The sequence below is a fragment of the Meiothermus ruber DSM 1279 genome (genome assembly GCF_000024425.1).
Lineage (GTDB): Bacteria > Deinococcota > Deinococci > Deinococcales > Thermaceae > Meiothermus > Meiothermus ruber.
The window spans coordinates 1215575-1329400 of sequence record NC_013946.1; the positions used below are offsets into that span (position 1 = coordinate 1215575).

Consider the following 113826-nt stretch of genomic DNA (forward strand, 5'->3'; position numbering starts at 1 on the left):
AACGAGGGGGTAGCCTGCTGAGACCACCCGCAGATACCAGTCCCAGTCCCAGTAGTCCGACATCTCCGGGTCGAACAGCCCCAGCCGGTCGTGGAAAAAGCGGGGGTAGGCCACCCCGGAGGCCAGCAGGAGGTTGTCCTTCTGGAGCGACGAAGAGCTGGCCTTGAAGTCGAAGGGGATGCGCTCCAGTTCCAGGCCATCGCGCTCCTGCACTAAATAGCCGCCCCGGTAGACCAGGCTGGCCTGCGTTCGCAGGGCGCGCACCACCCGGTGCAGGTGGGTGGGGTCGAGCCACCAGTCGTCGTCATCCAGCAGGGCGATAATCTCGCCGGAGGCGTGGGCCAGCCCGGTATTGCGGGCTTCCACCTGGCCCTGGCCCTGGTTGCGTACCCCGACGATCCGGGGGTCGCGCAGGCTGTGGGCGGCCAGGAGGCCCGCTCCGTCGCCGTCGTCCACCACCACGGCCTCCCAGTCGGGGTAGAGCTGGAGCTGGAGCGAGCGCAGCGCCCGCATCAGCAGTTGGGGGCGGTTGTAGGTGGGAATGAGCACGCTAACCATGCTTTGTTTTGACATTAAACCGGCTTTGTCAGGTGATGTTGGTACGCCCCCTGACATTTGCTTGACCGCTGCAAACCAAGCTCAGGCTTGTGAGGTAGACGATGCGAATCCTGGTCACCAACGACGACGGTATCTACAGCCCCGGCCTGCTGGCGCTGGCCGAGGTAGCCGCGGCTTTTGGCGAAGTGCGGGTGGTGGCGCCCGATGTGGAGCAGTCGGCCATGGGGCACGCCATCACCATCGGGCGGCCCCTGCATTACCGCGCCACCCCTCTGGGGGGCCTCGAGGCCTACCGGGTCAACGGCACCCCCGCCGACTGCGTGGCCCTGGGTACCCACCACTGGGACAAGGTGGATCTGGTGCTCTCGGGCATCAACCTGGGCTCCAACCTGGGCCACGAGATCTGGCACTCTGGTACGGTGGCCGCGGCCAAGCAGGCGGCTTTGCTGGGGATTCCGGCCATCGCCTTCAGCGCCTTTATGAACGGTCGAGAGCCCGATTTCATCCTGCTCAAGCCGTGGGTGGGGAAGGTGCTCGAGGCCCTCTTGCGGGAGCCCAAGCCCTTCCTGATCAACGTTAACCTGCCACCCAAACCCAAAGGCATTCTTTGGGCCCGGCAGTCGGTGCGGCGGTACGAGGGGCGGATTGTGCCCGGCACCGATCCCATGGGCCGGGCGCACTTCTGGTTTGCGGCCCGCCCCGACCACGAACCCGAGGAGGGTACCGACCGCTGGGCGGTGGGTCACAACTTTATCGCGCTAACCCCCCTGCGCCTCGACCTGACCGATGAGGCCCGCCTGAGCCAGGCGTTTCAGCTAGCGGCCCTGGCCGATTGAAGTTATACGTTAAACAGAATCAGCACCACATCGCCGTCCTGTACCACGTAGTCCTTGCCCTCGGTGCGCACCCAGCCCTTTTCCTTGGCGCTGGCCCAGCTGCCGGCCTCCACCAGCCTGTGCCACTCGATAACCTCGGCCCGGATGAAGCCGCGCTCGAGGTCGGAGTGAATCTCGCCGGCGGCCTGGGGGGCCTTGGTGCCTTTGCGGATGGTCCAGGCCCGCACCTCCTTCTCGCCGGCGGTGAAGAAGGTTTGCAGGCCCAGGGTGTGGTAGGCGGTGCGCACCAGCCGGTTGAGCCCCGACTCCTCCAGGCCCAGAGCGCGCAGGTACTCCTGGGCTTCTTCCTCGGAGAGTTCGGCCAGCTCGGCCTCGATCTTGGCCGAGACCACCACCACCTCGGCCCCCTCCCGCGCGGCTACTGCGCGCACTTTTTGCACGTGGGGGTTCTGAGCGCCCTCCGGCAGGTCTTCCTCGGCCACGTTGCACACGTAAATTACCGGCTTATAGGTGAGCAGGCCCAGTTCGCGGGCTGCCCGGGCCAGCAGCTCGGGGTCGGCCCCGGTGTGGGTGCGGATGGGCTGGCCCTGGGAGAGGTGCGCCATAAGGGGCTCGAGCGTCTCCAGGAGGGCTTTGTCGTCCTTATCGCTCTTGGCGCTTTTGCGCAGCTTGTCCAGGCGCTTCTCGATGGTCTGGAGGTCGGCCAGGGCCAGCTCGGTGTTGATGGTCTCGAGGTCGTCCAGGGGGTCTACCTTACCCGCCACGTGCACCACGTTGGGGTCTTCGAAGCAGCGCACCACGTGGGCGATGGCCGCCACCTCGCGGATGTTAGCCAGGAACTGGTTGCCCAGCCCCTCGCCTTTGTGCGCGCCCTTAACCAACCCGGCGATGTCCACAAACTCCACGTGGGTGGGCACGATGGGCGGTACCCGCTCGCCCTTGATAAAGAGCTTTTGCAAAGCATTCAGGCGGGGGTCGGGCAGGGTAACCACCCCCACGTTCTTGTCAATGGTGGCAAAGGGGTAGTTGGCTGCCAGGGCGCCCGCTTTGGTAATGGCGTTAAACAGCGTGGATTTGCCCACATTGGGAAGACCGACGATTCCGACTCCGAGCGATGCCATGGGGTTCCTCTGGTCGTCAGGCCCTCCGGCCTGCACACAAGCGAATATTCTACCCCAGGGGAGGCCAAAGCCCCAAGCCCTCGAGGCCAGGACAGCGGTTTTGCGTTTTGTCCCCGCACCTGCGCCAGGAATGGTCGGCTTAGGGTGGTGTAAGGTTTGAAATGGTCAAGCGCCGGGTTAGTAGCAAAGGACAGATAACCCTACCCAAACAGATTCGCAAGCTTCTAGGCCCTGAACCTGGGGGAGAGGTGCCGGGGCGGTGGCAGAGCGTGCCCCTCGAGGCCCTCCGGGGTCGCCTTTTCCAGGCAATGGAGAAAGAACAGCAGGCTAGGGAGCGGGTGTGGGCCCAGGACGCGTAGAGCGCTTTATCCTGCGCCACCTCGCCAACGATTCTCCAGAACTTGCCGCAAAAGCCCTGGTGGGGTGCGTATCAGAGGCCAAGGTGGGCCCTGGCCTCCTCGGCAAAACCGGCCCAGTCCAACATGGCCCTAGCCAGGGCCAGGTAGCCCTGGGTGGTGCAGACCTTGCCCTGCCAGTGATGGGGTGCTTTGCTGCGTTCTAGAGCAGTTCCTGCCAGCGCCTCTGCGGTGATGGGGTGGGCGGCCACCTGGCCCGAAACATGGCCGGCCTCCCACAGCAGCAAAGCGCCGTTGGCCCCGGTGAACACCGCCCGCAGGCTGCTCCACACCTCGTTCAGCCAGTCCTGGTGCTCGAGGTCGCGCCCCAGCTTGCGCATATTGGGGCCGCCGGGTATCACCAGCACGTCCAGCTCGGGCCGTGCCACAAAGGTGTACTTGGGTGTCCAGACCGCACCGGCGCTGCCCTCGAGCGCGGTGCGGCCCCGCGCCACGGTAAACCGCTCCCAACCTAAAAGCCGGGCGGCCTCCATCGCCAGCGCCGCCTCGGCCTCCAGAAAACCTGGTGTGAGTAAGACGCCTAAACGCATGGGTTCATGCTAGGGAGCGCCTGTGGAGGGGTCAAGTTTTGGAGCGGGGCGCTTTGCGCTTGGGCAGGCTGGGGGTCGCTTTTTGGATGAAGCTCCGCAGGTCGGCGGCCTGCTGGGCCAGGGAAGGCAGGTGCACGTACATCATGTGGCCGGCGGGGTAGTAGTGCACCTGGATGTTTTTTTGCAGGTGGGGCTCCAAGCTCAGGTGGTTAAGGGTGTAATCGGTGGCGAAGTAAGGCGTAGCCAAATCATAGTAGCCGCTGCCCACGTACACCTGCAAAAAAGGGTTCATCGAGATAGCCTTGCGCAGGGTTTCGCCCACGTTCAGGTACTGGTTCTCGAACTCCTTGTAGCTCCAGTTGGTGTACAGGTTGGACAGAATCTCGTAGGGCAGGTCGCTGTGGAAGCCCAGCTCCTGCCGCACGTACTGGTTGAAGGTGGCGGTGTAGGGCCCCTGGATGGCGGCGTAGCTGGGGTCGTACTCAAAGGTGGCCCCGGCGGCGTCGCGGTCGGTGCCGGTGAAGCGGCTGTCCAGCCGCCCCACGGTTTTGCGCTCGGCGCGCAGGAGTTCTTTGGTGAAGCGCATGATCTCGAGGCGCAGGTTACAGGCCTGCACATACGCTTCCGAGAGGCCGGTGTAGCGCGCGAGTTTCTGGGCGATGCGCTTCTGCTCGCTGGTTGGTAGCTTGCTGCCCTGCATCAGGGCCAGGGTGTACTCGCCCAGGGCGAAGGCCTCCACTTCCTTAAGAAGGGCCTCGAGCGGCTTTTGTTGCAGGTCTCTGGGCAGTTTGCGGTGATACCAGGCGGTGGCGCTAAAGGTGGGCAGGAACAGGATGTGCGGCAGGTCGTTGCCGGGGTTGAAGCGGGCGGTGCTGAAATCCAGGATGCTGCTCACCAGCATGATGCCGTTCAGGTACATCCCGTGCCGCTCTTGCAGGTACCCCGACAGGCCCGCCGCCCGGGTGGTGCCGTAGCTCTCACCAATCAGGTACTTGGGGCTGGCCCAGCGCCCGTAGCGGTGGGTGTAGAGGCGGATGAACTCCCCGACGCTCTCGAGGTCGCGCTTGAAGCCGTGGTACTCCCTGGTTTTCTCACCCTCGAGCATGCGGCTGTAGCCGGTGCCCACCGGGTCAATGAACACCAGGTCGCTCACCTCGAGCAGGGTGTGTTCGTTGTCCACCAGCCGGTACGGGGGTGGTGTAAGCGCCCCGGCGTCGCCCATCTCCACCCGCTTGGGCCCCAGGAGCCCCAGGTGCAGCCAGACCGAGGACGAGCCCGGCCCCCCGTTGAACGAGAAGGTGATGGGGCGCTGGCTAGGGTCGGGGGTGTCGTCTTTGGTGTAGGCCACGAAAAAAACCGTGGCTTTGGGTTTGTGCCCTTCGGCGGTGCCCTCTTTTTCCGACTCCTCGCGCAGCACCACGGTTCCACAGGTCACGCTGTAGCGCAGCTCCTTGCCGGCGATTCGGACGCTGTGGTGGGTGATGGAGAGCTGGTCTTGAGGGGTGGGCTTCTGGTCAGGGATTTTGCTTTCTTCTGGCATGGGGATACTATATCCTGCCTTGTTCGGGGCTTATCCGTTACAAAGAATCCTGCGCTACCCTATGCCAGATGACCTCGAGCTGGAAGTACCTTGCAGGTTTTGTGTTGATGAGCACGCTGGCCCTGGCCCAGGTAGCCCCCGATGCAGCGCAGGTGCTGGAAAAGATGCGCCAGGCCCATGGGGGGCAGGCCCTGGCAAACTTGCGCACCTACCGAGAGGTTGCGACCCTGACTACTTTTTCCGGGCCACAAGCCGAACATATCTTAACAGTGGTTTCGTATGCAGATTTTTCCTCCCAAAGGCTACGGGTGGAGTACCGGGATGGCACTAACCTGATTCAGGTGCTACAGGTATCGCCCGCAGGAGGCCAGAGCTGGAGTGCTATATCGGGCCGCAAGGCCCTCGAGCCCACCCTCACCAAAGAACTGCGCAATGGGCTTTACCAGACCTGGTACGGCCTGCGCTTAGGCGGAAACGGGCGTGAAATGGCACGGCTTGAAGGCAGGCGCACGTTTGGCGATGTGACCGGGCAAGCGGTGGTGGTGCGTACCCAGGGCAGCCAAACCACCTACCTTTTCAATGCCCAACATCAGCTTGTTGCCGAGCGCTACCAGAACAGCCAGGGTCAGCTAACGGTGCTCTACTCCGACCTGCGCCTGGTTTCAGGCATACGCATTCCTTTCCGGGCCCGCTTGTATGCCGACGGCGATCTGTTCGCTGAGGTCACGGTGCAAGAGGCCCGGGTCAACCCAACACTGGGGCCTGAGACCTTCAAGCTACCTTGATGGGTCAAGATGTAACCCAAGCAACCCATTCCTGAGAATTTGGCGCAAAAATAAATCATGGACAGCCGGCGGCTTTGGGGGGTTGTATGGGTGTTGTGGGCGGGGCTTGCGCTGGCCAGCCCGGCGCAGGATCTGCTCGACGAGGTAAGCCGTTTGCTGGGCGATTACTACGGCGGGTTCTCCCAGGTCAGGCTGCAGGAACTCAAACAGAAGTACCAGGGGGAGCTCGAGAAGGTCTGTGCCCAGGAGGTGAGCTGCCCCAGCAACAAGGCCTATCCGATCCTTCAGGCCCTGGTGGCCGAGTACGGCGACCGGCACACCCGCTACTTCACCCCCGAAGACTACGCCGAGATTCAAAGGCGGCTGGCCGGAAGCAGCAGCAGCCGCCCCCAACTGGGGGTGCAGCTCCAGGTGGTGTCGGGGCTGGAAGGTCTCCTGGTGGTGGAAGTAAGCGCCCACACTCCCGCCGAGGAGGCTGGGTTGCGCCGGGGTGACCGCATTCTGGCCATCAACGGCGAGGCGCTGCCCCAGGCCGAAGGCGAGCGCATAGAATTTGTGCGCGAGCGGGTGGCCCTGGGCGCCCCTCTCAAACTGACCGTCCAGCGGGCCCAGCAGCGCCTGGAGCTCGAGGTGCTCCCCCGCATTATCTCCCTGCGGCAGTTGCCCACCCTCAGCCTCCGGCCCGATCGGGTGGCGGTCTTGCGCATCCCTTCCTTTAGCGGTTACCAGCAGGTAGGGCCGCGAATCCATGAGCTGGTGCGGCAGGCCCAGGCCGCAGGAGCCCAGGCCATGGTCATTGACCTGCGCAACAACGGCGGCGGGGTGCTGAGCGAGTGTCTGGTAGGGGCCGGGGCCTTTGTTAAGGAAACCTACCGCCGCTTACAGGATAACCTGCGGGCCAGCGAACAGGGTTTCAAGGAAGGCTACTACTACCTCCGGTTTGGGGGGCGGGAACGCCCGCAGTACGAGGTGCAGGCCGCCTACTGGACGGGCCCGGTGGTGGTGCTGGTGAACGAGCGCACCGCCTCGTGCGCCGAGTACTTCACCTTCGACCTGCAAGAGGGCCGTCAGGCCCCGGTCATCGGCCAGCCGACCGCTGGTGTGGGCAACACCGCCACGGTCTTCCTGCGCCTGAGCGATGGCTCGGGTCTGCAGATCACCACCTCGAGGGCCCAGCGCAAAGACGGCAGCTTCTACCCCGAGCGGGTAACCCCCACCCTAAACCTTTCCGACGACTGGTACGCCCTGGCCGAAGGGCGCGATCTGCTGCTGGAGAAAGCCGTCGAACTCTTGATGAGTGCGGATATTGGCTTGGAGCGGGAGTAGGGACGGCCAGGTTTGAAGAGGCCAGGCCCGGTCTTTACAAACCCTCTACCGGCTCGCTCTCCATAGCCCGGATGGCCTCGCGCAGCCAGTCGGGAATGCGGGCGGGCTTGCCGTTCTCCAGCCAGACCACCACCACCTTGATGCGGGCGGCCAGCTCCCCGCTGGCCCAGGTCTCGCTCAGGGTGCGGAAGCTCGAGTTGCCCACCTTCTCCACCCGGATGGCAATTTCCACCGGCTCGGCAAACAGGATGGGGCGGATGTAATCCACCTCGGCCCGGGCCATCACAAAGTTGCCGCTGTCTATGGCCGCCCCCGCCCGGCGCAGGTAGTGGCCCCGGGCCACCTCGTCGTAGGTCAGATACACCGCGTTGTTGACGTGTTTGAGGGTGTCTAGGTCGCTAAAGCGTACTTCGATGGGAACGCGCACCGGAAACCGCATACCCCTGGATTCTATCCCGAGCGCCTATACTTGAGCCTATGAGCCAAGCCATCACCGAACTTCCAACCTGGGATCTGGACGCCTTGTTTCCGGGCTTCGAATCTGAAAAGTTCAGGTCTACCTGGAACCAGGTGGCCGGCCAGTTGCAGGATTTACAGGAGTTCATCGAAAGGCACCGCATAGGCCGGGACGATGCCGCCACCGACCGCGCCACCTTCGAGGCCCTGCTGGACAAGCTGAACACCTTCGGCGATACCCTGGGGCCTCTCTTTGCCTATGTGCTGATGCGGGTGGACACCGATAGCGCCGACGCGGAGGCCCAGGCCAAGCTTTCCGAGCTCGAGCTTCTCCATCTAGAGTTCCAGAAACTGCGCCCCCGCCTGCAACGCTGGCTGGCTGGCCTCGAGGCCGAAGCGGTGGGCGCCGGCGATTACCGGATTCTCATCGAGGAAGCCAAAGTGCTGGCCCAGCACCTGATGTCGGAAGCAGAAGAGGTGCTGGCCGCCGAGCTTTCGCTCTCGGGGGGGCGGGCCTGGGTCAAGCTGCACGGCAACCTGACCAGCCAGATTACGGCGGTGTTGAATGGCGAGGAGCAGCCCATCACGGCGGTGCGCAACCTGGCCATGCACCCCGACGAGGCGGTGCGCAAAGCCGCCTACGAAGCCGAGCTAAAGGCCTGGAAAGCCAACGAAGTGGCCCTGGCAGCAGCCCTGAACGGCTACAAGGGCGAGGTCTCAACCCTCAACCGCAAGCGCGGCTGGGAAGACGACCTGGCCCCGGCCCTGTTTGAAAACCGCATTGGCCGCAAGACCCTCGAGGCCCTGCAACAGGCCATGGTGGAGAGCCTGCCCCACTGGCGGCGTTACTTTGCGGCCAAAGCCAGGGCCCTGGGCAAGGAGCGGCTGGACTGGTGGGATCTGTTCGCCCCCATCGTGCGGCCCGGCCAGACCCCCAAAAAGTGGAGCTGGGAAGAGGGCCGGCGCTTTATTGTGGAGCACCTGTCGGGCTTCTCGCAGGCCGCTGCCGATCTGGCCGAGCGGGCCTATGCCGAAGGCTGGATGGACGCTCCGCCCCGCAAGGGCAAGGTGGGCGGGGCCTACTGCACCCCGGTGGGGCAGGGGGCCTCACGCATCCTGCTCAACCACGAGAATAGCTTTGAGTCTATTTCCACCCTGGCCCACGAGCTGGGCCACGCCTACCACAACTACTGCTTGCGCGAGGTGCCCTATCTGTTGCGCCAGGAGCCCATGACCCTGGCCGAGACGGCCTCCATCATGAACGAGACCGTAATCGGGGAGGCCGCGCTTAGGGTGCTGCCGCCCGCCGACCAACTAGGGGTGCTCGAGGGCGGTTTGCAAAGTGCGGCCCAGGTGATCGTGGACATTCACTCGCGCTTCCTGTTCGAACAGGCGGTGTTTGCCCGGCGGCGGGCGCGGGAGCTATCGGCCGAGGAGTTTTGTGGCTTGATGCTCGAGGCCCAGCAGGCCACCTATGGCGAGGCCCTGGCTACCTACCATCCCTACATGTGGGCGGTAAAGGGCCACTACTACGGCTCCAACTTCTATAACTTTCCCTATGCCTTTGGGCTTTTGTTTGGGCTGGCCCTCTACCAGCGCTACCGGCAGGAAGGCCCGGGGTTTGTGGCCCGCTACGAGGAGCTGCTGGCCTCGGTGGGCAGGTACCCCGCCGAGCAACTGGCGGCCCGCTTTGGCTTCGATCTGGAGTCGGTGGCCTTTTGGCGGGAGGGGATGGCCGTGCTGCTGGCCCGCATCGAGCGTTTCGAGGCGTTGCTAAACCAATGATGGAAAACAAAATATAGCAAAATGTAAAACTTATATTGACAAAATATAAAACCTTGGTTTATATTTAGAACCAAGGAGGGCGGTTATGTTTGGAAGCTTCAATCCAGATGAACTCGCAGTGGTCATCGCCGACAAAATCAAGGGCTATCACCGGGAGGCCGAACTGGAGGGACAGTTGCCCAAACACGCCCTTCGCCGCCGCATGGCCCGGCTGCTGCGGGCCTGGGCCGAGGCCCTCGAGCCTGCCCAGGGTTCAAAAGGCCGCCTGCGTGAAGCCTGAATCAAGCCGCAAAACTTTCCCGTGGAGGTTCCCATGACCGAGCAAGCCCGCATCCAGGCCCTGCTAGAAGCAGGCAAAATTACCCAACAAGAAGCCGATCTGCTGCTTTCGGCCCTCGAGGAGGGCGAGGCGGCGGCCCAGCAAGCCCAGGCGGTGATAGGCGAGCAGTATGCCTCCTCAGGGGCCGCAGGCTGGCAGCCCGAGGGCCTGCGCTGGGTGCGGCTCAAGCTCACCGCCGGCCAGCTCGAGGCCCGGCTCGACCCAGCCATCGAGCTGCCGGTGCTGGAGGGCCCGGCTGAGGTGCGAAGGGTGGGGGCTGACCTTGAGATTGTGCCCGAGACGATGAACGCGGGCTTTCTGAACGGCCTGCTGGGCCGCATGGGCAGGCTCGAGCTGCGCCTTCCGCCGGGCTGGGGCCTGGAGGTGGAAGGTAAGGCGGCCCAGGTGGAGGCCCGGGGGATCGATTTTCTAAAGGGCCGGGTGGCTGTGGGCAACGTCGAACTGGAGGCGGTAAAGGGCCTCGACCTCGAGGTCACCGCCGGCAACATCGAGGGTTCCTTGCTGCTGCAGGAAGGTACGCACCAGCTGCGGGTCTCGATGGGCAACGCCGAGCTAAACCTACTACCCGGCAGCAGCGTGCGGCTTTCGGCCAGCGTGAGCCTGGGGAACCAGGAGATCAGGGGCCTCGAGCGCAACCCCAATGGGGGTGATCGGCAGATCGGCGAGGGCCGGGCCCGCCTCGAGGTCTCGGTGCGTATGGGCAATCTGGAGATAAAGGCAAGGTAAGCCCCTGGAGAGGAGCCGCATATGCAAGACAAGAAACGCATAATGGACATGGTCAAGGAAGGCAGAATTACCGCCGAGGAGGCCATTCGCCTGCTGGAAGCGATGGACTCGAGCGCGTCCAAAACCGCGTCCTCGGGCTACGCTGCGGTGGTGGCCCCCCCACCCCCCAAAGGCCTCGCCAAGATGATCCGTATCGTGGTGGACGGCGAAGACGTCAAGGTTAAGGTCAACATTCCGGCGGCCCTTGCCAAGTTTGCCGCCAACTTCATCCCCCCCGAGGCCAAGCAGCAGCTAAGCGCCCAGGGCATTGATATTGCCGGCATCCTGGACATGCTCAAAGGTGAGCTGCCCGAAGGGCGCTTGCTGGATGTGGAAATCAGCGATGTGGGCAAGGTGGGCGACGGAGAAGTCAGGATGACCGGCCCCATGCGGGTCTTGATTGAGGTGGTCTGAAGCACCAAGAGGCATACAATGACCGCAGTGTCTAAGGTAACCATTTCACCCGACTGGCGCTCGAGGTTGCACCTCATCCGCCCGCGGTTTGTGTATCTATGGGTGCGGCTGTGGGCGCTTCCCATCCCCATTGTCCTGTTCGCGCCGCTGGTGATGCTCGAGTTTTTCCTGATGCTAGGCACCCGTATCCTGCGCAAAGCCAAAGCCCCAGACCCCCAGATCGTGGCCTTGCGCGGCCAGATCTGGGAACTGCGCAGGATGCCGCCCTTTGTTCTGCTGGAGGCGGAGGTGCGACCCAGGGCCTTTGATGCCAGAGCCCCTCAGCAGGTCTATGTCAAGATGGGCCTTTGGTAAATCCCACCTGGAGTCCTCATGAGACCTTTCCCCATGCCTACCCAGTGCCCGGTAGAAGGCTGCCACGGGCACCTGCACGTGACCGGGCTGGTCTGCCCGGTGTGTCGCACCGAGATTCGGGGCGAGTTCCAGCCCAACGAGTTTGCCCTGCTGCCGCCCGAGCACCTCGAGTTTTTGCGCCTGTACATCAAGGTGCGGGGCAACCTCAAGGAAGTGGAACGCATTCTGGGGCTTTCCTACCCCACTATCCGGGCCCGCTTCGAGGCCCTGCTCAGGGTGCTGGGCTACGAGTACCAGGAAGTACCCGAGGGCCCCAGCCCCCAGGAGAAGGAGGCCATCCTTGATGCTCTGGAAAAAGGCCAGATCAGCGCCGCCGAGGCGGCTGAGCAGTTAAGGGCTCTAAAAAGGCGCTAAAAACGGGGTGGGCGCTTCTCGAAGAAAGCGGCGATGCCCTCGGCCAGGTCGCCGGTCTCGCGCACCCAGGCGTTGGCGATGGCGGCCAGTCGGAAGCCGTCCTCGAGGCCCATGCCGGGCAGGGCGTGGAGCAGCTCTTTGGTCAGCTTGAGCGAGGTCGGGGCGTTGGCGCTCACTTCCTGCGCCAGGGCCAGGGCTTCGTCCAGCACCTGCTCGGGCGGCACCACCCGGTTGACCAGGCCCATCCGGTAGGCTTCCTGGGCTGGGATGAGCTTACCGGTTAGGAGCAGCTCCTTGGCGTGCTTCTCCCCCACGTTGCGCACCAGGATCACCCCCACCAGCGCGGCCACAAAACCGATCTTCACCTCGGTGTAGCCCAACTGGGCCTGCTCGCTCATGATGGCGAGGTCGCAGGCCGTGGCCAGCCCGGCCCCGCCGGCCACTGCCGGGCCGTTGATGGCGGCGATGGTGGGTTTGGGGAAGGTGTAGACCCGGTGAAACAGGCGCATCAGCTCGAGGGAGTGGGCGTAGTTGGCCTCGGCCCCCGCGGTGGTTACGTTTTTGAGGAACTCCAGATCGGCCCCGGCGCTAAAGGCCGGGCCCGCGCCGCTGAGCACCACGGCCCGGATGGCTGGGTCCTGCGCGGCGGCCTCGAGGGCGGCCAGCAGCTCTTGCACCAGGGCAGGGGAGAGCGGGTTGCGCCGCTGGGGGTCGTTGAGGGTGAGGAGCCGGATATTTTGATGGTCGGCTGCGATGATCATGGTGCCCTTATGCTATCGCTTGTACGGGCTTGTCTTGTAAAGCGTTGCCGCTTGACCTGCTTTTTGTGTACACTCGAGGCAGTAGGCAACTCAGCTTAGTCGGTTTGTTGCTTGCGGAGGTGAAGTTATAACCAGAGACGTTCCAGTAAATGAGCGGATTCGGGTGCGTCAGGTTCGCCTGATTGACGAAAACGGCACGCAGGTGGGGGTGGTGGACACCCGCGATGCCCTGCGCATGGCTAAAGAGCGCGAGTACGATTTGGTCTTGGTCTCGCCCAACTCGGTTCCACCGGTGGCGCGGCTGCTCGACTACGGCAAGTGGCGCTACGAGCAGCAGCAGGCCGAGAAGGAAGCTCGCAAAAAGGCCAAGCGCACCGAGCTCAAGAGCATGAAGCTGCGCCCCAAAATTGAAACCCACGACTACAACACCAAACTCAGCCACATTCGACGCTTCCTCGAGGAGGGGCACAAGGTGAAGGTGACCATCATGTTCCGTGGGCGTGAGATGGCCCACCAGGAACTGGGCTACAAGCTCCTCGAGCGCGTCGCTAAAGACCTGGAAGGCGTGGGTTTTGTGGAGATGCGCCCGGAGATGCTGGGGCGGGATATGAACATGGTCATGGCCCCTGGTTCCAAACCGTCGGCTCCGGTGGCGCCTTCCGGCTCGTCTACCAATTCTGCATAGGAACCCTGCGGGCCTGACCGGGCCCTGCAGCGCTTGGTGTACCCTGCTTGGGGCTGTGCCCTGGGTGGGGTGCGCTGCTTGATGCCTCGAGGGCGCACTGGATGAGGGGTTGGAACCCCTCGAGGCGGGCGAGGTGATAGACTTCTAAAGCCTTATGTCCGACCTCCTTTCCTCCCTCAACCCCTCCCAACAGGAGGCCGTTTTGCACTTTGAAGGCCCGGCCCTGGTGGTGGCGGGGGCCGGTTCTGGCAAGACCCGCACGGTGGTACACCGCATCGCCTACCTGTTGCGTGAGCGCCGCGTATACCCGGCTGAGATATTGGCCGTAACCTTCACTAACAAAGCAGCTGGCGAGATGAAGGAGCGGCTGGAGAAGATGGTGGGGCGCCCCGCCCGGGATCTCTGGGTCTCCACCTTTCACGCGGCAGCGGTGCGAATTTTGCGCACCTACGGTGAGTACGTGGGGCTTAGGCCGGGCTTTGTGATTTACGATGAAGACGATCAAAACACCCTGTTGAAGGAGGTTTTGAAAGAGCTCGAGCTCGAGGCCAAGCCAGGCCCCTTCCGGGCTATGATCGACCGCATCAAGAACCGGGGGGCCGGCCTGGCGGAGTATATGCGCGAGGCCCCCGACTTTATCGGCGGCGTGCCCAAGGATGCGGCCGCCGAGGTTTACCGCAAGTACCAGAGTGGGCTGCGAATGCAAGGAGCCCTGGACTTCAACGACCTGCTGCTGCTAACCATCGAGCTGTTTGAACAGCACCCCGAGGTTTTGCACAAGGTGCAGCAGCGGGCCCGTTTTATTCATGTGGATGAGTACCAGGACACCAATCCGGTGCAGTACAAACTCACCCGCCTGCTGGCTGGTGAACGACCCAACCTGATGGTGGTAGGCGACCCCGACCAGAGCATTTATGGTTTCCGAAGCGCCGATATCAACAACATCCTCGACTTCACCAAAGACTATCCAGGAGCCAGGGTGATTCGCCTGGAGGAAAACTACCGCTCGAGCAGCAGTATTCTCCGGGTGGCCAACGCGGTCATCGAGAAAAACGCCCTGCGCCTGGAAAAAGTGCTGCGCCCGACCAGGCCGGGGGGTGAGCCGGTGCGCCTGTACCGCGCCCCCAACGCCCGCGAAGAGGCCGCTTTTGTGGCCCGGGAAATTGTGAAGCTGGGGAATTTTCAGCAAATTGCGGTGCTTTACCGAACCAATGCCCAGTCCCGCCTGCTGGAAGAGCACCTGCGGCGGGCCAACGTTCCGGTGCGGCTGGTGGGGGCGGTGGGGTTTTTTGAGCGGCGGGAGATCAAAGACCTGCTGGCCTACGGGCGCGTGGCGGTGAACCCGGCCGACTCGATCAACCTGCGCCGCATCGTCAATACGCCACCCCGCGGCATTGGGGCGACCACGGTATCCAGGCTGGTTGAACACGCCCAGAAGACCGGCACCACGGTTTTTGAGGCTTTTCGTGTGGCCGAGCAGGTGATTAGCCGTCCCCAGCAGGTACAGGCCTTTGTGCGCCTGCTGGACGAACTGATAGAGGCTGCTTTTGAGTCTGGCCCTACGGCTTTTTTCCAGCGGGTGCTGGAACAGACGGGCTTTCGCGAGGCCCTGAAGCAGGAGCCGGACGGTGAAGACCGCCTGCAAAACGTGGAAGAGCTTTTACGGGCCGCGCAAGACTGGGAAGAAGAGGAGGGTGGTAGTCTTTCGGACTTCCTCGACTCGGTGGCCCTTACCGCCAAGGCCGAGGAGCCCCAGGGCGATGCCCCGGCAGAAGCCGTTACCCTCATGACCTTGCACAACGCCAAGGGCCTCGAGTTTCCCACGGTATTTTTGGTGGGCCTGGAAGAAAACCTGCTGCCCCACCGCAACAGCCTGCATCGGCTGGAAGACCTGGAGGAAGAAAGGCGCCTGTTTTACGTGGGTATCACCCGGGCCCAGGAACGGCTTTACCTGTCTTATGCCGAAGAACGGGAGACCTACGGCAAGCGCGAGTATACCCGCCCAAGCCGCTTTCTGGAGGATATCCCCCAAGACCTGCTCAAGGAGGTGGGGGCCTTTGGCGATAGCGAGGTGCGGGTGCTCCCACAGGCCCGCCCCGAACCCAAGCCCAGAACCCAGCTAGCCGAGTTTAAGGGTGGAGAAAAAGTCAGACACCCCAAGTTTGGCAGCGGGACGGTGGTGGCCGCAATGGGTGGAGAGGTTACGGTGATGTTTCCTGGGGTGGGTTTGAAGCGGCTGGCGGTCAAGTTTGCCGGCCTCGAGCGGCTCGAGTGATTAAGCTGGTTAGGGCTTCCTTGCACAGGTGGCATCTGGCGGAGTAGGGTAGGGGCATGGTCAGCTTGATTCGCCGCCTTGGGGTGGTGCTGGTCCTGGTGTCGGGCCTGGCGCTGGCTGGGGGGGCCGACCTTGGCTTTTCTGTGCGCAACGGCCCAAACGGCAATTTCATGGGGCATCTGGGGCTTTACCTGAGCGGCGAAGCGGTCTATGTGCTGCCGGTTTCTTTGTTGGTGCGGCCTTATCTGGCCGGCGGATTGGCGCTGGGCATTACCGGCTACACCGCGCAAAACGAGCTGCGGCTGCGCCTGGGGGAGCGCTTCTATGCCATATTCTCTGCGGGGGTGCAGTTTCCCGATCGGGGCTACCGTCCCTACCTCGAGGTCAGCCAGATTGTGGGCTCGGAGAGCTTTCAGCGCTTTACGGTGGGCTTCATTGTGCAAGACTTTTGAGGCTGGATGGGCTGGGGGCGTTGTAGATTAGGGGGCGATGCGCGCCCAAGACTACACCGCAACCCGCCCGCTGGTGGTTTTTCATCCGGGTCACAGCCGTTGGTTTGAGCCGCTTCTGGCGGCTTCGCTGCACCACAATCTGCCCTTGTTTGTTTATCCCAGCCAGCCCGGAACCCACCTCGAGGCCGCCCTGGCCGGCCTGCTGCCCTTAGGCTTCCGGGGTGCGGTGCTGGAAGACCCCGGCCTGCAGGCCCTGGCCCTGGATGTGGTGCGGCACCTCGAGCCCGAGGCCATCCAGGCCCGGCGGGTTGACCTGGTGCTGCCCGAGATGACCGGGGTGCGTGGGTTCTACCTCGAGCCCATCGCACTGGCCAACCTGATCCGCCGTTATGCTTTTGGCGACAGAGCCCTCTGGCTGGGCCCGGCGCGCGCGGAGCTGGCCCAGGGGTTGCGCGGCCTGACCAAAGTCTCGGTGCTTAGCCGAAGCTTCCCAGAAGGTGAAAGTTTTCTGGAGCGGCTGCCGCCTCCACAACGCGGGGTGGTGGCGGTGGCCGAGGTTCAGGCTGCGGTGGTGGCCCGTCAGGCCGACCTAATTGTGTACGCGGGTGGCAGCCTGCCCCTATCCCTGCTTCAGCCTTACCACAGCGTGATTGCCCTCAAACCCCTACCTACCGAGGCCCTGCGCCTGGTTGGGGAGTATGTGCCCCCGGACGAGTTCCAAAAGTTCCATTTAGCGGCCCTGCTGGAGGCTCTGGGCTATGCCCTGCCGCCTGAAGCCTTTTCGGTATAGCTTGGTTAGGGCTCTAGGAGTTAAATCCAAACCGGCGACGACTCCCCGTTCTAAAGAACGGGGTCTCGGTTCTCACGGGACGGCCCACGCCGTACCCATCCCCGAAGGCTCCGTCCGAGCCCATAGAAAACCTTGGCTCCGTATCGGCAGGCGAGCGGTGTGCTTCCCGCCCCGCCTTGGCGGGGCGGATGCCACGGGTGTTCGTTTGGAGTTTTACCCATCGGACTACCCGATGGAACCCCCTACTCCAGGTTTCAAGGGGCACGGGAAACGATGTTCCCAAGGAGATCATACCGCCCATTTGCCGCCCACTATGCTATGTGCTCCTCCGGAGCACGTGGGGAGTCCATGGGGGATTATAGCCCTCCACACCCCCCTCTTCTCTAACGCTCTTCCAAAACGCCCTGGCGTAGCAGGGCCGGCACAATGGGTTCCCCTACGCGCAACAGCGCATAGCTGCCCAGGCGGCGGGCGGTGGTTTTCAGGCGCAGCAGGTGCTGGGCCAGGGCTTCTCGATAGGCCTGTACCTCCGCCGGCCCTACCTCCAACCGCTGCCCTACTTCCACATCTTGCAGCAAAGCCTCGGCAAAGCCAGGCGACGCCTCCTCGGGGGCCAGAACCTGCACCAGCACCACCCGCTGGAGTTTCTGCAGCAGGCGCGACCAGTCCAGCTCATCCAGGCCGTCGGTTATCAGTACCGTGACCCCTTTAGGCCGGGGCAGCGTCAGCAGGGCCGAAGGCCCCGACTCGACCCAGCTCAGCCGGCCCTGGTAGCGCCCCCCACCCCACAAAAAAGCACCTTCTGGCCGGGCTAGCTCCAACAGGATGCGCGCTGCCCGTTCGGCATAGGCTTGTTTGCCGTGTAGCAGCATGCTTTTGGAGCCATCCAGAAAGAATGTAAACCGGGCGGGGGCTTCGGCCTGGAAGATGCGGGTATACAACCGCCCGGTGCGGGCAAAGGCGCGCCAGTCTATAAAGCGGGGTTCGTCGCCCTGGGTGTAGCCGCGCAGCTCGTAGAACTCGAGGCCCCGTCCCGGTACGGCCTGGGTTCGCTCACCGGCGAAGGGCTGGGTGGGGCGGGTGCGGATGCGATAACGGGTCACGGCCTCGAGTAGATGAGCTTTAGCACTAGCGGGGGCTGCTCAGGCTGCTCTGGGGTAGGCGGGGGAAGGGGATTTTGAGGCGGCGCGGCTCGATCTCCACCAGGCGGGTGGCCTCGTCGTAGATGGCTACGATCTGCTCGGCGACGCGCCGGGCGGTGCGCTGGTCGGCAAACTTACGGGCTCCTTCGCTGAAACGCTGGCGCAGTGGTTCGTTCTGGAGAAGCTCGAGGGCCCGCTCGGCCATGGCCCGATAGTCGCCAGGCTGCACCAGGTAGCCGCTGCTGCCTACCTCGACCCCCTGCAGAGTGCCTTCGGCGCCCACCGCCACCACCGGCACGCCCACCGCCTGGGCCTCCCAGAGCACCAGGCCCTGGGTTTCGGTCTCACTGGCGAACAAGAACAGCTCGGCCATGCGGTAATATCCGCCGATTTTCTCGTAGGGCACCGGCCCCACAAAGGTGAGATGCTCGGATAATCCCAGCCTGTGGGCCAGCTTCTCCAGCTCATCCTGTTCGGGCCCCATACCCACCAGGGCCAGGTGGGCATCCAATTCCTTGCGAATTTCGGCCAGGGCGCGAATTACCACATCCACACTTTTTTCCTTCCCCAGGCGGCCCACATGCAACAGGCGTCGCTTGCCGCTGGGCCAGGGTGAGACCGGGTCGGGGGCCGACTCCAGAATATCGGTATCGATGCCAGTGGGAATTACTCTAATCTCGCGCTCTATGGCGTAGCTTTCGGCCAGTTGCTTGACCGGGTTGGTTGGGGCGATGACCACATCGGCCCGGTTGTAGAAAGCCTGGCAGACTTTCTGCATGATGCCCACATACTTGTCGAGGGTGGCGACACCGGGGATGTAATGGGCGTACTTTTCTAGATGGGTGTGGAAGGTAGAGACGTGGGGCAGGCGGTGGCGGTAGGCCAGCCGCGCGCCCCAGATGCCGATAAACAGGGGTGTGTGGGTGTGGAAAATCTCGAACTCGGTGGGCAGCAGGCGGCTGCTGGGCATGGCCAGCCGCTGGTTTTCAAAAAAGGGGTAGGGCACACTGGGCACCCGTACCACCCAGTCTTCACGGGGGTCGGCGTCCGGCATCTCGGGGGCCAGCACCCAGGCCTCGTGGCCCATACGGCGCAGCTCGCGCTTGAGCAGGTAAACGCTGGTAGCCACCCCGTTGGGCCCAGGCAGGTAGGTGTCGGTGAACAGGCCGATGCGGTATAGACGCACGGGTATTATGTTAGCACAGCCAGCAATTACCGCTCTTGCAGCGGTTCAGAAGAGACCTTGGGAGAAGATTTAAGCCACCGGGCTAGAAATTCCTCCCGGGGGCTGTACCCCAGCAGGGCTGCGGGTAACGAGCGCTTGGGCAGCTCTCCTCGATAAAGCCACAAAAACCATGCGCTGGCTGTGCCACTAATCAGCCGTTGCAGGAAGGTGACGGGGGCCAGGTGAAACCCAAACACCCGCAACCCCGCCGCCGCCTGGGAGATGCCCCAGACGCCTCTTATCTCCGGCCTAGACTGCACATACTCGGCCAGCAGCGTGAAGCCCTTGCGGCCTTCGCGCAGTAGCTGGACCTGGGTCATGGCGGGGGTGCGTACCGAGTCGAGGTGCACCTCGAGGCTGGGGTCGCCCTTTTGCAACCCGGGCTGGCTGGGGCCAGGAAAGGCGCAGGGGCTTACCGCTAGATAATCGAAAGGGCCCAGCCCCAGCCGCTCTACTTTGTTCTTGATAAAGTAGCGCTCGTGCCCGCCCTGGCTGGCCCGCATGAGCCCCTCGCGCCAGGTGAGCGGTTGGGCCTCGAGCTCGTCAAGCCGTACCGGCTGATAGCCGAGTTCTTTTAGCCTGGGCAGAATTTCATCCAGGATTGCCAGGGTTTGTGGAAAACGGTCATTGTCGTGCAACAAAACAATGGAACCGGGCTTGCACCATACCAGAATGCGCTGGGCCAGGGCCTGGGGGTCTTGCTTTGTCCAGTCCTTCGACTCCACGTCCCACAGGGCTATCTGTTTGCCCGCGGCCTTAGCCAGCCAGCGGGTAAAAGGGGTATGAATGCCGTGGGGCGGTCGGTAGAAGCGACCGGGTATGGCCCGAATCTGGCGGGCCTCCTGCCAGGGCCACAGCAGGAAGGCCGGGCGGTGCACCTGGCCGTGGGACTCAATTTGATGCCCTTCGGCCCGGATTTTTTCCAGGAGCTCGGGGTATTTTTCTGCTTGGTTGCCCAGTACGAAAAAGGTTGCCTTTACCCCGTGTTGTCGCAGGCGCTCGAGGATGGCCTCGGTGTGGGCGCTGGGCCCATCGTCGAAGGTGAGGGCAATTTGCGGGCTGCTTCGGCGGCCCCAGGCAATTGAACCCACGCCCATCCAGCGGTAGACCAGGTCGGCCCCCAGATAAAGGGCCAGCAGGAGCAAGAGCAGGACGACAACTTCCACAACGGCCTCACTTTAGCGGATGCAATGACACTCCAGGGGGTTATTGCCGTTCTCGGTCGGCGTAGTAGTCGGGGCCGTAGTCCTGCGGAGCCCCTCGCAGGCGGGCCCAGATATTCTTGAGGTGCACCCCGTACATCTTCCAGCGCCCTTTGCTCAGGCGGCGGCCCGAGGTGAGCACCTTGGCCTTGGGCGTGTAAACGATCTTGCCCCGCTGCTTGAGCTTGAGCATCAGCCGCAGATCCTCGCCGAAGGGTACGTCGTAACCGCCCACCTCGAGGGCTACCTGTCGGCGCACCGCGTGGTTGCCCCCGGCGGTGTTGGGCTGGCCTAGCTTAGCCATGATGCCTAAAAACAGCGGGTAGCCGTAGCGCGAGAGCAGCCGGTCGAACAGAGGGCCATCGAAAAACTCGAGCGGGCCGTAGGTTTCCACCACCTCGGGGTCACTAAAAGCCTCCTGGATGGCGGCAATCCAGCCGGGCTGTACCCTGCAGTCGGCATCGGTGGCGGCCACAACCTCCCCGCTGGCGGCCTCGAGGCCGGTCTGACGGGCGATGTGCAGACCGGGCTGGGGCTGGTAGATTACCTGCACCCCCAGGCGGCGTCCAATCTCGCCGGTTCGGTCGGTGGAGCCGTTGTCCACCAGAATAACTTCGTGCGGGGGTGGCTCCTGTTGCAGAATAGACTCCAGGCATGCCCCGATCATCTCTTCTTCATTGCGGGCTGGTACCACCACGCTGACGGTAGGTTTCATCTACTCTCCGGGATGCCAGCAACTTTTGGGGAGTTAATGCTTCTAAACTCCCTTTAGTCACGCGGCCAAAGCAGGTTTATGTTAGCACAGCCCTACCGGCAGTTTCTCTACCCTGATTGAAGGGCTTTGATCAAGAATATGGTGGCGGAGGGTTGTAGCTCCGCCACCAGGCAACTCGTCCAGGCTTTTATGCCCTGGTCTTCTCGGCCAACATGTTCTTCAGTACGGTTTGCAGAATCCCGCCGTTTTTGTAGTAGTCCACTTCCACCACGGTGTCGATGCGGGCCTTGACCTGGAAGCTCACCTGGCTGCCGTCGGAGCGGGTAGCCACCACGGTGAGTTCCTTACCGGGGGTGATGTCCTCGAGGCCCAGAATATCGAACACCTCGTAGCCGGTGAGGCCCAGGTTGGCGGCGTTCTGGCCCGGCAGGAACTGCAGGGGTAGCACCCCCATGCCCACCAGGTTGCTGCGGTGGATGCGCTCGAAGCTTTGGGCAATGACCGCCTTCACGCCCAGCAGGTAGGTGCCTTTGGCGGCCCAGTCGCGGCTGCTGCCGTTGCCGTACTCAATACCGCCGATCACAATCAGGGGCGTGCCCTCGGCCTTGTACTGCATGGCAGCATCGTAGACGAACATCTCTTCGCCGGTGCCGGGTTCGCTGCCGCGCTCAGACTTGGGCAGCTTCTTGGTGTAGGGGCCCTCTTTGCCGTCCAGCATCAGGTTGCGGATGCGGATATTGGCAAAGGTGCCGCGCATCATCACCTCGTGGTTGCCGCGGCGGGAACCGTAGCTGTTGAAGTCGGCGGGTTCGACCCCGCGCTCCATCAGGTACTTGGCGGCGGGGGAGTTCTTGGCGATGTTGCCGGCGGGCGAGATGTGGTCGGTGGTGATGGAGTCGCCCAGGAGCAGCAGCACCCGCGCGCCCTTGATGTCGCCGATCTCGCGGGCCTGGCCCAGGTTTTCGAAGAAGGGCGGGTTCTGGATGTAGGTGCTGTTGGGGTCGAACTGATAAAGCTGGCCGGTGGGGGCCGGCAGGGCCTTCCAGCGCTCGTCGCCCTCGAAGACGGTGGCATACTGGCGGCGGAACATCTCGGCATCCAGGGTCTGGTGCACGGCCTGGCGGATCTCCTCCTGGCTGGGCCAGATGTCTTTTAGGTAGATGGCCTTGCCGTTGGGGTCGTAGCCGATGGGCTCAGTGGTGAAGTCGATATCGATGCGGCCTGCGATAGCGTAGGCCACCACCAGCATGGGGCTGGCGAGGTAATTGGCCTTTACATCGGGGTTGATCCGGCCCTCGAAGTTGCGGTTGCCCGAGAGCACCGCGGCCACCACCAGGTCGCCCTCCTTCACGGCCCTGGAAATGTCTTCGGGCAGCGGCCCGGAGTTGCCGATGCAGGTGGTGCAGCCGTAGCCCACGGTATGGAAGCGCAGGGCCTCGAGGAAGGGGGTGAGGCCGGCGGCGTCCAGGTACTCGGTTACCACCTTGGAGCCAGGAGCCAGGCTGCTTTTAACCCAGGGCTGGGTGTCGAGGCCGGCCTCCACAGCTTTTTTAGCCAGCAGGCCCGCACCCAGCATCACGCTGGGGTTGGAGGTGTTGGTGCAGCTGGTGATGGCGGCAATCACCACCGAGCCGTGCCGGAGGTCGAACTCCTCGAGGCCCCGCTTGACCGTTACTTTGGCGTCCAGCTTGTCGGGGCTGAGGCCAAAGCCGCGCTCCTTGGGGTCTTTGGTGAGGTGCTCGAGGAAGCTCTTCTTCACCTCGCCCAGGTTGACCCGATCCTGGGGGCGCTTGGGGCCGGCCAGGGCGGGCACCACGGTGGAGAGGTCGAGCTCGAGGTGCTCGCTATACACCGGCGCGGCGTCGTCGGTGCGCCACAGGCCGGTGGCTTTGGCGTACTTCTCCACCAGGTCAACCTGTTCGTCGGAACGCCCGGTGAGGCGCAGGTAGGCCAGGGTCTCCTCGTCGATGGGGAAGTAGCCCATGGTGGCGCCGTACTCGGGCGACATATTGGCGATGGTGGCGCGGTCGGCCAGCGGCAGTTTGGACACCCCAGGGCCGTAGAACTCCACGAACTTACCCACCGCACCGTGCTTGCGGATCATCTCGGTCACGCGCAGCACCAGGTCGGTGGCGGTGGCCCCCTCGGGCAGCTCGCCGGTCAGTTTGAAGCCGATGACCTTGGGGGCCAGCATGTAGTAGGGCTGGCCTAGCATCACCGCTTCGGCCTCGATGCCGCCCACCCCCCAGCCCAGCACGCCCAGGCCGTTGATCATGGTGGTGTGGGAGTCGGTGCCCACCAGGCTGTCGGGGAAGGCATAGAGTCGACCATCTTCGCCTTTTTGCGTCATCACCACCGAGGCCAGGTACTCGAGGTTCACCTGGTGCACGATGCCGGTGCCGGGGGGCACCGCGCGGAAGTTTTTGAGGGCGTTCTGGCCCCACTTGATCAGGCGGTAGCGCTCCTCGTTGCGCTTGTACTCCAGCTCCACGTTCTGGGCAAAGGCATAGGCGGTGCCGAAGTAGTCCACCTGCACGCTGTGGTCAATTACCAGATCCACCGGCACGGTGGGGTTGATCATCTCCGGGTTGCCGCCGGCCTTGGCCACCGCGTCGCGCATGGCGGCCAGATCCACCACCGCCGGCACCCCGGTGAAGTCCTGCAGGATCACCCGGGCCAGCATCAGCGGTACGTTGACCTCGCCGGGATCGGGCTGCCAGTTGGCCAGGGCCACCACGTCGTCTTTGGTGATCTTGTACTCGTCGTGGTTGCGCAGCAGGCTTTCCAGCATCACCCGGATGCTGAAGGGCAGCCTGGACACCGGCGCGATGCCCTGACGCTCGAGCTCCATGATGTCGAAGTAATGCACCTCACCCATCCTGGTGGAGAGGCTTTTGCGGGTTTTGAAGTCGTCTCGGTAGGCCATAGGTTCTCCTTTGCTGTAGGGTGTCTAGTGCTTCAGGCACGAAACCAAAGCTATTTGACCAACAACGAACCGTCCGATCCGGCTGGCTTTGCTTCTTTGCCAAGTCCTAACAGTTTACTCCATTGGTCTGGGAGCAAATGAACGCTGAGAAACGGAGTGGTTCCGCTTGGTTGTGGGGCTGGTTTCGATGCCTGGGCGGGTGCGCCCGGCCGCAGACAATCTTATGTTACAGCAGGAAGCCCTTACTGCAAATAAGTGTCGCTTGCAATAGCGGTGTTTTCTGGAGGAATAACCTACAGCATGCCGGCCAGGAAGCCCTGTTCACGCACCACCCGGATCAGATCCATCACGGTGAGCTGCTGAGGGTCGTACTCGACCTCGAGCTGCCCCTTATCGATCGATTGCACGCTTCGTACGCCTTCCAGTCTCTTGATAGCGCCTGAGACTTTAGCGATCTGTTCGGGCTGTTCCATGCCCCGCACGCCCAACAACACTCGGTTCATACCCAGATATTTTATGGGAGCTGCAACCGACAACGACCCTCCCCAAAACTCGCGTTGCGCACCAGGGGTGGTGCAGGAAGAGCGGCTGGGCTGTCCAAATTGCACCCCCGAATTAAACCCAACTGGTCTAACATAAAGCATGGGACTTGAAAAGCGCTCACACCGGAAGTCCAGACGCTTGCTCGAGGTCGTAGGGCTACTGGAACTCAGGCCCCACAGCACAAAAGAGCTTGCTGAGCGTCTGGGCGTCAGCCAGCGCACGGTGCAACGGGATATTGATGAATTGCATTCCCTGCGCCCAGAGCTGCAAGAGGATGGTCATGGTCGGTATTTCATACCTAATAATGCGCCCTCCAATCCATACAACCTGCTCCTGCGCTACGCTACCTTTCGATTCTTCTACCACCAGGCGCCTACGCACCATCAGTACTTCATGCAGGAATTGCACCGTCTGGTCAAGGAACTGCCGGAGCATATCCGCCACCTGGTCGCCCTGGACCTCGAGGCCTACCGCCGGCGCAACCTTCCCTCCGACCGCACCCTGGAGATGGTCTTGCGGGCCTGGGGAGAACGCCGCGTCTTGCAGGTGGACTATCAAAGTCTGCAGGGCCGGCAGACCCGACGGGAACTGGAGATCTGGTTTCTGGAGCTAAACCGCTGGAACCTGGCGCTCTATGTTCTTGCCCGGGTACCCGGTTCAAGCTATCCAGGCCCCCAGATGTACAAGCTGGCGCGCATGTCAAACCCGAGAATCCTGGAAAAAACCTACACCATCCCCCAGGATTTCAACCCCAATAAATTCTTTTCCGGGGCCTGGGGGGTTGCCCTGGCCCATCAAAAGGCGCGGGTGGTGCTTCGGTTTGCCCCAGCGGTGATTCCCAGACTCCGTGAGGGGGATTTGCCAGGGCCCGCCGAGTGGCGCGTGCTGGAGGACGGCCGCGCGGAAGCGGTGTATGAGGTCAACACTGGCCCGGATGGCTACCCCTTCGAACTTCTGGGCTGGGTGCTTTCCTGGGGCAGCCTGGTGGAGGTGGTGGCCCCCGCCGATCTACGGGCCCGCTGGCTTCAGGAGATTCGCAACCTGGCCGAGAGATGGATAGACACCCTGCCGCCGACGCCTCTTCTGCACAGCAGTTGGCGACACTAGGTGTCGCAGTGCTTTGCAAAACTGACCTTACTTCGGCTAGGTATAGGGGTGATGCCAACATGGAGATGAAGCGCCAGCATCAAACGGTGGAGTTTAACCGCGCACTCATTCGCCAGTACGTGGAGGAGCGAGGCCTCCGGTACCTGACCGATCAGGATGGGGACTACGTAGCCATTATGGCGATGGAACATTGCCCGCAAAAGCTTTTCACCATCTTTGCGGCTTCGGGTCTGCGGGAAGATGTTTTTTCCATCACCATGCGCGTGGAGCCCTCTCCGGAGATGTCCGAGCTGGAGGCGCTTCGGCTGGTGAACCGCTGGAACACCCAGCGCCGCTGGCCCAGGGCCTACCACACCGAGGACGGTTTTACCCTGGACTGGCACATCGACCTCGAGATGGGCATCAGCCCGGCCCTTTTCGCCGATATGTGCAATACGGTGATGCTGGCGGCCCACCAGTTTGTGATGGAGCTCAACCCTGGGCGGGGCCAGGGCGTGGCTGAGATGCAGGATCTGTTCCGTACCTTGCTGGAGCGATTGCGAGAGAGAAGATAAGCCGGCCACAGGAGGCAGATATGGACAAGCTCAAGCACAACCCTTACACCGGAGCCTACGAGTTTGCGGAAGATGATATGGAGCCGACCTACAACGAGTATGAAGGGCGCTACGAGCTGGGCCGCCCGGAGGATCTGAGCTACTCCCCCTATACCCGCAGCTACAGCAAAAAAGGGAGCAAGCTGGTGGATCGATACAACCCCTACACCGGCCGCTACGAGCAGGCGCCGGAGGATTGGGAGCTTATGTACAACCCTTACAGCGGGAAGTACGAGTTTGGACCCAAGGAGTAAAGCCGAGGAGGTGTAGAAAGGGCTGTCCAGTTCGAATCAGGCCCACCTATTGACAGACTTTGAATGGGCATGTACAATGCACCCTTGCGGCGTTGCGAGGATCGGCTACTTCCGAAGTAAGATCATCCACTTATGTTGATCAGGAGTAAGAAGGCCAGCACCGATCCCACCTTGACCCGCCCCGCTTTGCGGGTAGTCTTGTATCCAAGAAATTCTAGTTTATAAATCCTAATACAATCTGTACTTCGTAGGTCGGTCGGCGAGATAGGTGACCTGTGGCGGCTTTGGCCGCGATAAGGAGGGTGGCATGTTGCGCATGAAAGCCATCGTGGAGGATTTGTCGTCCTGGATTCGGGGGAACGATATGGAAGTCTTGCAAAGCAAGGTAGACGGGGAAAGGGATGGATTCCTGGCCTTCGCCTCTGACGACCACCTGAAATTCACGCTGCTCTTGCAAGAGGAGGACGACGGGCTTTTCTACTACCGCCTTGCCGTCTTTTTCTCCAGGATCGGCCTGCCCTGCACCCCCGCGGAAGCCCTGCTCCAGAACATCACCTCCAAGGTTAAGGGGGTCAAGGCCTACCTGGACGAGGATGGCGATATGGTGCTGGGCACCGATGGTTTTACTCACGATCCTCACGCTCTTCCCTTCGTGCTGCCCAGGCTGATGCAGGTGCTGGAACACGCTAGTAAGTTGATAGCCATGTGGTTCTTGATGGATCAGCTTTTGCTGCTGAGGAGGTAAGCTTATGTCCTTGACCTTCACCTATGAGGGCGGTCTTGCCCTCGTACCTACTGCCCATGCAGAGTTTCTGGCACTTGCTCTAAACTGGCTTCCTGGCAACACCTTTTATGAGGGTGAGACCGAGCGTCAGCGGAGATACCTACACCTAAGCTCGAGCCTTCTCTTGCACGACCCTGCCTTTGTGGCGGATCTGGCAGCCTACAGCCGCCAGATTCTGGGCCTTCGCACGGTGGGGGCGTATCTGGTAGGTACCCTCTTCCTGGCGGGCTCCGAGGTGAGCCAGGGGCTCGGTTATCCAGGCGAGGCCCGATCCCTGGCCTTCCGGGCAGCCCGCGCGGTATGGCGCCGTGGGGATGAGCACCTGCAAACCCTGGGCCACCTGGCTCACCTCAAGCTTCCCCTGCCCAAGGGGCTTCGAAAGGCGGTGAAAGCTCATCTGGAGGCCCTGCCCCCCAGGCAGCTCCTCAAGTACAAGCAGGTGAGCCCTACCGCGTTATCCGAGGGGTTCAGCCAGCGGGACGCCATTCGCTTGGTGCATCCCCGCCCCCGTACCCAGGAAAGCGAGGCAGTCTTCCGCTACCTCCTGGGTAGGGCAGGCCCCATGGAAATTGCTCTGGTAGAGCGCATGCGCCAGGAAGCCCCCACCTGGGAGGCGCTGCTTTCTGCTCAGGGCAGTACGCCTGAGGTATGGCGGGGGGCGCTGCCCCGGATGAAGGCCCTGGCCCTGGTGCGCAACCTGCGAAACTGCCTCGAGGCCGGTCTTTCCATCGAGGAGCTTCTGCCAAATGCGGAGCGGGTGGATGTGCGTGATCTCTTCCCCCACCAGCTTTTCCGGGCCTACCAGGAGGTTTCTCCGGCCCTCCCCCTTCTGGATCGCCTGTTCCACCGCATGGTGGAGGCGCGCCCGCCTATGAAGGATACCCTGGTGCTCCTGGACGTCTCGGGTTCCATGTGCGGTACCCCGCTGGCACAGGCTGCCCCGCTGGCGGTGGCCCTGGCCCTCAAGGGCGGGATCATCGTCCCCTTTGACAGCGTGGTGCGCCCTGCGGTTCTCCCCGGTGAAAGCCCCATCCAGACAGTGGAGGAGCTGTTGCGGCTGGGGGGTGGGGGCACCTGCCTGGGGCAAGCGGTGGATTACGCTGCCTACCAGGCAGCCGAGGAAGGGTATCGCCGCCTTGTGGTGATCACGGATGAGCAGGCCCACGACGACGCCCTCCTGGCCTTGCGGCGTTTTCTAAAGGGGGGCACCAGGCGTCAGGCGCACGTGATCAACCTGGTCGGCTACGCCCCCAGCGTGGTGAGCCCCCATCCCCGGCTCCACCGCCACGCGGGGTTCAACCCCCGGTTGCTGGATTTCCTGCCACTGGTAGAAGGCGGCGGCGAGGCGGTCAGGGGCTTCCTGGAGCGCTGGGAGCGGGAAGCCGGGCTGGAAGGGAAGGCGCTCGAGGCTGTTTCCGGGGAAGAGGAGGATTGACGTACAGATTCGATATTGACAATGCCAAATGATATTGACAATGTAAGATGTAAGTATTACCCTTGGAATATGGACAGCCTCGAGACCCTGTTGCAGCGCGGTGCCGAGTGGGATCTGGCGGGGCTGGTGCGCGAAGCCAACGCCCGCCTGCCCCGCTACTTGCCCCAGGAGTTCGGCAGCCAGCGGGTGCGCGAGGCGGTTACGGCCCGCCTGGTGCGCCACTACACCGGGCTGGGGATGCTCGACGAGCCCCTGCGGGTAGGGCGGGAGGCCCGCTACTCGGCGCGGCACCTGCTGCAACTGCTGGTGGTGCGGCGCCTGATGGCCGAGGGGCACGGGGCCAGCGCCCTGGGGGATCTGGCCCGGCGCAAGAGCGACGCCGAGCTGCTGGCGATGCTCGAGGGTGGGGTGGCCCTCACCGCCAAAGAGACCCCATCCGCGCTTAGCTACCTGACGGAGCTGCGCCAGCAGTACCGGATGCCCACTGCTCCGATCCCCTCGGCTGCCCCGCTCCCTGTGGAGGCAGCCCCACCAGCCGAGCTGCGCTGGCGACGCTTCGAGATCGTCCCTGGATTGGAACTGCACGTGCGCGAAGACTTCCGCCTACCCAAGACCCCCAGCGAGCTGGACGCCTTGTTGCGACACCTGCGCGAGCGGCTCGAGACTCAAAAACCGCGCCGACGCTGAAACCTGCGCAACCAGAAGGAGGAAGGATATGCACCCCGATTCAAGCCCGAACGCCCGGCCCCACCTCGATCTCATCCCCCTCAAGCCGGGGGTGAGCGCCACCCGCCCGACCCGCCAGCAGGTGTTGCTGCGCATCCACACCCCCACGCCCCAGGCCCGGCCCGAGCGCCCGCTGCTCAACCTGGCCCTGGTGCTCGACCGCTCCGGCTCCATGGGGGGGAGCAAGCTGAAGTACACCAAGGAGGCCGCTATCTACGCGGTGCACAACCTGCTGCCCGAGGATCGGGTGGCGGTGGTGATCTACGACGATGCTGTGGAGGTGCTGGTGCCCAGTACGCCGGTGGCGGATGGGCGTGCGGCCATTGCGAACCTTATTCGCACGATTCGCACTGGCGGGAGCACCGCGTTGCACGCGGGCTGGCTGGAGGGGGCCACCCAGGTGGCGGCCTACCAGGAGGCGGGGCGGCTCAACCGGGTGGTGCTGCTCTCCGACGGCCTGGCCAACCGGGGGGAGACCAACCCCGGCGTGATTGCCGAGCAGGTGCGGGAGCTGGCCCGCCGGGGCGTGAGCACCAGCACCCTGGGCGTCGGCCTTGACTACAACGAGGATCTCATGACCACCATGGCCGATGCGGGGGAGGGCAACTACTACTTCATCGAGAGCCCCGCCGACCTGCCCCGCATCTTCGCGCAGGAACTAGCGGGCCTGGCCGGGACGCTGGGCACCCGGGTGCGGCTGTGGCTGCGGCCCGGCGACGGGAGCCGGGCCTGGCTCTTCAACGACCTCGAGCAAGACCCTTCCGGGGCTTACGTGCTGCCCAACCTGGTGGCCGGGATCCCGCTGGAGTTCCTGCTGGAGCTGGAAGCCCCGGCGGGCCGCGAGGCTTCTTTGCGTCTGGAGCTCGACTGGGAGACCCCGGAGGGCCAGCGGGAGCGCCTCGAGGCGGTCCTGAGGCTGCCCGTGCTGGAGGAAGCGGAGTTTGAGCGGCTCCAGCCCCACCCCGATGTCGCTGCCATGACGGCCAAGCTCGAGGCCACCCGCGCCCGCCAGCGGGCCATGGAGGCCCTAGCCGACGGCGACCTCGAGGCGGCCCGGCACGCCCTGCACCGTGCCGCCCCCATGCTCGCCAGCTTTGGCCCTGCGCTGGCCGCCGAGGCGCATGAACTCCGGCTTTTGCTCGATGAGATTGAGACCGCACCCCAGCGCGCCCGCAAAACCCTTTCCAGCCAGGTCTACCGCGACCGTAAGGGCCGCAAGGATTTCTGAGCCTCGAGGTGCATCTGCCGCTGCTTAGCCTTGCTGGACTCCCTATAATGCGTGCAACCGGCACGGGCATGGCCTGCCAATGGGGGAGACAGAATGCCGATGACTGAAGCCCTTCATCGCGTGCTGGTGGTATGCGCTGTGATGGATAGGGCTATGCAGAAGGGCTGCGAGATTCTATACCGGCCCCCAGGGGCAGTGCTACCCTGACCATGCGTCCTGAGGCCACGATTCCCACGGACGGCTATTCGAGCTGCGGCAATGAGCTGTATGAGGGGGACTGGGTTGAACGTCTTTGATTTGCGAAATAACCTTATCGGCGATTATCGAAGATTTATAACCAGCTTTGTCCGCATCCGGGACGATCGAATTGCGGCGTATGTGCAGGCCCGACTGCAGGAAGGGGCCCTCTGGCCCGACCCGCTGGTGCAGCTAAACCCCACCTTCGCACCGGGGGCGGCCCTCGAGCGCCTCGTCGAGGAAGGGCTGCTGCACCCCGAGACCCTGCGCATCTTTCGCCTGAAGGATCGACCCGACCAGCCCCTGCTCAAGCTGCACCGTCACCAGGAGGAGGCCATCCGCACCGCAGCACGCGGAGAAAACTACGTGGTCACTACGGGGACGGGCTCCGGCAAGAGCCTGACCTACCTCATTCCCATCGTCAACCACGTGCTCCAGCGGGGCAACGGCCAGGGCATCCAGGCCATCGTGGTCTACCCCATGAACGCCCTGGCCAACAGTCAGATGAACGAGCTCGATAAGTTCGTCAACGAGGGCTACCCCGACCGCAAAGGCCCGGTGCGGTTTGCGCGCTACACGGGGCAGGAAAGCGAGGCCGAGCGGGCGGAGATCCTCTCCCGGCCCCCGGACATCCTGCTGACCAACTACGTCATGCTTGACCTCATCCTTACCCGGCCCCGTGACAAGAACCTGATCCATGCGGCCAGGGGACTCAAATTCCTGGTGCTCGACGAACTCCACACCTACCGCGGGCGCCAGGGGGCCGACGTGGCCCTGCTGGTGCGCCGGCTGCGGGAGCGCCTCGAGGCCCATCATCTGCTCTGTATCGGCACCTCGGCCACCATGGCCAGCAGCGGCGGGCGGAAGGAGCGCCAGGGCACTATCGCCGATGTGGCCACGCGCATCTTTGGCCTTCCGGTAAAGCCTGAAAACGTCATCGGCGAGACCTTGCAGCGCATTACCCAACCCTATGACTTCACAGACCCCACCGTGATCGCACGCCTGCGCGAGCGGGTGCAGTCTGCGGCTCCGCCAGCGCAGGGCTTTGAGGCCTTCGTGCAGGATCCCCTGGCGAGCTGGATTGAGCAGGAACTGGGGCTTGGCGAGGAAGAAAGCGTGCTGGTGCGTCGGACTCCCCGGCCCATCACCGGCCCGGAGGGCCTGGCCGCGCAGCTGGCAAAGCTGGTTGGCCTGCCCCAGGAACAGTGCCAGCGGGTACTGGAGGCATATCTGCTGGCCGGATACCGACTGACCAACCCCGGGACGGGCCTGCGAACCTTCGCTTTTCGGCTGCACCAGTTCATCAGCCGCGGTGATACCGTCTACGCCTCGCTGGGCCCGCCGCAGGAGCGCTACATCACCCTGCAGGCCCAGAAGTTCGTGCCCGAGGATCGCTCAAAGGTCTTGCTGCCCCTGGCCTTCTGCCGCGAGTGCGGGCAGGAGTTCTACACGGTTTGGCGCATTACGGGCTCGGAAGGTTCTTACTATGAGGCCCGCCGGCTCAGCGACCGTTACTCGGAGTCCGGGGCTGAACCGGGGTTCCTGTACCCCGGCGACTGGCCTACCGACGAAGAAGAGATCACGGAGCGCGTACCGGAGGACTGGCTCGAGCCCCTCGAGCGTGAAATCAAGCGGGATAAGCGCAAGAAGCTGCCCCGGCCGGTCAGGCTGACGCCGGACGGCCGCGAGCTGGCCTCGGGTCAGCCGCCCGGGGAGGATGTGCAGCTTCTGCACTACCTCGAGGCCCCCTTCGAGTTCTGCCCCTGCTGCGGGGTGGCCTACGGGGCGCGGCAGGCCTCGGACTTCGGCAAGCTGGCCACCCTGGGATCGGAAGGGCGGGCCACGGCCACCACCGTACTCTCCCTGTCCACCGTGCTGCACCTGCGCAAGACCGAGCTGCCCCGGGAAGCCCAGAAGCTCCTATCCTTCACCGACCACCGCCAGGACGCCTCGCTGCAGGCGGGCCACTTCAACGACTTTGTGCAGACCGGGCTGTTGCGGGGGGCGCTGTACCGCGCTGTGGAAGCGGCCGGCCCCCAGGGGCTGCGCCACGACCACCTCACCCAGAAGGTCTTCGAGGCGCTGGGGCTCGAGCTGGCCGAGTACGCCAGCAACCCCGAGGTCAAGTTCGGCGCCCGGCAGGACACCGACCGGGCCCTGCGCGATGTGCTGGGCTACCGCATCTACCGCGATCTGCTGCGCGGCTGGCGCATCACCGCGCCCAACCTCGAGCAGGTCGACCTACTGCGCATCGACTACGAGTCGCTGGACGAGCTGTGCCGCGCGGAGGAGGAGTGGCGGGGGGCCCACCCCGCCACTCCTCCTCCGCGCGGCGCCAGAGGTGCGGCAGAAGGTGGCCCGGGTGCTGCTGGACTACCTGCGGCGCGAGCTGGCCATCAAGGTCGATTACCTCCACCCCGACTTCCAGGATCGCATGCGCCAGGCCAGCAGCGCCCGGCTGATAGCCCCCTGGGCCCTGGAGGAGAACGAGCGGCTCGAGTACGCCCGCGTGGCCTACCCGCGCCCCAGCCGCCCTGGCGACAGCCGCGAGGCGGTGTACATCTCCCCACGGGGTGGCTTCGGCCAGTACCTGCGGCGCAGCACCACCTTTCCCGGGTTTGCCCTGAAGAGCGCGGACAGCGAGGTCATCATCAAGGAGCTGCTGCAGCGCCTCGTCGTGGCCGGGCTGGTCGAGCGGGTGGATCCCGATGGGGACGGCTACCAGGTGGTGGCCGCGGCCTTCATCTGGCGGCCCGGCGACGGTAGCCGGCCCGGCCTCGACCCCCTGCGGGTGCGCCTGCGGGAGAACGCCGAGCGCGAAGCCAACGCCTTCTTTAGCGCGTTTTACCGACTTACCGCACAAAACCTGGGCGGCCTGGAGGCCCGGGAGCACACCGCCCAGGTGCCCTCCAAGGAGCGCGAGCAGCGCGAGGAGGATTTCCGGGCCGGGCGGTTGCCGGTGCTGTACTGCTCGCCCACCATGGAGCTGGGGGTGGACATCTCCACCCTCAACGTCGTGAACATGCGCAACGTTCCGCCCACCCCGGCCAACTACGCCCAGCGCTCGGGCCGGGCCGGGCGCAGCGGCAGCCCGGCGCTGGTCTTCACCTACGCCGCCAGCGGCAACTCCCACGACCAGTACTTCTTCCGCCGCCCCAGGCTGATGGTGGCCGGCGCGGTTTCGCCCCCGCGGCTCGACCTGACCAACGAGGAGCTTATCCGCTCGCACCTGCAGGCGGTGTGGCTGGCGGCCACCGGGGCCGACCTGGGAAGCTCGCTGGCGGATATCCTGGAGGTGGAGGGTGACGAGCCCACCCTGGCCCTGCGGCCTTCGGTGCGGAATGACCTCCAGCGCCCCGCTGCAGTGCAAGACGCGTTGAAGCGGGCGAAGCGGGTGCTGGCCGACCTGATGCCCGAGCTCGAGCAGGCCCCCTGGTACACCCCGGCCTGGGTAGAGGGGGTGATGGAGCAGGCCTACGCCCGCTTCGAGGAGGCCTGCGAGCGCTGGCGTACCCTGTACAAAGCGGCCCGTGAGCAGTTTCAGGTGCAGAGCCGGGTCATCCTGGACGCCAGCCGCAGCGCCGCTGAAAAAGATCAGGCCCGCCGCCTGCGCTCCGAGGCCGAGTCGCAGCTCAAGCTGCTGACCGAGACCGGCGAGCTGGCCCAGTCCGACTTCTACTCCTACCGCTACTTCGCCAGCGAAGGCTTCCTGCCCGGCTACAGCTTCCCCCGCCTGCCGCTATCGGCCTTCATCCCGGCCCGGCGTCGTGTGAGCGACCGCAATGAATTCCTCTCGCGCCCGCGTTTTCTGGCGATTACCGAGTTCGGTCCTTTCTCGATCCTCTACTACGAGGGCTCAAAATACGTTATCAACCGGGTCATCCTGCCCCCTGGCAGCGAGCAGCAGCTTCGCACCAGCGCGGTGAAGCGGTGTGAGCACTGCGGCTATCTGCATCCGGTGAATCAGGCGGGGGGGCCGGATCTTTGCATGCGCTGTAAGGCCGAGCTACCACCGCCCCGCAGCAACCTGCTGCGCATGCAAAACGTCTCCACCATCCGGCGGGAACGCATTAACTCCGACGAGGAGGAGCGCCAGCGCCTGGGCTACCAGGTGCTCACCGGCATCTCCTTCCCGCCCCACGGGAGCCAGCCCGCTTTTCAAAGCGCCCAGGTGTACCGGGAGGGCCGGCTCCTGGCCGAGCTCACCTTTTCCCAGGCCGCCAGCATCTGGCGCATGAACCTGGGCTGGGCGCAGCGCAAGAACAAGAAGGAGGAGGGGTTCTGGCTTGACCCGGAGCGCGGGTACTGGATCAAGCGCCCGGACGACCCCGAGGAACTCGACGAGCAGAACCCCAACAGCCGCCAGACCGTGCAGGTGATACCCTACGTGGAAGACCGCAAAAACGCCCTGCTCCTGAGGCCGGGGCCCACGCTCGATGAAGTGCAGTTTTACTCGCTGCTCTCTGCCCTCAAGACCGCCATCCAGGTGGGCTACCAGCTCGAGGATGGCGAACTGGCCGCCGAGGTTCTGCCCGACGGGGATAACCGGCGCGAGCTTTTGTTCTACGAGGCGGCCGAGGGAGGGGCGGGGGTGCTGCGCCAGCTGGTCAGTGACACCAAGGCGTTGCCTCGAGTGGCCCGCATTGCCCTGGAAATCTGCCACTTCGATGAAAATGGCGTGGATCAAGGCCGTGCGGCCCACGCCAGCGAGAGCTGCGAGGCGGCCTGCTACGACTGCCTGATGAGCTACAGCAACCAGCGCATCCACCGCTACCTGGATCGCAAGGCCATCCGGGACTTCCTGCTCGAGCTTGCCGGCAGCCAGGTGGCCTCCTCCCCGGTGGAAGCCCGCCGCGACGAGCACCTACGGCGCCTGCTGGCGATGTGCGAGTCGAACCTCGAGCGTGAGTTTCTGGAGTTCCTCGAGGCCCGCCGCCTGGCCCTGCCCAGCCGGGCCCAGGTCTTCATCGAGGAGGCCGCCACCCGGGTCGACTTCCTCTACGACAGCCAGCGGGCGGTGATCTACGTGGACGGCCCCCACCACCTCTACTCCGAGCGCCGCGCCCGCGACCAGCAGCAGGAGCGCCTGTTGCGCCTGAAGGGTTATTCTGTGCTGCGCTTCGCTGCGCACGAGGAATGGGAGGCCAAGGTGCGCGCGCGCCCGGACATCTTTGGAGGTCTTTCGTGAACAAATCCCTTACCTACCCCGATGGGGGGGCGAACCACACCCCGGGCTCGCTCATCAAGGCGCGGGGGCGGGAGTGGGTGGTGCTGCCCGAGTCGCAGCCGCCCCTGCTCATCGCCCGGCCCATCGGCGGCACCGAAGAGGAAATTGCTGGCATCCACACCGAACTGGAAGAGGTCAGTCCCTCCAGCTTCGGGACACCCACCCTGGACGACCTGAGCGACTACCGCTCGGGGCGCCTGTTGCGGGAGGCGGTGCGCCTGACCTCGCGCAACGTGGCTGGGCCCTTCCGCTCCTTTGGCCGCATTGCGGTGGAGCCGCGCCCCTACCAGCTGGTGCCGCTCCTGCTGGCGTTGCAGCAAGACCCGGTGCGGCTGCTGATCGCCGATGACGTGGGCATTGGCAAGACCGTGGAAGCCCTGCTCATCGCGCGCGAGCTGTGGGATCGGGGGGAGATTCGCAGTTTGAGTGTGCTGTGTCCGCCGCACCTGGCCGAGCAGTGGCAGGCCGAGCTCTCCGAGAAGTTCCACCTCGAGGCCGAGCGGGTGCTCTCTTCCACGGCGGCCCGCCTCGAGCGCGGCCTGCGGGTGGGGGAGACCCTCTTCCAGCGCCACCCCATCACGGTGGTCTCGATGGACTTCATCAAAAGCGAGCGCCGCCGCGAGGAGTTCCTGCGCACCGCGCCCGAACTGGTTATTGTGGACGAGGCCCACACCTGCGCCTACGGCGGGGTGAACCGGGGCAGCCAGCACCAGCGCCACACCTTGGTGGCCCGCCTGGCCGAGCACCCTGAGCGCCACCTCATCCTGGTGACCGCCACCCCCCACTCCGGCCACGAGGAGGCCTTCCGCTCGCTGCTGGCCCTGCTCGACCCGGCCTTCCGCGAGATGCCCCCTGACCTCAGCCGCGAGGAGGCCGAGGGCTGGCGGCGGCGGCTGGCCCGGCACATGATTCAGCGCAAGCGGGCCGATATCCGGGGCTACCTGAACGAGGGCACCCCCTTCCCCGAGCGCCTCGAGGCCGAGGTCAACTACAACCTTTCGCCCGAGTACGGCCGCCTGCTGGACAAGGTGCTGGCCTACGCCCGCGAGCTGGTCAGCGACCCCACGGGCGACCAGCGGCACCAGCGGGTGCGCTGGTGGGCGGCCCTGGCCCTCTTGCGCTCGGTGGCCTCGAGCCCCGCCGCTGCCGCCCTGGCCCTGCGCAACCGGGCCGCGGTGGCCGATGCCGAGACCGAGGCCGAGGTGGACGAGCTGGGCGGGCGGATGGTGCTCGACCAGGAGGAGTACGACCAGGAGTTCGACCTCACGCCGGGGGGTGAGGTGAGCGCCGAGGCCGCCGAGCAGCGCAGGCTGCGCGAGCTGGCCCGCGAGGCCGAGGCCCTGGCCGGGGCCAAGGACCGCAAGCTGCAGAGGGCCATCGAGCTGGTGAAGGATCTGCTGGCCGAGGGCCACCACCCCATCGTCTTCTGCCGCTTCATCCAGACCGCGGAGTACGTGGCCGGGCACCTGCGGCAGGCTTTGGGCGCGGGGGTGGCGGTGGAGGCGGTGACGGGCCTTTTGAGCCCGCCCGAGCGCGAGCAGGCCGTGGAGCGGCTGGGCCAACAGCCGGTGCGGGTGCTGGTGGCGACCGACTGCCTCTCCGAGGGCATCAACCTGCAGCAGTACTTCAGCGCGGTGCTGCACTACGACCTTTCCTGGAACCCCACCCGCCACGAGCAGCGCGAGGGCCGGGTGGATCGCTACGGCCAGCCGCGCCGCCAGGTCAAGACCCTGACCTACTTTGGGGCCAACAACCCGGTGGACGGGATCGTGCTCGAGGTGCTGTTGCGCAAGCATAAGGCCATCCGCAGCGCCCTGGGCGTCTCGGTGCCGGTGCCGGTGGACAACGACGCGGTCATCCAGGCCGTGATGCAGAGCATGCTGCTCCGGGACACCCGCCGCGCCCAGATGCAGAGTCTGTTCGAGCCCTTCGACGAGCGGGGCTTCGAGGTAGAGTGGCGCAACGCCGCCGAGCGGGAGAAGCGCTCGCGCACCCTCTTCGCCCAGCACACCATCAGGCCGGAGGAGGTGGCCCGGCAGCTTTTCGAGACCCGCCGGGCGGTGGGCTCGGGGGTGGAGCTGGAGCGCTTTGTGCAGGAGGCGCTGGAGGTGCACGGGGGCCAGGTGCACGCCCTGGGCGAGGGCCTGTACCGCTTCGACCTGGGGGGGCTGCCCCGCGCCCTGCGTGACCTGCTGGGCCGCGATAGCCTCACAGGGCGCTTCTCGCTGCCGGTGCAGCCGGGCGAGGTGTACCTGAGCCGCACCCACCCGCTGGTGGAGACCCTCTCGAGCTTCCTGCTGGAGGGGGCGCTGGATCCGCTTTCCCAGAGCAAGGCCCGGCGGGCCGGGGTGATCGCCACCGACGCGGTGCGCGATCTCTCCACCCTGCTGCTGCTGCGCCTGCGCTACCACCTCACCACCACCTCCACCCGCAAGGACAGAACGCGCTGGCAGCAACTGGCCGAGGAGGTGCACGCTGTGGCCTTCCGCGGCTTCCCCGACGCGCCGGAGTGGCTGGACGGGGCGGAGGTGGAGGCTTTGTGGCAGGCCCGCCCCACCGAGAATCTTTCTTTACCGCAGGCCCAGGAGTTCGCGGACATGGTGCTGCCGGAGCTGGGGCGGTTGCAGGGCTACCTCGAGGAGGTGGCGCAGAAGCAGGCCAGGCGCTTCGAGGAGGCCCACCGCAGCGTGCGCCAGGCCGCCGACCTCAAGCTGCGCTACGAGGTGGAGCCCATCCTTCCGGTGGACGTGGTGGGTGTGTACGTCTATGTCCCGAGGTGAGCCGTGCCCTACCTTCGCTATCCCAAAGGCAATGGGCGCACGCGAACCCGACGGGAGTCCACCACTACGATGGCCCCAGCCTTGAGCGCCTCTGCTGCAGCCGCCAGCACTTGCAGCAGGCGCTCTCCGCTAGCCTCGGGCCGCAAGTCCACTTCCCGCAGAATCACCACGCTTGGGCTCGCCTTACGGCTATACGCCAGCAGGTCGCCAAAGTCGAGGTCGTGGGTTAAGAGCAAGTACCCTTGGGCGGCAGCGAAGCGCAACACCTCGAGGTCGTCTGCGCTAGCTAGCCCCACTTCCGACCATCGCACGGCCTGGTGGCCCCGTTCACGCAAAAAACCCACCCAGCGAGGGGTGAGGTTCATGTCCAGTAGAATCTTCAAACCGCAACCTCGCGCTCCTCGGCCAGAAAAACCGCGTACTCCAGCGCGGCGTCGATATCCTCTGACTCGAGCTCGGGGTAGTCGCGCAGAATCTCTGCCGGGGTCTGGAAGCGGAGCTGGTTGAGGATGGTGCCCACGGTGATGCGCGTTCCCCGAATGCAGGGCCGCCCGCCCATGACCAGCGGGTTGAAGGTAATGCGCTCAGACAGCCTCATATGTTTATGTTAGCACTCCGGAATCAAGCCCCCACAGAACACCTGAACAACGTATGAAGAACGCCGTTTCTACCCACGTCAAAACCGTCGGCGGCCTGCTGCCCTCCGAGCTGTTGCAGCGGGTGGCAGCCCTGGACAGGGGGCTGGGGGGCCTCGAGGCCGACGACTACCACCTGGTGGGCGAGCGCATCCCCGAGGCCATCAGCCGCAGTTGGGGCCGGATGCTGGCGGTGTGGGCCAGCTTCCGGGCCGCCGGGACGGGCCTGCCCGCGGGTGAGGCCGCCACCAGCCTGACCCGCGAGAAGCTGCTGCTGCCGCTGTTTGCCGAGCTGGGCTATGGCCGCCTGCCCCTGGCGCGGGGCCTCGAGGTGGCGGGGAAGCCCTACCCCATCTCCCACCTGTGGAACGGGGTGCCCATCCACCTGGTGGGCGTGGGCGTGGACCTCGACCGGCGCACCCCCGGCGCGGTGGGGGCCGCCCGCCAGAGCCCCCACGGGCTGGTGCAGGAGTACCTCAACCGCTCCGAGGCCCTGTGGGGCTTCGTCTCCAACGGCCTCAAGCTGCGCCTGCTGCGCGACAACGCCGCCCTCACCCGGCAGGCCTACGTGGAGTTCGATCTCGAGGCCATCTTCGAGGCCGAGGCCTACCCCGACTTCGCCCTGTTGTGGCTGCTGGCCCACGAGTCGCGGGTCTATAGCGAGGGAAAACCGCCTTCGGAGTGCTGGCTCGAGCGCTGGCAGCAGCAGGGGGCCGAGCAGGGCAAGCGGGCCCTGGAGCGCCTGCGCGAGGGGGTGCGCGCGGCCCTGCTGCACCTGGGCGAGGGCTTCCTGGCCCACCCCGCCAACGCCGCGCTCAGGGAGGCCCTGCGGGAGGGCCGCCTCACCCCGCAGGGCTACTACCGCGAGCTTCTGCGCCTGGTCTACCGGCTATTGTTCCTGTTTGTGGCCGAAGACCGCGAGGTGCTGCTCGACCCCGAGGCCCCCCCGGAGGCCCGCCGCACCTACCTCGAGCACTACTCCACCGCCCGCCTGCGCCAGATCGCCCAGCGGGTTCGGGGCACCCGCCACCCCGACCTCTACCACCTGCACAAGCGGGTGGCGGGCTGGCTGGCCGAGGGGGGCGCGCCCCAACTCGCGCTCAAGCCGCTCAACTCCCTGCTCTTCGACCCGGCGGCCACCCCCCACCTCTCACAGGCCGAGCTTGCCAACCAGAGCTTCCTCGAGGCCATCCGCTCGCTGGCCTTCACCCAGGACGACGCGGTGCTGCGCCCGGTGGACTACAAGAACCTGGGGGCCGAGGAGCTGGGCAGCGTCTACGAGCAACTGCTGGAGCTGGTGCCGGAGGTGGACGTGGCCGCGGCCCACTTCGCCCTGCAAAACCGCTCCGGCAACGAGCGCAAGACCACCGGCAGCTACTACACCCCCGACGCCCTGGTGCAGGTGGTGCTGGACGAGGCCCTGGAGCCCCGCCTGGCGGAGGCCCTGAAGACACCCGACCCCGAGCGGGCCCTGCTCTCGCTCAGGGTGGTGGATCCTGCGGTGGGCTCGGGCCACTTCCTGATCGCCGCCGCCCACCGCATGGCCCGCGCCCTGGCTAGGATTCGTTCTGGCGAGGACGAGCCCAGCCCCGAGGCCCAGCGCAGCGCCCTGCGCGACGTGATCCGCCACTGCCTGTATGGGGTGGACGTCAACGAGATGTCCGCCGAGCTGTGCAAGGTGGCCCTCTGGATGGAGATGGCCGAGCCCGGCAAGCCGCTGGGCTTCCTGGATCACCACATCAAGGTGGGCAACTCGCTTTTGGGCGCGCCCCCCAACTTCTACGAGCTGGGCATCCCCAGCGAGGCCCACAAGCGCGCCGACCTGCCGGAGGCTGCAAGGGCCCTCTCCAGAACCCTGGGCAAGAAGAAGCTCGAGGCCTGGCGCAATCAAAGCCACCCCCCGCTCTTCAAGGAGCCCCTCAAGGTTCCGCCCCTCGACACCCCGGAGGACGCCCTCGAGCAGGTGCGCTCCAAGGCCCAGGCCTACCGGGCGTGGCGCGAGAGCGAGACCGTGCGCAGGTACGAGTTTCTGGCCGACTACTGGACCGCAGCCTGGTTCGCCCGCCCAGCGGCCGGGCAGAAAGTGCCGGACATGGACGGCCTCACCGCCCTGGCCGAGGGGCAGTTCAGCCGCCTGGGGGTCGAGGAGCAGCGCCGGAAAAGCGGGCTGGCCGGGCCTGTGGACGAGGCCAGGAGCAAGTACCGCTTCTTCCACTGGTGGCTCGAGTTCGCCGAGGTCTTCTTCGACCCCGAGACCGGCCAGCTAAAGCCCGGGGGCGGCTTCGATGTGGTGCTGGGGAACCCGCCGTGGGAGCGGGTCAAGCTCCAGGAGAAGGAGTTTTTTGCGGGCCGCCACGAGGAAATCGCCCAGGCCGAGAACGCCGCCAAGCGCAAGCGGCTCATCGAAGGGCTACAGAAGAGCGATCCCTCGCTCTACGCAGCCTTTCAGGAAGCCCTGAACGCCGCCGAAAACGTTAGCAACTTCCTGCGCACCTCCGGGCGCTACCCCCTCACGGGCGGGGGTGACGTCAACACCTACCAGGTTTTCGCCGAGCTGGGCCGCGCGCTGATGGGCCAGCAGGGCCGCGCGGGCCTGATTGTGCCCACCGGCATCGCCACCGACGACTCCAACAAGGACTTCTTCGCCGACTTGGTGGCGCAGGGGCAGCTGGCCGCGCTGCTGGACTTCGAGAACCGGGAAGGCATTTTCCCCGGTGTGCACCGCTCGTACAAGTTCAGCGTCCTGGCAATGCGGGGCCGGGCGTCCCGCACCGGCGAGCCCGCCAGGCTCAGCTTCTTCGCCACCAACGTGGCCCACCTTGGCGACCCCGAGCGGGTCTTCAGCCTCACCCCGGAAGACTTCGCCCTGCTGAACCCCAACACCCGCACCTGCCCGGTCTTCCGCACCCGCGCCGACGCCGAGCTGACCAAAAAGATTTACCAGCGGGTGCCGGTGCTGTGGAGGGAAGAACCGGAGGAGAACCCCTGGGGCATCAAGTTTCTGGCGATGTTTCATATGTCCAACGACTCGAGCCTCTTCAAAGGGCGGGGGGAGCTCGAGCGCGAGGGTTTCGTGCTGCAGGGCAACCGCTTTGTGCGGGGAGAAGAAACCTACCTGCCCCTCTACGAGGCCAAGCTCATCTGGCACTTCGACCACCGCTTTGCCACCTACGACGGGGCCGACACCCGCGACATGACCCCCGCCGAGCACGCCAGCCCCGAGGCCCTGCCCCTGCCGCGCTACTGGGTGCCCGCAGCAGAGGTGGAGGAGCGCCTGGTGCAGCGAAACCGGGATGGGAATGTGGTGTGGGAGTGGAAGCGGGGGTGGCTGCTGGGCTTTCGGGACGTTACCAACGCGACCAATGAGCGCACGGCGATTTTCTCGCTGATGCCGAGGGTGGGGGTGGGGAACAACTGCCCACTTGCATTCCCCGAAGCCTCTGCACATAAGGTTGCTGCTTTGTTGGGAAATCTTGATAGTCCAGTATTCGACTTCCCCACTCGTCAGAAGATTGCTGGAACTCACATGAATTTCTTTCTGGTCAAACAGCTTCCGGTTCTACCCCCATCCGCCTACCACCCCCAAGACCTTCACTTCATCGTCCCCCGCGTCCTCGAGCTTACCTACACCGCCTGGGATCTGGCCCCCTTTGCGCAGGACGTTTGGGAGGAGTCGGGGCCGGAGCTACGGGGGCTGTTGCGCGCGCAGTGGGAGGCCAACGGCGGCCATCCCGATAACCCGCCCGGGTGGGTCGAAGGCGCCTACCCCTTCCCGCCCTTCCGCTGGGACGAAGAGCGCCGCGCCCGGCTGCGGGCCGAGCTGGATGCCTACTACGCCAGGCTCTACGGCCTTTCCCGCGAGGAGCTGTGCTACATCCTCGAGCCCCAGAGCGTGAAGGGGCTGCACTTCCCCAGCGAGACCTTCCGGGTGCTCCGGGACAAGGAAATGAAAACCTACGGCGAGTACCGCACCATGCGGCTGGTGCTGGAAGCCTGGGATCGGCTGTCGCTTGGCAGCGGGGGGTAGGGGGGCTCGAGGGAAGCCGACACTGTCCAGCAAATGTAAAGAAGCTGGCCTGGGTTGTGCAAATTACCCTGGAATTGTAAAAAAACCGGCTATCATGGCCCCATGTCGGTTCATCCAGAAGGGGCAACCGAGCTGCTGTTGGCCCTGGCGACTCCGACGCCCAAGGGCTACTGGGGCGTGCCGGTGCTGGTCTGGGGACGTCCGGGCACGGGCAAGTCTACCGGTTGGTGGGGGTAGTTGACCCCAAGTCCGCCAGCATTGCCTCAAAGGTTCTCTTGAGCACCGGAATCTGCTTGCGACAAACGGCAAAAACAATCTCGGGGTTTATGTCGAAATAGTGGTGACTGATAACGTCGCGCATTCCCTTGACCCCCTTCCAGTCCACATCGGGGTACTGAGCCAGTAGCTCGCCCCCAGTGATTTTGTCCAAGTTCTTACAGCTCTCGCCGATAGCGATGAGCATCATACCGATGGCGTCGAGCATGTCGTATCCCGCATCGCTCGACACGAAGTCGCTAGCCTGGGAGATGCCCGCTGCCCGGCGCTCGATGCGGCCAATGGCCGTCAGAATCTGTAAGATAACCTCCCGGATCAACTCACGGTCAGACATAAATGGCCCCGCGCTCGATGCGTGCTTTTAGGAAGCCGTTCATGAAGGCGGAGTAGGGAATTACATCAACAGGACGCCGGAACCCGGACTCCAGCTCCTCCTTGATATGCACCAGCGCAAAGAGATCTGGTTCGCTTAACTCGACAACAACATCAATATCGCTGCCAGGCTGCGCCTCACCCTGAGCGAAAGAACCAAACAGCGCGAGGCGGTTCACCCCGTAGCGGCGGGCAAGCTCTGGTTTGAGCCTGCGTAGTTCGGTGAGGATGGCATCGCGGGTTAGTGGCAGTTTGGTCATGGTTCTATCCTTCAAGGTCGTGGCTATTTACGTCACAGGAAACAATGTCATCAATACAACCATTGTATGCAGCACGTGTAGCAGGAGCAAGGAGAAAATATGCAAACGCAGGCTCTTGTGAGTGCCTGAGGTGAGCACTGGGGGGCTCGAGCACCGGCAGTTATGTCCAGCGACTGTAAAGAAGCTGCCCTCGATTGTGCAAAATACCCTAGGGCGGTTTGACAAGCTGCTAATCTTTAGCAGTATGAGAAAGCGTTACACGGGGTTTGTATTGCCGCTGCTGCTGGCGGTGGCCTGGGCTGCTTGCATCCCCGCGCAACAGCCCCAGGGCGCGCCCCCACCCATCGAGCGGTACCGCTTTGTGTTTCTGGTAGATACCTCTGGCTCCATGATGGGCCTGGGGGACGGGAAGGCGGTTATTTTTCCCAAGGTGCAGGCCGAGCTGGTGCGTTTTCTGAGAACCCTGCCCGCCTCGGAGGTGGTGTTTGTGCCCTTCCACCAGGGGCCCCAGGGGGAGCGCCGCTTCCGCCTGCCCGATGAGCTGGGTCAGGCGGTGGCCTATGTACAGAACCTGAAGGCCAACGGACAGAATACCTGGATCTATCGCACCCTGATGAGCGTTTTGCGCTCCACCTCCTCCAGAGAAGGGGTGGCCACCATCTACTACATCTTTACCGACGGCATTGACAACGACCGCCAGGGGCCTTACCGCATGGCCGACGTGGTGCGAACCCTTCGGCTCCAGCAAGGGCCCTACGACTGGGTGTACTACATCGCCCTGGGGGTTTCCGTCCCCGAAGAGGTACGGCAGGGTTTGGGCAGCCTACCTCGTACCCGCATCCAGGAGGCGGGGGTGGGGGAGGTGCCCACCCTGGGGGCCTACACCTTCAAGCCGGCGGTGCTCCAGCTTGGTAACCTGCTGCAAACCCCCGAGGCCCGGGTGGAGGTGGCCCTCGAGGCCCAGGGACGGCCCCGGCCTCTGCGCCTGGTGGTGGACGATGCGAGCCTGCAGAAGCAGGGGGCCTTCCTGGAAGTGTCCCCCAACCGCCTGGAGGCGGGCAACCGCACCCTGACCTTCCGCCTGCGGGGCCAGGGCCTCCGGGAAGGGGAGTACACGGCCTGGCTCTGCCTCGAGGCCGCCGAGGGCACCCTGGTGCGCCCGGAGGCCATCCCGCTGCGCTTCGCCTACCACCCCCCTGCTGCCTACACCCTGACCCCCGAGAACCCCCCCGAGCGGCTGGAGCTGCGCCCTGGGGAGAGCGCCACCCTCCAGTACCGGCTGGAGGGCAACGCCTGGGCCCGGGAGCCCCTCTCCCTGAACATCGAGGTTCCCCAGGGTCTCGAGGCCACCCTGAACGGGCAGGAGGGCCCTGTGGGGCTGAAGCCGGGGGAAAGGCTCGAGGTGCGCCTCACCAACCAGGGCCTGACCCCCGGGCAGAGCGTGCAGCCCAGCTTCCAGGCCCAGGCCCCCTCCGGCAGCCAGCTCGGCCCCCTCCCCCCCATGCCCCCTGTGACCCAGCCCAAGACCCTGTGGGAGAGGCTTCTGGACTACTGGTGGCTTTTGCTCCCCCTTCTTTTGCTCCTCCTCTATCTCCGTTCTCGTTGGTTGGCTGCCCAAAGGCCCTGGGGCGAAGCCCAATACGTCGGTCCTCCTCCCGACTGTCCGCAAGAACGCTTGAGGCTGAAGAGGCGGGTGGACCTGGGGCGGTTGGACAGGAACCTCCAGGGCGTGCAGATCTATCCCCAGGGCGGTGAGGTGGGCCTGACCCTCCCTCCCCACCTGAGCGCAAAGAGCCTGCTGGGGGGACGGAGACCGTTGCCCTTGGAAAACGGCGAAACGTTCTCGTACGGCACACCCGTTTACTTCTACGGGGACAATCCTAACCAAGAGATTGCAAGCCTTACCGTTTACCCCTTAAGAGGGGAGTCTTATGGAAACGAAAAAGCTTAAACGAACGGTCCTTATCGGCCTGGGCGGCACGGGCAAGTGGGCCCTTCTCCACGCCAAGAAGAAGCTGCTCGAGGCGTTTGGCGAGGAGCCCCCTCTGGTCAAGTTTCTGCTCATCGACACCACTGCCGCCAACAACGATCACCTGCTCACCGCCGATGGCAAGAAGGCCCGCCTGCAGGCCAGCGAGATCCTCCACATCGAGGCCCGGGGGGCGAGTCTCCTGCCCAAGGTGCACGACGAGATCCGCGAGTGGTTCCCGCCCAAGGCCGACCTCAAGGCCAACATCCTGGCCGGGGCCGGGCAGATCCGGGCCCTGGGCCGCCTGGCCCTCTTCGCCAACGCCAGCCTGGTTTACGAGAACCTGCGCGACCTGCTGGCCCTGGCCCGCGACTACAAGGACGAGCGCCCCAGCGGGGAGCGCCGCTACATCTACGAGCCCTACACCCCCCACCTCACGGTGGCGGTGGTGGGCTCCCTGGCGGGGGGCACGGGCTCCGGTACCTTCCTGGACGTGGCCTTCCTCCTGCGCCAGCTCATGAAGGACGAGGACCAGCTCTTCGGCTACTTCCTCCTGCCCGATATCTACACCAACCGCCCGGGCACCCAGAACGTGGAGGCCAACGCCTACGGGGCCCTGAAGGAGCTGGATCACTTCATGAACTTCAAGGAGAACCTGAGCTACACCTTGGGTGGGCGGCGCATTCAGGTGGAAAAAAAGCCCTTCGATATGGTTTTTCTGGTCAACCGGCAGAACCGCGCCGGGAAAACCTTCAACGAGGTGGACGACCTGACCGAGCTGCTGGGTCTCGGGCTTTTCCTCCAGGCGGGCCCCATGGGCAAGGAGCAGGCCGATGTGTTCGACAACATCGCCCACCAGCTCAACGAGCAGAAGGGGCGCTACTACGGCAAGACCGCCCACTACGCCAGCTTTGGGGCGGCGGAGCTGCGCTTTGAGCTCGAGAAGGTGCTGGGGGAGGCGCGAAAGCAGGCCACGGCCAGGGCCATCCAGGAGCTCCTGGCCGAGAACCCCCCCTGGGAGCCCGCCGGACTCCGACAGGCCATCGAGGAGGCCCTGGGGCAGAGCTCCCCGGAGCCGGAGGATCTTCCCAGGGTGCGGGGCGCCTCGAGCCCGGAGGACAACGCGCAGGTTATAGCAGAGCTCGAGGCGGCCCTCAACCTCCTCAAGAACCGCGCCAGGGAGACCGCCCGGAGGGCCTGGGAAGAAGTCCGCCTCGACCCCTGGCCCCACCTGGAAAAGGCCTTCCTCGACTACCCCCTAGGAAGCCTGGTTCGGGGGATGGAGCGACTGAGGGAGGAGCTGAACAAAAGCAAAGATGACCTCAGGGCCAGAGCGGAGGAAAGCGAGCAAAACCTTCAGGAAAGCCTGGATTCGCTAAAGAAGCGGTTTGGCGCGTCCCAACCCAAGGGATTCCGCCAGCTCTGGAACCCGTCCCCACCCGTGCCCCTTCTTACCAGCGCCCGCGTCAGCGATACGCTGAATCTGGCCTGGGATCTGGGCGTTGACCAGGCCCGCGCGGAGCTGGCCCAGGAACTCCTGCGGCAGTTGGAAGCAACCCTCGAGCGCATCAAAACGCTGCGCCTGCGCCTGAGCAACCACACGCAGGCCGCTCCTTCCGCCGCCTCCGCCCCCGCCCTGAACTGGGATCGCGCCCCCTTCACCCTCACCCTGCCCCCGCCCTACCTGGCCCAGGAGGCCCAGGCCGTCCAGGAGGGGCGGGTGGAGCTTAGTTCCCTGAGGCAGAAAGGCCTCCGGGCCCTGCTGGAAAACACCGAGGAGGTTTTGCAGTCGCTGAGGCTGGAGGAGGTCGGCCTCTCGGACTGGCTGCGCGGGGCGCTGCAAAATGGGGACGAGACCCTGAAGGAGTCGATCAAGCGGGCTTTCCGCGAGCTGGATCACCTGGCAGCCCCCGCCTGGGACTACCAGGACGCCTGGGTTTCCAACCCCAACCTGGGCTACCGGGAGATGGTTTCCATCCTGGGGGTGGGGGAGAAGGACGGCACCCACGATCCCCTCGAGGTCTCCGAGGATATCCTGAATATCCTGGCAGGCAACATCCACGAGCGGAGCAAGCTCCAGAAGGTGTCCACCGGGGACGGGCGGCGGGTGCTGCTTTACCGCATCGAGGCCTCCATTCCAGCCTTCGCCCTGCGGGGCGTTGAGGCCTACCGGGAGAAGTACCAGGCCCTTTCCAAAGACCGTAGCTTCCACCTTCACCGCTCCTGGGAGGAGGGCCTCGAGGATCTCTTCCCCCTGCCCGACCCAGGGGAGGCCGCCCGGATATGGACCCGGGCCCGCCTGCTGGGCATCATCCGCGAGGACAAAGGGGAGTACAGCTACGAGGACACCCGCGAGGTGGGCGGACGACGCATCGCCCTGGGCAGCACGCCCGGGGAAGCCTTTGAGGCTTTTGCCCAAGACTTCTTCGCCTTTAAGGAGGTGGAGGGCCAGGTGGTGAAAAAGGATAGGGCCTTGCGGCGGGAGCGGGAGCGCCTGCAGGCGTACCTGAGCAAGGTGCAGGAAGCCCTGGAAAGCCGCGAGGGCCTGCTCCAGAGCCGCGACTCCTGGATGGAGAAAGACCTGGCGATGTTCGAGCGAGAAAAAGCGGCCCTGCAAGCGCTTCAGGAGGAACTCCAGAGCTACAACCCCGATAGCGGCAAAGACACCTTCCCCTCCCTCTAGCCATGGTGCACCCCACCCTACTGCTCGTCTTTCCTAGTGCCCGCGCCCTGGTGGAGCCCCTTTATGCAGTATGGGAGAAGAGGCTGGGCCCTAAGGCCCTGGCCCTGGAGAGAGCCCAGCCGCAAGCCTGGCGGAAAGAGTTCTGGCGGCTTCTGAACCAGGGCCGCCTTCTGACCCTGCATGCGCGGGGTTTCCCCCCAGACCCCGCCCCTACCCTGGTGGTGGTGGCCAGTCCCCTGGATGGGGAGCTCGAGGCCACCCTGGCAGAGCTGGAGACATTTTTCCTGGGTGCGGGAAGCCAGGGCCTCGAGGCTCGGTTGCACCTGGTGCTTCTCCTGCGCAACCAAGAGGAGTTCCGGGCCGCCGGTCGCTTTCCCCCAGACCCCAACCACCCCCTACCCAGCCGGGTCTGGCCCCTGGCCCTGTGGAACCGCCAGGGGGAGCATCTGGCCCGGGAGGAGTACCTCCAGGTATGGGTACAGTATTTTGTGGAGGCCCTGCTCCACACCAACGCCCCCCTCCAGCCCACCCGGGGCCGGGACTGGATGGGGCTGGGCATCGCCTGCATGAAGCGCTCACAACCCCAGGCCCACGACCTGGTTCCGGGGCTCTGGGAGGCCATCAAGGGGGCCGGTGAGGGGTACTCGCCGACCCTCAGCCTCCCCCCGCCCCCAGGAAGGCCCTCCGAGGCCAGGTATCCCCCAAAGCCAGAGCGCCAGGACTGCTTACGCTACCCCGAGTGGCAGGGCTCGCTCTGGGAGAGGGCCCTGCAGGCGCTGTCTCAGGAAGAGGAGGCGGCTCTGGAGGAGGCCCTGCTATCCCTGGAGAACCCCATTCGCTTTTCTGGCGTAGACCAGGCCCTTTGCCAGGGCCCCAAGGCCCTGGAGGCCACGCTGACGGCCCTCCGCGGGGCCCAGGCCGAACTCCAAAGCAGGCGGCAGGCCGTGCTGGCGGAGCTGGATGAGGGCCTGGGGCTCCGGGGCCAGCGGGCCCGTTATCGTAGGCTGAAGGCCCGCAAAGACCAGGGACGACCCGTTGACACAGAGGAGTTCAACCGCCTCGAGGCCCTCTTCCAGGGGCTGGACGGGCTTTTGGAGGAAGGGCGCCTGGATGCGCTTTTGGAGAAGGACGGGGAGGCCCGGATCATTCAGAACAAACTGAATGACCTAAAAGCTGAGCTGGCGGAAGGGCAGGAGGCCTGGAACAAGCAGGAGGCTGTACCACCACCTCCGCCTCGAGGGCTCCGGGGTTTTTGGGAGCGGTTTCGCCCCCGCCCCACCGCTTCAGAAACCCCCTCCAGCCGCAAGCGGCTGTGCGACGAGGCCTGGAGCATCCTGGGGGAAGCTCATGAGCTGCACAAGGCTTACGCTGACAGGCTGGGGAAGTACCGGCGCATCTACCTGGAGATCAGTTACCTGAACGTGCTGCTCCCTGCCCTGGCCGAGGAGGAGCGCCAGCTCCAGGAAACGCTCGAGCGCATCCAGTCTTTTAGCCCACGGCCTCCCTCGAGAACCCACAACCCCCTGGTGGTTCGGCTTACCGGGCCCCGCCCCCCCCGCTCGGCCTACCGCCAGGAGGCCGCGCGGCTTTTGCAGGATGGGATTCTGGAGCATCTGTGGTACGGAGACGACCGGGAAGCCCTGGAAGAGGAGCTGCTGGAGGGGGCCGAGCGCCTCCTGGCCCACACCCCTCCCCCCGAGCCCCTGAACCCCTCGCCCGAGGCCTGGGCCCTCCTGGTGAAGGCGGCCACCCCCCAGGTGCCGGTGCGCACCTGGCCGGAGCACCGCGTCTACGCCTATGTGCTGGGAAGTGCCCAGGGACAGCGCTGGGGGGAACCTTACGCGGAAGAACCTGGGCGGGAGGGGGAGGTGGTGCTCTTCCGGCTCCTTTATCCCTTGACGGCTGAGGATCTGTGGCGGGAAGGGGCGGAGCCTTTCCCTGAGGAGGGGGAGGAGGTCTCTGCGCCAGAAGCCTCTTCACAAGGGGACGCTCCTACAGATGCTCTCCGACCCAACTCGCTTCTCGACGAATTGCAGGGGCTTTTGAGATGAGGAAGGTGGGCAGTGGTGCTTTTGGAAAAAGCTGAACAAGCGTTCCCGGGCCATATCCTGGACAAAGGCCTGATTCAGGAAGAGATTTTCTACCGCATCCCCCGCTACGTGGTGGAGTACCTTCTGGCCCGCATGGGGGGCCACCACGAGGCCGTGGAAAAGGTGCGCAAGCTCCTGGAGGAGCGCTACCTGGGCCCCGGCCACGAGCAGTGGATCAAGGACCAGCTCCTGCGCGCGGGCCGGTTTGTCCTCATCGATCGCCTCGAGGTGCAGGTGGATCTGCAGACCGGCACCTACCGGGGCCGGATCCCCAGCCTGGGGGAGCACCCCTTGGAGGTTCGCCCCCGCCTGGCGGAGGAGCACCCGGGGGTGTTGTACGGGATGTGGGGCACCCTGGAGCTCCTTTACGACCCGGCCACCCGCAGGGTGCGCCTGGGGCAGTTCATCCCCTTTGAGGCCCACCTCAAGGGCCTCGAGCCCTTCCAGCGGGGCCGGCAGGCCTTCACCGAGGAGGAGTGGACAGATTTCCTTCTGGGGAGCGTGGGCATCAACCCGGAGGCCCTGAGCGAGCGGCAAAAGCTCCTCTACCTGGCCCGGCTGGCCCCCCTGGTGGAGCCCAACCTGCACTACCTCGAGCTGGGCCCCCGCCAGACCGGGAAGACCTACCTCCTGCGCAACACCTCGGCCGAGGCCTTTGTGGTCTCCGGGGGCAAGGTGAGCCCGGCGGTACTGTTCTACAACCAGCTCACCCGTCGCCCCGGCCTCATCCCCACCTACGAGGTGGTGATCTTTGACGAGATCGCCCACACCGCCTGGGAGGATCCCTCGGTGATTTCCATCCTGAAGGACTACATGGAATCCGGCCAGTTCAGCCGGGGTGGGAAAACCCTGGCTGCGCAGGCCTCGCTGGTCTTCCTGGGCAACGCCGACGACCCCACCCCGCCCGTGACCCGCGTTCTGCCCAATGGGCTGCGGGGGGATACGGCCTTCCTGGATCGCATCCACGGCCTGCTCCCCGGCCATGAGTTCCCCAAGGTCACCCCCGAGCTCCTCTACCAGGGCCCGGCCCTGGTGGTGGACTACCTGGCCGCGGCCCTGCGCGGCCTGCGCCCCCTGGCCTTCTCTGTGGAAGTGAGCCTGCCCTCGGGGTACACCCAGCGGGACATCCGCGCGGTGCGCAAGTGGCTTTCCGCTTTGCTCAAGCTCCTTTACCCTCACCGGGCCTGGCCAGAGGGGCGGGTGAAGGAGCTTATGGACTTCGCCCTCGAGCTGCGGGAACGGGTTTACGAGGAACTCCATCGCCTGAACCCGGGCGAGTTCCCCTCGCGCAAGCCCCAGGCCCCGCCACCCCGCCTCGAATGGGCGGGGCTCCACGCCCTGCTGCCTGCAGAGTACACCGGCCTTTTTCAAGCCCTGCAGGAGGCGGGCCTGCCCCCGCCGGAGGAAGGCCCTGAGGATCTCACGGAAGAGGGGCGGGTTATCGGGCAGAGCCTGGCCCGCTGGGGCCAGAAGCGCCTGGTGCCTCCAGGGCTGGGGGCACACGGCCTCGAGGTTCACCCGGATACCCCGGTGGTGGATATACGTACTTACCTGGAGGGAGGGCTATGACGGGTAGTGCATCTGTTTGCATTTCGGAGAGTTTCTATAAGGGTAAGGATCGCCTTAATCAGATGGAACGGGGCCAGATAATGGATGCCCTTCTCAGCTTCTTCCAGGATCCTAGCTACCCTAGCTTGAGGCTGGAGAAAATCCATAATGACTTCTGGTCTATTCGAGCAAGCCGCGATCTGCGCATCATTCTTACTCGACAAGCCCAGGTGTGGATAGCGGCTTATTGCGGTCATCACGATGAGGCTTACCGCTGGGCGGAGCGTCGCCGGGTGGAGGTTCACCCCCAAACCGGTGATATCCAGATTGTTCGCATACCCGAGGTGGATACACCATCCAGGGAGCCTCCTGCCAATGCTCCTCTAGCCCGCTTCGACGAGGACTACCTCCTGAGCCTGGGGGTGCCCCAGGATTACGTAAAGCCCCTGCGCTACGCCACCGAGGATGGGGTTCTGGAGCTGCTGGACGGGCTTCCTCAGGCGATTCAGGAACGCATTTTAGATCTTCTGGATGGCAAACCTGTGATTCCGCCGCCCAAAATCCAGGTTCAAAACGCGGAGGAGCTCCTGGCCCATCCCATGGCTCAGCGGCAGTTCGTCCTGCTCAGAAGCCTCCAGGAGGTGCGCCAGGCCCTGCAAGGCTCCTGGGAGGCCTGGCACTTCTTCCTGCATCCCTTGCAGCAGGAGGTGGTGGGGGCCCGCTTTGGGGGGCCGGCCCGGGTGACGGGCGGGGCGGGCACGGGTAAGACCGTGGTGGCGATTCACCGCGCCCGCACCCTGGCCCAGCGCTACCCACAGGCGCGCATCCTCCTCACCACCTTCAACAAGGGCCTGGCCCGGAAGCTTAAAGTCGCCCTCAAGGGTCTGGCCGGGGAGGAACTCCCCAACGTTTGGGTGGATCACCTGCACAACCTGGCCCTGCGCCTCCACGAGGAGGTTGCTGAGCCGGTGCAGATCTGGACGGAGGAAAAATACCGTCCCATCCTGGAAAAGCTATGCCAAGGCCTGCCCTACAGCTCGGGTTTCCTCCTCTCCGAGTGGGAGATGGCCGACGCCTGGGGCCTGTACATCTGGGAGGCCTACCGGGGCTTTTCCCGCGAGGGCCGGGGCACCCCCCTGAGCGCCCGGGAGCGTCAGGCCCTTTTTGAGGTCTTCCAGCGGGTTTGGGAGACCCTGCGCGCCCAGGGGGCCGCCACCTTTAGCGGGGTCTGCCACCGGGTGCGCGCCGCCCTGGAGGAAGGGCACCTGCCCCGCTTCCGCGCGGTGGTGGCCGACGAGACCCAGGACTTCGGCCCCGCCGAGCTCATGCTCCTGCGGGCCCTGGCCGAGGAGGGGGAGGACGACCTCTTCCTCACCCTCGACCCCGCCCAGCGGATCTACCGGGGCCCCACCTCCTGGCGGGCGCTGGGCCTCGAGGTGCAGGGGCGCTCCCGCAGGCTTCGGGTCAACTACCGCACCACCCGGGAGATCGGGGAGCTGGCGGAGCGGACGCTTCCCTCCCAGGTGGAGGGGGAGGCGCGGGGGAGCCTGGCCCTCCTCCGGGGCCCCACACCGGAGCAAAGAGGCTTTAACCGGGAGGAAGAGGCCCTGAAGGAGCTTTTACGCTGGGTTCGCTGGCTCTTGGGCCAGGGTCTGGAGCCCCGCCAGATTGCCGTTTTGGCCCGGGTGCACAAGTTGGCAGAGTCGGTGGGGAAGCGTTTGCTGGCAGAAGGCCTCCCCGCTCAAAAGCTGGATGAAGACGGGGAAGGGGTCTGGTACGGAACGGTGCATGCGGCCAAGGGCCTGGAGTTCCGGGCAGTGGCCCTATTCGGGGCCAGCGCTGACCTGTTCCCCTTGAAAATCCTCCTGAATAAGGCCGCCGACCTTCAAGAAAAGGCCCTGGTGGAGGAGAAGGAGCGCAGCCTGCTGTACGTGGCCCTCTCCCGGCCCCGGGAGTACCTCTGGGTGGGTTACTGGGGTGAGCCCAGCCCCTACCTACCTTCCTAAGATAACCCAAGTTGCCACCTATCCTGACTACGCAGAAAATAAAGGCCACTATGAACTGGACTGTTCTAGTGGCCTTCTGCATTATAGACGATCTGCTCAAGACCCTCGGACACAAGGACGACCCCCAGAGCAAGACCCCTGTCAGCGTCGTCCTCACCCTCTGGATTCTGGCCGCCCTGGCTTTCGCTGGAAAGCACAAGCACGCCCTGATCTATGCCAAAGAGCAGGGTCTTTTCAGCTACATCCCCTCCCCCAGCCGCTTCAGCCGACGGCTGCACAGCCTGGCCCACTGGATACCGCTGCTATTGTCCCTGAGCAAGACTTTATGGGAGCAGCTAAGCTCAGTGGAGCACTACATCCTCGACACCTTACCCCTGCCGGTCTGTGAAAACATCCGCGCGCCCCGTTGCTGCCTGGCCCCAGCCCGCGTATACCGGGGCTACATTCCCAGCAAACGCAGCTACTTCCACGGACTCAAGCTCCACCTGGTCTGCACGGATAACCAGTGGATCAGCGAAGTTCTCCTCACCCCTGGCGCCACCGCGGACGTGGAGGGGTTGTATCGGCTGCCGCTGGACTTGCCGCAGGGAAGCGAGCTGTACGTGGATCGGGGGTACACCGACTATCAGGCCGACGGTGACCTGGCCATGGCTGAGGGCATCCGGCTGCGTGCCATCCGCAAGGGGAACTCCAAGCGCTACCACCCACCCGGTCAGTTCATAGCCACCGTGGGCAGGAAGATTATCGAGTCGGTGGGTGCTGCCCTGACGGAACTATTCCCCAAGCGCATACATGCCACGACCCTCCAGGGCTTTGTGCTCAAGGTGTGGGGCTTCATCTTTGCCCACAACTTCAGGCGGCTGGCTAGTATTTTGTAGGTGGCAACTTGGGTTAAGATATTGAGCTGGGGAGGGCTACAGGCTTCTCGGGGTAGTCGTTGGGGGAGGCTTCCCGCTCTTTCACCTGGGCAAGATCCCACACCCGCTCCCAGCACCCACCGAGCAACTCCCCGAAGGAGGGGGGGCGGGGAAACTCTTCTTCGGCCGTGGTCATCCAGAAGTGACGCGCACCGAACCCCGGGGAAAGCACCAGCAGATCCCGGGCTCGAGTGAGGGCCACGTAGAGGAGGCGCGCCTCCTCTTCGACCTGGCCGCGCAGGCTTTCCTTTAGAAGCTCCGCGTAAAGCCCACCTGGCTCTTTGTCCAGGCGAATTCCGAGGCCCCTCTCGGGGTGGAGCAGGAGGGAGGGGCTGGGGGCTGCGGGCCTTCTGTCCAGGCCCACCAGGAAGACCACCCGCCACTCCAGGCCCTTGGCCGCGTGAACGCTCAGGAGCTGGACGGCCTCGAGGCCCCCCAGGGGCGGCCTGGGTAGCTCCAGCCTGCGGCGCGCCAGGGTCCTGAGGCGATCCACCACCCCCCACAGCCCCTCGCCGCGGGCCTCCAGGCCCCTGACCAGCTCCAGGAAAGCCCCGTAATCCGCCAGGCGCCGCTCCGGCCCCGGAAGGTGGGCCAGGACGGCGGTGTACCCGGTGGCCAGGTCGGCCTCCTGCAGGAGGAAGCTGGGAAGCAGGCTCCGCTTCTGGCGCAGCTCCTCCAGCATCTGCCGGGGCTCCTCCGGGCCATCCGCCTGGAGGGCCTCCCACCAGGAGGCGGCCTGCCGACCCTCGGCCAGCCGGTGCAGAACAGCGTCGGGAACGGCAAAGTAGGGGCTTCGCAGGAGGGTCAGCAGGGCCAGGTCGTCCCGGGGGTCGGCCAGGAAGGCCAGGAGGGCCATCCCGTCCCGGGCCTCGGGGGTCTCCAGGAGGCTCCCTCCACCGGCCGATACGGCCGGGATGCCCTCGGCCTCCAGGGCCCGGGTGAAGGGCTCGAGGGTGTTCCAGGTGCGGGCCAGGATGGCGATCTCGCCGGGGCGCAGCGGGCCGTCTGGGAGCCCTTTTTCCAGAAGGGTGCGCACCTCCTGGGCCACCCGGCGGGCCTCAGCCTCTCGCAGCCTTTCTTTATCTTTGCTGGGCAGGGAGCCGCTAAAGACCAGGCGCCACAGGCAGGGTTCGGGGCTGTTCCAGGCGGGGCGGGTGGGCTGTAGGGGCTGGTGCAGGGGGCCGAGGAAACCCTCGGCCAGGCGATCCACAGCCTCCAGGAGGGGGGCCTGGGTGCGGTAGTTGGCCTCCAGCCGGACGGCCCGCCCCCGGGGCCGGGTTTTCACCTCCTCCACGAACCCCGTAAAGACCCGGTGATCCGCGTAGCGGAAGCCGTAGATGGCCTGCTTGCGATCCCCCACCACCGCCACCGGGGCCTCTCCGAAAAGCCGCTCGAGGATCTCCCCCTGGATGGGGTTGGTGTCCTGGTGCTCGTCCACCAGAAAGGCCCGCCAGCGTGCCCGGTAGGCCTCCAGCACCGGGGGGTGATCCAGGGCCCGCAAAGCGTGCACCTCGAGGTCGGCGAAGTTCAGGACGCCGTCCTCCCGCTTGCGCCTCTGGAGAAAATTCCGCACCCCCTGAAAAGCCTCCGCCAGGAGGTGGCGGTGCTTCAGGAGGAATAGATCCCCCGAGCCCATCTCGGGCAGAAAAAGGGCTGCCCGCCGGGCCTTATCCTTCAAGTCGCGCAGAAACTCCCTGGCCTCAGGGGCCCGGGGCAGCTTGAGGAAGCGGATTTCTTCCAGATGTTTACGGGCCATCTGGGGGTCGTTCTCGGCCGCCGCGGCCGCCTCCAGGAGCATGGATACCGCATGGTAGAGGTTGACTAGCTGGCTGGGGTGGTGGTGGGACTTCATCTTCCGCAGTTCTCCATCCATCTCCTCGGCCAGGCTGCGCACCTGATGGGCCCACCGCGCTCGACCCTGGTGAAACGCCCGCTCCAGGGCCTCCTGCCCCCCGGCCAGGCGCTGCTCCAGGGTGCGGAAAGCCTGCTCGGCCTCCAGGGGTTGGCGCAGGAGGGTCAGGAGGGCCTCCTCCAGAAGGCTGTAGGGAAGAAGTTGCTGGAGCTCCGGGGGCACCCCCTCCTCCAGGGCCTCGTCCAGGTGCTCGGAGAGCCAGAGGGCGCTTTCCACCTCGTCCAGAATGCGGAAGGCCGGATGAACCCCGGCTTCCTCGGGGTACTCCTGGCAGATGCGAGCCGCCAGGCTGTGCAGGGTCCCGATGGGGGCGGCTTCCACCTCGTACACCCGCTCGGGCGCCACCTGGCCCTGGAGCACCCGGCGCACCCGGGCCCGGAGTTCCCGGGCGGCCTTCTCTGTAAAGGTCACGGCCACGATCTCCAGGGGGGAAAACCCCTTATGCTCCACCAGCCAGAGGTAGCGGTGGGCCATGAGGTGGGTTTTGCCCGTCCCCGCCCCGGCCTCCACCGCCACCGGACCGTCGTGCTCCACCGCTGCCCGTTGTTCCGGGTTCAGGCTCATACCTTCTCCTTCCGCGCAAAGTGGGCACCGTGGCGGCACAGGGCCTTGAAGCCGCAGCTCCAGCAAGCCTTCTGGCTCCAGTCAGGGGGGAAAGCGGTCTGGAAGAAGCTTCCAGGGTTGACCTCAGAGGCCTGGTCTTCTCGAGGCTCCCCGTAGAGGTGCACGAACTCCACCTGGGCCTGCTCGCCCACCACCTCGGGCAGGATGTTCCTGAAGACGTTCAGGGCGGGGTCAGGCCCCTCCCGGCCCACATAGACCAGCACCCAGAGCGCCTCCGAGCGGCGCTCCACGTGATCCAGCCGGCCCTCCAGCGGGATGCCCTTCCAGGTGGCGGTGAAGGGGGCGTCTACCAGGAGAAGCTGGCTTTCCTGGGGCAGGATGGCCTCCGATTCCAGGCGCGCCCGCAGGGCCTCCCGGTGGCCCCGGGCCAGGGGAAGCTGGGGCAGGCGTTCCAGGGCCGCTTCCTTGGGGTTGGGGTGAAGGTGCACTTCCCGCAAAAGCCTCCGCAGGGCCTCGGCCCGGGGGTCTGGGGCCCGGTGGGGGCGCAGCACGCCCCGCAGCCAGAAGCGGAAGGGGCAGCGCCTGAGATCGGGAAGGGCTTCCAGGGGGATGGGGCCCCGGGGGATTGCCCCCACTTCCCCCTCGTGGCTGGGTATCCGGTCGTAGAGGCGGTGAAACTCCACCCACAGGGCTTTCCGGGCTTTCTGGGCCACCGGGTCTTGCAAGGAGAGCTGGGCCCACCGGGCCTCGATGGGGCTGGCTGGGGGGAGGTGGGCGGGCGGCTGGGCCTCGAGGCCCAGTTCCTCCAGCAAGGGGCTTGGGGCTAAGGGCTCCCGCCCCAACCGCAGGGGGAGGGAAAGGTGGAGGGTCTTTTGAGCGGTGAGGAGGAGGGCCAGGGCGGAAAGGCGTTCCCGCTGGGCAGCCTCCACCGGGCCTTCCAGGGGCAGGCCGTGGGCTTCTCTGAGTCGGCGGCGCAGGTGGAAGGGCAAAACCGGGTCGTCCGCTACCGGCTGGGGCCAGAGGCCCTCCGCCGCCCCCAGGACAAAAAGGTGATCTACCGCCGCCCCAAAAAGGGCCAGGGGGCTGTGGAATTCCACGCCCTTACCCGGCCAGTAGGGCACCGCCTCCTGTCGCAGGAGGCTTCGCAGCTCTTCCGCTAGGGCCGGGCCTTCCCGCACCTCTCTCTGATAGAGGCCGAGCAACTTGCGGATGGCCTCCTTGGCGGCCCGCTCCCGGGGGTTGGGGGTGGGTAGGGTTTCCACCCAGTCCCACAGGGTTTGGGCGTAGGCCAGCCCCGGGGCCTCCGCGGGCAGGGCCTGGAAGGCCTCCACCTCTGGGGCCAGGGGGTGGCGCTTCAGGAGCCGCAGGGGCGCCCCCTGCCAGCCCGAGGCCCAGGCAGCCAGGAGGAGATCGAAGGCCCGCCCCACCAGGGTTCGCTCCAGGGAAAGGCGCTGAAAAAGGGACAGGGATAGACCGTACTCCCGGGCCACGGCCAGGAGGAGGGGCAGATAGACCTGCTCCTCCCGGGCCGAGATGGCGATCCGGCGGGGAGGCACCCCAGCCTCCAGGCGGGCCCTGACCTGTTTCAGGGTGTGGCGAACCTCCGCCTCGGGGTCGGGGTGGACAGAGGCGGAAGGCTGGGCCTGAACCCATTTCCTCCAGTCCCAGGGGCCCGGCTCTCGCACCACTTGGAAGCCCTGGGCCTCGAGGAAGGCCGCGGCCTCCTCGTTGAGGCGGAACAGAGGGTCATCCCCAAAAGGGAGCCAGACCTCGCTACCTGGGGCGGCCAGGCGGGCCAGGAAGGACAGCTCTCCGGCGCCTAGGTAGGGGTAGCCCAGCACCTGGATGGGCCGGGGTCGGGAACGGGCGCGGTGGAAGACCTCTGCCGAATCACAAAGCCCTTCCTGCCGCAGGCTTTCCAAATAGCCCTCCAGGGCCTTGCGCAAGGGGCCTGCCTCCAGGTGCTCGGGCTCGGCCCCGGCTCGAAGGAGAAGGCGCAGGGCCGGGAGCAGCCGGGCTGCTTGCTCCGGGCCTGCCACCCGGGCCAGCCGCAGAAACCGCTCAGGCCCTTGCGCTACCCGAAGCCCGGCCATGGCTACTTTTTCCAGAGATTGAAAGGGCACCCCATAGCGGTAGGCGGCCTGGGGGGTGGGCACCAGCACCCGCAACTCCCCCCGCGGAGCCGGGGGGCGGTGGGTCAGGTAGAGGGTGCGCGCTAATCCCATAGCCGGGCCACCTCCCCAAAGGGAAAGCCCTCGTCCGCCAGGCCCCCCGGGGCCACCACCCAGAGGACGGGGAACCGGGGGGGCGTTTCGAGAAAGTCCCCATACCCGTCGGTGAGGTAGACCGCCAGGATCTCCCCCAGGGGGTTCTCCTGGGCCTCCAGGTGGCGGAAGAAGGGGCGGAAGTCCGTGCCGCCGCCCCCCCTTGGCCTAGGCCAGGGGCCCTCGGGCTCCAGGGGGTAGGGGCCGTAGAGCTGGGCGTCCGCGTAGTAGAGCTGGGCCTGGGTTCGGGGGTAGGCCCGCAGGATGGCCCGCACCTCTCCCAGGAAGCGGCTGAGCACCGCGCTCCCGATGGAGCCCGAGGTGTCCACCGCGATGTGCACCCGCACGTTCCACTCCTCCAGGGCCTCGAGGTAGAGCCGCTGGTGCACAAAGCGGCGGTCCAGGCCGCCGAAGTCCGTGGGGGTGGGGGTGAGGAAACGCCAGAGGAGGGTGCGCCAGTCCAGCCGCCCCTCCACTGCCTCCCGGTACTCCCTCGAGGCCCCCAAAGCCCCCTGGCCCTGGGAGCGGCTCCTGTAGGCGGTCTCCACCGCCACCTGGGCCTCCTCCAGAACCCGGCGCCAGTAGTCCCGGAGGTTGCTCGGGGCCAGGGCTTTCCCAGACCCGTCCTCGAGGCCTTGACTAAGAGCGTTTCCATCCCCTTGACCGCTGCGCTTCTGAGAGGCTCCTTTACCCTCACCTCCTTTTTCCTGGGCAGGGCTGCTTCCTTCTGCACCGGCCTCGCTGCCTTCTTCCCGATCCCCGCCCTGCCCCTTTTCAGCGCCACCTGGCTCGTCCAGGGACTCGTACTGGGAGGGGGCCTCCTCCAGCAGATCGGGCTGGGGTAAGGGAGGGGGCTCGGGGAGGAGTGCGTAGACCTCCTCCACCGGCAGATCCTGCAGGGCCAGATCCCGCAAGGCCCCCTGGGGCAGGCAGCCCACCCCCTCCCGCTCCACAATGCCGTTTACCACGATGTCCGCCGCCACGTTCCAGCGCAAAGGATCCCGCCCCCCCCGGCGGGGCAGGTGGCTGTAGGCCGCATGGAGAACCTCGTGCAGGAGAACCCCCAGCGCCTCGTCGTCGGTGAGGGTCTCCACAAAGGCAGGGTTGTAGTAAATGGCGTAGCCATCGGTGGCCATGGTGGGTATCTCAAAGGTCTCCCGCAGGGGGGCATGCAGGAGGAGGGTGCCGAAGAAGGGGTGGTCGGCCAGGAGGCGCAGGCGCAGGCGGTGGAGGCGTTCCCTTACCACAAGCTCCCCCATCCCGTGTTCTCGGTAGCAAACCGGAAGTAGCGCTGGCCGAACTGGTTGAGCCCTGGGCTCTGCTGAACGGCCTCTAGCCATACTCCACGCTCCAGACGCTCCAGGACGATAAAGGCAAAGAGGTACAGGAGCTCGTCGAGAAAATTGTGCTGGATGAGCCACTCCCCTGCCCGGGCCACCTGCCCGGCCTCCACCACCCGCTGGGCCAGGCCCACCACCGCCGCGTAGCGGGCGGAGAGCTCCCTAGGAGGCTTGGGGTTTTTCCCCTCGAGGATGGCCTCGAGGTCGGGAACCTGCCGCAAAACCCGCAGGAAGGCCTCAAACTCCCCCGCGGCCCCGGGGCCCACCGCCGGGGCGATGGGGAGGCCTTTCTCGTGGAGGCGGCTGGCCATCTCCCAGCTCCGGGGGCTGGGCCAGGCGGGCTCTTCCCGGTGGAGCTGGTGCAGGAGCTGTGGGCGGAAGCGCAGGAAGGCCAGGATATCCGGGTGCAGGCCATTTTGCACCGCGTACTGGGTGAAGGCGTCCAGATCCGGGCGGACGTGGAGGTGGAGGAAGCGGTTGGCCAGGGGGGCGGGCATGGCGTACACGCTGGCCGCATCCTCCTTGCGGTTGCCCGCCGCCCAGATGAACCACCCCTCGGGCACCCGGTAGGCGCCCACCTGCCGATCCAGGATGAGCTGCTGGGCGATGCCCTGGACGGCCGGGGGGGCCATGTTGAGCTCGTCCAGGAAGAGGATGCCCCGGGGCCCGTGCACCTCCTCCCGGGGAAGGAACTCCGGGGGCCACCAGCGGCTCACCCCGTTCTCGGGCACCGGCAGGCCGCGCAGGTCCGTGGGGGCCAGCTGAGAGAGGCGGAGGTCGATGGGCTCGGGCAGGCCGTGCTTCTGGGCCACCTGGCGCACCACGCTGGACTTGCCGATGCCCGGCGGGCCCCAGATCATCAGGCTCAGGGCCAGGCTTTTGGCCACCAAGCTGTCTAAGAAGGCTAGGAGCTGGGCAGGGGTCATCTCCTCAGGACGGCTCATGCTTCCTCCTCGCGCGGTCCCGCACCACACTGGCGGGGTCTTCTAAAAGCTTCTGCCGGAGATCCTCCGGTAGGTCGGGCCTCGAGGCCACCTCCGCCCGCACCGCGGTCTCTGGGTTCTCCGCCAGGCGGGCTAGGAGGGCGTGGGAAAGCCCCGGGCGTTGGGCCAGGAGGAGGCGCAGGTGCACCGGGCCCTCCAGCCAGGGGAGAAGGGCCGCTTCCGGGAGGGCGGCGAGGGCTTCCTGGGTGGCCCGCTGGGGTACAAGGACGTAGAGGCGGGCTTTGAGGTCTGGGGGGAGGTCCCTTTGAAGCAGGGCCTCTGCCCACTGGGGCTGCCCCTCCAGCTTGGGCCAGAGGGCCTCAACCAGCTCCGGCGGTAGGTCTTCCCGCTGGCAGAAACCTTCCAGGACAAAAGGGTTTTTACTCCGGGCTATCTCACGCAGCACCCTTTCGGGGGTGGCCGGGTGGCGGGCCAGGAGGATCTCCAGATAGGGGCCTCGAGGGGTGAAGGCCAGGGCTTTGGGCAGCACCTCCTGGCTTTCCTTCTCCATGGCTTGGAGCAGCCGGATCAGTCCGAGCACCGGCTCATTCTGAGCCTCGGGGCGCGCCCAGGCCTGGGCCCTCACCCCTGGGTCGGGATCCTGCACCAGCCGGAGCAGGGTCTCGGGCGGAAGGGGTTTTTGAGCCAGCGCCAGGCGCAAAGGGGTGTAGGGGATGCCAACCAGGATGGGCAGCCAGAATGCAGGCACCTCTTCCCAGGCCTGCACTGCCCGCAGCAGGAGCAGGGGAGAGAGCGAATGCAGGTACTCTTGGGATTCAGGGACGAGCCAGGCGGGGTTGGCCAGAGCCGCGCACGGGCACACCTCAGCCAGAGTCACAAGCTCCTCGAGGGGTGTCTCGGGATTGGAGGCCCGTGCGCAAGCTTCATCACTTGTCAATGAATCTAACATATATTTTACCTAGATTACACGATTACACCCGCATGGTGTAATCCCGTGTTTTTGCCAAGTGGCACACAAAGATGGGTGGATAGCCTAGCCTGCCCGCCAAAAAATTGATCAAGCGCGGTGCGCCCGGCAGGTGAGAGGAAAATCTGCAATGAAGGCCCACAGGCAACAATATGGGTAGCTTTGAGGAAGGCACCGATCTGCTCGGTGCGATCATCAAGCTCAGCCGTCCATCCAGTGCCCCAGCCGATCCCGCTTGGCTGCCAGGTATCCCTCGTTGTGTGGGTTATCTCCACTTCGCAGGGGCACCCGCTCGAGAATCTCGAGGCCGTAGCCGGAGAGGGCCCGCACCTTGCGGGGGTTGTTGGTCAGCAGGCGTAGGCGGCGAACGCCCAGGTCGTAGAGGATCTGCGCGCCCACCCCGTAATCGCGCAGATCTGGGGGGAAGCCCAGGGCCAGGTTGGCCTCCACGGTGTCCAGACCCCTATCCTGCAGGGCGTAGGCCCGAATTTTGTTGACCAGGCCGATGCCCCGCCCCTCCTGGCGCAGGTAGACCAGCACCCCCCGTCCCTCCTGAGCGATCATCTTCAGGGCCAGGTCGCGCTGGAAACCGCAGTCACAGCGCAGGCTGTGCAGCACATCCCCGGTCAGGCACTCCGAATGCATGCGCACCAGCAGCGGCCCGCCCCCCGCAACCTCCCCCATGACCAGCGCGGCGTGCTCCTCGCCGGTGAGGGTGTCGCGGTAGGCGATGATCCTGAACGCCCCGTACTGGGTGGGCAGGGCGGCTTCAGCCTCGCGCGCCACGTAGCGTTCGCCAAGGCTCAACCTATAGCGAATCAGCTCGGCAATGGTGCCCACCCGCAGGCCGTGTTGAGCGGCGAACTCCAGGATGGCCGGCAGCCGCATCATGGTGCCGTCGTCGTGCATGAGCTCGCTGATGGCCGCCACCGGCTTGAGCCCGGCCAGGCGGCACAGATCCACGCTGGCCTCGGTGTGGCCGGCGCGGCGCAGCACCCCGCCCTCCCGGGCCCGCAGCGGGAAGACGTGGCCCGGGCGCACGAAGTCCGCGGCCGTCACGCCGTCTTTGGCGGCCAGGCGCACCGTGGTGGCCCGGTCGGCGGCGCAGATGCCGGTGGTCACCCCCTCGCGGGCCTCGATGGAGACCGTGAAGGCTGTCCCCCTGGGCGCGGTGTTGTCCCGCACCATGGGGGGCAGCTCGAGGTGATCGGCCCAGGCCTCGGTCATCGCCAGGCAGACCACCCCCCCGGTGTAGCGGATCATGAAGGCCATCCACTCGGTGGTCATGTGTTCAGCGGGCATGACCAGGTCGCCCTCGTTCTCCCGATCCTCGTCGTCCACCAGGATGACCGGGCGACCGGCCCGGATCTCCTCCAAAAGTTCAGGAATCGAGCTGAGCATCGCGTCCTCCTGTTGTGCTCACTCCTGTTGTGCTCACCAGACGCTCCAGGTAGCGGGCCAGCAGGTCGACCTCGAGGTTCACCTCGTCCCCCTCTGCCAGCTCCTTTAGGGTGGTGACCTCCAGGGTGTGGGGGATCAGCGTCACCCAGAAGCGGTTGCCCTCGACGCCGGCCACCGTCAGCGAGACCCCGTCCAGGGCCACCGAGCCCTTGGGGGCGATGTAGCGGGTGAGTTCCTGCGGCACCTCGAGCCAGACGTCCCAGGCCCCCATCTCGCGGTTGATCCGCACCACCCGGGCCCGCCCGTCCACGTGGCCCGTGACAAGGTGCCCGCCCAGCCGGTCGCCCAGCGCCAGGGCGCGCTCGAGGTTGACCCGCTGCCCCACCTCCCAGCGCCGGGCTGTCCGGCGGAGGGTCTCCTGGGCCAGTTCCACGGCAAAGCCTTCTGAACCCAGCTCCACCACGGTCAAGCAGACGCCCGAAACCGCCACCGAATCCCCGAGCCTGGTGCCCTCCAGCGCCCGCTGGGCCTCGATGAAAAGCCGCCGCAAACCACCCATCTCGCGGGCCTCGCGGATCACCCCTGTTTCCTCGACAATTCCACTAAACATCCTCACCTCACCGAAAGATGCCCCGGCCCGTTCAGCGCCAGACCGGATAGGCCTCCAGCCAGATATCCCCTTCCAGAAGCTCCAGCCGCCGGGTCTCGAGGCCCAGCGCTTCGTCCATGCGCCCGGCGGCGAAGCCCAGCAGGGCCCCCCGCCCCTCTCCTACCAGCTTGGGCGCCAGGAACAGGGCCACCTTGTCCACCCACCCTTTCCGCAGCAGGGCCCCGGCCAGGGTGGGGCCGCCTTCCAGCAGCACCCCGTCCACGCCCTGCTCCCAGAGCCAGGCCAGCGCGGCCTCCAGGCTCACCCGGCCCCCCTCCCGGGGCAGCTCGACCACGGTGGCCCCGTGCCGCTCGAGGACGCGAATCCGGGCGGCGGGAGCACCTGCACCCACCAGCACCGCCACCCGCGCGGGCTCACCCCTGGGGCCCGGTGCGAACAGCCGGGCCCCCGGTGGGGTGCGGGCCTCGGTGTCCAGCACCACCTTGAGGGGGTCGCGCAGGGGGGGCGGCTCGAGCAGGTGGGGAAAGGCCCGGAAGTCGGGCTCGCGCACGGTGAGCTGCGGATCGTCCGCCAGCACGGTGCCCACGCCCACCATCACCGCCGGCAGCCACTGGCGGTAACCCTGGGCCACCCGGCGGGAGAGGGCGTTGGATACCCAGGCGGCGTGGCCGCTCCGGGTAGCCACCTGCCCGTCCAGGCTGAGCGCGGCCTTCCAGAGCACGAAGGGGCGCCGCCGCCGCAGGGCGTGGAAAAACACCTCGTTCTGGGCCCGGGCCTCGGCCTCGAGCAACCCTAGCTCCACCGCCACCCCGGCCGAGCGCAGCCGCTCCAGGCCCCCCTGGGCCTTCGGGTTCGGGTCGCGGGCTGCCACCACCACCCGGCCGACACCGGCCTCGAGGAGGGCCAGGGAGCACGGGGGGGTGCGTCCGTGGTGGTCGCAGGGCTCCAGGCTTACGTAAAGGGTGGCCCCCTGGGCTTCTTCCCCTGCCTGGTGCAAAGCGAAAACCTCGGCGTGGGGTTCCCCAGCCCGGGGGTGGTATCCTTCCCCCACGATGCGGCCGTTCTTAACCAGCACCGCGCCCACCAGGGGGTTGGGATGGGTGTGGCCCCGGCCTCTTTCCGCTAGTTGTAGGGCTCTTCGTAGATAGCGCTCATCCAGGGCGCACTGCAAAGAATGTTCAAGCACACCACCGCCGGGCTACCCCGGCTTTCACCTCCTTCTCCCATCCGGACTGTTACCGTCGGCCTCAGGATTCCACTGAGTCGGGCCCCTTGGGGGCTTCGCGGGCTTTCACCGCCGGTCGGGAATTGCACCCTGCCCTGAAGGAGGGCATAGCGTAGCCTAGCTTATTACATAAGCCCACGGACTCTGTAGGGCACACTTCTTTGTCGCCGTAGACCTGCCGCTCTAGTATGGCGTGTATGAAGCGTGTTCAAACCCTCCTCTCGGCCCGCGATGTTCGGATAGCCTTCGTAGTAAGCCGTTTCAACGAGCGCGTTACCCGGGCGCTGCTGGATGGGGCGCTCGAGGCCTATACCCGCCTCGGAGGCAACCTCGAGGAGGCCTGGACGGTCTGGGTGCCGGGTTCCTTCGAACTCCCTCTAGCGGCTAAAAAGCTAGCCCAGCGCCCCGAGGTGGACGGGGTCGTGGCCTTGGGGGCGGTCATCCGTGGGGAAACCCCACACTTTGAGTACGTCAGTGCCCAGGCTGCCAGCGGCTTGATGCAGGCCATGCTTGCCAGCGAAAAGCCCATCGCCTTCGGCGTGCTCACCACCGATACCTCCGAACAGGCCGAGGCCCGGGCCGGGGGTAAGGCCGGCAACAAGGGGGTGGAGGCGCTGTACAGCGCCGTGGAGATGGTGCAGCTCTTACGGGCTTTACAAACCCCTAGCTGACCTGTGGGTTGGCGCTGCAGAATGCAGCTTGCACCTCCTCCCAGGCAGGCAGACCGCTGTGGGCGGGCCCGGGTAAGGGGCTCGAGCGGGTTGCGTTGGTTGTGAACTGCCTGGGCCGCTGCAATGTTCTAGACTTGCTGATAGGCAATTGGAGGAGGTGAGCATGGAGCACATCGACCAGGAGATCGCGGAGGAACTGGGCTTTGGTCTGGTGCCCAATGTCTTTGCCTATGCGCAAAGCTCCGAACTAAAAGCGGCCTTATGGAAGGCTTTCCGCCACGTGGTGCTACGAGGGCTGCTGCCCCGAACAGTCAAGGAGATGATGGGGGTGCTCGTCTCGCGGGCCAGGGGTTCGAGCTACGCCGCCGAGGTGCACCTCCACGCCTTGATGGTGCAGGGCACCGAGACCGCGCTGCTGGAGGCGCTGCGGCGTGGGGAGGTGCCTTCGGGCCTGCCGGGTAAGGTACAGGCCTTGCTGGCTTTCGCCCACAAAGCGGCCACGGCCCCCGATCCAGGGCTGCTGGCGGGCCTGCGCCAAGCCGGGCTGAGCGAGGCTGAGGTGCAGGAGGCGGTAGCGGTGGTGGGGCTTTTTGCGCTGGTCAACACCTGGACTGATCTGCTTGAGATTCCTGTAGACCCCCTGTGAGCCTCGAGCCCCTCCTCCTACGCCTGCTGCTGCTGCACGAGGCAGTGGTGGGTTATGGCAGCCTGGATTTTAACGGGGTTCTGCAGCGCGCAAAGCATGCAGCAGAATGGATTTTTGAAGATGGTAAGCTGGAAGTGGTGCGCCCTGAAGCAGCTATAGGCCTTCCAGCGCGCGGGAGGGTGCCGGGGGGCTATGGGGCCTACTTCCCCGGCCCACCGGAGCCGCTGTACCTGCGCCTGGCATACCCAAAGATAGATGACGCCACCGAACTGCGCATAGCGGCCCTTTTTGTTGACCATCTGCTGGCAGCCCTGGAAGGGGCGGGCTACCGCGAGGAACTCGAGCGCCAGGCCCGCATCGACTGGCTCACCGGGCTGGGCAGCCGGCGTTTCCTCGAGCGGCGGCTGCAAGAGGGTCTTGGCGAGGGATGGGGTCTGGCCCTGCTGGATCTGGACGGACTTAAACAGGTCAACGATACGCAAGGTCACCTGGCCGGGGATCGCCTTCTAAAGGCACTGGCTGAGAGCTTGCGCCGCTACGCCCTCGAGGCCTACCGCCTGGCAGGGGACGAGTTCGTCGTGGTGCTGAGCCGGGAGGATATTCCACGGCTTCACCGCGCCCTGGAGGGCTTCGCTGTGAGCTATGGGGTGTCCTGGGCCGAAGAAGCACAGGGCGAAGCCCTGCTGGCGCTGGCCGATGCGCGGATGTACCAGCAAAAGCGCTCCAGGGGGAGGGATCGGTGAGGGATGAGATTTTTCGCATTGCGGTAGAGACGATTCTGGCTGGGGTGGTCATTACGGATGCCCAACTCCCCGACTACCCAATCGTCTACTGCAACCCAGGTTTTGTGCAGCTCACTGGCTATCCTTCAGAAGAAGTACTGGGGCGTAACTGCCGCTTCCTGCAGGGGCCTGCTACCAACCCTGAGACCGTTGCGCGCTTGCGCCGGGCTATTCATGAGGGGCGCCCAGCGCACGTCCTGCTGCTCAACTACCGAAAAGATGGTCAACCTTTCTGGAACGATCTGCGCATTGCGCCGGTGCGGGATGTGGAGGGGCGGTTGACGCATTTCGTGGGCATCCAGTCCGATGTGAGCGCGAAAGTGGAGGGCGTTCGTTTGCTGGAGCAGGCCCTGGAGGAGTGGCGTAGCACAGTGGACACGCTGCCTGAAATGGTATTCATGACCGATGAGGCCGGGCGCGTGCGACGGTGTAACCTGGCTGCCGCGGAGTTTTTTGGCTTGAGTTTTCACACTATCATAGGCCAGCCCCTGGCCAGTCTGCTGGGTCAGAAAGAGGAGCTCTTTCGCGGCGCTGGAGGGGAGTTTCGCCTGGGACGTAGCAGCTACGTTGTGCTTAACTATCCGATCCCCCGCCGCCCGCATGAATGGGTTCATGTGGTGCGGGATATCACTGCTCATAAAGAGATCGCATCCCAGATGGAGTGGCTGCTCACAGCGGTAAAGCAGGCTGCAGAGGCTATGGTGCTTACCGATCCATCCGGACTAATCGAAAGCCTCAACAATGCGTTTCAAGCCAAGACTGGCTGGCAAGAGGAAGAAGCGTTGGGCAAGGATATTTTTACGCTGCAGGCCATCCCACCAGAAGTCGCATCTGAGATACGCCAAACACTAGGGGCTGGACGGGTGTGGAGTGGTAGCTACCAGGCCTGCCGCCGCACCGGTGAGGTTTACTTGGCGGAGGCTACGATCTCACCGGTGAGGGATCTCAAGGGGCGCATAGTCAAACTGGTTCACATCCAGCGGGATGTAACGGAGCGGCGCCGCCTCGAGGCTATCGCCGAGACCATCAACATGACCGAGCAGATCGGCTATGTTTTCGCCGGTCTGCGCCATGAGCTGGTGAACCCTATCGGCTCAGCCATGATGGCCCTCAGCGCGTTGCGAGAAAATGTGGCCCTTTGGCCCCTGGAGAAGGTGGTGGAGTACGTAGAGCGGGCCCTGGCCGAGCTGGATCGGGCGGGTTATCTGCTGCGCACCCTCAAGACTTTTAGCCTGGAAGAGCTCGAGCTAGCACCGCTGGAGCTAGGCGCCTTTCTGCGACAGTTTGTGAAGCTAATACAGGAAGATTTCGAGCAACGGGGTATCAGCCTTTCTCTTGCTCCCACGCAGGAGAAAGTGATGGCGCTGGCTGATCCCAGGGCGCTGTACCAGGTACTACTCAATCTGCTATCTAACGCTGCAGATGCCCTGGAAGGACAGCCTTTGCGAGAGATTAGCTTGCGCCTGGAACGTCAGATACAAACGGTCGAGCTGGTAATAACGGACACTGGCCGGGGGATGGGGCCAGATGAGATGGCCCGGCTGTTCCGCCCCTTCTACACCACCAAGCCGCAAGGAAGCGGGCTTGGGCTGGTTATCGCTCAACGGCTGATGGCGGGGATGCGGGGTACCATCACGATAAAAAGTGAGCGTGGCCGGGGTACCGAAGTAACCCTTACCCTTGAGGGGGCTTGAGGATACCCCCAAGCTGAAGGCGGGCGAGCGCCAGCCGCTCCGGCCCCTCCAGTAGCAAGCCAAGCAAAGCTGTGGGTTTCTTGAGGGGACGTACCAGCAGGGCCCACCCTGAGCTGCACAGCGTCAGCTCTTCCACCTCTGCGCCGGCGAGTTGCTGGGCCACTTGACAGGCCAGGGCCAAAGAAGAGCCAAAACCCGCCACAACCTGGGTGAGCTCGCCTGTTCCGGCCAGCAGCTCACCCTTGGGTGTCAGCAAACACGCTGCCCGCACCCCCTCAATTTCTAAACAGGCTTCCAGGGGAAATTCTACACTTTGGGTCTTTCCCTTATAACGAGCAGCCTTAAGGAGCAATTGGGTCAGTGGGATGGGTTTGCCTGGCGCCCCGGGCTGCGCCTGGCGTACCTCGATGCGCACATCCTGCCAGGATAAAATCTCCAAGGCTGCCGCCTCTCCCTGCAACGCCCCTGCCTCTGCCCCGATCAAAGCGCCTGCGAAACAGCGCAATACCCCTACCTTTCCCCTGGCCGTTACCCAGACATCGCATACTTTTCGCTCCAGCTCGATAAGCTGTAAGAATCTTGATAAGGCCGAAGTACCTATGCCGTTTACATGCTCCCCGGCCAGTGCCTGGCGAATGGTCTCGAGGAGTTGCGGTAGTCGAAAGGGCTTCTCGAGGTAGGCATAGACTATACCCTGCAAGGAGCGCCCCATTGCCTCGCTACCGAAGGCGGTCATCACCACAATTGGTATCTGCGGGAAAGCGCTCGCAGCATAGGCAACAAGCGCGAGTCCATCCGTGCCTGGCATTCGCAGATCGCTGATCAGGAGGCTTACGTTTCCCTCTTCCAGGATGCGCACCGCTTCCGAGCCGTCTGTGGCGGTAAGCACCTGGAATTCCTTGCAATACGGCTGAAGCCCCTCAGCCAGGCTGCGGAGGAACAGCGGCTCATCGTCGACGATGAGCACCCGCCTCACAGGGTGAGCTTGCCCTCCACCTCAGCGAGCTTGAGGCGGGCCAAGGCCAGGTTGGCCCGTCCTCGGTCAAGCACATAGTAGAAAAAAAGGTTGTTGTGTTTTTGGCCCAGCCGAATCAGGTGGTACTGCTTACCAAGGGTAATCAGGATATCCTCGATGCGATCCTGTAGGCCCAGGCCCTGCATGGTTTTCAGTTTGGCCCGGACAACCTCGGTGTTGCCCGCAGCGGCGAATTCCAGGTTGACCCCCCCACCGGCCATGCCCAGGGCCATCCCGCTCTTGAAGTCCACCAGGGCCGCCCCCAGGGCGCCCTCGAGCCCCAACAATTCCTCCAAGCATTCTTTTACGTTGCTAGCCATATATCCTCCTGCCTAAAGTTTAGCTAGCTGCCCACTGCTCCTTGGTTTATTTGTCACAAGCGCGGTAGGACTGCACCTGTCCAGAAGTACGATGAGCTGTGTATGGAAAACCTGCAATGGAAAGGGATGCGGACTATCCAGATTCGGTTCTGGGCGATTTACAGCGGCGGGGCCGTACAGAACCTCGATTTGCGAACAGGGCTATACGGATTTTGCCCTATACTCCAGAAGTAGTTTCTGGAGGTCATGAAGAATGGATCTGATCGGTGGTATGGCCCTGCCCACAGGGGTGGTATTGGTCAGCGAGGAACGAACGGCGGTGGGCTATCACGAGAATGGCAAGCTCCGCCTGCACACCCGGACGATTGAGGCTGGGAACAGGGGGCGCGTCAGGCGGCTGGCCCTGCTGCTGCTGGAAGGGTTGAGAGGTCTGAGCCATGTTTACAGTGGAACCCCTGACAGCCGGCAAGATTTCATCTATACGATGATCACGATTGTCGTTGGGGCCATTACTGGTACAGCCATCCGGGCGTTGGGCCTGGCCACGTTGCAGGTGGCGTTGTTAGCCAACCTGCTGCTGGTAGTGGGCTGTGTTCTGGCCTACTACTACTACGAGCCTTTTCGTCGGTTTGTGCTGGAGTTTCGTCGCTACCACGGAGCCGAACATAAGGTAGTGCAGGTATTGCTGGCGGGCCGACCGCTAGAGGATGCGAAAGACCCTTCCGTTCCAATCACCACCGTTCATTGCGGCACCAACCTGTTTGCCCTGGTGCTGCCGTTTGGCGTGCTTTTCTTCTTCACTCCGATATGGCTGGCGATCCTGCTGGGCCTGGTGCTACCTTTTGCCCTGCTACCCCTCTGGGGCTGGATGCTGGATCACCCGCAGCACCCCGTCGCCCGGGCCTTCCTGGGCCTGGGCCTGTGGTTCCAGCGTTTTACCGTGGCGGAGCCGGAAGAGCGGTACCTCGAGGCCGCCATCCTGGCTGCCCGGGCGCTGAAGTGCGAAACAGTTCAGCCATCAGATTAAACGCGGCCTCGAGACGATTAGTGGCTTTGGAAGCCCTCCCTTAAGGGGGTGATCAGGTGGGAGGCGGTCACCCAGTTGGGCGTTCCGGTCAAAAATCACGGTTGGTTCTGATAGTCGACCTAGAATCTAAAACCGTATGTGGTTTTTTGCGGCACGCAAACCCCTCGAGGAAGCCGAGGTAGAGAGAAGGCTGATCCTCCTCAAAACCCAGGTAGAGGCCAGGCTTCACCGCCACGAGGCCCGTAACCAGGTCATCCATGAGCGCGCAGAGGTGCCCGCCTGGGTATTGACGGAAGGCCCCACACTCCTTGCCCGACTCTTTTACCACCTCGAGCTCAAAGGCTTCTACGAGCACAAGGAGGTGGAGGAGCGTTACACCTTCCTCCTGCCCAACAACCCCAGCCGATAGAGCCGGCCCGCGCCCAACCGGCGCTTCCACCTGCGCACCCTCTTTTTGCTCCGGCGCCCGCTCCGCTAGGCCTGTCCTTACCTCGAGCCGCCTGCTGGCAAGCCTCAAGGAGGCTCCAGCCATTCCGTAATTAAAGCCAGCCCTTCTCCCGGGCAATGCGGGCCGCTTCCACGCGGTTCTGAGCCCCCAGCTTGCTGATGGCCTCGGAGAGGTAGTTGCGCACGGTGCCTTCCGATAGCCCCAGCTCGGCGGCGATCTCGGCGCTGGTGCGGCCCTCTCCAGCCAGGCGCAACACCCTGCGCTCGCGGTCGGTGAGGGGGTCTTCCTCGCTCCAGGCCTGCGCGGCCAGAAGGGGGTCGATGGCCCGGCCTCCCAGGTAGACCCGGCGCACAGCCTCGGCCAGTTCGGAGGAGGGGGCGTCCTTGAGGAGGTAGCCGCTGGCCCCGGCCTCCAGCGCCCGCCGCAGGTACCCGGCGCGGCCAAAGGTGGTCACGATGACAACACGGGTTCCCAGGCCCAGCTTTTTCACCTCAGCGGCGAGCTCGAGGCCGCTCAGGTGGGGCATCTCGATGTCGGTGATCAGAAGGTCGGGCTGGTGGGTTTTTACCTCTTCCAGGGCGCTCCGGCCGTCTTTGGCTTGAGCCACCACCTTGATGTCGCCCTCAAGCTCCAGCAGCGCGGCCAGGGCCCCCAGAACCAGGGCCTGGTCTTCAGCGATGACGACGCGGATCATAGGGTATCGGGGCTGGGATGAAGGGTTTTGGGGAGCGCCTGGGAGGAGGTGCGCTCGGGGTCGGCTGTGGGCAGCCACAGGCGTAGCTTGGTGCCGCCGTTACTGCTGCGCTCGAGGCGGCCCCCCAGGGCCTCGGCCCGCTGGCGCATCCCTTGCAGGCCCGAGCCCTCCTCCAGCACGCCGCCCTTGCCGTCGTCCTCCACCTCCAGGAGCACCCCGCCCCCTGCCTTCAGCAGCCGCACTGCGCAGCAGGTGGCGCCCGAGTGGCGGATGACGTTGGTCACCGCCTCGCGCAGGGCCAGGCCGAGGACGCTTTCCTGGGTGGGGGAGAGGGTGAGCGGCTGGATGTAGCAGTCGAAGCGAATTCCAGCGGTCTGCAAGGCCAACCTGGCCCCCGCCAGTTCGCCCTGCAAACCCCGCGACCGGTAGCCCTGCACGGCCTCGCGCACCTGGGCGGTGGCCTCGCGCGAGATACGCTCGACCTCGCGCATCTCCTGGGCGGCTCGAGCGGGGTCGCGCCCTGCGAGGCGGGCGGCGAGCTCGGCTTTGAGGGTGATGACCGAGAGGGTGTGGCCTAGCAGGTCGTGCAGGTCGCGGGCGATGCGCTCACGCTCGGCAATGGCCGCCAGGCGCTGGTTTTCTTCTAGGGCCGCCTCGAGCTCGCGGCGGTGTTGCTCCCGCTTGGTCTCGCTGAGGTTGCTAAGCCCCACCCCCAGCACGAACACCGCGGTAAGGACGGAGGAGACCATGCTGATCTGCGCGGGCGTCCCCACCCCCATGAGGATCAAAAAATAGAAGGCTGTGAGCCCCACCAGGCCCCAGACAACCCGCAGGGCCAGCCTCGAAGGCCACAGCCCACCCGCGAAGGCCGCGGCGTAGATCAGGTAGACGTTGGCGCCGTAATTGAAGGGAGCTACCGTCAGCCCCAGGGCGGCCAGCGCGGCGGTGGCGACCAGGCGGGCGCGGTTGTGGTGGGGGCGCCGTAGGAAGAAAAGCAAACAGATCGCCACCGAAAGCAGCGTGACCGCTGCGTCAACCCGGCTAAACCCCGGGTCGAGGGCGGGCTGCCACAGCAGGTTGGCCAGGTAGACCAGGTAGGCGTAATCGTACCACCGGGGCCGCCGGGCAGGCGAACGATTGGGCTGAGGGGTGGGCATGGCGGCTAGTAACCTCCCTATTTTACTTCGTCGCCTAGCTAAAACGCTGCCCTTCATCACGCCGGTAGCCCCACAGGGCCAGGGCTCCAAAAATCAGAGCGAAGACGGCCAGCCAGGCAAAGTCCTGCCCATGCCAGGGCTGCCCGGTCACCGCCGGCCACACCACCTCGCCCCAGCGCCGGGTGGGGGTTAGGAGTGAGATCGGCTGCACCAGGGTGGGCAGCTGCTGTGGCGGTGCCCACAACCCGCCCGCGTACGAGAGCGGCAGGTAAAAGAGCTGGGCCAGGGTCACCGCACCCCTGGAGGAGGCGAAGTAGCCGATAGCAAAGCCCAGCAGGCTAATGGGAATTGCACCGGCCAGCAGGGCCAGCGCCAGGCGGCCCCAGGCCACCGGCGGGAGGTGGACGGGCGTGGTGAGGTGGGCCACCAGGGCCATCACGATCGTAGCGCAGGCGGCAAAGGTGAAGCCGTTCAGAACCCTCGAGGCCAGCCGCACCAGCGGCGGGGCCGGCAGGGTGCGCTCGTAGACCGCCCATGCCGAGGCTCGATCGTGGGCGATGCCCACCGCAAAGCCAAAAAACAGCGCCCCCATCACCGCGAAGATCATGAAAGAACCCAGCGCGAAATTGGCCCCGCTGCTGTCCCGGACGCTAGAGGGAACGAAGAAAAGGAAGAAGAGCGCCGGAAAGACGATGCTGCCGATGAAGTAGCCGGGGTTGCGGGAGAGGGAGAGGAGACCGGCTTTGTACTGGGCGAGAACGAGTTGCATCTTCACTCCTTTTGGGGCTCGCCCGTCAGGGCGACAAAGGCTTCCTCCAGGCTCACCGACCGAACTTCCAGGCCCTTGAAGGCTACGCTTTTCTGCACCAACTGGCGCACCACCGTGTCGGCCTCGGGGGTGTAGAGGGTGAAGGTGTCGCCCTCGCGCTCGAGCCGGCTCACCCCCTCCAGGGGTGGAAGCTCGGCGGCAGCGAAGCGCACCTGCTTGAGCCCGACCCTGGCCTTGATCTGGCCCACCGTCCCCTCGGCGATGAGCCGGCCGCGGTCGATCACGGCGATGCGGCTGGCCAGGGCCTCGGCCTCCTCGAGGTAGTGGGTGGTCAGCAGAACGGTGCCGCCCTGGGCCTGGTAGCGCTTTACCCCTTCCCACAACGAACGCCGCGCCTCCACGTCGAGGCCGGTGGTGGGCTCATCGAGGATCACCAGCCGGGGGTTCCCGGCAAAGGCCAGCGCGACCGCCAGCCGGCGTTTCTGCCCGCCGGAGAGGCCGCCGCACTGCCGCCGCTCGAGGCCACCCAGGCCGAAGCGCTCGAGGAGCTCCCGGCGCGGCGTGGGATTGGGGTAGTGGGCCTGCACCAGCTCGAGCACCTCGTGCACACGAAGCTCGTTGGGCAACCCGGTCTCCTGTGGGGTTACGCCCAGGTTGGCCCGGGCCTGGGGGTCTCGCGGGTCGAGGCCGAACAGCCAGGCCCTCCCACGGTCGGGCCTGCGCAAACCCGCCAGCAGGCTGATGGCCGTGCTCTTACCCGCCCCGTTGGGGCCCAGGAGGGCCAGGAGTTCCCCCTCTGTTACCTCGAGGCTCAGCTCCTCGAGGGCCTTTACCCGGCCGTAGTGCTTGGAAACCTGCTCGAGCACCGCCGGGCTCGAGGCTTTGTGGACGACCTTTGCGAGACTGCGAACCATGCATTCCTCCAGGGCCCAGTCTGGCAAGGATGGGGGAGGCACGGTACTGGTAAAAATCAGCGTGCAGAGATGACAAATGTCAAGGGAGGGGGATGCGTGCTTCAGAGAACCTCAAGTCTTACCTCGCCGATCAGCGCTTTGACCCGGTTCAGATCAGGAAATTCCACCCCTTCGCCACCGGCCCGGGCTGCCGCCAGCGCTGTTGCAAACCTGGCTCCGTCCGGCCAGGGGCGCTGATGGAGAATTCCCGCAACAACCCCGGCCAGTAAGGCATCTCCACAGCCCACGGTACTCTTCACCTGAACCCTGGGTGGGTGTGCCCAAACGCCTTCCTTGGGAGACAGGAACACCGCCCCATCGCCCCCCAGGGAGAGCACCACGTGCTGTGCGCCCAGCGCCTGGATGCGCTGGGCAGCCCAGATGGCATCCTTTCGGTCTCTGATGGGCAGACCCAGCAATTCCTCGGCCTCGAGTCGGTTCGGCTTGACTAGAAAAGGCCTGGCAGGAAGCGCTTCTCGTAAAGCCGCTCCTGCTGTGTCCAGCAGGGCGCTGGCTCCGATTTCATGGGTTTTCTGCACCAGGCTGGCGTAAACCGTGGAGCTGGCTCCAGCCGGCAGGCTACCCGCTAGAACTACCTGGTCACCTTCTTCCAAAGGCTCAAACAAAGCTGCTTCAATCCGTTTCCACTCTTCTCTGGTGAGGGCTGGCCCTGGGGCGTTAAATTCGGTAACCTCGCTGCTGTTGGCATCGATAACCTTAAGGTTGCAACGGGTAGATTCGGTGATCTGCACACCAATCAACTCAAGGCCGGTCTCGGCTAAAACCAACTGCTCTATGGCTAGACCGAAACTGCCCCCTAGTGGGGCTACGGCCCGAACCCTGATGCCCAGCCGGGCCAGCGCCCGCGCCACGTTAATACCCTTACCGCTGGGCTCTACGTCCATGCGCTGGGCTCGGTTGAGCGCACCTAGCCGGGGCGCGCTAAAGCGCATCTTTACGTCCAGTGCTGGATTCAGGGTCAGGGTGATGACTGTCTTTGGTCTCATGCCTTCCCTTCTGGGACGAGCAGGCTGGATTGAACCTGAGCCAGGGCCTGGAGTAAAAGCCCATAGGAGCGACGTAGCTTGGCTGCCGCTTCCGTCTGGCCTGGCATGTAGCGAGCTCGAGGCTTCAATCCCTTAAGCTCGCCCTGGAGGGGCTGGCCTTGCAGGTGCAACCAGGCCAGGAGTGCCGCTCCCCAGGCTGCTGCGTGTGGACACTCGTAGATCTCGATGGGCCGCCCCAGCATATCGGCTTTGATCTGCATCCAAACCGGGTTGGTCGTGGGGCCGCCTACCGCACGGATGGGGTCACTCGACCCCTGTTTACCAGCCCCTCGCATACGCTCCAAAAGCCGGTAGCTCTCAAAAGAGAGACCCTCGAGCACAGCCCTAGCAAGGTGCCCTGAGTGGTGCGACTCCTGCAGGCCCCAGAACACCCCGCCTGGCAAGGCAACGTCCTCTGGGTTATCGGTAAGTTGGCGCAGATGAGGGATGAACCGCAGGCCATCCGCACCGGGGGGAATGCTAGAGGCCGCCTGGGTGATGCTTTGGCGGGCAGCTTCTACGTCTTCACCAGGGAAGAGGGCGTGCGCGAACCAGTCGAACACCGATCCCGAGGCCCTCAGTGTAGCCATAAGGTAGTAGGTGTCCGGTATGGCATGATGACCGACGATGAGGGTGCTCGAGTTTAGAGAATCGACCAGGCCATCCGGGCCGATAATCTGGAGTAGGGTTTCAGCGGTACCGCAGGCATTGATGATGGATCCGGGATCGAGGGCGCCGAGACCCGCTGCCGCGCAGGCCTGATCGTGTCCGGCCTCCATGACCGGAAGACTGGAGGGAAGACCGCTCTGGCTTGCAGCCTCAGGGGTTACGGGGCCGATGGGAGCGCCGGGAAATCGCAGGGAGGGGAGTAAACCAGGGTTCAGCCCCACCTCGAGCAGGGTATCTTCCATCCAACGGCGTGACAGCAGGTCAAAAAGTAGGGTGCGGGAGGCCTGGGTCAGACCCATCTGCAACCTCCCGGTGAGACGGAAGGCAATCCAATCGGCCACCGAGACCCAGCATAGACTGCCCTGGAGCAGCTTTGGGCACTCCTGCCGTAACCATAAGAGCTTGGCCAGGCTATAAGTGTGATCGGGCAGCAGGCCGGTTCGCAGGCGCAACCGGCTTGGATCCAGGGCCAGCAGAACCTGGCTTAGGTGCTCAAAAATCTCCTTGGGGCGTTCATCGTACCAGGCCATCACCTCAGGAAATCGCAGGCCACCATCCCGTCCCAGCAGCACCCCGGACTCCCCAAAGCTGCTAATGCCCACCACCCCCAGCCGCTCCCATTCAGACTGGGATAACTCCTTGGTTAGCCTGCCAACCAACTCCGCAACGCTTTCCCATAGCTCGTCTGCCAGGTAGTAACCCTGAACAGACCCAATGCGGTTCAGGGGTGCAGGGGCTTGATTAAGGGCAACCACCTCGCCTAAAGGGGTAAAAACCCCCGCCTTGATGAAACTGGTTCCTATGTCGATTCCCAAAAGAAGTTGCATGCCCGGCCTCGAGTGCTAGTTTCTGGAATGAATACCCTGGCCCCTACGCTGCTCCAACACTGCCAGTGCACCGTGGAATACGGCTGCGGAGTCCAGCTCAGCCCAGGTCAGGCGAATCGTGGTGCGGGGATAAGGACGGCGTAGGTGCTCGAGAACCGTTTGGCTAAAAGCCTCCCGGGGGTAGCCTTCCATCTGGGGAATCCCACCGCCTATCACACACACTGCCGGGTCAAGGAGGTTGATGGCCGTTGCCACCGCGTATGCCTGATCCCGCACAAACTCGTGCAGAGCCCGATCCAGCCCTGGGTCTTCATGGCGACGTACGAAAAGCTCAGGTACAGGAATACCTGTCTGCTGGGAGAGCGCGTTCAGGGTGTGGCCACAGGCGTAGGCTTCCAGGCAGTCCAGATTGCCACAAATACACACACGACCCTCGCCCCGGATGGGGATATGCCCCAGCTCGAGCCCCACCGAGTATCCCCGGTAGGGCCTGCCTTCGAAGAGCATGGCAGCCCCCACACCGGTGCCGAAAAAAACACCCAACACAGAATTCGCGCCCTCTGCAGCCCCGGCGCGATACTCTCCCAGGAGCAGCAGGGCGATATCCCGTTCAAGGTAAACGCGGTACCCTAGCTGCACCTCGAGCTCGCTGGCCAGGGTGAGCCCCTCGAGCTGGGGGATGTTGGGACTGGAAAGCACCTTATCCAGATCGCGGTCAAGGCTTACCGGCACCCCCAGGACAGCGGCCTGGGGGGAGAGGTTCTCCTCCGCAGCATAAGCCTTGAGCAGGCCCGCTAGGGACGCTACTGGGGTGGGGGTTCGAATTAAATCGGTGGAGAGCTTTTTAATTTCCTCTCTAAGGGCAGGGATTCGCCGGCTTACCCCTTTGCTACTGACTTTTCCTACAAGCCTTATATGCCCGACCCTGATCTTGGTTCCGCCTATGTCGGCCACTAGGATAACGGGCTCCTGCTTACTTCGACCACGACCTTTAGGGGTCGACCCCGGCGGGTTTACTACATTAGTATCCGAGAAGTCTACCATTTATAGTTAGCTAACCTTACTAATAATCCCATACTGTGTCAATAGTGAGCCTTGGAGCAATAAAAGCCCGAAAATAGAGTTTGCTCGATAAAATGAGGATAATCTCTCTGTTTGCATACTCTGCCAATAGGGTGCTGCCGTTGGGTATCGCTGGACTCCCTTGCATTATTTAGTTAGGTTGCTTTATTATATTGCAAACCATCTAGGGCAACGCTCTGCAGGCGTTAGTCGGCTCTCTTGTTCGAGTTATTGAGGCCGGGCCGCGAGACTGTGAAACGCACACCACTTTTTCTATGAAGAAGACCGAATCTTTGAACAAGACCCCACCCCAACCGGCGCTGGACTCTCTCAGTGGGCATCGTCCGACAGATGCCCGCAGACTCAATCGAGCCAAGGCCCTCGAACTACTAAGGGTGATGCCCAGGAGCCGGGCTGAGCTGGCTCGAGCGCTGGGGCTTTCTAAACCCGCGCTGGGAGACCTGGTTGGTGATCTGATTGAACTGGGGTTGGTTCTGGAAGCAGCGCCAACTTCCATTCAGCGCGGCCGCCGCCCCGCGCCGTTGCGCATCAACCCAAGGCGCTTCTGCGTGATGGGAATTGACCTTGGCGTGGATACCTATGAACTAGGATTGTACAATCCTCTGGGCCAGCCTCTGCAAATCCTGCAGACCCCCTCTGGTGTGGGCAAGGGCGCCGAGGTGGTTTACAGCCGTTTGCTCGAGGCCGCACAACATCTGATCGAGCAGGCACCGGTGCCTGTTGTAGCGGTAGGCGTGGCCTCTCCGGGGCCCATCAGCTTCGAGCGCGGCCAGATACTAACCCCCCCTCATTTCCCCGATCTGCACAACATGTACCTGGTCGAACGCCTTCAGCGTGACCTGGACAGACCCACATACCTGGAACACGATAGCGCTGCTGCTGCACGACGCTTTCTGCGCTCCACCTCAGCCGAGAACTTCATCTACATTCTGCTACAGCAAGGTATTGGTGCCGGCATTGTAATAAAGCGACAGGTATATCGAGGCCATCACGGTTTCGCTGGGGAGCTGGGCCACATGTCGGTCAATATGGACGGCGAGCCTTGCCCATGCGGCAACCGTGGCTGCCTGGAGAATGTGGCCGGTACCACCGCCATCGAGTTTCGCTACCTCCGCCTGACCAAACAAAGCCTTCCGCTAAGCACTATTGCTGAGCTTGCGCATGCTGGTAACCCCCAGGCCCTTCTCTCCTTCGAGCAGGCCGGGCGGGCACTGGGCTGGGCGGCTGTAAACCTGGTCAACTTATTCGACCCCGAGCTGTTGGTGCTTGGGGGGCCAGGCGCTGCTTATGCAGACTTGCTCATCCCCAGCCTGCGACACCACCTCAACACCCACGCCTACCCCTACCTGGGTTGGGGGGAGCACCTACAAATTCTGGTTGACCCGCTTCTAAACCCCATTGGCCCTGGTGCTGCCGAGTGCGCCCTCGAGGCCATCTACCTGGGAGATATTCCGCTCCCATAGCGGAGGGAAGGAGGTCGAAGAACTAGACAACACAACAATCGGCAAACGGCACCTTGGCAAGCGGTTCTGAACCTGGCAGCGAGATGCCTGATTGGGAAGCAGGTTCTGCCGAAGGATACTTTCCCCGGAGGAAGCACATGAGCAAACGAGTGAAGTGGGTATTTACGGTTCTGACTTTGAGTCTGTTGATTGCGGTGGCGATGTACGGCCTTGCCCAACAACAGAAGAAGTACACCATTGCTCTCATTCCTGGTCTCACCACCGACGGCTTTTACATCACCATGCACAAGGGCGCGGAAGAAGCTGCTAAGAGGTTGGGTGTGGAGTTGATTTTCCAAGGCGGCCCTGAGTTCAGCCCCACCACACAGATTCCAGTACTCAATGCCATCATCGCCCGTAAGCCTGATGCCATCCTGATTGCCCCTACTGACAGAAACCAGCTCATTGCCCCCTTGAAACGTGCCCACGAGGCTGGCATCAAAATCATTACCGTGGACACCTTCATCGGTGAGAATGGTCAGTACCAGACCGGCAAAGGCAACGCCGACTTCCCACTGGCTTACGTGGCTTCTGACAACGTTGAGGGCGGGCGCATCGCTGCCAGGGCCCTAGCCAAGGCTATCGGTGAGAAGGGCAAGGTCTACGTTTCAAACGTCAAACCGGGCATCTCCACAACCGACCAGCGCGAACAAGGCTTCAAGGAGGAAATGAAGAAGTACCCCGGCATCACCGTGCTCGCAACCCAGTACAACGATAATGATGCTAATAAGGCTGCCTCACAGTTGGCGGCTGCGCTGGCCCGCAACCCTGACCTTGCCGGCGTTTTTGGCGCAAACCTATTCAGTGCCATAGGTGCAGCCAATGGGGTGAAGAACGCAGGCAAGCGCGGAGCAGTAAAAGTAGCGGCTTTCGATTGCCCCGAATCCATCATCAACGATATAAAGGGTGGAACCATCGATATGGCCGTCTGCCAGCATCCGGCCGAGATGGGTCGGATAGCTGTCGAATGGGCAGTTAAGGCCCTTAATGGTGAGAAGATCCCCAACCGCTATGGCACCGGCTACACCGTGATTGACAGGGCCAACGTCGATAGCGCTGAAGCCAAGGCTGCTATCTACTCCTCCAAATAGATTCGGGCTGGGGGCGGCTAGCAGTGCGGCTGCTCCCAGACCTCATGGCTTCTATACGAGCAACTTCGAGAAAAATCAAAGATCAACCAATGTGCGACCTTAAGGGCTTACCGATAAGGGAAGCAGATGGTTTAGCTGTCATCTAATCAACGGTGGGCGTTAAATACACGTAGAAAAGCTCCCTTGAAAGGAAGGTTACTTGTTGTGAATCCACCTATAACAGGCTCCGAACGCAAACCTTCGGCCTGGCTTGGTTTTCTGGCTGGGGCCTGGTCGTGGCTTTTCCTGATCTTCATGACTGTGTTTTTCGAAGTATGGGCCAGGATGGCCTACGACAGCAGCTTTATTCTCAATGCTACCAATATTCAGAGCATACTTTTGGCTGCAGTACAACCTTTACTGCTCGCCCTGGGGCAGACCCTGGTGATCATTGCAGGCGGCATCGACCTCTCCGTTGGCTTCACAGTGGGCTTAGCGGCTGTGGTGAGTGCCCGGGTCATGCAGCACCTCGATCCCTCCATGCCTGCAGCGCTCTCTTTTGTGCTGGCATGTCTTTTTGCGCTGATCGCAGCGTTGAGTGTGGGTGCGGTTAATGCCTTTCTGGTGGCGCGGCTCAATGTTCCCCCCTTCATCGGAACGCTGGGGATGTATGGGGTGGCCAGGGGTGTGGGCTTTCTGGTCGCGGCGGGAAACACCGTACCTACCGACAACCCTGTTAATTCCGCAATGGGCAATGGCTTTGTGCTGGGTGTAATCCCCATACCAGTGCTGATTACTGCGGTGGTGGTACTGTTTATGCACTACCTATTAAGCCAGACCAGGTTTGGGCAGTACACCTATGCTATCGGCGGTAACCGCCAGGCTGCTGAACGGGCTGGCATCAACGTAACGCGCCACACCATGCAGCTCTATCTAATCACGGCTTTGCTGGCAGGCATCGCTGGAATTATCTACACCGGGCGCTTCACAGCCGGGGCCGCCCAGGCCGGTGAGGCCACCCTGTTGGACTCCATCGCTGCAGTGGTAATCGGAGGGGCCAGTCTGTTTGGAGGTGCCGGAACCATTGTAGGCACAGTGATCGGGGCTTTGATTATCGCAATCATTCAGTTTGGCCTGGTGTTCATCAATGTGCAGCCCTTCTGGCAGTTCATAGCGGTAGGCTTGGTGATCATCCTAAGCGTGCTGGTGGATCAGGCTAAGCAGGGGGTGGTAAGGCGATGAGCAGCCCTCTGCTGGAAGTTCGCGGTATCACCAAGCGGTTTGGTGGGGTGACCGCCCTGAGCGAGGTATCGTTTCAAGTCTACCCGGGCGAGGTGCTAGCCCTAGCTGGTGACAACGGCGCTGGGAAGAGCACCCTGATTAAGTGTATAAGCGGTGTTCATCAACCTGAGGAAGGGCAGATTTTATTTGAAGGGCGCGAGGTGCGTTTTCACAACCCTCGAGAGGCCCGGAACGCAGGCATTGAGACCATTTATCAGGATCTGGCCCTGGCCGATAACCTGGATGTTGGGGCCAATGTTTTCCTGGGTCGTGAACCCATGAAGCGAGTCCTTGGACTGCCTGTACTGGATCGGGCCAGGATGCGGGTTGAGGCCCGCGCTGTGCTGGATACCCTTGATATTCACACGGCCTTGAACCGACCTGTTAGCGCGCTTTCTGGTGGGCAGCGCCAGGCTGTGGCCATCGGGCGGGCTGTCTACTGGAAAGCCCGCTTGCTGATCATGGACGAGCCTACCGCCGCTTTGGGGGTGCCCGAGCAGCGCAAGGTGGTGGAGCTGATCCAGCGGCTGAAGTCGCAGGGGGTGGCCATCATCTTTATTTCGCACAACCTGGGTGACATCTTTGCGGTTTCGGATCGAATCCTGGTGCTCTTGCGCGGCAAGAAGGCAGGCGAGCGCAGGATAGGCGAGACCAGCGGTGATGAGATCGTGAAGCTGATGGTTGGGGGATGAGGTGAGCCATGCCTAAGCTAGCCATCCTGACCTCTGGGGGTGATGCACCCGGTATGAATATGGCGGTATGGGCGGCATGTAACGCTCTCGAGCCTCGAGGATGGTCGTGTGTGGGGGTTCGAGAGGGTTTTGCTGGTCTGCTGGTAGGTAACTTTGTCGGTCTCAATGCGGCCTCCATCCTGCCCTATACCCGCCTGGGCGGTACCTTTCTGGGCACCTCGCGAGATCCTGGGTTCAGGGCCAAGCTGCCAGAAGCCTTGAGGGCTTTGCAGGCAGCCGACATCAACCACCTGATGGTGCTGGGCGGGAATGGCTCGCTCCAGGGTGCCAGAATCCTGGCCCAGGCTGGCCTCTGTGTGGTGGGGCTTCCCGCCACCATCGACAACGACGTGGCTGCCTCGGAGGAGTCGATTGGCTTTGATACCGCGCTGAACCTTGGATTATTGCTTCTGGATCAGTTTCGCGACACCGCTGAGTCCCTGCCGCGGCTGTGTGCCCTCGAGACCCTGGGAGGCAGCACCGGCTTCCTGGCGCGGGCGGTGGGTCAGGCTGGTGGAGCCGATGCCTTGCTGCTGCCGGAGGAGCCCCTCCCACTTGAGCGCCTCCTGGAGATTACCCAGACCGCTGTTGCCCGCCATCGCTTTGCCCTGATCGTCGCCTCGGAGGGCTACCCCGGTCTCGAGGCCACCCTAGAGGCGCTGTCTGAGCGGGTTGGCCTGCGCCTGCGCTTTGCACGCCCCTCCCACACCCTGCGGGGTGGCAGGCCTAGCGCTCGCGATCGCCTGCTTGCACGGGTGCTGGCCGAGGCTGGGGTGGAACACCTGGCCAACCATCGCTCGGGGGCTTTGCTGATCCAGCAGGGGCAGCCTGTTCTGGTTCCCTTTGAGCAACTTGAACCATACAAAACCCCTTTCGGACAGGTGTAGCCTTTATATAACCCGCGGGAAACTTTGCCCTTTGGCTTGTCTTACAAAGTATTTTTCTCATTCGAACGCCCTTTTGCGCTTCCCGTGGGAGCCCAGGAAGAAGAAAAATCAGGAGAACACCATGCCCTTAGTTACTGCAACCGAAGTTCTTAAGCCTGCTCGAGCCCATAAGTATGCGGTGGGGGCCTTTAACTGTATCAACCTTGAATACGTTCGCGCCGTGGTGGACACCGCTGAAAGCCTACGGAGTCCGGTTATAGTGGCCCTGACCACCGGAGCCTTGGGCTATGCCGGGTGGGAGGCCCTTCCTGCTGCGGTGCGGGCGGTGGCTGAGGCCGCCAGCACCCCCGTGGTAATGCACCTTGACCATGGTCAGAGCTTAGAGGATATCCGGCGTGCGCTGGAAGCGGGCTTCAGCAGCGTGATGATTGATGCTTCACATCTGCCGCTGGAGGAGAATATCTTGCTCACGCGCGAGGCAGCCCAGATGGCCCACGCGGTGGGGGTGAGCCTGGAGGGGGAACTGGGCCAGATCGGCGGTAAGGAAGAGGAAATTGTCTCCGAAGGGCTGTTAACCGATCCGGAGATGGTGCCGTACTTTGTGGAAGCTACCGGCCTGGATGTTCTGGCAGCCTCCTTCGGTTCGATCCATCAAAAGGCCACACGGGATGCGCATTTAGATCTGCCCCGGCTGGAAAGGATCGCCGCGGCCACGCCGTTGCCCCTGGTGCTGCACGGGGGCTCGGGTGTCCCCAACAACATGCTCCAGGCCGCTGCGGGGCGGGGGGTGGCTAAGGTCAACGTGGGAACCGAACTTCAGCGCACCTTTGCCCGTGCCCTGCGTAATACACTGCAGTTACAGCCTGAGGAGTGGGACGTGCGCAAGCTGCTCAAGCCCAGCATCAAGGCCATCGCCTCGGTTGTGCGAGAGCGGCTTGAGGTGCTGGGTAGCGTAGGTAGGGCCTGAGAGGAGAAGCGAGCATGAAGACACTAAACCAACGCCTGCACCGCGTTCTTCCTCCAGATCGTAAAGCCCTGATTGTTCCCATCGATCATGGTCTGAGCCTGGGCAACCTGCAGGGCCTGGAAAACCCTCGAGCCACGCTGCAGGCCCTCCGCGAGGCCGGGGTGGACGGTACTTTGATGTCAGCCGGGCTTGCTAAACAGCTCGGCCTGGAGCGGGGCGAAATGAGCCTGACCCTGACTATGGACTCACAGCTCTGGGGTAACCGCCCAGGGACTTTGGAGCAAATCAAAGCCGCAATTCCCGTTGCGACAATGCGCCGTGCTGCAGCGCTGGGGGCGGATGCAGTAAAAGTTCTTTTTCCCTGGGGCCTAAACCTCGAGGTGATTGAGGCCAATATCCGCCTGATTGCTCAGGTGGCCGAAGAGGCTGATCAGTACGGCTTTCCGCTGATGATCGAACCCCTGTGGATGGGCGGGGTCTTGCCGCTGGAGGAGCACGACCAGGCTATTGTTCACGGGGCGCGCATCGCTATGGAGTTGGGGGCCGATATCCTGAAAATTCCGGCGGTGGGGTTGAGCGCCCTCGAGCAGATCCTGGCCTGGGAAGTGCCCACGGTTTTTCTGGGTGGAGCTAAACAGGACAACCCTGAGGTGCTATACCGGCGCATCTCGGAGGGGCTTAGGAGCGGAGCCCGTGGGGTGGTGATTGGGCGCAACGTCTGGCAGCGCCCAGATATGGCTGAGGCTATCCAGGCCATCCGTGCGTTGATGTAAGGTGCGGTTTAAGGATGAGGAGATGAGGGCTATAGAAGCGGTTTCAGTGGGTATTCTGGTGGCAGATGTGATCGCCAGACCGGTACGGGGTACCGCCGAGAAAGGCCGCCTGGAGCTGGTAGACGAGGTCTTGCTCTGTTCGGGAGGGTCGGCGGCCAATACCGGGTATGTCCTGGCGCGCTTTGGCATCCCCACGGCGGTGATCGGACGTGTCGGGCAGGATGGCTTTGGTGACTTCCTGGTTGCCGAGGCCCGGCGACATGGGGCCGAAAGCCTGCTCATCCGCGATCCTTCAGCAGCCACCTCGGCGACCCAGGTGCTGGTGGATGAGGAAGGGGAGCGTACCTTCATCCACGCCATCGGGGCCAACGCCAGGCTGGTACCAGGTGACGTGCCCCTGGAAGACTTGCGAGCCCGGGGAGCCAGGTTGCTGCACCTGGCGGGGTACTTTGCCCTGCCCGGGATGGAAGGGGTGGACGGGGGCCCAGCACGAGACCTTTTTGCCCGCGCTGTGCAACTCGGCTATGTTACTTCGCTGGACAACGTCTGGAATGCCAGAGGAAACTGGGAGCTGATAAATCCACTGCTGCCCCACACCGATATCTTCTGTCCCAGCATCCACGATGCTCGTCACATTACCCGAGCCCACGAACCCTACCTCGTAGCGCAAAAGCTATTCGAGCTGGGTGTGCGCCGGGTGGTAGCGCTCAAGATGGGCGCCGAGGGGTCTTTGGTGATGAGCCGCGAGGGTGAGAGCTATCAGCTACCCATTGTTCCGATCCACACGGTAGATGGCACTGGCTCGGGCGACGCGTTTATCGCTGGTTTCCTGGCAGCCTGGTTGCGCGGCATGAGCCTTGAGGCCTGTGCTAAGTATGGCAATGCGGGGGGGGCCATGGCGGCGCGGGCGATGGGTGCGATGAATGGAATCACCGACTGGGGCGAGCTCGAGATCCTCGCAAAGCAGATCCTCTAAGGCAAACTTCACCCTGGGGTTTGCATAGGTTTTTAGGGATAGCATATGAAACGTTCCGAAATCAACCGTATCATTCGCGATGCAGAGACCTTCGTGCGGGCGCAAGGGTTTTTCCTACCGCCTTTTGCAGACTGGACTCCCCAGGAATGGCAGTCCAGAGGCCCCGAAGCTGCCGAGATCGTGCATAACAGCCTCGGATGGGATGTGACGGACTTCGGCCTGGGTGAGTACGAGAAAAAAGGTGTGCTACTCTTTACCATCCGCAACGGCACGCTCGAGGAGCTTTCCAAGGGTGTGGGCAAAGTCTATTGTGAGAAAATCCTGGTCTGCAATCCTGGCCAGATGGTGCTGCATCATTTTCACTGGCGCAAGACCGAGGACATTATCAATCGCGGCGGAGGAAAACTGGAAATTGTGCTGCACCAGGCTGATGCCAATGGGCGGCTTTCCAATGAGGATGTCCGTGTGAATTGCGACGGGCTCTGGCACACGGTGCCGGCTGGCGGCCGCATCGTGCTTTCCCCTGGCGAGTCTATTACCCTCAGACCCTTCCAGTACCACCAGTTTTCTGCCCTTGAGGCCCCGGTGTTGGTGGGAGAAGTCTCCACGGTAAACGATGATGCTAGCGACAACCACTTCCTCGAGCCGGTGGGCCGCTTCCCTCAAGTGGAGGAAGACGAAGAACCCTACCGCCTGCTTGTAATCGATTACCCACGGTATTACCCATATGCTCGAGGGAGCCGCGCAGGGTAATAGCCAACTCAACTTCTTTGTGCAACCTGCCGCCCCGCCTCGAGCGCCCGCACCCCATGCACAATGGCCCGCCGCGCGGTGTTGGAATCGGTGTAACCTGAGCGGAAAAACTCCCAGGCGCACAGATAGAAGCCGGCGTAGTCGGCGGCCAGTTGCTCCTGCCCGGCGGCCTCGAGCCGGCCCACCAGGTGGGTGCGGTTGTGGCCCCAGGCCTCCTCGAAGCTGCTACCCAGGAGCGAGAGTACCCGTGAGGCGGTGGGCCCTACCCGCCAGGTGAGTTGCCTCAGGCAGTGGAACAGGTACTTGCCGGGCATATCGATGAAGTTGAGGGGAAAGGCTTTCAGATCCTCGGGTTTGGCACGCTCGAGCAGGCCCCAGCGGTCGGCCTCCCGCACGGCTTCGCGGTCGGTGAGGGGGTGCACCTCGGTATAGGGCATACCGAAGAGGGTCTGCACGATTGCGGCAGGGGAGGGCGAGAAATTGGGGTCGCTCAGGTACGGGTTGATAACCATGATCTGGGGGCGGGGCAGGTGCAGGGGCTGCGGAACACGTTGAAAAAAGCGACGCTCCATCTCAGCCTGCACCGCCAGGGCCAGCTCGATGTCGTTAAGAAGCGCTGGATCGCGAAGGACAAGCTGCACGTCTATATCGGAGAGTTCGGGCACGTAGTCGAGCGGGCTGTCCCAGGGCTTAAGCGCCGAGCCCTTGGCGTAGATGCCCACGAAGGCCTCCTCTCCGAGCTGGTTCAGCAAGGCCCCCAGCACCGATTCGAGCATGACGACAACCTCTAGCTGTAGCTGGGTTTTGGGGGGATAGCCATTCTCCCAGCGGGGTGGGCTTATAAGCATAGGCCGCCCATCCTAACAGGTTTTCTGCGCAGGCTCAAGGCACCCCCTGCGCCTTGCTGCAGGGGTGTTTGAGGTGGTTAAAGACATTCTGTGTGCGGCCCTGCGGCTTCAGCGCACTCCACACCCAACCTCTAGACATCCAGACGCCGGGCCAGCCACCCCTTGGCGGCCTCCAGCTCCTCCGGGTGCAGCTCATGGCCGGCCTCCTGCCAGCGCAGCTCAACCTGGGCGCCGGCCCGCTCAAGCCAGCCCGCCAGGGCCTCCACGCGCTCAACAGGAGCCCAGGGGTCGCGACGGCCCGCGGCCAGGAAAGCGGCTTTGCCGGAAAGGCTGGGTGGGCGAGAAGGCTCCAGGGGCAGCACCGGGCGGAGCAGCACGCCCCCGGCCAGCGCCTCGGGGTGCAGCAGCATCAGGGCGGCGGCCATGTTGGCGCCGTTGGAGTAGCCCAGGGCGTAGACCCGGCCCGCATCGAAGCCGTAGCGTTCGGCAGCTTCCTGCACGAAGCGGGCGAGGTTGGCGGCCTGGGCCATAAGGTCGGCCTGGTCAAACACCCCCATCGCCAGCCGCCGGAAGAAGCGCGGGGCGCCGTTCTCGAGCACCTTCCCACGGGGGGAGAGCAGGTTGGCCGCCGGGGCCATCTGGCGGGCCAGCTCCACCAGGCTGTGCTCGTTGCCCCCGGTGCCGTGCAGCAGGAGCAGCGTGGCCCGCGCGCTACCGGGCTCGTAGCAGTGGACGAAGCCCAGCTCGGGGGTCATGGCTCCACCTCCGGCGCGGGCAGGTGCAGCTTGGGCAGCGCGGCTTCGATGCGGGGGCGCGCCGGCTCGAGCCAGGGTGGCAGCACCAGCCGCTCGCCCAGGTGGGCGGGGTCTTCGTCTACGGCGAAGCCGGGGCCGTCGGTAGCCAGCTCAAAGAGCGCCCCACCCGGCTCGTTGAAGTAGACCGACTTGAACCAGAAACGGTCGATCGGCGGTGTGGCCCGCATGCCGCTGTCCTCGATGCGCGCCCGCACCGCCATCTGGTGGGCGCTGTCCTCCACCCGCCAGGCCAGGTGGTGGATGCTGCCCCGGCCCCAGCGGCCCTGGGGCAGGTTGGGGAGCTCCTTGATGTCCAGGAAATTGCCCGAGCCGCCGCCATTCACCACGAAGCGGTTCCAGCCTTTCTCCTGGCCCGCCCCCACAAAGCCCAGAGCCTGGCCCAGGAACTGCGCGGTGGGGTAGAGCTCCCGCACCCACAGCCGCGCACCGTGCAGGCCCATAATTTGCTTGTCTTCGGGAACGGGGCTTTCCTCCCAGGGGGTGAAGGGGCGGGGGCCGGTTTCCACCAGGGCCACCTCGAGGCCGTCCGGATCCTGGAAGGGCAGGGCCCGTTCCCCGAAGCGCACCTCCACCGCCCCCACCTTGACCCCGTAGCGCTGCAAGCGCCCGGCCCAGAACTCCAGGCTGCCCTGGGGCACGGCGAGCTGCACCTCCACGGCCAGGCCGGTGCCCTTGCGCGGGGCGGCCAGGTTCTCCCAGGGGAAGAAGGTAAGGTCGGTGCCAGGGCGGCCCTCGGCGTCGGCGTAGAAGAGGTGGTAGGTGCTGGGGTCGTCCTGGTTGACGCTCCGCTTCACCAGCCGCATCCCCAGAATCCCGGCGTAAAAGTCCAGGTTGCGCTGGGCCTGGGTGGCCATGGCGGTGACGTGGTGCAGGCCGTTCACCCCCCTCATGCCCGCACCCCCGCGCCCGGTTGGGCGAGCCCCAGTGCTGGCGTGTGGTGAATTCCGTTGGTTTTCTCCATGGTGTGTTCTCCCTCGAGTGCACTCCTTAGTAATATTATACATAGCACTATAAATAATCAAGTAAATGGCCGGCCCCTCCACACCGCCGGATCGCCTCTAAAAAGCCCGTATGGGCCCAGGCTATTGAGGCACGTAACGCCCCGCCATGGCCGCGATCAACCGGCCCCGCGTCACCACCCCTAGGAGCCGCCCTTTCTCGTCCAGTATGGGCAAGGGCAGCGCGGTTTCACTGAACAGCGGCAGGGCCTCTTCCAGGGTCTGACCGGGCGAAAGCGCGGGTAGGGGTTCCAGGAGGCTCTCCAGCCCACCACGCTCCCCTTCGGCCTTAAGCGCTTCGGCCAACTTTTCAGCTCGCACCATCCCCTGAAAAAATCCGCTACGATTTACCACATAGGCATTCACAGCACCGGCCTGGCCCATCTTGCGCAGGGCTGAGCGCAGGCCCTCCCGTTCCAGCACCACGGTCACGGGTTCCTGCACCAGCTCCTCCACCTTGTAGATTTTGGCGGGATTAACACCGGACAAAAAGGCGGCCACATAATCGTCTGCAGGGCGGGCCAGAATCTCCTCCGCGGTTCCTACCTGCACCACCTCCCCGTCCCGCATGATGGCGATACGGTCTCCCAGGCGCATGGCCTCATCCAGGTCGTGGGTTACAAAGACGATGGTCTTTTTTAACTCTTGCTGCAGACGCAAAAGTTCGTCCTGCATCTCCTTGCGGATCAGGGGATCCAGCGCGCTGAAGGCCTCGTCCATGAGCAGGATGGGAGGGTTTGCGCAAAGGGCCCGCGCCAGGCCAACCCGCTGTTTCTGTCCACCAGACAACTGCCCTGGGTAATGCTTCTCATAGCCGGAAAGCCCCACCCGCTCTAACCAGGCCATGCCCTGCTCCTCCCGCTCCTTACGGGAAAGCCCTTTGAGCTCCAGCGGGAAAGCCACGTTGCGCAGAATGTTGTAGTGAGGAAGCAAAGCAAAGTGCTGGAAAACCATACCGAAGGTGTCCTGGCGGAAACGCAGAAGCTCTTTGTGCGGGAGGGTGGTTACCTCGGTATCACCGACCAAAACCCGACCTGCTGTGGGCTCGATCAGGCGGTTGAGCACCCGAAGCAGGGTGGACTTGCCCGACCCCGAAAGCCCCATGATCACAAAAAATTCGCCCTGCTTCACCTCCAGGTTGATCCTGTTCAGGCCCAGCACGTGGCGGGTCTTTTGAAAAAGCGTGTCTTTATCGGTGCCCCCCTGCACCATTTCCAGGGCTTGTCCGGCCTTTGGGCCGAAGATCTTGTATAGGTTTTCTACACGTATAAAACTCATCGCTCCTCCCGGTAACGTTTAACGGCCCGTTGCCCGGCTGCCTGAATCAGTCGATCCAGCACGATGGCCAGGGCCACAATGGCCACCCCTGCCACCGCGCCCCGGCCCACATCCAGGCGCTGGATTCCCAGAAGAACCTCCTCCCCGAGACCTCGAGCCCCAATCATAGAGGCGATAACCACCATCGCCAGGGCCATCATGGTGGTCTGGTTCAACCCTGCCAGGAGGTTGGGCAAGGCCAGAGGCAGCTCCACCTTAAGCAGCCGCTGCCACGAAGTGGCCCCGAAGGCCTCGGCAGCCTCCATAACCTCCCGCTGCACCATGCGCAGCCCAAGGTCGGTAAGGCGGATCATGGGGGGAACCGCATAGATGACCGTGGCGATCAGGGCTGGAACCTTTCCCAGACCAAAGAGCAGCAGAGCCGGAATCAGATACACGAAACTGGGCATGGTCTGCATGGCGTCCAGAATTGGCAGCATGAACCCGCGGAAGCGGTCGCTCCGCCCCATCAGGATTCCCAGAGGGAGGCCGATAATTACCGAAACCGCCACCGCAGCTAGCACCAGGGCCAGGGTCTGCATGCCTTTGTCCCACAGACCCAGCGCCTCTATCAGCCACACGCCAAGCCCCATGCCCAGGGCAAAGACCAGGCGGCGGCTCAACCACCAGCCCGCCAGAAACACCAAGCCGGCTACCCAGAACCAGGAAAGATCCCGCAACAACCCCTCAAAGAACAGAAGGAAGCTCAGGAGGCCCTGAGAAATCGCCTCAAAGGTCTCTCCGTAGTTTTGAACCAGCCAGCGCACAAAGGCATTGATTGCCTCCGCAAGATCCATAGATTTACACCTCCAAAGAAAGGGAGGGGGAACCGAGGCCCCCCACCCCCATGGCTAGCGTTAGAGCGCTCGCTTCACTCTTTCAGCAACTTCAGCAGGCACCCAGGCCGTCCAGAGCTCTGGATGGGTTTTCAGAAAGTGGCGGGCCACCTCCTCCTCCTTGGCCCGGTTTTCCTCCATGTAGGCCAGCAGCTCGCTGGTTAGGGCGTTGGAGGTGCGGTACTTCTTTAGGAACTCCACCACGGAAGGAGCCTCACGGGCTAGACGTGTATTGACTGCGTTGTAAACCGTTTCCATGGGGAAGGCGGTGGCCTTGGAGGGGTTGTCCTGCCCTATAAGGGCATTCCAAGTCTCGGCATCATAGGAGGGTTCTTCCAGCATGGTCAGGTCGTATTTACCCAGAACCCAGGTAGGCCCCCAGTAGTAAAAGACGATGGGACGCCCCCGCTCGTAGGCCGAAGCAATGGCCGCCACCAGGGCATCGGAGGTGCCGGGGCGGAAGTTGGTGAAGTGGGCCTCGAGGCCGTAGGCTTTGAGCTTTTTGGTGTTAACCCTTTCCGCGAACCAACCCAGCACCCCGTTGTAGAAGCGCCCTTTGCTGGGCTCCTCGGGGTCGCGGAAAAGCGTCTTGTACTTTGGAAGGTCAAAAACGGACTTCAGGTCGGGCGCCATGGGCCTGATACCCCTTTGGGAATCGCCCTTAATCACGTAAGTGGGTACAAACCATCCCTGCACCGCATCGGGAAAGGTTACCCCAAGGCGCTGTATCTTCCCCTCCGTTTCCAGTTGAGTAACCACGTCGCGGGTCAGGTTGTACCAGATTTCCATGGATACATCGATGTCCCCCCGGCCCAGTCCGGTGATCAGCGGGATGGAAGTGCCCGGTAGGGCGTCTGTCTTACACCCGTAGCCCTTCTCTAGGATGAACTGAGCAATCCGGTTATGCACGCGGGCGCTTTCCCAATCGTAGTCGGCAAAGACGATGGGCCGATTTACCTCGCATTGCTGGCCCATAGCAGTGCCAAAGGCCACGACGAGACTGAGTAGAACAAGTTTTCCTCGCATTACCACCTCCGCAGGCAACTCTATTGCGGTTGCTTGACGGACTTGTGAGGGGTGGAAGCGAAGGGGTTCATTCTCACCTATGAGAACCACCTCGAGCCAGGTTGGAAAAAAGGTTTTTTCTACAAGGCTGGTGGGCACATGAAAGAAGACTTAAGTGCTTTAGGTGTATCTCACATACCCAACACATACTTCACACACACTTCCTATGCTGCTGAACTGGTTGGGGGACTTAGGAGTAGGTAATGTTTTTTGTATTACAAAATATATCAAGTATATGTAACAGCTTACGAGATGTATTTTCCTGATCATGAGAAAATTATAGTGATATACTCACGCCTGGCTATGCGGAATAGCTGACTCCAGAACGACACTATCATGTGTCTGGAGATTATTTGCTATTAGAGCATGGCAACAAATTAGGACAGAGGTGAAAAGAAAATGAAAAGAATGGGAGCAGTGATTTTTCTTTTTTCTGCGCTTCTGCTTGCGGGGTGCGCTCCTTCGGTTTCCACATCCGTTGCTGGCAAAGAAATTAAGAAAGTCGACTACTCGAGCTATAAAGGACCAAGGGCTCGGGTCGTGGTGGCCAGCTTCGAATGCAACAGCCCTCAATGTGGTACTGGCCCTGCAGTTTCTGGTGGAGCAGCTCAGGTGCTCAACTTTTTTGGGATTAGCATTCCTGTTGCCACCTCTGGTATAGGCGCTGATGTATCCACCATGCTCAACACTGCGCTGGTGAGCAGCAACCACTTTGTGGTTTACGATCGCAGCATCATTACACAACTGCGTAGCGAGGCTGCTTTGTCGAACCAGCAAAACTCTTTCACCGGGGCCGATCTTATTATCACCGGTGTAATCACGGGGTTTGAGCCCAATGCGTCCGGAAGCAGTGGGCTGGGAGCCATTCCGTTTATTGGCGGCCTCGTTCAGCAAAAGAAATCCTACATCCGCGTGGATATGCGCATTGTGGATACCCGTACTGGTGCCATTATTGCCGCCTTCCCTGTGGAGGCAGAAGCCACCGACACTAATTTCGCGGGGGTCGGTGCTGGGCTTTTGCCTGGAGGCCTTGGTGGGCTTGTAGGTGGCTTGCGTACATACAGCAACACGCCTATGGCAAAAGCGCTTGCGCTTATGATTGAAGCTGCAACACAAGCAATCATAGAGCGCGTGCCCGAGAGCTACATGAAATACGATGCCACCGGTAAGCCAATCCAGTAATGTAAACCCAGCGCCATACGAATGACATAAACCGTGGGATTGCCGGTGTTGCCCAGAGAGAAGAGGCAAAACCGGCAATCTCGTTTTTCGGGCTCTTGTAAGGGCTTCGGGAAGGATGCCAGGAGCGATGAAATGGGGGTTTTCATGAGCATCCATCAGGCGTTATCTAAACGGGATCAGCCGGGAGCTTGTCCTCTCGGCTTTCTCTTGTACCCGGCTCCAGCCACTGTCCGCTACCGCACCGCCCCATGGTACTAGGAGACGCGGTTGGGTTGGACAAGACCCCGCGCACCAGGCCAACCCGGGTGCGGTGCCGCCCAGCCCGGCAAGGCCTCACGGGCCCGCACCTTCTGTCTGCACGTCCCCAGCATCGGATTACCTTCCGCCACCCAAAGCTCCAGCATTCTGCCCAGGACACGGGCCAGGTGGGTCGTATCCAGTCTTTCCAGCATTCAACAAATAGCCACCACCCACAGCCCCAGTAAAGCAGGCAGGGGATGCGCCCGGCCCTGTCTGCGGCCACGGTTGCTTTTTCATACCACCCGATACTCGATAATACGGTCATGCTGGCAGGGCTTCGGGCCGCCGTTATCGGTTTGCTGCTCCTGGCCTTCTGGGGGCCCAGCCTGCCGTTGCAGCCGCTGCAAACCGTGGTTCTGCTGGATCAGAGCCCCTCGGCCCGGGAGGCGGTCTGGCAGGTTGCGCCCCGGCTTCAGCTACCTGGTGCCCAGTATGTGGCTTTTGCCAGTGGGGCCATCCAGGTGGCGGGCCCGACAGCCCGGCGTCTTGACCTGGGCGAGGGCACCCGTCTGGGGGAAGCCCTGGCGAAAGCGCGGGAGCTGAAAGCGGATCGGATAGTGCTGGTGTCGGATGGGTTGTTTCAGGATAGGGCCGAGCCCATTGGCATACCCATCTACAGCCTTTACCAGCCGCCCAGCCCCAACCTTTCGGTTGTTCTAACCGGGCCGGCGCTTCCAGCCAAGGGCGAGACTGTCGAGGTGCGGGCCGTGCTGGAGTCGACCACGGCGGTGCGGGCTCAGCTTACCTTCAACGGGCCGGCTGGGGTTGTGGAGCGGGCGGTGCAGCTCGAGCCCGGTCGCAGCAGTGTGGGGTATCGTTTCCGGCTGGATGGGCCCAGCACGGTCACGGTGCGGGTGGAGAGCCCCCTGGGCCTCGAGCAGGGCCGCCTCGAGCTGAGCCCCACGGACTCGACGCGGGTCTGGGTGCTGGGGGATGCGGCCCTGGCCCGCTATTTGCGAGCCCAGGGCTTTAGCGTGGAGGAGCGAAAGGAGATCACCCTCCCCATCCGGGCCGAGGTGGTGGCCTTGGGGGTGGGGGCGCGGGATCTGTCGGCTGCTGAGCTGGATGCCTTGCAGAGCTTTTTGAACCAGGGTGGGAGCCTGCTCTGGACTGCGACCCCCCAGGGCTTGTTTTTTGGCGGTTGGGAGCGCACCAGTCTGGCCGATAGCCTGCCGGTGGAGCCGGTGGAGGAGCCGGGTGGGGTGGGGATTGTGCTGGTGTTGGATGTCTCGGGCAGCATGCTCGAGGACGACAAGCTGGGGCTGGCGGTGACGGGTTCGCTCGAGCTGATCCGCTCGGCCCGCCCCCAGGACTACATCGGGGTGGTGGTCTTCTCCGACCGCCCGCGCTGGCTGTTCCGCCCCCGGCCCATGACCGAGCAGGGCCGCAAGGAGGCCGAGAGCCTCCTGCTCTCCACCCAGGCTGGGGGCGGCACCATGATCCGCCGGGCCTACCTGGAGGCCCTGGAAGCACTGGAGCAGGTTCCCACCGAGTCCAAACAGGTGATAGCCCTCACCGATGGGCTGGCCGCCGATGTAACCCCCGACCTGTTTGATGCCGCCCGCGAGGCCAGCCCCAGGATCAAAACCAACACCGTGGCCATCGGGGCTGATGCCGACGGCCGGTTTTTGCGCGAGCTGGCCCAGGCCGGGGATGGCACCTACTGGGATGTGCCCCGCCCAGAGGATCTACCCCGATTCTTCTTGGAAGAAGCCCAGCGGGTTTTCCGGCGCGAGGCCCTGGAGGGCAGCTTCCCGGTGGCCGTGCGACCCCACCCCATCACCCGCGCCGCCAACCCCCCGCCCCTCTCGGTGATCCTCCCGGCTAAAACCAAGCCCTGGGCCCAGACCCTGCTCAGCTCCGGCGAGGGTACCGTGCTGGCCGTGGGGGAGAGCGGGCGGGGCCGGGTGGCCGCCCTCACCACCGACCTCTCGCGCTCCTGGCAAGGCTGGCAGGGCGCCCCGGCGCTGCTGGGTGAACTCCTGCGCTGGCTTTCGCAGACCCCCGCGCGGCCCCGGGTGCAGGCTGTGCGCGAGCTGGACGGGGTGCGCGTGACCCTGGAGGGCCAGTTCGAACGGCCCCGCCTGCGCGCGGCAGGCCAGGAGCAGCCCATGGCCCCGGTCGGGCCGCTGCGCTTTGAAACCTGGCTGCCCCGAGAAGCCGTGGGGGAGGCTGTGGTATTCGAAAACGAGCAGCCACGCTTGCGCTTGCAGCTACCCAGTCTGCCCGAATGGCGCCTGGAGGATGGGCGGGAAAACCTGCGCCGCCTCTCGGAGCTGAGCGGGGGCCGGCTTTTGGCCGATGCCACTGAGCTGCGAGAACTTGCAGGCCGCAAGGCTTACAACCTGCAATGGCCCCTCATCGCGCTGGCGGTGGTGCTTTTTTTGCTGGAGCGTTACCTCGAGCGAAGACGAGGCCATCGCGGCTTATGAGGAATTGCTCGCCAGTTTGTTTTACTGCTCGCGCCTGCGGCCTCGAGCGAAGACGAGGCCATCGCGGCTTATGAGGAATTGCTCGCCAGTTTGTTTTACTGCTCGCGCCTGCGGCCTCGAGCGAAGACGAGGCCATCGCGGCTTATGAGGAATTGCTCGCCAGTTTGTTTTACTGCTCGCGCCTGCGGCCTCGAGCGAAGACGGGCTTATCTCCAAAGAAACCCTGTACCTTGGCCTGCCCCACGCTCGGCGATAATTTGGTCAAATCCGGCTTGACTTCTACCGCACCGGCGCTAGTGTGGGAGAGATGCGGCGGTACCCGGTTTTGATTCTGCTGTCTGCGCTACTGGTGGGTTGTGGTTCCAATGGGGCTTTGGTGTCGGCCATCCCCAAAGAGGTAGTGCTGGAGGGGCTCGAGGGTAGCCTGGTGCTACCGGTGGGCTCCAACGTGGCCTGGAAGATCGAGAGCTACAGCACCTGGCTGAGCGTGACGCCGCAAGCCGGTATCGGCCCAAAAGTTGTGCAAATCCGGGCCGAGTTTGCCGACGGAATTCAAGAACAGCCCGAATACACCGGCAGCCTCCGCCTTACGGGTGATCTGGAAGCTGAGGTGCTGGTTCGGCTGCCGTTGGTGAAGGTTACGGGTGGGGTGGTGGACTCGAGCCTGACCGCTGCCTCGGTGAGCGGGGCGCCCCTGGCCTCCCAGTCGTTGCCTAGCCAGAGCGCCCCGGCTCCCAGCGCTGCTAGCAATGAAATTCTGGTCAAGTACCGTACCGATCTGCGCGCCGCTGTCCTGCCACAGGGGAGCCGGGTTCTATCCCACGACCGCATCAGCCGTATCACCAAGCTGCGGGCTGCCAATCCAGAAGCCTTGCTGCAACGCCTGCGCCTCGACCCCAGCGTGGAGTGGGCCGAAATCAACGGAACCGTGCGCGCCCAGGGTGAGCCCACCGACCAGTACTACCCACAGCAGTGGCACCTGCGCAGCACCGGGGCGCGCTTTACTTATCTACAAAACTACACGACCCCCATCACGGTGGCGGTGGTGGATTCCGGTGTGCGTTACGATCACCCTGACCTGGCCGGGCGGCTGTGGCGGCCGGGCGAGGGGGCTTACGATTTTGTGGGCGATGCTGCGCCACCTGACAACCCCGCCGACCCCTACGATCCTTGCGGTGCGCCTGCCCCGGACACCTTGGGTGACGATGACCCCACCGATCCCTGTGACCTTAATGGAACCACCGGTGGAAGCCATGGCACCCATGTGACCGGCCTCATTGTGGCAAACAGCGGGTCGTTTGCGCCGCCCTGCGCCAATTGCTCGGCCTCGGGGGTGGTGGGAATGGCCTACAATGCCCCCGTCAAGGTGCTGCCGTTGCGGGTACTGGATTCGGGCGGTAGCGGTACGTTTGAGAACGTGGCCCTGGCGGTGCGCTATGCGGCGGGCATCCCGGTGGAGCTGGGCGGCCAGCTTGTACAGAACCCGCACCCAGCCCAGGTGATTAACCTTTCGCTGGGCTCAATCAACTACTCCAACGCCATGTGCGAGGCGGTGGCGGATGTGGTGGCTCGAGGGGTGCTGGTGGTGGCAGCGGCGGGCAATTTCCAGAACCGCAATCCGGGTGCGCTGGTCTACCCAGCGGCCTGCCCTGGGGCCATCTCGGTCGCGGCCACCGATATGTACAACCAGGTGGCGTACTACAGCCAGCAGAATGGCGAGGTAGACATTGCCGCGCCGGGCGGCAACACAACCCAGCCAGGGGGCGGTGTGCTCTCTACCACCTGGAATTATCAAACCAACCTGCCCAACTATACCTTTTACATGGGCACTTCCCAGGCTGCTCCCCAGGTGGCGGCAGCGCTGGCCATGGTGCTGTCCAGCGGACGCGCTACCAACGCGGAAGAAGCCTGGAACCTGATCCGCTCGAGCGCCACCGATCTGGGTGCGCCGGGCCGGGACAATGCCTACGGGTATGGCCTGCTCAACCTGCCGGGGGCTTTTGGCTGGACGCTGCCCCGGGGCGAGCTTCTGGTAAGCCTGAGCGGCCCCATTGCCCGGCGGGTGCCGGTGGTCAACGGGCGCTTCGAGACCTTTTTGCTGCCGGGGCGCTACACCCTGGTAGCCTGCCGCGACGATTCGGGCAACAGCTTGTGCGATAGCGGCGAGCCGCAAGTGGAGCGTCAGGTGCAGGTGAATGGGGGGAACACCCTCGACCTGGGAATCATCCAGATAGGGTCGCAGTAAGGATTGCACGGTACCAGACCCGAAAGAACCCCGGGGCGGTTTGGGGGTAGGGAGGGGGTGTGCTCGAGAACCGTAGCAGGGCCTGGCATCCAGCAAGCCAACCTTCGAGCGGCCGCACCACCGCAAGCTGAGCGCGGCTACTCCCCACCAAAGTACTCCGGTAGCTGGTCGCGGGTAATCAGCACATCCCGGGGCTTGCTGCCCTGGTGCGGCCCCACGATGCCCATGGCCTCGAGGGCGTCCACCAGCTTGCCGGCCCGGGCGTGCCCCACCGAGAGGCGGCGCTGGAGCCGGCTGACCGAGGCGTAACCCTCCTCGATCACAATCTCGGCGGCTTTTTTGAGCAGAGGATCGCCGAAGTCGATTTCACCGGCATCGGGGCCGCCACCCCCGCCCAGGTTCAAGGGGCCTTCGAAGTCGGGGCCGTACTGGGCCACGAAGGCGTCCTCGAAGCTTTGTTCCCGTAAGAACCCGGCGATGCGGTGCACCTCGGTTTCCGAGAGGAAAGGGCCCTGCAGGCGCACCGGCTTGGGCAGGCCCGGCTGGTGGAAGAGCATATCGCCCTGGCCCACCAGCCGCTCGGCCCCGTAGGTATCCAGGATGGTGCGGGAGTCGAAGCCCGAGGAGACCGCAAAGGCCATGCGGGCCGGGATATTGACCTTGATGAGCGAGGTCAGGATGTCCACCGAGGGGCGCTGGGTGGCCAGAATCAGGTGCATGCCGGTGGCGCGGGCCATCTGGGCCAGGCGTAAAATGGCCTGCTCGACCTCTTTGGGGGCGGTAATCATCAGGTCGGCCAGCTCGTCAATCACAATCACCAGGTAGGGCAAGGTGGCCTCGCCGGCGGCCCGCATTTTGTGGTTGAACTGCTCGAGGTTGCGCGCCCCCACCTGGCTCATCATCTTGTAGCGCCGCTCCATGTGGGCCACCGCGCCCAGAAGCACCCCGGCGGCGTCGGCGGGGTTGGTCACCACCGGCCGCACCAGGTGGGGGATGCCCTCGTAGGGGGTGAGTTCCACCATCTTGGGGTCGATCATCAGAAAGCGCAGCTCGGTGGGAAGGTATTTGAAGAGCAGGCTGGTGATGAGGGTGTTCACCGCCACCGACTTGCCCGAACCGGTGGAGCCCGCGATGAGCAGGTGGGGCATTTTGGCCAGGTCGCGCACCCAGACCTCGCCGTCGATGCTTTTGCCCAGCACCATCGGCAGGGTGTCTTTGCTACGGGTGAAGGCGCTGGACTGGACGGCCTCGCTGTAGCGCACCAGTTCGCGCTCGGTGTTGGGCACCTCGAGGCCAATCACGCTCTTGCCGGGGATGGGGGCTTCGATGCGCACCGAGCCGGCGGCCAGGGCCAGGGCCAGGTCGTTGTGCAGGTTCTGTACCCGGCTGATTTTTTCGCCGGGGGCGGGCTCGAGCTCGAACCGCGTCACCGTGGGCCCGCGCGACCAGCTCACCACCCGGGCCTCCACCCCGTGGTGCTTGAGGGTGTTGTTGATGAGCTCAACCTGCCGCTGGGTGATGAGTTCCAGCGCCTTGGGGTCGTAGCGTGGTGGCTCGGGCGGGTCGAGCAGGTCAAAGCCGGGAAGCTCGAGGGCGGTGGAGGTTCGGGTGACGACCGGGGGCGTGGGAGCGGCTTTAGCTAGGCTAGGCCTGGGGCTTTCCTGTGCGGGTTTGCTGGGGGTTGGTGCTTTATCGGGCTCGGGGAAGACCAGGTCAAAGTCGAAAGGGGGCTCGGTGGGGGGCTTGGCGGTTGCGACGGCAAAGGCTGGCGGCTCGGCTTGCAAGCCTTTTTCCAATAGAGCCCGCAGCCCGGCGGGGTGGGCTTCCAGCGGCGCAGACTCTACCCATTCGGCCCAGCGCAGCCAGCCATCCACGCGCCGCTCGAGGTCAAGCGTCAACGCCTCGCTTTCCTGCCAGGCCGCCAGGCGGCCCTGGTGTTCGTCCAGGGTGGTGAGCAGGGCCTGGGTGGTGATGGGGTGAACCAGCGCGCGCGCCGCGGCCTCACCCTGGCGGGTCAGGGTCTGGGCCTTGGTGAGCAACGCGCCGACCTCCAGTACCAAAGCGGTGCGCCGTTCTTCCAGGGCCTGGGCCAGGCCTTCGCCTTTGAGCGGCGCGGCCAGGGCGGCGGCCAGGCGCTCGAGGCGCGCTGGAAGGGGGCGCGCTTCCGTGGCCAGCCTGCCCGCCAGCTCCTTGGTGCGCTCGGTTTTGAAGTCGTCCAGAAGCTTGGCCAGCCCCTCAATGACCTCCGGGTCTTTAGGTGTGCGCCTGAAGGCCTCGAGGTCTTGTTGCAGGACGCGCAAAGCTTTGTGCTCGGGGTAGCGTTCCGATAAGGCCCGAACCTCCCCCAGCAGGCGCTGGGCGGCCTGCGCGAGGCGATAGGCATGGTGCAGCCGCCTGCCCGCCAGCACGATCCGGCGCAGACCTCTGCTCAAAAGAAAACCGGGCCGCTGGCGAAGGGCCAGGTCGGCTACCAAACTGAGGGCCAGCAGCGGGATGAGGAGGCCAAAGTTGCCCAGGTTGTCTACCAGTAGGCTATGCAGGCTGCTGCCCAGCAACCCCCCGTAGGGCTTGGCGAAGTGGGCTACAAGCGGTAGGGTGAGCAGGCCCGCTGTAAAAACCAGCCCCACGTTTCTGGCAAACCTGCCCAGGGGTCGGTCTAATAATAGCCACAGGCCCAACAACGCAAATGCCGGTGGAATGAGCCAGGCCACGTACCCCAGGTGGCCCCAGAGCAAGGCTTGCAGGCCATGCCCAATCTGTCCAGCCAGGTTGGAGCCAAAATAAATGGCGGCAGCGAGCAGTGCGGCCACCCCTAAAACCAGCAAAGCCAGGGCCTCGAGGTCGCGCTTGCGTTCGGTTGAGGCGGCCCTACCCGCTTTGTCTGCTTTGGATTTGCCCTTCGCCATCGCTTACGATTGTAACATACCCAGTAAACCTCGAAGGGCTGCGTTCTAGACGCCAAATCTTGCTGGGCTGGTATAAAGGCGCGAACCACAGGCTGCTGAAAAATACCTGTGGCTCGCGATGGTTGGCTTACTTAGGAAGGGCTTTGATCACCGCATCGGTGATCTCGAGTTCGTCGGCAGCATAAACCACCAGACCGCTGGTGGCCGCCACTTTTTTGTCCAATATCATGGCAAAACCCTGCTGCTGGGCGACCCGTGCAATCACCTGATCGATCTCCTCGGTAATCGGTTTGAGCGCGGCGTTGGTCCGGTCGCTCCACTTTTTGCCCGCTTCTTGCAGGCTCTGGGCCAGCACCCGGTAGTCCTGCTGATCCTTGGCGGTGGCATTGCCGGCCCGCAGCTTGGCCTCGAGGGGTTGGAGCTGATCGCGTAAGGGTTTCAGCTCGCGCTCGGCCTGGTTACGGATATCCTGCACTTTTTTGAAGTCCTTGTGGGCCTGCACCACCTTTTCGGCGTCCACATAACCGATGCGGGTGGGGGTGGTACGGTTTTGTGCGATGAGCGAACCGCCCAACAGCAAGCTTAGGAGCATTACGACAAACAACCAGTTTTTGCTCATAGTTCTTCTCCGCTACTTAGGTAAGGCCTGCAAGATGGCTGGGGTCAGGTCGAGCCCTGCGCCGCATAAACGACCAATCCACTGCTGGCCGCTACTTCCTGATCCAAAACGATGGCAAAACCCTGTTCCTTGGCTACTTTACTCACAATTTTGTCGATGTCTTCGGTGATGGGTCGAAGCACGCTGTTTTGCTGCTCAGTCCACTTTTGGCTGGCGGCCTGTAGATCCTGGGCCAGGGTGCGGTAGTTTTGCTGTTCCTGGGCAGTGGCGTTGCCTGCGCGGATTTTGGCCTCCAGGGACTGTAGCTCAGCTTTTAGGGGGTTGAGCTCTGCTTCCGCCTTGGCCTGAACCTCCTTGACCTTGGCAAACTGGGGGTGGGCTTCTACCACAGCCCGCGCGTTAAGGTAGCCAATCTTGTCGGCTGTGGGTTGAGTTTGTGCCCCCAGCAGGCCGCTCAGGAGCAGTCCGGCCAGGGCGGGCACAAACAGCGAGAATCGCTTCATATCGGCCATACTGTAAGGGTGTGGCCTTAGCGTAGCGTGAGAGCGAACCCCCTGGTCATTTAGGCCGACCTGGGCTATGGTATCGCCTGTGAGGTGTGCCATGAAGCGTTTACCTGTTTTGATCGTCTTGCTGTTGCTGGTGTTTGCCTCTACAGGCTTTGCGCAACGCTCCTTCCAGCTTCGCATCTCAGTGCCCTCGCCCACATTGGGGTTTGGCCTCGAGGCCAACCTGCAGCGCGACCTGGTGGCCCTGGTCTACGGCGATGTGATCTTTCAGGGGCCCGGCTTCCTGATCGGGGGCGAGGTGCTCTTTAAGCCCGATCTGGGCCAGTTCGACCGTGATCTGCGGGGTATCAAGCCCTACTTTGGTGGGGGGCTGGGCCTGCGGCTGCCCAACGCCAACTTTGCTCTCACCCTGGACGCTGGCCTCGAGTTCGCCCTCGACCGCGATACCGGCCTTTTTATCGGCGGCCAGAGCGTTTTTCCCCTTAACAGCTCGCCCTATGGACGGGTGCTGTTTGGGGCCACCTTCCGCTAGCCCCAAAACCTCGCCCAGGCCACAGCGCCCTAATTGCGGGGCGCTTGTTTTATGGCTCCCTGAGCAGGCCCCAGCTTGTGACAGCGGGGTAGGAGCCCAGCACTTTGACAAACGAGGCCCTGCGCAACAGGGTCAGCAAGGCCTGGGAGGGGCCGGGGTCTTCGGCGTGACCCTCGAAGTCGGCGTAGAAGATGGGGGAGAAGGGGCGGTCGGGGTCGCGGCGGGGGCGGGACTCGAGCTTGGTCAGGTTGATGCCCTGGTCGGCAAAAGCCTGCAAAGCGGCCAAAAGCTCGCCGGGCCGGTGGCGGGTGGTGAAGACCACCGAGGTTTTGTAGGGCCCCTCGCGGCGGGGGAAGTCTTCGCGTGAGAGTACAAAAAAGCGCGTGTAGTTACCAATAAAGTCCTGGATGCCTTCGGCGATGACCTCCAGGCCGTAGCGCTCGGCGGCGCGGCGGCTGGCGATGGCCGCCAGGCCAGGCTGGGGGTGTTCGGCCAGCTCACGGGCGGCCCCGGCGGTGTCGTAGACCGGTTCGGCCTCGAGCTTGTACCGGGCGATGAAGCCGTCGCACTGGGCCAGGCCCTGGGGGTGGCTCTTGACCTTACGAATATCCTCCAGCCGGGTTCCGGGCGGGGCCAGCAGGCAGTGGTCTACTTTCAGCACCAGTTCACCCACCACGTGCAGGTCGGTCTCGAGGAGCAGGTCGTAGGTCTGGTTGATGATGCCGGCGGTGGTGTTCTCAACCGGTACCACCCCCAGGTCTACCTCGTAGTTGGTTACTGCTGCAAATACCTGATGAAATGTGGGCAGGCCGATGGTCTCAGCATCTGGAAAGGCTTTGAGTGAGGCTTCTTCGCTATAGGCACCCTCGGTTCCCTGAAAAGCGATCCGCATAACGTAGCTCAGTATAAGTTTTTTGTGCGGATAGGGCATAATGGTGGTTTGTGCTAAGGCAGGAATCCATTTCCGACCCCGCCACTTGGAACCAGATGGTGTCTTCGCTACCCATTACCAGTGCATTGCAGTCCTGGGGTTGGGGTGAAGTTAAGAAGCTCTCGGGCTGGCAGCCAGAGCGCTGGGCGCTGTTTGAAGGCCAGCAGCTTATTGCGGCGGTGCAGCTTTTTCGTCGGCAGTTGGTGGGGCCGGTCTCCATGCTGTACGCCCCCCGCGGGCCAGCGCTGCGGGACTTAAGCGATCTGCCCAGGGTGGTACAGGCCCTCAAACAGCGGGCGGGGGGGGCGGTTTACCTGAAGCTCGAGCCCGAAGTGGGGTTTCCGGCTGATTTATCGGTTCCCGAGTTTCCCCCGGCACGGCTTGAAGAGACCATCCAGCCCGAATACTCCATCTGGCTCGACCTGTCGCTGGGCCGTGAAGGCCTGCTGGCCCAGATGGACAACATGCACCGCCGCAACACCAGGCTGGCCGAAAAGCGGGTGGTGACCACCATAGAGGGGATGGAGGCTTTCGAGGAATTCTGGCGGCTGTTTGAGGAGACCAACCGCCGGGCCCGGCTGCTACAGCATTCCAAAGCCTACTATCAAACCGTCCTCACGGCCATGAACCAGCCCTTTGGAACGGCTTTTATCTCGATTGCCCGCCAGGAGGGCCGGGCGCTAGCCGCGGGCTTGTTTGTGGCTTTTGGGGGTAAGGTGGACTACCTCTATGGGGGCAGCAGCCGGGAAAACTCCAACGCCAAGGCCCCCAACGGTATGCACTGGGGGGCCATTAACTGGGGTATTGAAAAGGGCTACCGTATATACGATTTGTGGGGCGTGCCGCGGCGCAACGAGGGTAGCCACGCCGCTGGCATCGATGCCTTCAAGGAGGGTTTTGGCGGGCAGCGGGTGCGCTTCCCGGCCTACGATGTGGCCTTTTCGCCCCTGTATGGGCCCCTTAAAAAAGCTTTGCGCCTGAGGAAAAATTGGGTCAACTACCGCACCCGCGGCACAACCCGGGATGTGCTCTGAAGTAGGCTTTCTGGTCTGGTTTTTTATATGAGCTGGTGCAGGGTATGTGCTTGCAAACGGTGCCGGAGCACCAGAAAGAGCTCGGCTGTAGCAAGGGCATCCCAGAGAGCATGGTGCTCGAGGTGGCCGGGCAGCCCAAAGGTAGCCCTGGCAGCCCCCAGCGCACCGGGGTAGGGCTGGCTGTGGGGCTCGAGCCACCTTTTTCGTTCGTTTAGTCGGGCCAGCAATACCGCTGTATCCACTACCAAGGGCTTTGGCCAGGGCCGGCCCAGGGTCTTATAGCTTTGCCGGAGAAAGCTTAGATCAATCGAACTGAAGTGCAAAATCAGCACGTCCTGGCCGATGCGCTGCTCCATTTCGTCGAGCACCTGGGCCAGGGGTGGGGCGGCCTCCAGTTCGCTGGGTAGAATATGGTGCGCCTGGATGCCTTCAACCGAGAGCGCCTGGGGCCGCACGGGCCGAACCAGGCTATAGTAGTGTGCGCCAAACTCGATAACCCCCCCCCGGATGGGCACCATCCCCACCGAAAGAATCTGATCGGATGGCTCCAGGCCGCTGGTTTCCAGATCCAAAGCCCAGTAGTTGATCTCGTTCCAGGCGGGGCTTTTGCGCAAAGGCCAGATCATGGGCGGTGGTCTAACCCAGGCGGTCGGTATGGAAGCGCTGGCCCATGGCCTCCTGCATCTCGCGAATCTGCAAGAAGGCTTCCTTGAGATGGCGGCGCTCGAGCGAGGAAAGCTGCTCGAGGCGAATCTTGTTATCGGGTGGGAGTTCCTGCCGCAGGTTGGTGAGTTGTTGCCGTAGACGGATTTTCATTAGAAAACCGAAGGCCTCGATTAGGGTTTCGGCCCCCTCTGGGCTCAGCTTGTTTTCCTGGGCGGCGATTTTCAGGCGTTCGACGGTGCTCTTGGCCAGGCTGCCGGCCTCCAGGGCGTGTACCCGGGCCAGGCTGACGATGGGGGCGATGCCCCCTTTCTTGATATCCACACCGCCGTCTTCTTCCCTGATCTGCCGAAAAAAGCCGATGGGGGGGCGGAAGTGCAGTGAGGCCTTGGCTAGGTGAGCCAGGAAGATGGACTCCTCGCCGCTGCTAGCCACGATGCGCTCGAGCGGCTCCAGGGAGAGTTCACCGTACACACTGCGGAAATCGAAGAAAATCTGGGCCTCGAGCAACTCCTGGGGGGTGGGCATCTTTACCCAGTGCTGGAAGAGCCTTTGCCACTCCGCGATGGGTTTGCGCCAGCGGGTGGCCATATAGCCGCCCGGGCAGGGTGGGAAGCCGGCCTGGATCAGGCCGCTCACCACATACTCCGCCAGCTCGGCAAAGTACCGCTGGGCCTCAGGGCTTTCCTCGGCATAGACCAGGGCGTTGTCCTGGTCGGTAAGCAGGGCCTGCTCCATGCGCCCTTCGGAGCCGAAAACAATCCAGGCGTAAGGTGTGGGGGGCGGCCCCAGGCGTTCTTCAGCCAGACGGAGCAGCGTCCGAACCAGGTGGTCGTTAAGCGAGCTAACGCTGCGGCCAATTTCGCTGGCCCCCAGGCCCCCGGCCAGAAGGGACTCAGCGATACCGCTCAGCTCCTGGCCGTAGCCTTTGAGGTCTTCTGGGTTGTGGGTGCGCTCGAGCCGCCTGAGCAGGTGGAGGGGGCTGCGGGCCTGCTGCCGCATGAAGACCGTGTCGGTTACCACCCCCACAATCCGGCCGTCCTGCTCGAGCGGCAGGTGGTGTATGCCCTGGCGAACCATGAAGGTTAGCGCTTCAAACAAAGGGGTGCTGGCCGGTAGGATTTTGGCCGGGGCGCTCATTACATCGGCCAGGGGGGTCTCGGGGCCTTTCCCCTCGGCCAGCACCCGGTTGCGCAGGTCGCGGTCGGTCAGGATGCCCAGCGGGCTGCCTTCGACCAGAATCGAGCTAATCTGGTGTTCGCGCATGGCTTTGGCTGCTTCCTGTACGGTGGCGTTGCGGGCGATGAAGACCGGGGGACGGGTTATCAGCTCGCCTACCGGCAGACTCAGGTCGATGGGGGCGGCCTCGAGGCCCTCTTGCTGGGTTACCAGACGCAGGCGGGCGGCCAGACCTTTGGTAAAAAACTCTGCGAAAGGGCGATGGGTCATCAGCTCACGAAAAACCCGTTCTGGCCAGCGGTAGACCAACAAATCTTCCTCGGCGATCACGTCGAAGGCCGGGGCATCTTGCGAGATCAGGGAGGGGTAGCCAAAAACCTCCCCCTCCTCGAGGTACATCATGGCCTGGCCGTCGCGCTCGAGGCGGGCCGTGCCCTTGCGAATCATGTACAGGTGCTGGCTTTTAAGTCCATGCCGGGCCAGCACCTTGCTGCTTTTGGGGAAAAAGGTAATTTCCAGACCCTGCTCCACCTGTGCCAGTGCTTCTTGGGGTAGCAGATTAAACGGGGTGTGGGCACGGATGAACTCAAGTGGGTTCACAGACCTATTGTGCCGACTTGGCAGGGGAATTTTGCCCCTCTTCGGGCAGGCGAATAATCAGACCCGAACTGATCCAGGCCGATAAAGGCAGGATGATGCTCAAGGCCTGGTTGGCTCCGGAAAAAACCTGCAAGGCGTAGCCAAATAACAAGGCAGGCAGCAGCATGAAAAAGATTCTGAAAATGCGCTCGAGGCCGGGCGTGGGCGGCAGGGGCCAGAAACGCGAAAAGATTAGCCCCAAAAGCCCCCCCAACACCACCGCCGAGGCGATGCGTAAAAGGTCGAATGGGGTGGGGAAGGGCCAGCCGGTCAGATAGTGCCCGACCACATAAAACAAAAACAAAAAGGCCGACATGCCGACCAGCAACCGCAGTAAACGCAGCGTTAAATCGGCGGGTATATAGACGTTGCTCTTTTTGGGTTCAATCTTTTTGTTTTTGCTCATGACTGCAAATTGAGCTTATCACAATAAAAAAGAACGGGGGTGGGGCATCCCCACCCCCAACTGGCTTTAGTGATAATGGGCCTCTTTGGCACCGCGCGGGATGCGCACCGATTCCACCAGATCTTGTACTTCTTTGGGCGGCTCGGGGGTCATGCGCGAGACCACGATGGTGATGATCAGGTTGATCAACATGCCCACGGTACCGATGCCTTCGGGGCTTACCCCAAAGAACCAGCGGGGCATACCAAAGTAGCTGGTGCCGATGATGTAACTGGCAGTGAAGACCAGACCCACCACCATACCGGCGATGGCTCCCTCACGGGTGGTGCGCTTATCGAAGATGCCAAGCAGGATGGCGGGGAAGAAGCTGCTGGCAGCCAGCCCGAAGGCAAACGCCACCAACTGCGCGATAAAGCCCGGTGGGTTTTGCCCAAAATATCCGGCGATCAGCACCGCTAGCAAAATTCCCACGCGGGCCACCAACAGACGCTGCCCCTCGGAGGCCCTTGGGTTGATGATGCGGTAATACAGGTCGTGTGAGAGCGCCGAAGAGATCACAATCAGCAGCCCCGATGCGGTGGAAAGCGCCGCGGCCAGACCACCTGCCGCCACCAGGGCGATGATCAGCGGGGCCAGCTTGGCTACCTCGGGGGTGGAAAGTACGATGATGTCGTTGTTGATGAACACCTCGTTGGCGCTGGTGGTATCGGGGTTGTTGACGTCGGGGCGGGTGGTGCCGGGGACAAACTTGAAGGCATTGCCCTTGGCAACAGTTACAATGCCGTTGCCGTCCTTATCCACAAAGCGCAGCAGACCGGTTTTCTCCCATTTGGCCACCCAGTCGATCTGGCGGACTTCCTCCAGGCTTTTACCGTGCAGGGTGTTGATCAGGTTGTAACGGGCAAACACCGAGACGGCCGGCGCGGTGGTGTAGAGCAGAGCGATGAAGAGCAAGGCCCAGCCAGCGGAGGCGCGTGCGTCCTTGACCGTGGGTACGGTGTAGAAGCGAATGATTACGTGGGGCAGGCCAGCCGTGCCGAACATCAAGCACGCTGTAATCAGCAGAATGTTCAGCATGTCGAAGCGCTGGAACGGCTGGGTGTACTGGGTAAAGCCCAGGTCTACCTGTAGCTGGTTGAGCCGGCTGACGATGTCGCTAAAGGTAAGGGCTAGCTGGGGGATGGGGTTGCCGGTGAGGATGCTGGCAATGGCTACCGCTGGAATCAGGTAGGCGATAATCAGCACCGTGTACTGGGCCACCTGCGTCCAGGTGATGCCCTTCATCCCGCCCAGTACGGCGAAGAGTGCGGTAACGGCCACACCCACCCACAACCCGGTGGTGCTTTCGACCCCCAGGTAGCGGGCAAAAACCGTACCCACCCCTACGAGTTGTGGGATCACGTAGGTGAACGAGACGAACACCGCGGCGATCACGGCGACCACCCGAGCAGTCTGGGAGTAGTAGCGGTCGCCCACAAAGTCCGGGACGGTAAACTTGCCAAACTTGCGCAGGTATGGCGCCAGCAGCAAAGCCAGCAGCACATAGCCGCCGGTCCAGCCCATCAGGTAGATGGTGCCGTCGTAGCCCAGGGTGGAGATCAAGCCGGCCATCGAGATAAAGCTGGCCGCGCTCATCCAGTCGGCAGCGGTGGCCATGCCGTTGGCAATGGGGGGTACTCCACGCCCGGCCACATAAAAGCCCTCGGTCTCACGCACACGGGCCCAGATGCCGATTCCCACGTACAGGCCGAAGGTCAGGAGCACGATGATCCATGTCCAGAGTTCTACGCTCATTGGTGGCCCCCTATTCGTGCACGTCGAACTGCTGGTCAATCTTGTTCATCTGCGAGGCGTAGATGAAGATCAAGATGACGAAGATGATGATGGCACCCTGGTGGGCAAACCAAAAGCCCAGGGGAACCGACCCGAGCTTGATGTTGTTGAGCACATTAACCAACACAATCCCAAACCCATAGGAGACCACTGCCCAGACGATGAGCAGGTTACGGATTAGGGTGATGTTGGCCTTCCAGTACGCATCGGCCTTTGCTTTATCCATGCCTACCTCCATGTAGCACAAGTCCAGCCACCATTGCTACGGGGGTGGTCGCTTTTGCGCGTTTCAGACTTGCGCCATGAATCTAATGCTCTTTTGTTGACTCGGTCAAGTTATTGCCAGTTTTTGTATATCTGCGAAAAGCGATGCAATTATTTGTTTTATGAGAATAGAGCGCATCGGCTCGGTGCCTATCTGGACGGTGCTGCAAGGGGCCAACACGCTGGTGAGCAGGCGAAACTTAAGCATCTGAAGCAAAGCAATGCTTATGAAAAACCAAGGCCTGCTTATCGCCGGGCCTGTGACCAATTGAGGAGGCGCTCCCTTTTGGGGGGCGGCATATATACCAACACATGATAGAGACAGCCTGTAGGGGTTTGAGGGCTGGTTTTTGAGACGGTGGCTACTCCTCGAGCGTGCTCAAATCGCCGGGATCCCGCCCCATCTCCTGGGCCTTGAGCAGGCGGCGCAGAATTTTCCCGCTGCGGGTCTTGGGGAGCTTGTCCAGGAAAACCAGTTCACCGGGGGTGGCGATGGGGCCCAGCTCGAGCCGCACATGCTGCACGATTTCGTCTCGCAGGGCCTCGGTTTTTTCGTGTCCTACCCGTAAAACCACAAAAGCCTTGATGTTTTCACCTTTGACAGGGTCGGGTACCCCAATTACCGCGGCCTCAGCCACCGCTGGGTGTGAGACCAGGGCGCTCTCTACGTCGGCGGTGCCGATGCGGTGCCCGGCCACGTTTAGCACATCGTCGGCCCGACCCAGCACCGCAAAGTAGCCCTCTGGGGTTTTGCTGGCCACGTCGCCGGCGGCATACACGTGGCCGGGGATTTCC

Annotated in this window: 101 protein-coding genes, 1 pseudogene and 1 riboswitch (2 of these 103 only partly in view); of the genes and pseudogenes, 53 read left to right on the forward strand and 49 right to left on the reverse strand. The window is 63.8% G+C overall.

From position 1 onward, the window contains the following. A protein-coding gene (locus MRUB_RS06105) for a glycosyltransferase family 2 protein (RefSeq protein ID WP_013013484.1) crosses the window boundary here: on the reverse strand, window positions 1-558 show its 5' portion. The gene continues 162 nt to the left of window position 1, outside the view; the window shows 558 of its 720 coding nt (coding positions 1-558); it begins with the start codon at window positions 556-558; the stop codon falls past the left edge of the window. 101 nt (window positions 559-659) lie between these two features. Here MRUB_RS06105 and surE point away from each other — a divergent pair, with 101 nt between their 5' ends. Continuing rightward, window positions 660-1394, forward strand: coding sequence for a 5'/3'-nucleotidase SurE (surE, locus tag MRUB_RS06110; RefSeq protein WP_013013485.1), 735 nt, complete (start codon window positions 660-662; stop codon window positions 1392-1394). Between the two features lie 2 nt (window positions 1395-1396). On the opposite strand, the gene ychF is transcribed toward surE, so the two are convergent. After that, on the reverse strand, window positions 1397-2515 hold the full coding sequence (gene ychF, locus MRUB_RS06115; protein ID WP_013013486.1) for a redox-regulated ATPase YchF: 1119 nt from the start codon (window positions 2513-2515) through the stop codon (window positions 1397-1399). Between the two features lie 161 nt (window positions 2516-2676). On the opposite strand from ychF, the gene MRUB_RS06120 reads away from it, so the two are divergent. Then, window positions 2677-2874, forward strand: a complete 198-nt coding sequence (locus MRUB_RS06120) for an AbrB/MazE/SpoVT family DNA-binding domain-containing protein (RefSeq protein WP_013013487.1) — start codon at window positions 2677-2679, stop codon at window positions 2872-2874. A 71-nt stretch (window positions 2875-2945) separates the two neighbouring features. On the opposite strand, the gene MRUB_RS06125 is transcribed toward MRUB_RS06120, so the two are convergent. After that, complete coding sequence (locus tag MRUB_RS06125; protein WP_013013488.1) at window positions 2946-3461, reverse strand: DJ-1/PfpI family protein; 516 nt, start codon at window positions 3459-3461, stop codon at window positions 2946-2948. Between the two features lie 31 nt (window positions 3462-3492). Then, window positions 3493-5001 (reverse strand): S10 family peptidase, encoded by a 1509-nt coding sequence (locus MRUB_RS06130; protein ID WP_013013489.1) that lies wholly within the window; start codon window positions 4999-5001, stop codon window positions 3493-3495. Window positions 5002-5069: 68 nt separating this feature from the next. Here MRUB_RS06130 and MRUB_RS06135 point away from each other — a divergent pair, with 68 nt between their 5' ends. Then, window positions 5070-5786, forward strand: a complete 717-nt coding sequence (locus MRUB_RS06135; RefSeq protein WP_015586522.1) for a hypothetical protein — start codon at window positions 5070-5072, stop codon at window positions 5784-5786. A 57-nt stretch (window positions 5787-5843) separates the two neighbouring features. Further along, complete coding sequence (locus tag MRUB_RS06140) at window positions 5844-7112, forward strand: S41 family peptidase (RefSeq protein ID WP_013013491.1); 1269 nt, start codon at window positions 5844-5846, stop codon at window positions 7110-7112. Window positions 7113-7146: 34 nt separating this feature from the next. Here the strand turns inward: MRUB_RS06140 and MRUB_RS06145 are convergent, their stop codons facing one another. Beyond that, complete coding sequence (locus tag MRUB_RS06145) at window positions 7147-7551, reverse strand: acyl-CoA thioesterase (RefSeq protein ID WP_013013492.1); 405 nt, start codon at window positions 7549-7551, stop codon at window positions 7147-7149. 38 nt (window positions 7552-7589) lie between these two features. Between MRUB_RS06145 and MRUB_RS06150 the strand changes: the two genes are divergently transcribed. The 6 genes from MRUB_RS06150 (at window position 7590) to MRUB_RS06175 (ending at window position 11640) form a co-directional block, all read left to right on the forward strand. After that, window positions 7590-9353, forward strand: coding sequence for a M3 family oligoendopeptidase (locus tag MRUB_RS06150; RefSeq protein WP_013013493.1), 1764 nt, complete (start codon window positions 7590-7592; stop codon window positions 9351-9353). Window positions 9354-9438: 85 nt separating this feature from the next. Next, window positions 9439-9633: a hypothetical protein gene (locus MRUB_RS06155; protein WP_013013494.1), complete on the forward strand. Its 195-nt coding sequence runs from the start codon at window positions 9439-9441 to the stop codon at window positions 9631-9633. 33 nt (window positions 9634-9666) lie between these two features. Then, the gene (locus MRUB_RS06160; RefSeq protein WP_013013495.1) at window positions 9667-10419 is read left to right on the forward strand and encodes a DUF4097 family beta strand repeat-containing protein; all 753 of its coding nucleotides are present in this window, start codon (window positions 9667-9669) and stop codon (window positions 10417-10419) included. 21 nt (window positions 10420-10440) lie between these two features. Then, on the forward strand, window positions 10441-10872 hold the full coding sequence (locus MRUB_RS06165) for an SHOCT-like domain-containing protein (protein WP_013013496.1): 432 nt from the start codon (window positions 10441-10443) through the stop codon (window positions 10870-10872). Window positions 10873-10890: 18 nt separating this feature from the next. Then, entirely contained in the window at window positions 10891-11226 is a 336-nt protein-coding gene (locus MRUB_RS06170) for a hypothetical protein (protein WP_013013497.1), read from the forward strand. 18 nt (window positions 11227-11244) lie between these two features. Beyond that, on the forward strand, window positions 11245-11640 hold the full coding sequence (locus MRUB_RS06175) for a DUF2089 domain-containing protein (protein WP_013013498.1): 396 nt from the start codon (window positions 11245-11247) through the stop codon (window positions 11638-11640). Here MRUB_RS06175 and MRUB_RS06180 read toward each other — a convergent pair. Beyond that, entirely contained in the window at window positions 11637-12401 is a 765-nt protein-coding gene (locus MRUB_RS06180; RefSeq protein ID WP_013013499.1) for an enoyl-CoA hydratase/isomerase family protein, read from the reverse strand. The two genes, MRUB_RS06175 and MRUB_RS06180, sit on opposite strands and share 4 nt — an antisense overlap. 127 nt (window positions 12402-12528) lie before the next feature. Here MRUB_RS06180 and infC point away from each other — a divergent pair, with 127 nt between their 5' ends. The 4 genes from infC to MRUB_RS06200 all read left to right on the forward strand — a co-directional run bounded on the left by infC (window position 12529) and on the right by MRUB_RS06200 (window position 16603). Further along, a complete protein-coding gene (gene infC, locus MRUB_RS06185) occupies window positions 12529-13086 on the forward strand; it encodes a translation initiation factor IF-3 (RefSeq protein WP_081439947.1) in 558 nt (185 codons plus the stop codon). Window positions 13087-13240: 154 nt separating this feature from the next. Further along, on the forward strand, window positions 13241-15361 hold the full coding sequence (locus MRUB_RS06190; RefSeq protein WP_013013501.1) for an ATP-dependent helicase: 2121 nt from the start codon (window positions 13241-13243) through the stop codon (window positions 15359-15361). A gap of 56 nt (window positions 15362-15417) precedes the next feature. Continuing rightward, on the forward strand, window positions 15418-15813 hold the full coding sequence (locus MRUB_RS06195; RefSeq protein WP_013013502.1) for a hypothetical protein: 396 nt from the start codon (window positions 15418-15420) through the stop codon (window positions 15811-15813). 37 nt (window positions 15814-15850) lie between these two features. After that, complete coding sequence (locus MRUB_RS06200) at window positions 15851-16603, forward strand: hypothetical protein (RefSeq protein ID WP_013013503.1); 753 nt, start codon at window positions 15851-15853, stop codon at window positions 16601-16603. Window positions 16604-16986: 383 nt separating this feature from the next. On the opposite strand, the gene MRUB_RS06205 is transcribed toward MRUB_RS06200, so the two are convergent. The 6 genes from MRUB_RS06205 to MRUB_RS06230 form a co-directional block, all read right to left on the reverse strand. Continuing rightward, on the reverse strand, window positions 16987-17706 hold the full coding sequence (locus tag MRUB_RS06205) for a DUF58 domain-containing protein (protein WP_013013504.1): 720 nt from the start codon (window positions 17704-17706) through the stop codon (window positions 16987-16989). 25 nt (window positions 17707-17731) lie between these two features. Continuing rightward, window positions 17732-18931 (reverse strand): glycosyltransferase, encoded by a 1200-nt coding sequence (locus MRUB_RS06210; protein ID WP_013013505.1) that lies wholly within the window; start codon window positions 18929-18931, stop codon window positions 17732-17734. 26 nt (window positions 18932-18957) lie between these two features. Next, window positions 18958-20136, reverse strand: a complete 1179-nt coding sequence (locus MRUB_RS06215; protein ID WP_013013506.1) for a polysaccharide deacetylase family protein — start codon at window positions 20134-20136, stop codon at window positions 18958-18960. 40 nt (window positions 20137-20176) lie between these two features. Continuing rightward, window positions 20177-20887, reverse strand: coding sequence for a glycosyltransferase family 2 protein (locus tag MRUB_RS06220; RefSeq protein ID WP_013013507.1), 711 nt, complete (start codon window positions 20885-20887; stop codon window positions 20177-20179). A gap of 187 nt (window positions 20888-21074) precedes the next feature. After that, the gene (acnA, locus tag MRUB_RS06225; protein ID WP_013013508.1) at window positions 21075-23813 is read right to left on the reverse strand and encodes an aconitate hydratase AcnA; all 2739 of its coding nucleotides are present in this window, start codon (window positions 23811-23813) and stop codon (window positions 21075-21077) included. A 293-nt stretch (window positions 23814-24106) separates the two neighbouring features. Then, entirely contained in the window at window positions 24107-24316 is a 210-nt protein-coding gene (locus MRUB_RS06230; protein WP_013013509.1) for a heavy-metal-associated domain-containing protein, read from the reverse strand. Window positions 24317-24455: 139 nt separating this feature from the next. On the opposite strand from MRUB_RS06230, the pseudogene MRUB_RS16100 reads away from it, so the two are divergent. From MRUB_RS16100 to MRUB_RS06275, 11 genes and pseudogenes are all read left to right on the forward strand, one after another. After that, window positions 24456-24572: pseudogene (locus MRUB_RS16100) on the forward strand (helix-turn-helix transcriptional regulator); the annotation flags it as partial. Window positions 24573-24749: 177 nt separating this feature from the next. Beyond that, on the forward strand, window positions 24750-25463 hold the full coding sequence (locus tag MRUB_RS06235; RefSeq protein ID WP_015586526.1) for a helix-turn-helix transcriptional regulator: 714 nt from the start codon (window positions 24750-24752) through the stop codon (window positions 25461-25463). Between the two features lie 59 nt (window positions 25464-25522). After that, the gene (locus MRUB_RS06240) at window positions 25523-26017 is read left to right on the forward strand and encodes a type III secretion system chaperone family protein (protein ID WP_013013511.1); all 495 of its coding nucleotides are present in this window, start codon (window positions 25523-25525) and stop codon (window positions 26015-26017) included. Between the two features lie 20 nt (window positions 26018-26037). Beyond that, window positions 26038-26310 carry a hypothetical protein gene (locus MRUB_RS06245; protein ID WP_013013512.1) on the forward strand — a complete coding sequence of 91 codons (273 nt, stop codon included), beginning with the start codon at window positions 26038-26040 and terminating at the stop codon, window positions 26308-26310. A gap of 307 nt (window positions 26311-26617) precedes the next feature. Further along, window positions 26618-27055 carry a hypothetical protein gene (locus MRUB_RS06250; protein WP_013013513.1) on the forward strand — a complete coding sequence of 146 codons (438 nt, stop codon included), beginning with the start codon at window positions 26618-26620 and terminating at the stop codon, window positions 27053-27055. A gap of 4 nt (window positions 27056-27059) precedes the next feature. Further along, window positions 27060-28529, forward strand: a complete 1470-nt coding sequence (locus tag MRUB_RS06255; RefSeq protein ID WP_013013514.1) for a TROVE domain-containing protein — start codon at window positions 27060-27062, stop codon at window positions 28527-28529. 69 nt (window positions 28530-28598) lie between these two features. Then, window positions 28599-29216 (forward strand): MerR family transcriptional regulator, encoded by a 618-nt coding sequence (locus tag MRUB_RS06260; RefSeq protein ID WP_013013515.1) that lies wholly within the window; start codon window positions 28599-28601, stop codon window positions 29214-29216. 28 nt (window positions 29217-29244) lie between these two features. Continuing rightward, entirely contained in the window at window positions 29245-30483 is a 1239-nt protein-coding gene (locus MRUB_RS06265; RefSeq protein ID WP_013013516.1) for a vWA domain-containing protein, read from the forward strand. A gap of 282 nt (window positions 30484-30765) precedes the next feature. Further along, a complete protein-coding gene (locus tag MRUB_RS16105) occupies window positions 30766-33486 on the forward strand; it encodes a DEAD/DEAH box helicase (RefSeq protein ID WP_162467475.1) in 2721 nt (906 codons plus the stop codon). Window positions 33487-33511: 25 nt separating this feature from the next. Continuing rightward, window positions 33512-35908, forward strand: a complete 2397-nt coding sequence (locus MRUB_RS15885) for a helicase-related protein (RefSeq protein WP_280109458.1) — start codon at window positions 33512-33514, stop codon at window positions 35906-35908. Then, window positions 35905-38727, forward strand: coding sequence for a helicase-related protein (locus MRUB_RS06275; RefSeq protein WP_013013517.1), 2823 nt, complete (start codon window positions 35905-35907; stop codon window positions 38725-38727). Before MRUB_RS15885 ends, MRUB_RS06275 begins: the two co-directional genes overlap by 4 nt. Before the next feature lie 17 nt (window positions 38728-38744). Here MRUB_RS06275 and MRUB_RS06280 read toward each other — a convergent pair whose 3' ends face one another. Further along, window positions 38745-39110: a DUF5615 family PIN-like protein gene (locus MRUB_RS06280; protein WP_013013518.1), complete on the reverse strand. Its 366-nt coding sequence runs from the start codon at window positions 39108-39110 to the stop codon at window positions 38745-38747. Next, window positions 39107-39325 carry a DUF433 domain-containing protein gene (locus tag MRUB_RS06285; RefSeq protein WP_013013519.1) on the reverse strand — a complete coding sequence of 73 codons (219 nt, stop codon included), beginning with the start codon at window positions 39323-39325 and terminating at the stop codon, window positions 39107-39109. Before MRUB_RS06285 ends, MRUB_RS06280 begins: the two co-directional genes overlap by 4 nt. A 53-nt stretch (window positions 39326-39378) precedes the next feature. On the opposite strand from MRUB_RS06285, the gene MRUB_RS06290 reads away from it, so the two are divergent. After that, a complete protein-coding gene (locus MRUB_RS06290; protein ID WP_013013520.1) occupies window positions 39379-43389 on the forward strand; it encodes an Eco57I restriction-modification methylase domain-containing protein in 4011 nt (1336 codons plus the stop codon). A 102-nt stretch (window positions 43390-43491) separates the two neighbouring features. Next, a complete protein-coding gene (locus MRUB_RS16205) occupies window positions 43492-43626 on the forward strand; it encodes a hypothetical protein (RefSeq protein ID WP_268766472.1) in 135 nt (44 codons plus the stop codon). Here the strand turns inward: MRUB_RS16205 and MRUB_RS06295 are convergent. Together MRUB_RS06295 and MRUB_RS06300 are read right to left on the reverse strand one after the other, a co-directional pair. Continuing rightward, window positions 43607-43999, reverse strand: a complete 393-nt coding sequence (locus MRUB_RS06295; RefSeq protein ID WP_013013521.1) for a HepT-like ribonuclease domain-containing protein — start codon at window positions 43997-43999, stop codon at window positions 43607-43609. The two genes, MRUB_RS16205 and MRUB_RS06295, sit on opposite strands and share 20 nt — an antisense overlap. Then, window positions 43992-44297 carry a nucleotidyltransferase family protein gene (locus MRUB_RS06300; protein WP_013013522.1) on the reverse strand — a complete coding sequence of 102 codons (306 nt, stop codon included), beginning with the start codon at window positions 44295-44297 and terminating at the stop codon, window positions 43992-43994. Before MRUB_RS06300 ends, MRUB_RS06295 begins: the two co-directional genes overlap by 8 nt. Window positions 44298-44541: 244 nt before the next feature. Between MRUB_RS06300 and MRUB_RS06305 the strand changes: the two genes are divergently transcribed. Genes MRUB_RS06305 through MRUB_RS06330 form a run of 6 tightly spaced genes read left to right on the forward strand, consistent with a single transcriptional unit; the run spans window position 44542 to window position 55471 of the window. Continuing rightward, a complete protein-coding gene (locus MRUB_RS06305; RefSeq protein ID WP_015586528.1) occupies window positions 44542-46248 on the forward strand; it encodes a vWA domain-containing protein in 1707 nt (568 codons plus the stop codon). Next, entirely contained in the window at window positions 46229-48949 is a 2721-nt protein-coding gene (locus MRUB_RS06310) for a tubulin-like doman-containing protein (protein ID WP_013013524.1), read from the forward strand. Before MRUB_RS06305 ends, MRUB_RS06310 begins: the two co-directional genes overlap by 20 nt. A gap of 2 nt (window positions 48950-48951) precedes the next feature. Beyond that, window positions 48952-51000 (forward strand): hypothetical protein, encoded by a 2049-nt coding sequence (locus MRUB_RS06315; RefSeq protein WP_013013525.1) that lies wholly within the window; start codon window positions 48952-48954, stop codon window positions 50998-51000. A 15-nt stretch (window positions 51001-51015) separates the two neighbouring features. Continuing rightward, window positions 51016-52608: a BREX system Lon protease-like protein BrxL gene (gene brxL / locus MRUB_RS06320; RefSeq protein ID WP_235438174.1), complete on the forward strand. Its 1593-nt coding sequence runs from the start codon at window positions 51016-51018 to the stop codon at window positions 52606-52608. After that, window positions 52605-54593: a UvrD-helicase domain-containing protein gene (locus tag MRUB_RS06325; RefSeq protein ID WP_013013527.1), complete on the forward strand. Its 1989-nt coding sequence runs from the start codon at window positions 52605-52607 to the stop codon at window positions 54591-54593. Before brxL ends, MRUB_RS06325 begins: the two co-directional genes overlap by 4 nt. Before the next feature lie 50 nt (window positions 54594-54643). Continuing rightward, entirely contained in the window at window positions 54644-55471 is an 828-nt protein-coding gene (locus MRUB_RS06330; protein WP_013013528.1) for an IS982 family transposase, read from the forward strand. Between the two features lie 13 nt (window positions 55472-55484). Here the strand turns inward: MRUB_RS06330 and MRUB_RS06335 are convergent, their stop codons facing one another. The 8 genes from MRUB_RS06335 to ribD form a co-directional block, all read right to left on the reverse strand. After that, window positions 55485-57986, reverse strand: a complete 2502-nt coding sequence (locus MRUB_RS06335) for a UvrD-helicase domain-containing protein (protein WP_013013529.1) — start codon at window positions 57984-57986, stop codon at window positions 55485-55487. Beyond that, window positions 57983-60211 (reverse strand): hypothetical protein, encoded by a 2229-nt coding sequence (locus MRUB_RS06340; RefSeq protein ID WP_013013530.1) that lies wholly within the window; start codon window positions 60209-60211, stop codon window positions 57983-57985. Before MRUB_RS06340 ends, MRUB_RS06335 begins: the two co-directional genes overlap by 4 nt. After that, window positions 60202-61497: a vWA domain-containing protein gene (locus MRUB_RS06345; RefSeq protein ID WP_241476907.1), complete on the reverse strand. Its 1296-nt coding sequence runs from the start codon at window positions 61495-61497 to the stop codon at window positions 60202-60204. The genes MRUB_RS06340 and MRUB_RS06345 overlap by 10 nt, the downstream gene beginning before the upstream one ends. Next, window positions 61491-62534 carry an ATP-binding protein gene (locus MRUB_RS06350; protein ID WP_013013532.1) on the reverse strand — a complete coding sequence of 348 codons (1044 nt, stop codon included), beginning with the start codon at window positions 62532-62534 and terminating at the stop codon, window positions 61491-61493. Before MRUB_RS06350 ends, MRUB_RS06345 begins: the two co-directional genes overlap by 7 nt. Next, window positions 62521-63411: a hypothetical protein gene (locus tag MRUB_RS06355; protein ID WP_024050116.1), complete on the reverse strand. Its 891-nt coding sequence runs from the start codon at window positions 63409-63411 to the stop codon at window positions 62521-62523. The genes MRUB_RS06350 and MRUB_RS06355 overlap by 14 nt, the downstream gene beginning before the upstream one ends. Window positions 63412-63702: 291 nt before the next feature. Then, entirely contained in the window at window positions 63703-64902 is a 1200-nt protein-coding gene (locus MRUB_RS06360) for a bifunctional 3,4-dihydroxy-2-butanone-4-phosphate synthase/GTP cyclohydrolase II (RefSeq protein ID WP_013013534.1), read from the reverse strand. Continuing rightward, entirely contained in the window at window positions 64883-65512 is a 630-nt protein-coding gene (locus MRUB_RS06365) for a riboflavin synthase (RefSeq protein ID WP_013013535.1), read from the reverse strand. Before MRUB_RS06365 ends, MRUB_RS06360 begins: the two co-directional genes overlap by 20 nt. Window positions 65513-65543: 31 nt before the next feature. Beyond that, entirely contained in the window at window positions 65544-66698 is a 1155-nt protein-coding gene (gene ribD, locus MRUB_RS06370; RefSeq protein ID WP_013013536.1) for a bifunctional diaminohydroxyphosphoribosylaminopyrimidine deaminase/5-amino-6-(5-phosphoribosylamino)uracil reductase RibD, read from the reverse strand. 25 nt (window positions 66699-66723) lie between these two features. Beyond that, window positions 66724-66844: riboswitch (FMN riboswitch) on the reverse strand. Between the two features lie 90 nt (window positions 66845-66934). On the opposite strand from ribD, the gene ribH reads away from it, so the two are divergent. From ribH to MRUB_RS06390, 4 genes are all read left to right on the forward strand, one after another. Further along, on the forward strand, window positions 66935-67408 hold the full coding sequence (ribH, locus tag MRUB_RS06375; RefSeq protein ID WP_013013537.1) for a 6,7-dimethyl-8-ribityllumazine synthase: 474 nt from the start codon (window positions 66935-66937) through the stop codon (window positions 67406-67408). 163 nt (window positions 67409-67571) lie between these two features. Continuing rightward, a complete protein-coding gene (locus MRUB_RS06380; protein WP_013013538.1) occupies window positions 67572-68054 on the forward strand; it encodes a carboxymuconolactone decarboxylase family protein in 483 nt (160 codons plus the stop codon). After that, the gene (locus MRUB_RS06385; protein ID WP_013013539.1) at window positions 68051-68797 is read left to right on the forward strand and encodes a GGDEF domain-containing protein; all 747 of its coding nucleotides are present in this window, start codon (window positions 68051-68053) and stop codon (window positions 68795-68797) included. The genes MRUB_RS06380 and MRUB_RS06385 overlap by 4 nt, the downstream gene beginning before the upstream one ends. Further along, on the forward strand, window positions 68794-70530 hold the full coding sequence (locus tag MRUB_RS06390) for a PAS domain-containing protein (protein ID WP_013013540.1): 1737 nt from the start codon (window positions 68794-68796) through the stop codon (window positions 70528-70530). The genes MRUB_RS06385 and MRUB_RS06390 overlap by 4 nt, the downstream gene beginning before the upstream one ends. Here MRUB_RS06390 and MRUB_RS06395 read toward each other — a convergent pair. Both MRUB_RS06395 and MRUB_RS06400 read right to left on the reverse strand, forming a co-directional pair. Continuing rightward, a complete protein-coding gene (locus MRUB_RS06395; protein ID WP_013013541.1) occupies window positions 70511-71506 on the reverse strand; it encodes a response regulator in 996 nt (331 codons plus the stop codon). The two genes, MRUB_RS06390 and MRUB_RS06395, sit on opposite strands and share 20 nt — an antisense overlap. Further along, the gene (locus MRUB_RS06400) at window positions 71503-71865 is read right to left on the reverse strand and encodes a hypothetical protein (RefSeq protein ID WP_013013542.1); all 363 of its coding nucleotides are present in this window, start codon (window positions 71863-71865) and stop codon (window positions 71503-71505) included. Before MRUB_RS06400 ends, MRUB_RS06395 begins: the two co-directional genes overlap by 4 nt. A 253-nt stretch (window positions 71866-72118) precedes the next feature. Between MRUB_RS06400 and MRUB_RS06405 the strand changes: the two genes are divergently transcribed. Continuing rightward, window positions 72119-72892, forward strand: coding sequence for a DUF1385 domain-containing protein (locus MRUB_RS06405; RefSeq protein WP_013013543.1), 774 nt, complete (start codon window positions 72119-72121; stop codon window positions 72890-72892). Window positions 72893-73028: 136 nt separating this feature from the next. Next, the gene (locus MRUB_RS06410; RefSeq protein ID WP_013013544.1) at window positions 73029-73301 is read left to right on the forward strand and encodes a hypothetical protein; all 273 of its coding nucleotides are present in this window, start codon (window positions 73029-73031) and stop codon (window positions 73299-73301) included. Between the two features lie 130 nt (window positions 73302-73431). Here MRUB_RS06410 and MRUB_RS06415 read toward each other — a convergent pair whose 3' ends face one another. The 7 genes from MRUB_RS06415 to MRUB_RS06445 all read right to left on the reverse strand — a co-directional run bounded on the left by MRUB_RS06415 (window position 73432) and on the right by MRUB_RS06445 (window position 80499). Beyond that, entirely contained in the window at window positions 73432-74034 is a 603-nt protein-coding gene (locus tag MRUB_RS06415; protein WP_013013545.1) for a response regulator transcription factor, read from the reverse strand. Beyond that, complete coding sequence (locus tag MRUB_RS06420; RefSeq protein ID WP_013013546.1) at window positions 74031-75191, reverse strand: sensor histidine kinase; 1161 nt, start codon at window positions 75189-75191, stop codon at window positions 74031-74033. Before MRUB_RS06420 ends, MRUB_RS06415 begins: the two co-directional genes overlap by 4 nt. 34 nt (window positions 75192-75225) lie before the next feature. Then, a complete protein-coding gene (locus MRUB_RS06425) occupies window positions 75226-75960 on the reverse strand; it encodes an ABC transporter permease (protein WP_013013547.1) in 735 nt (244 codons plus the stop codon). A 2-nt stretch (window positions 75961-75962) separates the two neighbouring features. Beyond that, window positions 75963-76874 (reverse strand): ABC transporter ATP-binding protein, encoded by a 912-nt coding sequence (locus tag MRUB_RS06430; protein ID WP_013013548.1) that lies wholly within the window; start codon window positions 76872-76874, stop codon window positions 75963-75965. Window positions 76875-76975: 101 nt separating this feature from the next. Further along, window positions 76976-77920, reverse strand: coding sequence for a 1-phosphofructokinase family hexose kinase (locus MRUB_RS06435; protein WP_013013549.1), 945 nt, complete (start codon window positions 77918-77920; stop codon window positions 76976-76978). Further along, entirely contained in the window at window positions 77917-79455 is a 1539-nt protein-coding gene (locus MRUB_RS06440) for an FGGY-family carbohydrate kinase (protein ID WP_013013550.1), read from the reverse strand. The genes MRUB_RS06435 and MRUB_RS06440 overlap by 4 nt, the downstream gene beginning before the upstream one ends. A 15-nt stretch (window positions 79456-79470) precedes the next feature. Beyond that, window positions 79471-80499: an ROK family protein gene (locus MRUB_RS06445; RefSeq protein ID WP_013013551.1), complete on the reverse strand. Its 1029-nt coding sequence runs from the start codon at window positions 80497-80499 to the stop codon at window positions 79471-79473. A 293-nt stretch (window positions 80500-80792) separates the two neighbouring features. On the opposite strand from MRUB_RS06445, the gene MRUB_RS06450 reads away from it, so the two are divergent. The 9 genes from MRUB_RS06450 to MRUB_RS06490 all read left to right on the forward strand — a co-directional run bounded on the left by MRUB_RS06450 (window position 80793) and on the right by MRUB_RS06490 (window position 89478). Next, a complete protein-coding gene (locus tag MRUB_RS06450; RefSeq protein ID WP_081439949.1) occupies window positions 80793-82001 on the forward strand; it encodes an ROK family protein in 1209 nt (402 codons plus the stop codon). A 137-nt stretch (window positions 82002-82138) separates the two neighbouring features. Next, window positions 82139-83131, forward strand: a complete 993-nt coding sequence (locus MRUB_RS06455) for an ABC transporter substrate-binding protein (protein WP_013013553.1) — start codon at window positions 82139-82141, stop codon at window positions 83129-83131. Window positions 83132-83335: 204 nt separating this feature from the next. After that, window positions 83336-84352, forward strand: coding sequence for an ABC transporter permease subunit (locus tag MRUB_RS06460; RefSeq protein WP_015586539.1), 1017 nt, complete (start codon window positions 83336-83338; stop codon window positions 84350-84352). Further along, window positions 84349-85083: an ATP-binding cassette domain-containing protein gene (locus MRUB_RS06465; RefSeq protein WP_013013555.1), complete on the forward strand. Its 735-nt coding sequence runs from the start codon at window positions 84349-84351 to the stop codon at window positions 85081-85083. Before MRUB_RS06460 ends, MRUB_RS06465 begins: the two co-directional genes overlap by 4 nt. An 8-nt stretch (window positions 85084-85091) precedes the next feature. Then, window positions 85092-86009: a 6-phosphofructokinase gene (locus MRUB_RS06470; RefSeq protein WP_013013556.1), complete on the forward strand. Its 918-nt coding sequence runs from the start codon at window positions 85092-85094 to the stop codon at window positions 86007-86009. 121 nt (window positions 86010-86130) lie between these two features. Further along, window positions 86131-86976: a class II fructose-bisphosphate aldolase gene (locus MRUB_RS06475; protein ID WP_013013557.1), complete on the forward strand. Its 846-nt coding sequence runs from the start codon at window positions 86131-86133 to the stop codon at window positions 86974-86976. Window positions 86977-86990: 14 nt separating this feature from the next. After that, window positions 86991-87749 carry a class I fructose-bisphosphate aldolase gene (locus MRUB_RS06480; RefSeq protein ID WP_013013558.1) on the forward strand — a complete coding sequence of 253 codons (759 nt, stop codon included), beginning with the start codon at window positions 86991-86993 and terminating at the stop codon, window positions 87747-87749. Window positions 87750-87771: 22 nt separating this feature from the next. Continuing rightward, window positions 87772-88725 (forward strand): carbohydrate kinase family protein, encoded by a 954-nt coding sequence (locus tag MRUB_RS06485; RefSeq protein WP_013013559.1) that lies wholly within the window; start codon window positions 87772-87774, stop codon window positions 88723-88725. Between the two features lie 45 nt (window positions 88726-88770). Further along, entirely contained in the window at window positions 88771-89478 is a 708-nt protein-coding gene (locus tag MRUB_RS06490; RefSeq protein WP_013013560.1) for a D-lyxose/D-mannose family sugar isomerase, read from the forward strand. Between the two features lie 8 nt (window positions 89479-89486). Here MRUB_RS06490 and MRUB_RS06495 read toward each other — a convergent pair whose 3' ends face one another. The 6 genes from MRUB_RS06495 to MRUB_RS06520 form a co-directional block, all read right to left on the reverse strand. After that, a complete protein-coding gene (locus MRUB_RS06495) occupies window positions 89487-90326 on the reverse strand; it encodes a hypothetical protein (RefSeq protein ID WP_013013561.1) in 840 nt (279 codons plus the stop codon). Window positions 90327-90457: 131 nt separating this feature from the next. Continuing rightward, window positions 90458-91081 (reverse strand): alpha/beta hydrolase, encoded by a 624-nt coding sequence (locus tag MRUB_RS06500; protein WP_013013562.1) that lies wholly within the window; start codon window positions 91079-91081, stop codon window positions 90458-90460. Continuing rightward, complete coding sequence (locus MRUB_RS06505) at window positions 91078-92031, reverse strand: ring-cleaving dioxygenase (protein ID WP_013013563.1); 954 nt, start codon at window positions 92029-92031, stop codon at window positions 91078-91080. The genes MRUB_RS06500 and MRUB_RS06505 overlap by 4 nt, the downstream gene beginning before the upstream one ends. A 192-nt stretch (window positions 92032-92223) precedes the next feature. After that, window positions 92224-93417, reverse strand: coding sequence for a quaternary amine ABC transporter ATP-binding protein (locus MRUB_RS06510; RefSeq protein ID WP_013013564.1), 1194 nt, complete (start codon window positions 93415-93417; stop codon window positions 92224-92226). After that, window positions 93414-94253 (reverse strand): ABC transporter permease, encoded by an 840-nt coding sequence (locus MRUB_RS06515; protein ID WP_013013565.1) that lies wholly within the window; start codon window positions 94251-94253, stop codon window positions 93414-93416. The genes MRUB_RS06510 and MRUB_RS06515 overlap by 4 nt, the downstream gene beginning before the upstream one ends. 60 nt (window positions 94254-94313) lie before the next feature. Then, the gene (locus tag MRUB_RS06520; RefSeq protein WP_013013566.1) at window positions 94314-95318 is read right to left on the reverse strand and encodes an ABC transporter substrate-binding protein; all 1005 of its coding nucleotides are present in this window, start codon (window positions 95316-95318) and stop codon (window positions 94314-94316) included. Between the two features lie 438 nt (window positions 95319-95756). Between MRUB_RS06520 and MRUB_RS06525 the strand changes: the two genes are divergently transcribed. The 3 genes from MRUB_RS06525 to MRUB_RS06535 all read left to right on the forward strand — a co-directional run bounded on the left by MRUB_RS06525 (window position 95757) and on the right by MRUB_RS06535 (window position 101516). Then, entirely contained in the window at window positions 95757-96539 is a 783-nt protein-coding gene (locus MRUB_RS06525) for a CsgG/HfaB family protein (RefSeq protein ID WP_013013567.1), read from the forward strand. A 563-nt stretch (window positions 96540-97102) separates the two neighbouring features. Then, the gene (locus MRUB_RS06530) at window positions 97103-99271 is read left to right on the forward strand and encodes a VWA domain-containing protein (protein WP_015586546.1); all 2169 of its coding nucleotides are present in this window, start codon (window positions 97103-97105) and stop codon (window positions 99269-99271) included. A 307-nt stretch (window positions 99272-99578) separates the two neighbouring features. Beyond that, window positions 99579-101516: a S8 family serine peptidase gene (locus tag MRUB_RS06535; protein WP_013013569.1), complete on the forward strand. Its 1938-nt coding sequence runs from the start codon at window positions 99579-99581 to the stop codon at window positions 101514-101516. Window positions 101517-101653: 137 nt separating this feature from the next. On the opposite strand, the gene MRUB_RS06540 is transcribed toward MRUB_RS06535, so the two are convergent. The 3 genes from MRUB_RS06540 to MRUB_RS06550 form a co-directional block, all read right to left on the reverse strand. Further along, the gene (locus MRUB_RS06540) at window positions 101654-104422 is read right to left on the reverse strand and encodes a DNA translocase FtsK (RefSeq protein ID WP_013013570.1); all 2769 of its coding nucleotides are present in this window, start codon (window positions 104420-104422) and stop codon (window positions 101654-101656) included. 127 nt (window positions 104423-104549) lie between these two features. Next, window positions 104550-105041, reverse strand: coding sequence for an OmpH/Skp family outer membrane protein (locus MRUB_RS06545; RefSeq protein ID WP_013013571.1), 492 nt, complete (start codon window positions 105039-105041; stop codon window positions 104550-104552). Between the two features lie 44 nt (window positions 105042-105085). Further along, window positions 105086-105544, reverse strand: a complete 459-nt coding sequence (locus tag MRUB_RS06550; protein ID WP_041654109.1) for an OmpH/Skp family outer membrane protein — start codon at window positions 105542-105544, stop codon at window positions 105086-105088. Window positions 105545-105644: 100 nt separating this feature from the next. On the opposite strand from MRUB_RS06550, the gene MRUB_RS06555 reads away from it, so the two are divergent. Further along, complete coding sequence (locus MRUB_RS06555) at window positions 105645-106082, forward strand: hypothetical protein (RefSeq protein ID WP_013013573.1); 438 nt, start codon at window positions 105645-105647, stop codon at window positions 106080-106082. A gap of 49 nt (window positions 106083-106131) precedes the next feature. Here the strand turns inward: MRUB_RS06555 and pheA are convergent, their stop codons facing one another. Next, the gene (pheA, locus tag MRUB_RS06560; RefSeq protein WP_015586549.1) at window positions 106132-106974 is read right to left on the reverse strand and encodes a prephenate dehydratase; all 843 of its coding nucleotides are present in this window, start codon (window positions 106972-106974) and stop codon (window positions 106132-106134) included. Between the two features lie 95 nt (window positions 106975-107069). On the opposite strand from pheA, the gene MRUB_RS06565 reads away from it, so the two are divergent. Further along, window positions 107070-108047, forward strand: coding sequence for a lipid II:glycine glycyltransferase FemX (locus MRUB_RS06565; RefSeq protein WP_043956635.1), 978 nt, complete (start codon window positions 107070-107072; stop codon window positions 108045-108047). A gap of 23 nt (window positions 108048-108070) precedes the next feature. Here the strand turns inward: MRUB_RS06565 and MRUB_RS06570 are convergent, their stop codons facing one another. From MRUB_RS06570 to acs, 6 genes are all read right to left on the reverse strand, one after another. Then, window positions 108071-108673, reverse strand: coding sequence for a 3'-5' exonuclease (locus tag MRUB_RS06570; protein WP_013013576.1), 603 nt, complete (start codon window positions 108671-108673; stop codon window positions 108071-108073). A gap of 10 nt (window positions 108674-108683) precedes the next feature. Further along, a complete protein-coding gene (locus tag MRUB_RS06575; RefSeq protein WP_013013577.1) occupies window positions 108684-110489 on the reverse strand; it encodes a DUF294 nucleotidyltransferase-like domain-containing protein in 1806 nt (601 codons plus the stop codon). Between the two features lie 4 nt (window positions 110490-110493). Next, entirely contained in the window at window positions 110494-110934 is a 441-nt protein-coding gene (locus MRUB_RS06580; RefSeq protein ID WP_013013578.1) for a hypothetical protein, read from the reverse strand. Between the two features lie 66 nt (window positions 110935-111000). Further along, on the reverse strand, window positions 111001-112728 hold the full coding sequence (locus MRUB_RS06585; protein ID WP_013013579.1) for a sodium:solute symporter family protein: 1728 nt from the start codon (window positions 112726-112728) through the stop codon (window positions 111001-111003). Window positions 112729-112738: 10 nt separating this feature from the next. Further along, window positions 112739-112993 carry a DUF4212 domain-containing protein gene (locus MRUB_RS06590; RefSeq protein WP_013013580.1) on the reverse strand — a complete coding sequence of 85 codons (255 nt, stop codon included), beginning with the start codon at window positions 112991-112993 and terminating at the stop codon, window positions 112739-112741. A 400-nt stretch (window positions 112994-113393) separates the two neighbouring features. Next, a protein-coding gene (gene acs, locus MRUB_RS06595) for an acetate--CoA ligase (RefSeq protein ID WP_013013581.1) crosses the window boundary here: on the reverse strand, window positions 113394-113826 show its 3' end. It continues 1451 nt past the right edge of the window; the window shows 433 of its 1884 coding nt (coding positions 1452-1884); its start codon lies off the right edge, out of view; it ends in the stop codon at window positions 113394-113396.

Bases quoted from the DNA above. Each gene is read 5' to 3' on its own strand.
- MRUB_RS06315 (WP_013013525.1), top strand. From the start codon at position 48,952: ATGGTGCACCCCACCCTACTGCTCGTCTTTCCTAGTGCCCGCGCCCTG.
- MRUB_RS16205 (WP_268766472.1), top strand. From the start codon at position 43,492: ATGTCGGTTCATCCAGAAGGGGCAACCGAGCTGCTGTTGGCCCTGGCG.
- MRUB_RS06525 (WP_013013567.1), top strand. From the start codon at position 95,757: ATGAAAAGAATGGGAGCAGTGATTTTTCTTTTTTCTGCGCTTCTGCTT.
- MRUB_RS06235 (WP_015586526.1), top strand. From the start codon at position 24,750: ATGCAGGAATTGCACCGTCTGGTCAAGGAACTGCCGGAGCATATCCGC.
- MRUB_RS06175 (WP_013013498.1), top strand. From the start codon at position 11,245: ATGAGACCTTTCCCCATGCCTACCCAGTGCCCGGTAGAAGGCTGCCAC.
- MRUB_RS06295 (WP_013013521.1), bottom strand. From the start codon at position 43,999: ATGTCTGACCGTGAGTTGATCCGGGAGGTTATCTTACAGATTCTGACG.
- MRUB_RS06530 (WP_015586546.1), top strand. From the start codon at position 97,103: ATGCTGGCAGGGCTTCGGGCCGCCGTTATCGGTTTGCTGCTCCTGGCC.
- MRUB_RS06435 (WP_013013549.1), bottom strand. From the start codon at position 77,920: ATGAGACCAAAGACAGTCATCACCCTGACCCTGAATCCAGCACTGGAC.
- surE (WP_013013485.1), top strand. From the start codon at position 660: ATGCGAATCCTGGTCACCAACGACGACGGTATCTACAGCCCCGGCCTG.
- MRUB_RS06365 (WP_013013535.1), bottom strand. From the start codon at position 65,512: ATGTTTAGTGGAATTGTCGAGGAAACAGGGGTGATCCGCGAGGCCCGC.
- MRUB_RS06195 (WP_013013502.1), top strand. From the start codon at position 15,418: ATGGTCAGCTTGATTCGCCGCCTTGGGGTGGTGCTGGTCCTGGTGTCG.
- MRUB_RS06125 (WP_013013488.1), bottom strand. From the start codon at position 3,461: ATGCGTTTAGGCGTCTTACTCACACCAGGTTTTCTGGAGGCCGAGGCG.
- MRUB_RS06165 (WP_013013496.1), top strand. From the start codon at position 10,441: ATGCAAGACAAGAAACGCATAATGGACATGGTCAAGGAAGGCAGAATT.
- MRUB_RS06245 (WP_013013512.1), top strand. From the start codon at position 26,038: ATGGACAAGCTCAAGCACAACCCTTACACCGGAGCCTACGAGTTTGCG.
- MRUB_RS06325 (WP_013013527.1), top strand. From the start codon at position 52,605: ATGACGGGTAGTGCATCTGTTTGCATTTCGGAGAGTTTCTATAAGGGT.
- MRUB_RS06570 (WP_013013576.1), bottom strand. From the start codon at position 108,673: ATGATCTGGCCTTTGCGCAAAAGCCCCGCCTGGAACGAGATCAACTAC.
- MRUB_RS06430 (WP_013013548.1), bottom strand. From the start codon at position 76,874: ATGGTTCGCAGTCTCGCAAAGGTCGTCCACAAAGCCTCGAGCCCGGCG.
- MRUB_RS06120 (WP_013013487.1), top strand. From the start codon at position 2,677: ATGGTCAAGCGCCGGGTTAGTAGCAAAGGACAGATAACCCTACCCAAA.
- MRUB_RS06555 (WP_013013573.1), top strand. From the start codon at position 105,645: ATGAAGCGTTTACCTGTTTTGATCGTCTTGCTGTTGCTGGTGTTTGCC.
- MRUB_RS06160 (WP_013013495.1), top strand. From the start codon at position 9,667: ATGACCGAGCAAGCCCGCATCCAGGCCCTGCTAGAAGCAGGCAAAATT.
- MRUB_RS06305 (WP_015586528.1), top strand. From the start codon at position 44,542: ATGAGAAAGCGTTACACGGGGTTTGTATTGCCGCTGCTGCTGGCGGTG.
- MRUB_RS06380 (WP_013013538.1), top strand. From the start codon at position 67,572: ATGGAGCACATCGACCAGGAGATCGCGGAGGAACTGGGCTTTGGTCTG.
- MRUB_RS06400 (WP_013013542.1), bottom strand. From the start codon at position 71,865: ATGGCTAGCAACGTAAAAGAATGCTTGGAGGAATTGTTGGGGCTCGAG.
- MRUB_RS06360 (WP_013013534.1), bottom strand. From the start codon at position 64,902: ATGCTCAGCTCGATTCCTGAACTTTTGGAGGAGATCCGGGCCGGTCGC.
- MRUB_RS06535 (WP_013013569.1), top strand. From the start codon at position 99,579: ATGCGGCGGTACCCGGTTTTGATTCTGCTGTCTGCGCTACTGGTGGGT.
- MRUB_RS06425 (WP_013013547.1), bottom strand. From the start codon at position 75,960: ATGCAACTCGTTCTCGCCCAGTACAAAGCCGGTCTCCTCTCCCTCTCC.
- MRUB_RS06405 (WP_013013543.1), top strand. From the start codon at position 72,119: ATGGATCTGATCGGTGGTATGGCCCTGCCCACAGGGGTGGTATTGGTC.
- MRUB_RS06285 (WP_013013519.1), bottom strand. From the start codon at position 39,325: ATGAGGCTGTCTGAGCGCATTACCTTCAACCCGCTGGTCATGGGCGGG.
- MRUB_RS06510 (WP_013013564.1), bottom strand. From the start codon at position 93,417: ATGAGTTTTATACGTGTAGAAAACCTATACAAGATCTTCGGCCCAAAG.
- MRUB_RS06485 (WP_013013559.1), top strand. From the start codon at position 87,772: ATGAGGGCTATAGAAGCGGTTTCAGTGGGTATTCTGGTGGCAGATGTG.
- MRUB_RS06190 (WP_013013501.1), top strand. From the start codon at position 13,241: ATGTCCGACCTCCTTTCCTCCCTCAACCCCTCCCAACAGGAGGCCGTT.
- MRUB_RS06290 (WP_013013520.1), top strand. From the start codon at position 39,379: ATGAAGAACGCCGTTTCTACCCACGTCAAAACCGTCGGCGGCCTGCTG.
- MRUB_RS06550 (WP_041654109.1), bottom strand. From the start codon at position 105,544: ATGAAGCGATTCTCGCTGTTTGTGCCCGCCCTGGCCGGACTGCTCCTG.
- acnA (WP_013013508.1), bottom strand. From the start codon at position 23,813: ATGGCCTACCGAGACGACTTCAAAACCCGCAAAAGCCTCTCCACCAGG.
- MRUB_RS06135 (WP_015586522.1), top strand. From the start codon at position 5,070: ATGACCTCGAGCTGGAAGTACCTTGCAGGTTTTGTGTTGATGAGCACG.
- MRUB_RS06475 (WP_013013557.1), top strand. From the start codon at position 86,131: ATGCCCTTAGTTACTGCAACCGAAGTTCTTAAGCCTGCTCGAGCCCAT.
- MRUB_RS06480 (WP_013013558.1), top strand. From the start codon at position 86,991: ATGAAGACACTAAACCAACGCCTGCACCGCGTTCTTCCTCCAGATCGT.
- MRUB_RS06145 (WP_013013492.1), bottom strand. From the start codon at position 7,551: ATGCGGTTTCCGGTGCGCGTTCCCATCGAAGTACGCTTTAGCGACCTA.
- MRUB_RS06470 (WP_013013556.1), top strand. From the start codon at position 85,092: ATGCCTAAGCTAGCCATCCTGACCTCTGGGGGTGATGCACCCGGTATG.
- MRUB_RS06140 (WP_013013491.1), top strand. From the start codon at position 5,844: ATGGACAGCCGGCGGCTTTGGGGGGTTGTATGGGTGTTGTGGGCGGGG.
- MRUB_RS06300 (WP_013013522.1), bottom strand. From the start codon at position 44,297: ATGACCAAACTGCCACTAACCCGCGATGCCATCCTCACCGAACTACGC.
- MRUB_RS06230 (WP_013013509.1), bottom strand. From the start codon at position 24,316: ATGAACCGAGTGTTGTTGGGCGTGCGGGGCATGGAACAGCCCGAACAG.
- MRUB_RS06330 (WP_013013528.1), top strand. From the start codon at position 54,644: ATGAACTGGACTGTTCTAGTGGCCTTCTGCATTATAGACGATCTGCTC.
- MRUB_RS06515 (WP_013013565.1), bottom strand. From the start codon at position 94,253: ATGGATCTTGCGGAGGCAATCAATGCCTTTGTGCGCTGGCTGGTTCAA.
- MRUB_RS06465 (WP_013013555.1), top strand. From the start codon at position 84,349: ATGAGCAGCCCTCTGCTGGAAGTTCGCGGTATCACCAAGCGGTTTGGT.
- MRUB_RS06585 (WP_013013579.1), bottom strand. From the start codon at position 112,728: ATGAGCGTAGAACTCTGGACATGGATCATCGTGCTCCTGACCTTCGGC.
- MRUB_RS06445 (WP_013013551.1), bottom strand. From the start codon at position 80,499: ATGGTAGACTTCTCGGATACTAATGTAGTAAACCCGCCGGGGTCGACC.
- MRUB_RS06580 (WP_013013578.1), bottom strand. From the start codon at position 110,934: ATGAGCAAAAACAAAAAGATTGAACCCAAAAAGAGCAACGTCTATATA.
- MRUB_RS06130 (WP_013013489.1), bottom strand. From the start codon at position 5,001: ATGCCAGAAGAAAGCAAAATCCCTGACCAGAAGCCCACCCCTCAAGAC.
- MRUB_RS06490 (WP_013013560.1), top strand. From the start codon at position 88,771: ATGAAACGTTCCGAAATCAACCGTATCATTCGCGATGCAGAGACCTTC.
- MRUB_RS06410 (WP_013013544.1), top strand. From the start codon at position 73,029: ATGTGGTTTTTTGCGGCACGCAAACCCCTCGAGGAAGCCGAGGTAGAG.
- MRUB_RS06180 (WP_013013499.1), bottom strand. From the start codon at position 12,401: ATGATCATCGCAGCCGACCATCAAAATATCCGGCTCCTCACCCTCAAC.
- MRUB_RS06565 (WP_043956635.1), top strand. From the start codon at position 107,070: ATGGTGTCTTCGCTACCCATTACCAGTGCATTGCAGTCCTGGGGTTGG.
- MRUB_RS06255 (WP_013013514.1), top strand. From the start codon at position 27,060: ATGTCCTTGACCTTCACCTATGAGGGCGGTCTTGCCCTCGTACCTACT.
- pheA (WP_015586549.1), bottom strand. From the start codon at position 106,974: ATGCGGATCGCTTTTCAGGGAACCGAGGGTGCCTATAGCGAAGAAGCC.
- ychF (WP_013013486.1), bottom strand. From the start codon at position 2,515: ATGGCATCGCTCGGAGTCGGAATCGTCGGTCTTCCCAATGTGGGCAAA.
- MRUB_RS06540 (WP_013013570.1), bottom strand. From the start codon at position 104,422: ATGGCGAAGGGCAAATCCAAAGCAGACAAAGCGGGTAGGGCCGCCTCA.
- MRUB_RS06310 (WP_013013524.1), top strand. From the start codon at position 46,229: ATGGAAACGAAAAAGCTTAAACGAACGGTCCTTATCGGCCTGGGCGGC.
- MRUB_RS06440 (WP_013013550.1), bottom strand. From the start codon at position 79,455: ATGCAACTTCTTTTGGGAATCGACATAGGAACCAGTTTCATCAAGGCG.
- MRUB_RS06265 (WP_013013516.1), top strand. From the start codon at position 29,245: ATGCACCCCGATTCAAGCCCGAACGCCCGGCCCCACCTCGATCTCATC.
- MRUB_RS06150 (WP_013013493.1), top strand. From the start codon at position 7,590: ATGAGCCAAGCCATCACCGAACTTCCAACCTGGGATCTGGACGCCTTG.
- MRUB_RS06545 (WP_013013571.1), bottom strand. From the start codon at position 105,041: ATGAGCAAAAACTGGTTGTTTGTCGTAATGCTCCTAAGCTTGCTGTTG.
- MRUB_RS06520 (WP_013013566.1), bottom strand. From the start codon at position 95,318: ATGCGAGGAAAACTTGTTCTACTCAGTCTCGTCGTGGCCTTTGGCACT.
- MRUB_RS06155 (WP_013013494.1), top strand. From the start codon at position 9,439: ATGTTTGGAAGCTTCAATCCAGATGAACTCGCAGTGGTCATCGCCGAC.
- MRUB_RS06420 (WP_013013546.1), bottom strand. From the start codon at position 75,191: ATGCCCACCCCTCAGCCCAATCGTTCGCCTGCCCGGCGGCCCCGGTGG.
- ribH (WP_013013537.1), top strand. From the start codon at position 66,935: ATGAAGCGTGTTCAAACCCTCCTCTCGGCCCGCGATGTTCGGATAGCC.
- MRUB_RS06220 (WP_013013507.1), bottom strand. From the start codon at position 20,887: ATGAAACCTACCGTCAGCGTGGTGGTACCAGCCCGCAATGAAGAAGAG.
- MRUB_RS06250 (WP_013013513.1), top strand. From the start codon at position 26,618: ATGTTGCGCATGAAAGCCATCGTGGAGGATTTGTCGTCCTGGATTCGG.
- MRUB_RS06350 (WP_013013532.1), bottom strand. From the start codon at position 62,534: ATGAGCCGTCCTGAGGAGATGACCCCTGCCCAGCTCCTAGCCTTCTTA.
- MRUB_RS06500 (WP_013013562.1), bottom strand. From the start codon at position 91,081: ATGACCCCCGAGCTGGGCTTCGTCCACTGCTACGAGCCCGGTAGCGCG.
- MRUB_RS06590 (WP_013013580.1), bottom strand. From the start codon at position 112,993: ATGGATAAAGCAAAGGCCGATGCGTACTGGAAGGCCAACATCACCCTA.
- MRUB_RS06340 (WP_013013530.1), bottom strand. From the start codon at position 60,211: ATGGGATTAGCGCGCACCCTCTACCTGACCCACCGCCCCCCGGCTCCG.
- MRUB_RS06170 (WP_013013497.1), top strand. From the start codon at position 10,891: ATGACCGCAGTGTCTAAGGTAACCATTTCACCCGACTGGCGCTCGAGG.
- MRUB_RS06240 (WP_013013511.1), top strand. From the start codon at position 25,523: ATGGAGATGAAGCGCCAGCATCAAACGGTGGAGTTTAACCGCGCACTC.
- MRUB_RS06495 (WP_013013561.1), bottom strand. From the start codon at position 90,326: ATGCTTATAAGCCCACCCCGCTGGGAGAATGGCTATCCCCCCAAAACC.
- MRUB_RS06450 (WP_081439949.1), top strand. From the start codon at position 80,793: ATGAAGAAGACCGAATCTTTGAACAAGACCCCACCCCAACCGGCGCTG.
- MRUB_RS06455 (WP_013013553.1), top strand. From the start codon at position 82,139: ATGAGCAAACGAGTGAAGTGGGTATTTACGGTTCTGACTTTGAGTCTG.
- MRUB_RS06200 (WP_013013503.1), top strand. From the start codon at position 15,851: ATGCGCGCCCAAGACTACACCGCAACCCGCCCGCTGGTGGTTTTTCAT.
- MRUB_RS06335 (WP_013013529.1), bottom strand. From the start codon at position 57,986: ATGAGCCTGAACCCGGAACAACGGGCAGCGGTGGAGCACGACGGTCCG.
- MRUB_RS06415 (WP_013013545.1), bottom strand. From the start codon at position 74,034: ATGATCCGCGTCGTCATCGCTGAAGACCAGGCCCTGGTTCTGGGGGCC.
- MRUB_RS06260 (WP_013013515.1), top strand. From the start codon at position 28,599: ATGGACAGCCTCGAGACCCTGTTGCAGCGCGGTGCCGAGTGGGATCTG.
- MRUB_RS06505 (WP_013013563.1), bottom strand. From the start codon at position 92,031: ATGAGGGGGGTGAACGGCCTGCACCACGTCACCGCCATGGCCACCCAG.